This window comes from Gordonia insulae (genome assembly GCF_003855095.1).
Lineage (GTDB): Bacteria > Actinomycetota > Actinomycetes > Mycobacteriales > Mycobacteriaceae > Gordonia > Gordonia insulae.
In genome coordinates, this window is the sequence record NZ_CP033972.1 from 5,629,032 (window position 1) to 5,742,584 (window position 113,553).

Consider the following 113,553-nt stretch of genomic DNA (forward strand, 5'->3'; position numbering starts at 1 on the left):
GGCGCCTCGGTGAACGGGAAGGTCTTGGCGACCTCGGTGACGAGTACCCCGGACGCAGCGTCGGCGATGAGTCCGTCGAGCGCCTCGGTGCGGTACCTCTTGCTCTCCGGGGTGCTGCCGTTCACCACCACGATCCCGTCGGCGGCGCGACCGAACGCCGCGACGCTGACGATCTTTCCCGGATTGTCGACCAGCGCCAGCGAGGCGTCGATCGCCTCGTCATTGCCGACGGTGTCGATGACGGACGTGATCGACCCGGACGCGACCGCACGGATGCGGTCGAGCAGGCCGTCGCCATACGCGACGGGCGCGGCGCCGAGTCGACGGACCTGGTCGTGGTTGGCCGTGTTCGCGGTGGCGATCACGGTCGCACCCGCCTTGACCGCGAGCTGGATCGCGATGGAGCCCACCGCGCCGGAGCCGCCGTGGATCAGCACGAGGTCGCCGTCCGCGATTCCGGCAGTCCCCACGGCGTCCGCGGCCGTCACACCCACGAGGAGCAGTCCGGCCGCGCGCGGGAAGTCGAGGGTCGGCGGCTTGGCGTGGACGGCCCGCGTCGAGGAGAGCAGGGTGTCCGCGATGGCGCCGACCGCGCGGTAGACGATGACCTCGTCGCCGACGGCCAACGGCCCCGCAGTGGTTGCGGCGCCGTCGCCGACCGCGGTCACCACGCCTGCCGCCTCGTAGCCGATCGGTAGCGGCAACCGCGATTCGTCCGCGCCGACGTAGCCCCGCACGCTCTTGACGTCGATGGGGTTCAGTCCGATGGCCCGCGTCTCGACGACGACCTGATCGGGTCCCGGATCGGGGATCGTGACATCGACGAGGTCGAGGACCTCGGCCGGATCGCCGTACGCGGTCGCGACAAATCTCTTGGCCATGTTCGGTTCAAGGATGGCGCACGGGCCGAGTATTCCACGACGTGTCTTCGGCCATCCTCGATCGGAACCCCGACAATTGGTAACCGATGGGTTACCATTCGGGGTGTGGCTGTGTACGACGCGATCGCCGACCCCGTCCGCCGGCGCATTCTGCGGTCGCTCGCCGACGGTCCCTGTCGTGTCGTCGACCTCCGCGAGGCGCTGGCCGCGCACCATCCGATCTCCCGACCGGCGGTCAGTCGGCATCTCCGGGTACTGGCCGAGGCGGGGCTGGTCGTCGCCGATGAGCGGGGACGCGAACGGCACTATCGGTTCGACGCGACGCCACTCGACGAGGTTCGTGAGTTCGTTCATGAACTCCGGTCGGCGCGCCATGCGGCCCGCCCGCCCATCGACGATTCGATGCTCGATGCACTCGACACCGAGGTGCATCGCACCAAACGCGAACGCCGCACGACGGCGCTCGTCGACGAACAGGAGGAGTCCGCATGACACCCATCCCCACCGGTGAGCATCGGGTCCGTGCCGAAGGTGATGCCGTGGCCTTCACGAGGACCTACCGAGCCGGAATCGACGACGTCTGGGCCGCCGTCACCGAATCCGATCGACTCGCCCGCTGGATCGGCTTCTACAGCGGTGACCCGAAGCAGGGGCACGTCGCGTTCACCATGAACGCCGAAGGCGAGGAGAACATGACACCGACCCGCTACGACATCCGCGCATGCGAACCGCCGCGGCTGTTGCGGGTCCACACCACCGACGACTTCGGGACCTGGGACCTGATCGTGGAACTCGCGGAATCGGATGGGGTCACCACGCTCACCCTCAGCCAGATCATCGACGACCCGACCACCATCGAGAACACCGGACCCGGGTGGGAGTACTACCTCGACCGTCTGTCCGCGGCGATCGACGAAACCGACCCGGGCGCAATCGACTTCGACGACTACTATCCGGCGCAGCGCGACTACTACCTCCGTATTCAGCACGTCGTGGCCGAGCGGGCGGGCTCGTCGGAGTAGCCCGTCCGCGCCCATCGACCGGCGGAACCGTCGCGCGGCAGGGCAGGATGTCGGTGTGCCGATTCCCGACTTCATCCGCGCCCTCCGCCGACATGTGGGCCATGACCCGCTGTGGCTGTCCGGGGTCAGCGCGGTCGTGCGCGCCGAGGACGGCCGCATCCTGCTCACCCGCCGCGTCGACACGGGGCAGTGGGCGGTGGTGTCCGGCGTCCTCGAACCGGGGGAGGAGCCCGCGCGGGCCGTGCTGCGCGAGATCGCCGAGGAGACGGGTGTGCGGGCCGAGGTACTCCGGCTGACGAGCGTCGACGTGACGCCGATGATCACCTACCCGAACGGCGATCAGACGCAATACCTGGACGTCTGCTTCCTCGCCCGTCACATCGACGGCGATCCCCATCCCGCCGACGACGAGAACAGTGCGGTGCGGTGGTTCGCGCCCGACGACCTGCCCGAGGATCTGGCCGAGACGTCGCGACTGCGCATCGACAAGGCGCTTCGCGGCGATCCGGTCGCCTGGTTTCGTCGATGACGACAGAATGTGAGGCGATCGGCCGGGATCGGAGTGTCGCCAGCAGAAGGAGCAGTTATGCAGGGAGTCGGCATCTGGGTGTTTTTCGTGGCGGTCGGCGTCGTCGGGCTCACGTGGGCGATCGTCGACATCGTCAATGTCGGATGGGGGAACGTGCCGGGGAGCACGTGGCTCTGCGTGCTGATGAGCCTGATCGTCGTGGTGGGTTCGCTGTATCGGGAGTTCGGCGGGGCACCGCTGGTCACCGCTGACGACGATTGACGCGGGCCGGGTTCCGGGCCCGGCGAGTGCCCATACGACGGGCCCCGTCGATTCCCCGTCGATCCCCACGGCATACATCGAGATCCTCGCCGACTGATCGCGGATTCTGTCGGTGGCCGATGATTCACTCAGGGCATCCCAGATAACAGGAGGTGCCGTGAACGACCAGCAGCCCGAACCGCACCCGCACATGTCGATGGATGTCGATTGGGCGGCCATGGACAAATGGCTCGTCGAATCGATGGGGAACATGCCGCGCGCGGCGATCCTCGACATCGGCCCGGCCGGGGCACGCGGTGACGACTCCGAGGACGTCGACTGCGCGCAGATCCAGGTACTCGGGTCGGAGACCTTCCTGGTCCGACTCTCGACCACGATGATGTCGACGCCGCTGCTCTCGTCCTACGGTGTGCCGCGGGCGGCGCTGGACATGTGGTTCTACGACGACACCTTCGACGACTGCACCCACGGGTATTTGATGAGCCGCTCCCGGCGCCGTATCGCGGAGATCGTCGTCGCCTGGTTCCGTGACCGGTGTGGCTTCTCGGCCCCCGACGACCTCGGTTGCTCGTACACCGAACCGGTCGCCCTCCCGCGCTCCGCGACCACCTACGAGGGGTCGGCGTCGCAACGTCAGGGATACCCCTGATCTTTCCCCGATTTCACCCGTCACCTGATGATTTCCCGGCGACGAGAGGCCACAGTGGAGTCATGACCACATCAATGACCCCGAACGGGACAACCGGCAACAAACTCGGATTCTGGAAGATTCTCGGCATCATCGCCGTGGTCCTCCTCGCACTCGCGATGGTCGGGCCGCTTCTCAAGGGGCTCTTCTGGATTGCACTGATCGGACTCGCGATCTACGGCGGCTTCATGCTCTTCCGTTCGAAGTCGGCCAATCGTCCGAACGGTCCCACCTCGGTGTGAGCGGAGGATAGTCTGCCGACCATGGGCGGTATCGACGTCATCACCGGCGACATCACCTCGGTGCGCACCGACGCCATCGTGAACGCGGCGAACTCCTCGCTGCTCGGAGGCGGTGGCGTCGACGGCGCCATCCATCGCGCCGGCGGACCGGCCATTCTGCGGGAATGCAGGGTGCTGCGTGAGACGTCCCTGCCGTCCGGACTCGAGAGCGGCGCGGCCGTCGCGACCACCGCCGGCGACCTCCCGGCCCGCTGGGTGATCCACACGGTGGGACCGGTGTACTCGACTCGCGAGGACCGGTCGTCCATCCTCCGGTCGTGTTACACCCGAAGCCTGCGGCTCGCTGATGCACTCGGGGCCCGGTCGATCGCGTTCCCGCTCATCTCCGGCGGCGCCTACGGCTGGCCCCTCGACGATGCCGTCGACCAGCAGGTTCGTGCTGTCAAAGAAGCGGATTCGACTGTCGAATCCATTACGCTCGTGGCCTTTTCGGACATGATCGCGGATCTCACACGCCGTGCACTCTAGGTGATCCCCATTCGGCGACGCAGCTGACTATCCTCTGCTGGTGGCCGAATACCCGGGGGTACGTATCGAACGTGCGTGTGTGCGGCGACGCGACCCACGACGGGCGTGTGACCCGCGATGACCGCCGACGCCGATCGCCTCGACCAGGCCGACGCCCGCGATGAATCGCGCCTGGTGGAACCCACGGTCTTGCGACCACACACATTCGCCTACGACAGTGCGGCACGGGCACGCCGCCTCGACGACCCCGTACAGCCCGATGCGACGCCCATCCTCGAACGATTGCAGCGCATGGCGATCGTTGCCCGTCGAGTCACCGACGAACTGTCGATCCCGGGTGAGGTGCTCATCGACGTCGACACCGACATCTGGCGCAGCGCCACAGCTCCGGGATACTTGAGGCTGTTCATCGCAGACCACGGGAACGAGGGCACGATCGCGATCGTGCTGACCCGCTTCGTCATCGATCACGGAGTCGCCGTGCCGGATCTGATCGACCACGCCTTCGTCGAGGCCCGCAGCCTGCCCGACTGGCAGGAGGCGGAGGCCACTCGCGCCCAACCCGGATTCCGGACCGAGGGATCGTCCATGCAGACCGGCACCTACGTCGGCGACGACCAGACCTGGTACTGCGCGATCCGCTACGCCGCGTACCGGCGGGGGAACGTCGCGTACTTGTTGCACGCCACCGGGACCGCCCCGGCTCGGGAGGGCGCGGCGTTCCGCCGATCGATCGCGGCCGCCGTGAGCTCTGTCCGCTTCGACGACTGACAGGAGACGACAGATGGTCAGCCGCGCCGACCGCGTCGACGATCTGGAGGCAGCGCTCGCCTCGGACGCGACCTTCGTCGACGACCCCGATGACCAGGGGTGGATGACCGCCCGATCGGGTGGCCAGAGTCTGTTCGTCCGCGTGGGCGATTTTCCGGACGAGGATCTGTGGTCGCTGTGGCTCGGTGACGGCAGGTGGATGGATTTCACTGTCCCGCCTGGCCGGTGGACGCTGCGGGTCCCGGGGCGGCGGTGGCCGGCCGGAGCTCGTCCCCGACTTCCGAAGAACGAGTTCCACGACTGACATTCGCCTGCCGGGCTAGGCTCACCGGATAAAGGACGAGCCATGAGACCGGGATGTGCGCATGCCGACGGTGATCGCGACCATCAGCCTCAAGGGAGGCGTGGGCAAGACGACGCTGACCGCGGGTGTGGCGGAGTTCCTGTCCGGGGAGTTCGGCAAGCATGTCCTGCTCATCGACCTCGATGCGCAGACGAATCTCACCACCATGATGATCGGCGAGGATCGGTGGTTGCGGTGCAACGACCAGGGCCACACCCTGGCGACGTTGTTCGGCGACGCGCTCGACGGGACGAACCTGTTCGATCTGCACAAGACGGTGCAGCGGGGCGTCTCACCGGTCCATTCGGTCACCGGCGTCGATCTGCTCCCGTCCTCACTGGACCTGATCGAGCTGCAGGAGGAACTCAGTGCGCGGCGGGTGGCCGCCGATGACCATGCCGCGATCGTGGACGTACTGCGTACCGGCGTCGCACCCATCGCCGGCGACTACGACTACATCCTGATCGACTGTCCGCCCAATGTGGGTCCGTTCAGTCTCAATGGACTCGCGATGGCCGACGCGTACGTGATCCCCACCATCCCGGATGTGTTGTCCACCTACGCGATCCCGCACATCCAACGGCAGGTCGCCGACTTCGGTGCCGAGATCGGCCGCACGATCACCGAACTCGGTGTGGTCGTGACGAAGTTCCGCGCCGCATCGGCTCTGCATCAGGAGACGGTGCACCGATTGCGACGCGATCCGACGATTCAGAATGTGCTGCCCGCCTACCTTCACGAGGCCAACGTCATCGGTGCGGCAGCGGGATACACCGCCCACCCGAGCCTGTCTGCGAAGTACGGGCATCACGGTCACCACGAACAGTTCCGTAGGGTCGCGCAGTCGATCATGATCGAGGCCGAGGTGAAAGTGGGCCGCTCGTGACTACGTGTCCGCCACGCCTGCTGCTTGTCGTGCCGCGATGATCGCGGGAGCCATCACGGCGCCGAGATCTGCTGAGACATCTCGATCATCCTCGGGCGGCATCGCGACGTAGCTCAATGCCATGCGGGAGATTGCCCGGCCGATCCGCTCGGCGTCGGCGTGCGGTAGCGCGAGCCAGGACCCCGACAGGGTTCGCGCGAGCCCGACGGTCGCCGACGCGATCAGCGGCGCGGCGTCGGTGGTGATCAGCTTGAGCAGATCGGGTTTGGCCTCGCCGCTCAGCAGCGACCGGATGAGCGGATCCTCCGCGGCACTGCGGAAGAAGTCACCGAAGCCGTCCTGCAGGGCACGATGGACTTCGTGCTCGTTGCGCTCGATCGCGCCGGTCACGAGTGTGACGAACTCGTCCACCAGCCGGAGTGCATAGGCCTGCGCAAGACCGTTGCGGGAACCGAACTCGTTGTAGACCGTCTGCCGGCTGACCCCGGAGATCGATGCCACATCGGCCATGGTGACCGCCGCCCAGTCCTTCTCGTCGAGCAATTCGTGCAGCGCGTCGAGAACTGTGTTGCGCAACAGGGCCTTGCTGGCTTCGGCGAAGGTGGGCCGGGTACTCACGTCCCAGAGCGTAGTCCGCAGCGTGATCACGCGGTCACCGGTGTCCGCCCAGCCTCGCGTAGGGAGGTGGCCAGATCGGCGCGGAATGCCCGACCGGCAGCGGGCCGACCGATCGCCACCGCACCGACGGCCCGCGGCCCATCGCGCACCACGACGGTCGCGTCGCCCTCGGAGACCGATCCGTCCACGACGACGTCGTGGCCGTCGCCGGGTCGGCCGACGATCTGGAAGTTCGACCCGTACTGCACCGTCCACGCCAGCGGGACCTCGATGTACGGCCGTGCCGCCACGCCCGTGAGATCGCTGAGCACCGAATCCGCCACCGCCTTGCCCTGGTCGGTGGCCGACAGCCAGTGCTCGGCCCGGCTCGGCTCGCCGGTGAGCGCATGCCGGATGGCCGCGACGTCACCGGCGGCATAGACGCCCGGAACGGAACTCCGGAGGAAATCGTCGACAACGATCCCCGTCTGACCGAGGTCGGCACCGAGCCGCCGGGCGAGGCCCGCATCGGGTTGCACGCCGATGGCCGCGACGACAGGTCCGGGGATATGCGTGCCGTCGCGCAGGGCGACGGTGTCGGGATCGGCGGTCACCACGCGGACCCCGGTCCGCAGGGATACCCCGTGGGCGCGGTGCAGCGCGGCCAGGTGATCCGAGATCACTGGTGGCAGCGCCCGCGCCATCACACGGTCGGCGTACTCGCACACGGTGACGTCGAGTCCGGCGGCCGCCGCCGACGCGGCCAGTTCGAGGCCGATCAGGCCGGCGCCGATGATCGTCACCGCGTCCGATCCGCGCAGCAGGAGGCGAATCTGCTCCGCATCGGCGCGAGTGCGCAGCGTCGGGACGGAATCGTGCAGCCAACCCGGTCGGACCGGAACGGCACCGGTGGCGAGGATCAGCGCATCCCACCCCAGCGTGGTTCCGTCGTCGCACCGGATGACCCGCTCGTCGGCGTCGGCGTCGCAGACCGTGACCCCGGTGATCACGTCGATACCCTTGTCGACCCAGAAAGAACTCGGGCGCAACGTGATCCGATGTTCCCTCAGATCGGCGTGAAACAGATCCTTCGACAGGACCGTGCGCCGGTAGGGGAGATGGGGTTCGTCGCCGAGTACGGTGATCGTCCCGTCATACCCCTCGGCACGTAGCCGTTCGGCGGCGCTGATACCGGCGATCCCGGTGCCGACGATGACGATGCCGGTCACGACCGGGCCACCTCGATCATCTCGAAATCGGACTTGGCGGCGCCGCAGTCCGGGCAACTCCAGTCGTCGGGGATGTCATCCCAGCGGGTGCCGGGTCCGATGCCCTCGTCGGGCCAGCCCTGCTCCTCGTCGTACTCGAATCCGCATTGCAGGCAACGGAACAGTCGGAAATTCATTTCTTCTCCTCGGTTGATCTCTCCGTGATCGGTTCGGGCTCGAAGTCGACCTTGTCGCGGACCCCGCAGTCAGGACACGGCCAGTCGTCGGGGATGTCGGCCCAGCGTGTGCCGGCGGGAAACCCTTCTCGCGGTGCACCGACCGTCTCGTCGAATGCGTAGTCGCACACCGGGCAGCGGTGTCGTCGGGCGGTCGAGACGCTCATCCGGCAACCGTCCCCTTCTCGGCGGCGATCCGGGCGGCCTTGCGGGGTGCGACGTTCACCTTGCTGATGTCACCCTCGTAATGGTCGAGCACCCGATGGTCCATCACCTTGCGCCACACGGGCGGAAAGTAGGCGAGCGTGATCATGCTGGCGTATCCGCTCGGCAGGCTGGGCGCCTCGTCGAAGCTACGCAGTGTCTGATACCGCCGGGTCGGATTCGCGTGGTGATCGCTGTGTCGCTGGAGGTGGTACAGGAAGATGTTCGTGCAGATGTGGTCGGAGTTCCAGCTGTGCCGCGGGGAGCAGCGCTCGTACCGGCCGGACGCCGTGGTCTGGCGCAACAGCCCGTAGTGCTCGAGGTAGTTCACCGTCTCGAGCAGTGAGAAGCCGTAGACGGCCTGAATTGCCATGAACGGAAGGATCTCCCAGCCGAACACCACGGCCAACACACCCCAGAGTGCGACCGACATTCCCCACGCGTTGATCACGTCGTTGCTGGGATGCCACACGGGTCGTTCCAGCCGTTGCATCCGCTTGGCCTCGAGTTCCCAGGCCGAGCGGAGGCTGCCGAAGACGCTGCGCGGGAGAAACATCCAGAAGTTCTCCCCGAAACGGGAGCTCGCGGGGTCCTCGGGAGTCGCGACGCGGACGTGGTGACCGCGGTTGTGCTCGATGTAGAAGTGGCCGTAGAACGTCTGCGCCAGGGTGATCTTCGACAGCCAGCGTTCCAGCGAGTCCTTCTTGTGGCCGAGTTCGTGGGCGGTGTTGATACCGATCCCGCCCATGGCGCCGATCGTCAGCGCCACGCCGATCTTGGAAACCAGGCCGAGCCCGCCGTCGATGCCGAGCCAGCTCAGATTGTCCGCCGTCCACAGATAACAGGCGAAGACCACGCTGGCGATCTGGAACGGGATGTAGGCGTAGGTGCAGTATCGGTAGTACTTGTCGTTCTCCAACTGCTCCATCAGTTCGTCCGGCGGATTCTCGCCGTCCGGGCCGAAGAAGACATCCAGCGTGGGTAGCAGGACGTAGATGAGGATCGGCCCGATCCACCACCACACCGGTGCGACGAGATCCCAGCCGAGCGCGGAGAACGCGGCCACGAACCCGGCCGCCAGGAACAGCGCCGTCGGCGGGATCAGTCCCAGCAGCCACAGGTGCCGCTTCTTGTCGCGCCACTGGACCGCGGGGTTCTCCGCCGGCGCTTGTTCTGTCCGTGCCAGGTCGGTCGGGGCTCTGTATGTCAGCGCCTTGTCGGGCGGGGCATCGTTGGGCATTTCGCTTCCTCCATGTGTGCGGGGTCACCAACAAACTTGACAATAGCTATTGGCACGTCCCGTGTCTATACACAGAGGAAGATTTGTAAAGCACGTCGGCTTCTGACCGATAATGTCCAGGCCGGGAGCTGTCTGACGTCAGAGATGCACGGGTTCGTCGATCGGTTTCGACGGATCGGCCGAGGTCGCGCTCACCGGCTGCGCGGCTGGTTCGCCACCCGTCGTCTGGGCCGTGGCGGCCGGTGCGGACTCCGTCGAGTCCGGTGCCGGTGTTCGTCGGCCCGATTTCCCTCCGGTGAACAGCGAGGCGATCGCGCCGATCACGCAGCACACGATGGCGAAGGTGAACGCGGCGGACAGGCCGTCGGCGAACGGGTTGCTGATCAGATGGGGGAAGAAGTCCAGCCCGGTCAGCGTGTCCTGGTTGGCCTGCGGAAGGTTCGACAACTGTCCGCCGAGGAGTTGTTCGACCGGGTTGTAACCGAGGAACGCGGCGAACAGAACCGCGACGGCCGGTAGCTGTGCGATCTGGTCGGCCTGGACCGCCGGGACGCCGTTGGCGATCAGTCCGGCACCCATGGTGCTGGGCAGGTGTGCCGACAGTCCGCTGATCATCAGACTGAAGAAGAGGCCGATCGACAGCACCATCGCGGCGTTCTGGAACGTCGTCATCATGCCCGACCCCGAGCCCCGCGCGTCGACCGGCAGGCTGTTCATGACCTCGGCGCGGTTGGGCGAGGAGAACAGGCCCATACCGATGCCGTTGAGCAGCAAGACGAATGCGAAAATCGGGTAGGAGAAGTCGACGGGCATCGCGATGAGTGCGGCGAAGGTCCCCGCGGTGATCAGCATGCCGGTGGTGGTGAACCACTTGGTGCCCAACCGATCCGAGAGTGCGCCCGAGAGCGGTGCGATGAACAGGAAGCCGATCGTCATCGGGATCATGTAGATCGCCGACCACAGCGGCGTCTGCTCGAAGTTGTAGCCGTGCTGGGGAAGCCAGATGCCCTGCAACCAGATGATCAGGATGAACTGCAGCCCGCCGCGACCGATCGAGGCCATCAGATTGGCGATGTTGCCGAAGGTGAACGAGCGGTTGGTGAACAGCTCGAGGTTGAACAGCGGACTGGGTACGCGGGTCTCGATGAAGACGAAGGCGATCAGGATGATGCAGCCCCCGATGAGGCACGACAACACCATCGGGCTCGTCCAACCCATGCTGTGACCGCCGTAGGGCTGGATGCCGTAGGTGATGCCGACGAGTACGGCGATGAGTCCGACCGCGAAGGTGATGTTGCCCCACCAGTCCATCTGCGCACGACGACGAACTCCGGTGTCGCGCAGCTTGAGATACGCCCAGATTGTGCCGATCACGCCGAAGGGTACGGACACGAGGAAGATCAGATGCCAGTGGATCGGCGCGAGTACCCCGCCGACCAACAGGCCGAGGAACGAGCCGGCGATGGCCGCGACGCCGTTGATGCCGAGCGCGAGTCCGCGCTGGTTGGCCGGAAACGCGTCGGTCAGGATGGCCGAGGAGTTGGCCATCAGGAACGCGCCGCCGACGCCCTGGATGATCCGCCAGACGATCAGCCAGATGGCGGCCTCGGTGCCGTCGAACCAGGTGATCGCGAGGAACACCGAGGACACGGTGAAGATGGCGAAGCCCATGTTGTACATGCGCGCCCGGCCGAACATGTCACCGAGACGGCCGAAGCTCACCACCAGCACGGCGGTGACGACCAGGAAGCCCATCATCATCCACAACAGGTAGCTCGTGTTCTCCGGGAGCAGCGGGTTCAGGTGGATGCCGCGGAAGATGTCGGGGAGCGCGATCAGCACGATCGAGCTGTTGATCGTCGCGATCAGCATGCCGAGCGTCGTGTTGGACAACGCTATCCACTTGTAGTGCGGATCCGGCTCGGTGTCGGCCGCCACGGGTGCGGCGATGGTGGCGGGACTCATCGGAGTCCTTGCAGCTGGTCGTTGGTGCCGAGGGCCTCGGCCAGGATGGTCAATCCGCGACCGACCGTCGAGCGGTCGTCGTCGTCGAGGCCGTCGAGGGCCTCGGCGAGGAGTCGGGCCTTGTTGGTTCGCGCATTGGTGATCAGTTCCACCCCGGCGGGCGTGGGACTCAGCAGTTTCGCGCGGCCGTCGTCGGGGTCGGTGGTGCGCTCGATGTAGCCGTTCTCCTCGAGTGACGCGACGATGCGCGACATCGTCGGGGCGGAGACGGATTCGCGGTCGGCGAGCGCGGACAGCCGGATGGGTGCGTGATTGATGATCGTCCACAGTGCGGCGGCGACACCCGCGGTGAGATTGCCGTTACCGCCCCGGGTGCGCAAGGTGCGGGTGATCCGGGTCAGCAGGTGGTACAGCGTCGCGACGTCGGGGCTGTCGTCGAACTCCGTCGCAGGACGCGATGTCGCCGAGGGTGATGTCACGCGTTCGCCTTTCGTCGCCGGCGACCCGGGTAGTTAGTTGCCGTCTACTAAGTAGATTAGTTGCTTAGTGCTAAGTAAGCGAATGGTAAAGAGCTGGTCCGGCCCGGATCCGGCGGTCCGCGCGGTCTCGTCTTCGCCACGAATGGGTCAGATGTCACCCCTGCTCGTGGGTACGGGCGTACCGTTCGATCGGCGGGGGTGTCACTTCGAAGCGCGCGACGATCTCGCGCACACAGCTGGAGGAACACATGCTCGGACTGGGAATCATCGGCTGGATCATCATCGGCGGGCTGGCGGGGTGGGTCGCGAGCATGATCATGAAGACCAATGCGCAACAAGGCATCCTGCTCAACATCGTCGTCGGGATCGTGGGCGGGCTCATCGGCGGGTTCCTGCTCAGCCTGTTTGACGTCGACGTCAAGGGCTTTGGGCTGATCTTCAGCTTCATCACGTGTCTGGCCGGCGCATGTCTGTTGATCTGGATCGTCAGCATGGTGCGGGGCCGAACCAAGGTCTGACCGAGCCGGGTCGGCCGTCGGTACGTTGGATGGGGACACGTTCCACCAACCAGAGGAGTGCAGCGATGGCCCAGGTGGCGATCATCGGCGGACACGGCAAGATCGCGCTGCGATTGGCGAAGATCCTGTCCGACCGCGGCGATCAGGTGACGTCGATCATCCGCAACGAAGCGCAGAGCGATGACGTCGAGGCGACCGGGGCGACCCCGCTCGTCGCCGATGTCGAGGCGCTCGACACCGCCGGACTCGCGTCCGTGCTCGCCGGCCAGGATGCCGTGGTCTGGTCGGCCGGCGCCGGTGGCGGCAACCCGGACCGGACCTTCGCGGTGGACCGCGATGCCGCCATCCGGTCGATGGATGCCGCGGCCTCGGCCGGGGCGTCGCGGTATGTGATGGTCTCCTACTTCGGGGCAGGCACGGATCACGGCGTGCCCGAGGACAACTCGTTCTATCCGTATGCGCAGGCCAAGGGCGAGGCCGACGCCTACCTGCAGGGCACCGAGTTGCAGTGGACGATCCTGGGACCGAGCAAGCTCACCGACGGACCCGGCACCGGCCGGATCGCCGTGGGCGGCGACCGCGCGTCCGGAGACGAGGTGAGCCGCGACAATGTCGCGGGAGTCGCCGCGGCCGTTCTCGCCGATCCCGCGACGGTTCGTCGGACCATCGAGTTCAACGACGGCGAGACGCCGATCGCCGACGCCTTGTCGTGACGGCGGGGCGGCTCTCCACGATGATGGCAGGGTGACCTCCGAGCCCCCCACGACTGCCGATTCACCACCGACCGTGCTGCCGCTGGCGCAACCGCGAGCCGCCGTCGGGGACACGCACGTGCTCGTCGACGACGATGCGATGGCCGGGTTCACGACCGACTGGACGGGCCGTTGGACCGGACGTGCGGACGCGGTGATCCGACCCCGCACCACCGAGGAGGTCGCGGCGGTCGTGTCGATCTGTGCGTCGGCCGGCGTCGCCGTGTGCATTCAGGGCGGCAACACGGGGCTGGTCGGCGGGTCGGTTCCGCCGGTCGGTCGGGATCGCGACGCGCTGATCCTGCTGAGTACCGCTCGCATGACCGATGTCGGTGAGGTCGACGCGGTGGGCCGGTGTATAGGAGTCCAGGCGGGCGCGACGATCGATGCGATCGACCGGGTGGCGCAGGAGCGCGGACTGATGTTCCCTGTCGATCTCGCCTCACGTGAATCGGCCACCGCGGGCGGGGTGGTCGCGACCAACGCCGGCGGCGTCCGGATGATCAGGCACGGCAACACCCGTGCGCAGGTTCTCGGGATCGAGGCGGTGAAGGCCGACGGCGCCATCCTGTGTCGGTGGACATCGTTGGTGAAAGACAATGTGGGCTATGACCTTCCGGGTCTGCTCGCCGGGAGCGAGGGCACGCTGGCGGTGATCACCCGGGTCCTGTTCCGTCTCGTGGCGCCGCCGGCGCGCACGATCGTCACGGTGGCCGCCGTGCGACACGTCGAGGACGCCCTCGGTCTGCTCGACGCGTTCGCGGCGCGAGGGCTGACCGTGGAGGCCGCCGAGATCATGACCGAGGCGGGCGTGGCGTTTGGTACACGAGCACGGTCTCCGACGCCCGGTCGCCGCCGAGGCCCCGTTCTACACGCTCGTGGAGGTCTCCGGGACCGGCGACATCGAGAATGTCGTCGTCGAGGTCCTCGAGCACGCGGAGGTGGTCGACGCGGTCCTCGAGCCGGGGCCGGCCCGCGCGTTGTGGGCGACCCGCGAACAGCACACCGAGTCCATCGCGCGGTCGACCACCACGCCTGTCGTCAAACTCGATGTCGCCGTGCCGATCCGCGCTCTACCGGAGGCGATGGGCGAACTCGCTGCGGTCGCCGGCCTCGTCGACCATCCGTGCCGGCCGATCCTGTTCGGACATGTCGGCGACGGCAACATCCATGTCAACCTGCTCGACGTGCCCGAGGCACAGGCCGAGGCGGTCACCGCCCGGGTCTTCGCGATCGTCGCCGCCAACGGCGGCAGCATCAGCGCCGAGCACGGCATCGGACGGGCCAAGGTGCCGTGGATCCACCTCGGGCGCAGTGACGTCGACCGGGACACGATGCGTGTCATCAAGGACGCCCTCGATCCGGCCGGACTCCTGAATCCCGGTGTGCTCTTCGGGAGGCCGTGACGGGTCTGCCGAGGCGCCGTGCACGCCACCGACGGGGTTGCGATCATCGTGATTCCGAACCTGTGGTGCGGTGGGCGATGCCACTAACGTGTGGCGGTCATGGCCACCATCCTGACCGCATCGGGTTCCACGGTCCTGGCGGACGAGACCGACGACCAGCGCCGTAAACGTCTGCGGACCGTCGTCGCCGCGAGCCTGCTGGGCACCACCATCGAGTGGTACGACTTCTTCCTCTACGCGACCGCGGCGAGCCTCGTGTTCAACACCGTGTTCTTCCCCGACCAGAGTTCGTTCGTCGGCACCCTCTTGTCGTTCGCCACGTTCGCGGTCGGCTTCGTCGTCCGCCCGATCGGCGGCGTGGTGTTCGGCCATATCGGGGACCGCATCGGGCGCAAGCGAACTCTCGCGATCACGATGGTGCTCATGGGTGCCGCGACGGCCCTGATGGGTGTGCTCCCGACCGCGGCGTCGGTGGGCGTGCTGGCGCCGATCCTGCTGCTGGCGCTGCGGATCGTGCAGGGTTTCGCGCTGGGCGGGGAGTGGGCCGGTGCCGTCCTGCTCGCGGTCGAGCACAGTCCGCGCCGACGACGTGGACTGTTCGGCAGTATCCCGCAGATCGGGCTGGCGCTCGGACTGGCGCTGGGCACCGGTGTCTTCGCGTTCCTGCAGGTCGCCCTGGACGACGACGCGTTCCTCACCTACGGGTGGCGGATCGCCTTCCTGGTGAGCATCGTGCTCGTCGCCATCGGGTTCGTGGTCCGGCTCAAGGTCGACGAGACGCCGGCGTTCACCGAGGTCGCCGAACTGTCACAGAAGTCGTCGGCGCCGATCCGGGACGTGGTGCTGCCGCCCAACACGCGCAACACGGTCCTCGGCCTCCTGGCGCGATGGGGTGAGGGCTCCGCGTTCAACACCTGGGGTGTGTTCGCGATCGCTTATGCGACAAAGGAACTCGATCTCGCCAAGGTGCCCGTGCTGGTGGCGGTCACCATCGCCTCGGTGGTGATGGCGCTGCTGCTGCCGGTGTCGGGGCTGCTCACCGACCGGTACGGTCCCCAACGCATCTACCTGATCGGGATCACCGCCTACGGCGTGGCCGTCTACCCCGTGTTCGCACTGTTCGGGACCGAGAACCTGCTCTGGTTCACGGTCGGTCTCGTGATCGTGTTCGGGGTCGTACACGCACTGTTCTACGGCGCGCAGGGCACGCTGTTCGCGAGTCTGTATCCGACCCGGGTGCGCTACACGGGTCTGTCGGTGGTCTACCAGTTCTCCGGCATCTACGCGTCCGGTCTGACGCCGCTGATCCTGACCGCGCTCATCGGCGCGGCGGGCGGTTCACCCTGGCTGGCCGCGGGCTACCTGGTACTCACCGCGGTCATCAGTGTCGTGGCGACCTCGTTGATCCGGGAACGCGATCTGCACCTGACCATCGGGGACCGGCCGAACCGCCCTCACAGGGCCGACAGCACGGCCGTCGACTCGACCGGCTCGGAGAACATCGGGTAGTCGAAGCTGATCGCGTTGTCGTGCTCGGCGACGGAGGTCGCGGCCGTGCAGTCGGTGAGGGTGATGACGCGGTAGCCGTTCTCGTAACCCGACCGCATGGTGGATTCCACGCAACAGTTCGTCAGGAAGCCGGCGAGGATGATCGTGGTGATCCCCTTGCTGCGGAGGATGAAATCGAGATTGGTGCTGGCAAAGGTGTCGAGGCCGCGCTTGCCCTCGACCACGATGTCGCCGTCGGCGGGGGTGAGATCGTCGACGATCGTCGCACCCCAGGAGTCCTTGACGAACGCGTTTCCGTCCACGACGCCCTTGAGGATGCCGTATGGGTGGCGGGTCAACTCGCCGTAACCGGCGGCGAAGGTGATGGGTGCGTGCATGATCGTCACCCCGGCCGCCCGCGCCCTGTCCACCAGCGCGACGGTGTTGGCGAGCATCCCGGTCTTGTCCATCACCTCGGCGACGGCGTCGTGGAGCACGCCGCCGTCGCTGGTGAACTCGTTCTGGAATTCGATCAAGACGAGCGCGGTGGTGGTGGGGTCGAGGGTCAGGGTGTCGGCCATGGTGTCCCTTCCGATCATGCGGTGACGTGTGTCACATGATTCAACCATCTCTGGTGACTTCGGGGCGCACCGCGCGGGACCTGCCGAATCCTGAGACGATGCTGTCGTGACGACCGAGGAAGTGGCGCGCGAGCAACTGGCCGGCCTGGCCCGGCGATGCGGGGTCGCCACGAGTTACGTGGGCTGGGACGAACTCGACCACGAGGTGAGCGCGGAGACGATCGTGGCGGTGCTGGCATCACTCGGCGTGTCAGCGGGCTCGCCCGAGCAGATCGTCGCCGCGCATGCCGAACTCGACGACGAACCGTGGCGGGCGATGCTCCCGCCGGTGACGGTCGCGACCGAGGGATCCGGCGCGACATTCGCCGTGCATGTCCCGCACTGGAACCCGGTGCACGTGTGGATCACCACCGAGGCAGGCGTCGTCCGCGATCCGCAGCAGTCCGATGTCTGGGTGGACCCTCGGGAGGTCGACGGGATACTCATCGGTCGCGCGACCTTCGAGGTCCCCGCGGATCTCGAACCCGGTTACCACACCATCCACGCGCTCGACTCCACGAGTTCGGCGTCTGCGCGGCGACCGCTGATCGTGACACCGCGCCGGCTGTCCACCGCCGACAAACTCCTCGGCGGTCAACGGTGGGGTCTGGCCGTCCAGCTGTACTCGGTGCGCTCCGCGCGGTCATGGGGTGTCGGCGATTTCGCCGATCTCGCGGACATCAGCGCGGTCGCGGCCAGCACCTATGGTGCGGATTTCGTCCAGGTCAACCCACTGCACGCGGCGCAGCCGCACGCGCCGATCGAGGCGTCGCCGTATCTCCCGGTGACCCGCCGATTCGTCAACCCCCTCTACATTCGGGTGACCGACATCCCGGAGGCGGCCGGTCTGGGGAAGCGTGCCCGCAAACTGGCCCGCGCACTCGAGCGGAATTTCTTCGACGACAATCTGTCCGCCCGGAAGATAAAGCGCAACAAGTCGTTCCGCGCGAAGATGGCGATCCTGGAGTTGATCCACGAACAGCCGTTGAGCAAGAAGCGGGCGACCGCGTACCGGGCGTTCCGTGAGCGGGAGGGCAAGGGTCTGCGACGATTCGCGACCTGGTGCGCGTTTGCCGAGAAGTACGGGACCGATCACCCGGCGTGGTCGAAACAGTTGCAGGACAAGGATTTCGTCAAGCGGAAACGTCGCGCGCTGGCCGAGCGCATCGAGTTCTTCACCTGGTTGCAGTGGATCTGCGATGAACAGCTGGCCGAGGCGCAGCGGGTCGCGCTGTCGGCCGGGATGGACATCGGCATCATCGCCGACCTCGCGGTCGGCGTCGCGCGGCACAGTGCCGACGTGTGGATGCTCGGCGATGTGTTGGCCCGCGGCGCGACCGTCGGGGCGCCGCCGGACGGCTTCAACCAGCAGGGGCAGGGCTGGGATCAGCCGCCCTGGCATCCGCGGCATCTCGCCGAGGCCGGATACCGCCCCTACCGCGACATGCTGCGCACCGTTCTGCGTCACGCCGGAGGGCTGCGCGTCGACCATATCCTCGGCCTGTTCCGCCTGTGGTGGATTCCCGACGGCATGGGTCCGGCCGGCGGTACCTACGTCCACTACGACCACGACGCGCTGATCGGCATCCTGGCGCTGGAGGCCGAACGGGCGGGCGCGGTGGTGATCGGCGAGGATCTCGGTGTCTTCGAACGGCACGTCCAGGAAGCGTTGACACAGCGGGGGATTCTGGGGACGTCGATCCTCTGGTTCGAACACGGTCCCGGGGCGCCGATCCCACCGGAGGAGTACCGGGATCTCTGCCTGACATCGGTGACCACCCACGACCTGCCGCCGACCGTCGGCTATCTGGCCGGTGACCACATCGACCTGCGCTCGCGACTCGGGTTGCTCGAGACGGGTGAGGCCGCCGAGCGTGCCCGGGATGAGCGTGACCGCGACGCCGTGCTGGCATTGGCGCGTGCACGCGGTCTGCTGCCGGCGGGTACGCCGATCACGGATCAGAAGACCGTCGAGGCGCTCTACCGGTTGATCGCCGCGACGCCGTCGGTGCTGCTGGGTGTCGCGCTCGTCGACGCGGTCGGGGAGCGTCGGATTCAGAATCAGCCGGGTACCGGTGCCGCGCAGTACCCGAACTGGTGCATCCCGCTCGCCGACGAGGACGGTCGGGTTGTCCTCGTCGAGGATCTGGCCGGGAACGCCCGGTTCGCGAGTCTTGTCGCCGCACTGGAGGACGCGGGGGTCGGCGGCGGCGAGGACTGACCGGCTGGGTCAGGACGCGCGGGGCGAGCGCCGTACCGCCACCACCGTCAACACGAGGGCGATCAGGGCCAGTGTGCCGACGATGATGTTGAACACGACGCCGGAGGTACGCAGACCCCAGTGTGCCGCGGCGATACCCTCGCCGACGATGGGGATGGAGATGGCCACATAGGCCACGACGAAATAGGTGGAGGTCACCTCGGCGCGGCGGTGCCGGGGGCTCGCCGCGACGACTGCTGCCAGTCCCTTGCTGAACGAGAGACCCTGTCCGATGCCGGCGACGACCGCTCCGACGAACAGGGTGGCGAGGGAGGCGGCGAGTAGTCCGACGGTCAGGACGATCATGCCGACGACGAGAATCGCGCACCCGACGACCAGCGCACGCTCGGTGGAGAAGCCGCGGCCCGCGATCTGTGTCGCAGCCGACGACAGGAACAGCACCGCCACCAGGATTCCGGCGACGGCATGGCTCTCGACGCCGAGGATGTGCGCGACGAAGGACGGGGTCACACCGGTGAACGTGCCCATCACGGCGAACCCGGCGAAGGCGGCGATCGCCGCGCGGACGAAGACCCCACGGACCTCGGGCGGCACCGACAGACGCTGCACTGACAGCCGTGCCCCGGGGGTGACGGTGACGGGTTCGGCGATGAACCAGATCCCGACGAGGACGGGGGCGAGCAGGACCAGGTCGACGGCGAACGGCAGGTGCAGTGGCGCCGGGGCGAACTGCGCGAGCAGACCGGCGATCAGCGGGCCCAGGCCCAGACCGCCGATGTTGGCGGCCGTCGCGATGGCCGGGGCCCGCGAACGCCAGCGTCGCGGGGCGAGTTCGATCACGGCTGCGGTCGCCGCGCCCGCGTAGATCCCGGCGGACAGACCCGATAGGACACGCCCGATCATCAACTGCCACACGGGTCCTGCGGTGATGAACACGACGGCGCTGGCCACCGAGAGCAGGGCACCGGCGACGAGGAGTGGACGGCGGCCGACGACGTCGGACCATCGACCGAAGACCACCAGGGCGGTGATCACGCCCGCCGCGTAGATCGCGAAGATCACCGTGGTGGTGACGACACCGAAGCCGAGTTCGGTCGAGTAGATCGAATAGAGCGGGGTGGGCAGGGTGGTGCCCAGCATCACCACGGCGAACGCGAGCACCGCGGATGCGAATGCCCAACCGCCGGAAGTGCGTCGTGACGTCGAGCGGGGTGACGCGGATGATGGGGACATCGGGGTGGACGCGCTGCTTCCGGTCGAGGACATGATCAACCCAGCGTAGGGCGCGGACCCGGATATTCCCCGCCGAGACGGGGAATCGTCGCGCAGGGCACACGGCAATCGGTGGCGAACCGGGCAAACGGCACACTAATCTCGACGCATGCGGAGAACGCCGACGTCGAGCAGACGCGTCCTGGCCACCACGTCACGAATGCCGTTCGCGGTCGACGAGATCCACAAACTCGGGGAGTCCGGCTATGACGTGACCGCCGCGGACACCTTCTCCGCAGCTCCGGGCAGTCACTCCCGTGGTGCCCGGCGGCACGTCGAGGTGCCGGCGCCGACGCAACGCACCGACGAGTTCATCGCGGCCATCGTCGACATCATCGATCGCGACGACATCGACTGGCTGTTACCGATGTTCGAGGAGGTCTTCTACCTCGCGGCCCACCGTGACCGCTTGGCCGCCGCCCGGCCGGGCATCGAACTGTTCTTCCCGCCGTTCGAGACCCTCGCGCAGGTCCACGACAAGGTCACCTTCGCCGACTTCTGTCGGACCCTCGGGCTGCCGGTCGCCGATTCGATCACCGCGACCGACGACGACGAACTGCGCGCGGCGGTCGGTCGCTGGGAACACTGGTTCGCACGCGCCGCGTTCGGGCGTGGTGGACTCGATGTCATCACGAACTCCGGGCCGCTCGCCGGCGAGTCGAGTCTCGACGAGATCCACCCGACCGTGGCGGAGCCCTGGCTGGTGCAGGAGTATCTGACCGGTGTCGACCGCTGCAGCTGGAGTGTGGTCCACCACGGCGAGGTCGTGCTGCACTCCTGCTACGAGCACCCGCTGGCCATCGACGACCGGGGCGGCATCGTGTTCGAGTCCGTCGATTCGCCCGAGTCGCTGGCCACCGCCCAACTCGTTGCCCGCGAGCTGAACTGGCACGGGCAGTTGAGTTTCGACTACCTCATGACCGACGACGGCGTACACCACATGGTCGAGTGCAACCCGCGTCCCACCGCGGGATGCACCGTCGCGACCGCCGAGGAGTTCACCACCGCGTTGTTCGATCCGGCCGAACTCGTCGTGGTGCCCGCGGGCCGCAAGAAGATGATCAAGGCCGCCGTCCTGCGTGACGTCCTCAAGCATCCGAGCCACGCCCGACGCAACATGGCCGCCGCGAAGGGTGCGGGCGGCGTCTACGACCAGCCCGGTGACCACCTGCCGCTGCTGTACTCGGCGCTGTCGTTGCAGCATGTGCTGCACTACCGCAAGGAACTCGGCGTCGATCGCGACCGGCGCGAGGAACTGATGGCCACGCAGTTCTTCGACGTGTCGTGGGACGGTTCGGCGATCGCCTGAGACGGGGCCGGCAGTCAGGCGGCGCCCGACGTCTCCTCGCTTGCCGGGTACCCGGCAAGCATCAACGACGCGACCGCGGTCAGTGCCTCGGTCCACGCGGCCGTCATGTCCGCCGTCCACCGCGAACCACCGATCTCGGCCATCGCTGCGATCATGCACTCCGCGACAGCGGCGTACATCGGTTCGGTGACCCCGAGGTCCGCGTGCCGGCGGCCCAATGCGCCGAGATCGGCGGTGAGCCAGTCTTCGTCGTCGAGGTGGTCGACCACCGACACCACCGCGGTGCGCAACATCGCGGCCTGCAGCCGCGTATCGCGGGTGAACATCGGTTTGACCTGCGGATAGCGCTCGAAAAGGATGTCGTAGAAGTGTACGGTCAGGCCGTCGTCGGGTAGGTCGATGATTCCGAGGCTGTCCTCGAGCAGTTTCTTGTCCATGGACAACGATGGTGAGCCGCACCCGTTACACCGGAATTGCGGGCCGGAAAATGAACTCGTCGAGCACGTAACCGAGATCTCACGCGGCGCAACAGGGTGCGCCGAGGGTCTGGTCGCCGAACTCTCGGTGGGTTACTGTGTCTGTCAGTTACATCTACATGGGATGGAGTGTGTCGTGCAGCCAGATCATGACGTGGTCATCGTCGGTGCGGGTTTCGGCGGGATGGGCGCGGCGATCGAGTTCACCCGACTCGGAATCGACGACATCGCGATCCTCGAACGCGAGGACGACCTGGGCGGCACCTGGCACGTCAACCACTATCCGGGCCTGGCGGTCGACATCGCGTCGGTGACGTACTCGTATTCGTTCGAACCCAATCCGCACTGGTCGCGGTTGTTCGCGCCGGGCGCGGAACTCAAGCGCTATGCCGAGCATGTCGCCGACAAGTACGACCTGAAGCGGCGGATGGAGTTCTCCACGGCGGTGGAGAGGGCGGAATGGGATGATGCCCAACAGATCTGGCGGGTGTCCACCGCCGACGGCGGAGTCCGGACGTGCCGGTATCTCGTCACTGCGACGGGCTTTCTGTCGCAGCCCTACACCCCGGACTTTCCGGGTATCGACTCGTTCGCCGGCCAGATCATCCACACCACGGCGTGGGACGACGGCCACGATTTCACCGGGCAGCGTGCCGCGATCATCGGCACGGGCGCGACTGCGGTGCAGCTGATCCCGGAGATCGCGAAGCAGGCCGCGGAGCTGACGGTGTTCCAGCGGACACCGATCTGGGTGGTGCCCAAGGTGGATTTCGCGATCCCGCCGGCGGTGCGGAGGCTCTTTGCGCGCGTGCCGGTCACCCAGCGTGCGGCCCGGCTGGTCAACACGTCATTGCTGGAGGCGCTGATGGTTTTCGGTGTCCTGCATTTCAAACAGGTCAAGCCGGGTAACCGGGCCGCGGCGCTGATGGCCAGAGCACATCTGCGTTCGCAGGTGCGCGATCCACGGACGCGGCGCGCGCTGACCCCGTCCTACGATTTCGGCTGCAAGCGACCCACCTTCTCCAACAGCTACTTTCGGACCTTCAACAAGCCGAATGTCACGTTGCAGACCAACTCGATCGTCCGTGTCGAACCCGACGGTATCGTCACCGCCGACGGTACGAAGGTCCTGGTCGACACCCTGGTCCTGGCAACCGGGTTCAACCTCTGGGATGTCAATTTCCCGGCGTTCCAGGTGGTCGGACGCGACGGCCGCGATCTGGGAAAATGGTGGCGGGAGAATCGTTTCCAGGCGTACGAGGGGATCACGGTGCCGAGATTCCCCAACCTGCTCTCGCTCAACAGTCCGTACTCGTACAGCGGGTTGTCGTACTTCACGACGATCGAGGCGCAGATGAAGCACATGCGCCGACTGTTCGGTGAGCTCGAACGCAGGGGTTCCACCACCTTCGAGGTGAGCGACTCCGCCAACGACGCTTTCCTCGCCAAGGTGACCGACAACCTGCAGTCATCGGTGTTCTACAACGGGAACTGTGGGTCGGCGCGGAGCTACTACTTCAACCAGCACGGCGAGGCCGCGCTGTTGCGGCCGTCGTCGACCCTCTCGACGCTGCGTGAGATGGACCGATTTCCGCTCGACGACTACGCCTACCGCTGACCGCGTGCCGGTCGTCGACCCGGGCCACCGCGGGGCCGGACCGGTGACCGGCGGCGTCACGGCTTCCGGTAGATGTTCTCGTAGTCGGATCTGGTTGTCGCGCGACGCTTGTCGCGCTTGGAGTTCAGCAGTTCGGGATCCAGTCCGTTGGTGAGCAGCAGGTGTCGCCGGTAGATCTTGATCAGCGCGATCTGGAAGTAGATCAGCGGCAGGAGAAGCAGCAGGATCATGCAGATCCGGACGATCGGCGGGCCCGGGATGAACGCGAAGACCACCAGGATGGGGATCACCGGGACGACGCCACGGATCAGGTATCGGCGGAGATGGCCCGGCCCGGTGACGTCGTGGCGCACCCACTCCCGCATCGACTCCGGCAGCGGTGTCCCGGCCAGATAGCGCAACCGCTGGAGCAGGTCAGGTCGTGTGTCGCTCATGTCGCCACCATGGTCGGTCCGATCTGCGCGGTAGGAGGATCACGCCGGTTCGAGGAGTTCGGGGCCGTTGTTGGCGACCCGGTTCACCAACGGAGCGACCTCGCGGATGTCGATGGCGTCGGCGACGTCGGTGCTCGGCGGGCCGAAGAGGTCGCCGGGAGCGGTGTGATCGGGATCGAGCCAGGAATCCCAGTTGTCGAACGGCATGATCAACGGCATGCGGTCGTGGACGTCGCGCAGGTGGCCCACGGCGTCGGTGGTCAGGATCGAGCAACTCAGCAGCGGCGCCTCGTCCTTGCCGGCGTCCTTGGGACGCCACACCGACCACAGCCCGGCCATGAACAGCCGCGTCCCGTCCTGCGGCGACATGAAGAACGGCACCTTCGTCGGCTTGCCCTTCGCGTCCGGAGGGCCTTTCTTCCACTCGTACCAGCCGTCCATCGGTACCAGGCAGCGCCGGGATTTGACCGAACTGCGGAACGAACTCTTCTCCGCGGCGCTCTCGGCCCGGGCATTGAACAGCAGCGGCCCCTTGCCGACGTCCTTGGCCCAGGGCGGCACGAGGCCCCAACGCATTGCGCGGATCCGCAGAGTCGGATCGTCGTCCGGGTCGTCGTGCGAGTGACGTTTGACGACCGTCATGATCGTCGTGGTCGGCGCGACGTTGTAGTTGGGGCCGGGGGTTCGCGGCGCATTCTTGTTCTTGTCCGCTGTGCCCTCGTGAGGCGTGTTCTCGGCAGCGTCGTGGGCCGCCGACTCGGCAGTCGCCGAATCCTCGGCGACTGCCGGGTCCTTCGCCGGATCCAGTGGGACCGGCACCTCGTTGATCGCGTCGATCTCGGCGGCGAGCTTCGCCGGGTCGGTGGTCACCGCATAACGTCCGCACATCACTCCATGCTTGCACGAGGGCGCCTCGGCGTGCGTGCCGTCACGCACGGGGATCAGGTCGCGATGTCGGCGACGACCGCGTCGGTGATCGCGACCAGGTCGGCCGGGGCGAGCGCGACCTCGAGTCCGCGCCGACCGGCGCTGCACAGCACCTCCGGCCACCCGAGTGCCGAGGAGTCGACGACGGTCGGCAACACGGTGCGCTGACCGATCGGGGAGACCCCGCCGAGGACGTATCCGGTGGATCGGGTGACGGCCTTCGCCTCGGCCATCCGCGCCTTCGTCGCGCCGGGGATCCGCTCGACCAATGCGGCGGCCACGGCTTTGAGGGAGAGGCGGTGCGGGACGGGCACGATCGCGACGGCCAGCGTTCCGCCGACGTCGACGACCAGCGTCTTGAAGACCTGGTCCACGCTCACGCTGAGTGCGGCGGTGAGTTCGGCGACGGCTTCGTCGCCGTATGCGTCGCTGCGTGGGTCGTGCGCGTAGCGGTGCACACGGTGTGCGATGCCGGCACGTTCGAGCGCCGCGATCGCGGGAGTTGCGGCCATCGGCTGGTCGTCCTTTCGCGTCGGACACGGCCGCGGCGGGTCGCGCCGAGCCGGTCTCTGGAACATTTTGCGAGATCGGGCTGTTGTCAGATGTGGCGATGCGATCGATGTTCGGTGTCGCCGCCCTCGCCACCAGTACGTTTCCGACCCGGAAGGTAGGTCGATCAGCCCGATGACCACAGCAGGCCTGCTCGCACCGACTCCATCGGTTCACCCGCTCCTCGACCGGCCCGACCTCGGGTGGTCGACGACATCGGTAAGCTTGACCGACAGTGCAGACGCCACGCCGGACCCCCGCTGGGTGATCACGGCGCCGGACACCGTCTCCACACATGCCGTCACCGAAGGGATCGTAGTGGTCGAACCCGAGTCTCAGGACCAGCCGTCCGGGCGCACCGAACCGGCCGCGTCGGCCGACGATGCGGCCGAGCCGTCCGCCAAGTCCGGTGCCGGGTCGCAGGCCCCGCGCCGGACGGACCCGAAAGAGTCCCCCCAGGAGCTCACCGAGCGATTCGAGCGCGACGCGCTGCCGCTGCTGGACCAGATGTACGGCGCCGCCCTGCGCATGACGCGTAATCCGGCCGACGCCGAAGACCTGGTCCAGGAGACCTATGTGAAGGCGTTCTCGGCGTTCGCATCGTTCCGCGAGGGCACCAATCTCAAGGCGTGGCTGTATCGCATCCTGACCAACACCTACATCAACGGGTACCGCAAGAAGCAGCGGCAGCCGGCGCAGTATCCGACCGACGAGATCACCGACTGGCAGCTGGCGGCCACCGCCGAGCACACCTCGACCGGTCTGCGTTCGGCGGAGATCGAGGCGCTCGACGCACTGCCCGACGACGACATCAAGGCAGCCCTGCAGGAGTTGCCGGAGGACTTCCGGATGGCGGTGTACTACGCCGACGTCGAGGGCCTGCCGTACAAGGAGATCGCCGAGATCATGGACACACCGATCGGCACCGTCATGTCACGACTGCACCGCGGTCGCCGCCAGCTACGCGAGTTGCTCGCCGACGTCGCGCGTGAACGCGGCTTCAACCGTTCGCCGAAGCCGACGGAGAGCGGGGTGGCGCGATGAGCGCGATGCAGCGTCCCGACGAGTCCCGGCCCGGCACCGACGACGTCGACCCGGAGTTCTTGCAACTCGACTGTTCGGCGGTCATCGCCGACGTCTGGCTGCTGCTCGACAACGAATGCGACTCCGATGCGCGGACACGCCTGCAGGGCCATCTCGACAGCTGCCCGTCATGCTTTGCGCACTACGGCATCGAACGGCAACTCAAGGCATTGATCACCCGCAAATGCGGAGGGGAACAGGCCCCGGAGGGTCTGCGGGAGAGGCTACGGGTGGAGATCCGGCGGACCGTCGTGGTCCGGGAGACGGGTCGCGGAACGCCCTGATGCGGTGGGCACGACTCGACGTGAATCGTCGAGTCGCGCCCGGACGCTCGTACTCCCTGAGAGTCTGCTCGACTCAGGAGTTGGGACGCTTGCCGTGATTGGCAGCGTTCTTCTTGCGAGCGCGCTTCTTACGTCCGCGCTTACCCATGACGGTCTCCTTCGTGCTATGTGCCAGTCGATTCTCCCATGCCGGTCGATCGGGGTTCCAATCGCCTGGTCGGGGAGCCGTGGGAAGTCTTTTCGGCGGTTTCCGCCAAGCCCCGGCACGTCGTCCGGACCGCGTCGTGAGTGCTCGTCGAGTGGGCTAGGTTATGTGCATGGCTGAAGATGTCGTGGCAGAGATCGTGGCTAGCGTCCTCGAGATACGGGCGACGCCCGGGCAACAGGTGGACGTCGGCGACACCCTCTTCCTGCTCGAGTCGATGAAGATGGAGATCCCGGTCCTCGCTGAGGAACCCGGCACCATCGCCGACATCAAGGTCGCGGTGGGCGACGTCATCCAGGCCGGCGACATCATCGCGGTCTTCGAGTAACCCGGTGGTGTCGGTACTCTCCGTGAGTCGGTCACGGCACGACGTCTGACCGACGCCGATCATGTCGACGCTGGCCGATCTCCTCGCCGAACACACCAAGCTCTCTGATGCCGCTGCCGGACATCTGCAGCGGCTCGTCGCCGAATGGCAATTGCTCGCGGACCTGTCGTTCGCGGATCTGCTGATGTCGGTCCGGACCGAGAACGGCGACATCGTCACGGTGGCCCAGTGCCGTCCGAACACCGCCTCGACGGTCTTCCCGAGCGATGAGGTCGGCACGGTCGTCGCGGCGTCGGGGCAGGGTGGCGGCACGGACGGGCGCGGCGGTCCACAGCTCGAGCGCGCGTTCACCGCCGACCGGGTGCTGCGGGACGAGGATCCCGAATGGCTCGGTGCGGTGGCGATCCGGCGCGAGGCGGTGCCGGTCGGCTTCGAGGGCGACGGTGCGGTCGCGGTCCTCACGCGGGCCGTCGACCTGACGCATCCGCGGTTGCCGTCGCCGCTGGAGTTGGCGTATCAGGATTCGGCCAACGATCTGTGCCAGATGGTCGCCGACGGCACCTTCCCGCATCAGGAGGGCAATCCCCGCGGGCTGTCCACGCCGCGCGCCGGCGACGGATTTGTGCGCGTCGACGAGCACGGCATGGTGGTCTATGCGAGTCCGAACGCGCTGTCGGCGTTCCATCGGATGGGCTGGACCACCGAACTCACCCACACGCGGCTGTCCGAGGTCGCATCGTCGCTGCTGACCGATCCGTTCGAGTCCGACGACGTCGCGACGATGATCGACGCGGCCGTGGGTACCTCGGCACCACCCGCCGGCCCCTACCGGGATGTCGGGATGCGGATGGAGGCGGACGCGCGGCGCGCGACCGTGCTGATCCGGGCGGTGCCGCTACGGCCCCGCGGGCGCAGCAGTGGTGCCGTGGTGCTGATCCGCGACGTCACCGAGGTGAAACGCCGCGACCTCGCATTGATCAGCAAGGACGCCACCATCCGGGAGATCCATCATCGGGTCAAGAACAACCTGCAGTCGGTGTCTGCGTTGTTGCGCCTGCAGGCCCGCCGGACGACGAATCCCGAAGCCCGGGGCGCGCTGACCGAGGCGGTGCGCCGGGTGGCGTCGATCGCTCTCGTGCACGAACTGCTGTCGGGCAGTGTGGACGAGGAAGTCGATCTCGACGAGGTGGTCGCACGCCTGGTGCCGATCCTGGTGGACGTGGCCTCCGGGGACGCCACGATCCAGGTGCGACATCGTGATCGCCTCGGTGTGCTCTCGGCAGAACTGGCGATGCCGTTGGTGATGGTGCTCACCGAACTGATCCAGAACGCCATCGAGCACGGCTTCGACGCGACCACGGTCGACAACGAGATCGAGATCGTCGCCGACCGAGACGTCCGTCAGATGCGTATAGCAGTGCGCGACAACGGGTCCGGCCTACCCGACGGTTTCGAGATGGCCAACTCGGACCGGTTGGGCCTGCAGATCGTGCAGACCCTCGTGTCGATCGAACTCGGCGGCACACTCACCATGGGCCCCAACCCTTCTGGGTATGGCACCGAGGTGGGTGTCGTCATCCCGCTGCGGTGATCACGCGGGCCGAGATGTTCGAATTTCGGTGTGGCACATGACGGATCATCGACTGCGTATCGAATCCGTTGTCATGGCCCCTGTTTCGGGTCCACAGACGAAGAGACCCGGCCGGGGCCGGGTCTCTTCGTGGCCGCTTTCGCGACTCGGGTCTGTGGCCCCCGGTCAGACGCTGCTCCGCGTCCGCGTACGTGCGGTGCGCCGCTTGAGCGCACGTCGCTCGTCTTCGCTCATGCCTCCCCAGACGCCTGCATCCTGGCCGGATTCCAGGGCCCACGAAAGGCAATCGGCCGTGACGGGGCACCGGGCGCAGACGAGCTTCGCATCGGCGATCTGCGCGATGGCCGGGCCACTGGTTCCCACCGGGAAAAACAGTTCCGGATCTTCGTCGCGACAGATTGCCTTGTGACGCCAGTCCATTCCTTCTCCTTCAGGTGCGATTTCGCGCACCACTCGACAACTCCCATATCTGGTTTGTTGTGGCTGTAACCGCTAGTTCACGCGGACCCACCAAATGTTTCCGCACTGTTGCTTGTGAATACTTTCACGAATCCAGGCGAAGTCAATGGTGTTCCGTTTACACGTGTGCAATATCACTGTGGTGTGATCATCCCCGGGATGGGGGTGCTTGCACTGGTTGTGCACCGATGTACTAGTCTACCCGCTCCGGGTGGTTCCTGTCGCGGAATTTTCCCAGGTCGCTGCGAGAAATCCCTGGTGGTGTTCGCGTCATCGCCGGTATGGTGTGAGCCATGCCACGACATCGATGTTGACCTCCGTCACACCGGCTGACCGTCACGGCGTCGATCGCCGCCCTGGCCGAGGACGCCATCCCGCTCTATCCGCTCTATGCGGTGATGTTCGCCGACCCCACCGTACCGGGCGCCGGCCTATCGGCGGCGTCGATCTCGTCGCTGTTCATCATCTGGTCCTTGTGCTCATTCGTGTTCGAGATCCCCACCGGGGTGTTGGCCGATCGGGTTCCCCGACGAACACTCCTGGTGATCGGTCCGATGTTGACGGGGGCCGGCTTCGCGCTCTGGACGTGGTGGCCGTCGTATGCGGCATTCGCTGCGGGTTTCGTGTTGTGGTCCGCGGGTTCGGCCCTGCGGTCCGGAACGTTGCAGGCTCTGCTGTATGACACGCTCGCCGCGCGTGGCGAGGCCCTGCGATACGCGGCGCTGGCCGGTCGCGTGCGCGCGATGGGCGCCGTCGGAGTGCTCGTCGGAACCGGTCTGGCCGTGCCGCTCGCCGCCTGGGGCGGCTACCACGCGGTGGGGGCGGCGAGCCTGGTGGCCTGCGCGATCTGTGCCGCGGCGTCGGCGGCGCTGCCCGAGGACGCTCCGCCGGGACGTGCGGAGCGCGGCTCGGACGACCGGGTCGAGGACGACGAATCGGGCATGGGGTGGCGGTCGGTGCTGGTGGACGCGTGCGGTCGGCTGCGCCACGATCGCACGGTTCGCCGGATCTTCGTCCTGCTGATCGTGCTGACCTGGGTGGCGGCACTCGATGAGTTCCTGCCGTTGCTCGCCGAGGAGATGTGGTCCGGGCCGGATGCGGTGACCGGTGTCGCGGGGCTGATGGTCATCGTCGCCCTCGGTGACATCGCCGGTGGCTGGGCCGCCGTGCGCACGGAGCCGTCCGCGTTCCGCCCGCGCCGTCTCGCGCCCTGGCTCATCGCCGGCGCGGCTGCGCTCGCCGGCGGTGCGCTACTCGACCATCCGACCGGAATCATCTTGGTGGCCTTCGCCTTCGGCGTCTTCGGGTGGGCGCTGGTGATGGCGGACGCGATGCTGCAGCATCAGGTGTCGTCGACGTCACGCGCGACCATCACATCGGTCGCCGGGGTCGGTGAGGAGGTGGTGGCGATCGGCGCGTTCGCGGCCTGGGCGGTGGGTTCGGCGTGGGCGTCGTCGACGGTGCTGTTCGCCGTCGCGGCCGTGCCCTACGCGGTGCTCGGGGTTGCCCTGATGCTGTCGCCCGGGGCCACCACGGCCAGGGCATCGGATCGATAGCCGAAGTCGATGGCGTGGTGTGCGCCGATGTAGTCGCCGTCCATCTGGACGTCGATCGGCTCGTCCGCGCGGAACCGCACCCACTCGACATCGTCGTCGCGGTAGAGGTGACGAGCCTTGGGAGCCCGATGGGTGAGCAGGCGGGTGGCCAGCGGGAGATTGCGTGACACCGCGGTCGAGGTCGCGGCGAACAGGCCGAGCCGCGTGTCGAATCCGGTCGTCGGATTGGTGCGGATCTCGTAGTTGCCGAGGTAGGTCCACGGACTGGTGTTGCTGACGAACCCGAACTGCACACCGGGGATCGGCTCACGATCGGGGACCTCGACGGTGAACGAGTCGCGACTGGCCGCGTGACGCAGGAACGAGGAGACGGTCGTCCACAGATAGCGCATCGGAGTGGCCGCCTTGCCGGCGTGACGCTTGTCCTCCATCGCGTGCACCACGACTGCGTCCATGCCCATGCCGGTGTTGAAGAGGAACCAGCGGTCTTGCGTGTGACCGAGTCCGATCCGCCGGCACTGGCCGGACTCGAGCAGATCGATGATCTGGCCGGTGGCCGCGAGGGGATCGGCGGCGATGCCCAGCGTGCGCGCGAACACATTGGCGCTGCCACCGGGGATGACCCCGAGCGCGGGCAGCCGGACCGAGGGATCGACGACGGAGTCGGGTGCCCCGAGGATGCCGTTGACCGCCTCGTTGACCGAGCCGTCGCCGCCGTGCACGAGGACGACGTCGGTGCCGTCGGTGACCGCCCGGCGGGCGAGTTCACCGGCGTGACCACGGTGGGTCGTGTGCTCGACGTCGAGGGTGAACCGCGAACTGAGGGTGTGCGCGAGCGCGTCGCGGCCGGCCGGCGTGGTGGCCGTGGCGAACGGGTTGACGATGAGCATGACACGCACGAGACCCCACGATATGGGGTGCGGCGGTGTGACGTACATCCGCCCGTCGCTCCGGTCTCGGCGACACCTGCGACATCGACCTCGCGGGACGGGGCCGAACGGCGCCGACCGGTCCGGTGACCATAGTCTGGGGACGTGAGCAGAAAGCGGGGCGACGACGCCGTGGTGGGCGGAGATCAGGGGCCGGGCGAGCGGCCGGACTCGGCCATGGGGCGTCCGCCGACGACGATCCGGGTGGCCGGTGCGGTCACCGCGATCGAGGGCGCGATAGCGGTCATCGTCGCGGTGGTCCTGGCGATTCGCGAGGCGGCCGGTCACGAAGAGGCGGCGATCAGCGGATACGGCACGGCCGCATGGTTCGGCATCATCGGTGGAGGTGTGTTGGTCGGCGGCGTCGCATTGCTGAGCGGGCGGCGGTGGGGCCGGGCGATCGCGGTGGTCGCCCAGATCCTGCTGCTGCCGGTTGCGTATGCGTTGCTCACCGACAGTCATCAGCCGTGGTTCGGGATTCCCCTGGCCATCGCCGCGGTCGCGGTGCTGGTGCTGATCTTCAGCCCGGCGTCCACGCGCTGGCTGATCGGTGAGTACGGACCGGATGATTCCGCCGCGCGGCGGTAAACCCGACGGCGACCATGATCAGCCGTAAAGTGTCCCCATGACCCGCATGCTGGCCATCGCGAATCAAAAGGGTGGAGTGGCCAAGACCACCACCGTGGCGTCGCTCGGCGCGGCACTCGCCGATCTGGACGTCTCGGTCCTCGTCGTCGATCTCGATCCCCAAGGCTGTCTTACCTTCTCGCTCGGACACGATCCCGACCAGTTGGAGGTGTCGGTGCACGACGTGCTCCTGGGTGAGGAGGAGATCGCCGACGTCCTGCTGGACACCGACGACAACGTGACGCTGTTGCCGGCCACGATCGACCTGGCCGGGGCGGAGGCACTGCTGTTGATGCGTCCGGGTCGCGAGTACGCACTCAAGCGCGCGCTCGCCGAGGTCGCCGAGGACTACGACGTCATCCTCATCGACTGTCCGCCGTCACTGGGTGTGCTCACCCTGAACGGACTCACCGCCGCCGACGAGGTGGTGGTGCCGCTGCAGTGCGAGATGCTCGCGCACCGCGGTGTGGGGCAGTTGCTGCGGACCGTCAAGGAAGTCCAGCAGATCACCAATCCGGGACTCACGATGCTCGGGGCCGTCGCCACGCTGTTCGACGCGCGGACCACCCACAGCCGCGATGTCCTGTCCGATGTCTCCGACCGGTACGAACTGCCGGTGCTCGATCCGCCCATCCCGCGCACCGTCCGGTTCGCGGAGGCGTCGGCGTCCGGGACGTCGGTGATGCGAGGGCGGAAGAACAAGGGCGCCAACGCATATCGGTCTCTCGCCGAGAATCTCTGGAAGCACTGGGACGCCGGGCAGAAGGTCCGGACGCTCGAGTCCGGCATCTAGGTCGGGCCGCCGGTCGTCAGGCGGGTCCGTAGGCCTGCACGGTCGAACCCCACTGCTCGATCACCGTCGAGCCCAGGACGCGCAGCGCGACGGGCTCCGCTCCGCGGCCTTCCCGGTTCACCGCGATCGACCGCAGCTCGCGTCCGGTGGCGGCATCGCGCACGCTGATCCCGGTCGCGGTGGGCAACAGCAGTTGTCCGGCCATCACGTCGCCGGTCCCGATCGCGCCCGGGACCTGATAGATCGGGCGGACGTTCTGCGCGTCCAGGACGACCGTCGCCTGGCCGGTGAAATACGAGGTGAGCCCACCGCCGGAGCTGGGCACGACACCCACAGGTGGTCTCTGCGGGCCGGTGACGGTGTTGGTCGCCGTGGGGACGCCGTCGGTGCTGAACTGCCGGATCGCCGGGGGAGCCAGTCCGCCGGGCGCGTCGGACGGCGGCGACGGGCGGTTGCCGCCGCCGTCGTACACGGCGATCGCCGAGCTGCTCATGCCGATCAGGACCGGCGGCGGCCCGGTGGTGCCGTCGGTGATCACCGAGGACCCGTACTGCTGGACCTCTTCGTCCTTGTCCAGGACCGCACCGAGGACGGTGAGGCGGTAACCGGGTTCGGTGCCACAGTGCTCGATGACCGCGATGCGATCGCCGCCGATGGCGGACGAGAGCAGCCGGCAGCCGGTACGACCCGGCTGGACACCCGGCTTGACCGGTGCGTCGACGCGTCCGTACTCGATGCCCCGGACCAGGTTGGAGCCCCAGGTCTCCAGTCGTGTAGTTCCTTGGGACACAACGTAACCCGCATCCGAGACCAGCTGAATACGGTCGTCGGCGTCGCTGCTGCGGCTACCCGAGCGCTTGCCCGACGACCCGCTCAGGGCAGTCACCTCGCCGCACCCTCGCGAGTTGCGGTAGGCCGCGAGGACCTCGTTCGTCGTCGATGGCCAGGCGGCGAGCACCGCGCACAGGTCGAGGTCGCGGCGATACTGCCAGCGGGCGCCACCGGTCGTCGGGTCACGTCCGATCACCGTGCCGCCGTCGGCGGTCACCACGAGCGAGCGGCTGAGCGCCGGCGAATCGGTGGCATCGGACCGGGCGCGCCAGAGCGGGATGAGCCGGTCCGGCACGGTCGTCGACGGCGTGACGTCGGGGACCGGCGCGGCGGCCTGCACGCTGTCGGAGTGCCGGACCGGGCTCTGCAGCCAGATCACCAGCCCGACGACGAGCAGGACCACCACTATCGCGGCGCTGACCGCGAGGTCGACGCGGGTCCGTCGCTCAGGTCGGATTCGTGCCACGCGCCCCTCCGGTCGGATTCACACCATGTGCCTGTGTACGTCGGCAGATGAGATGTCGGTGGGGAACGTTACCGCCGGATCATTCGGTGGCCGCGGTCGCCGGTGCTCCCTCTGCGGGCTGTTCGGAGCCGTTCGACCCGTTCCGCTTGGCTCCACCACGCCGACGGCGACGCCGACGAGGCTTGTCGGTCGCGGCATCGGACCCGTCCGCGTCGGCGGCCGGAGCCCCGCCGGCCGGCTGTGTCGACGGTGCCGCATCGGTGGTCGGCGCGGCCGCGGTGGCACCGCCGGAGCCGTCGGACTTGCCGCCACGTGTGCGGCGGCGCGACCGTGTCGACTTGGGGCGCTCGGCGCGCGGAGACCGTTCGGTGCGCTCGCCGTCGTCGGACCTCGGCTTCGGCGCACGGATGCGGCCGGTGGCCGACGCCGGTATACCGAGTTCCTCGCGCAGATGCTCGGAGGTGGAGTAGGTCTCGACCGGTTCCGGCTTGCCGAGGCCGAGGGCGTTGTTGATCAGCTCCCAGCGATGCAACTCGTCCCAGTCGACGAAGGTGATCGCGATACCGGTGCGGCCCGCACGACCGGTACGGCCGATGCGGTGCACATAGGTCTTGTCGTCTTCCGGGCACTGGTAATTGATGACGTGCGTGACGTCGTCGATGTCGATGCCGCGGGCGGCGACATCGGTCGCGACGAGGACGTCGATGGCTCCGGTGCGGAAGCTCTTGAGTGCCTTCTCGCGGGCGACCTGGCCGAGGTCGCCGTGCACGGCCCCGACGCTGAATCCGCGCTCGCCGAGGTCGTCGGCGACCTTCTGCGCGGTGCGCTTGGTGCGGGTGAAGACCATGGTGGCGCCGCGCCCGTCGGCCTGCAGGATCCGGGCGACGAGCTCGGCCTTGTCCAGCGCGTGCGCCCGATAGACGTACTGGGTGGTGCGCTCGTGGATCGCCGAGTCGTTCGCGTGCTCGGCGCGGATGTGCGTCGGACGATCGAGGAACGTGCGGGCCAGGGTGACGATGGGGCCCGGCATGGTGGCCGAGAACAGCATGGTCTGCCGCGGCGTCGGCAGGGCCGCCATGATGCGTTCGATGTCGGGCAGGAACCCGAGGTCGAGCATCTCGTCCGCCTCGTCGAGGACCAGGATGGAGACCTTGCCGAGGATCAGGTGGCCCTGCTGCGCGAGGTCGAGGAGCCGGCCGGGGGTACCGACCACGACGTCGACGCCGGACTTGAGATCGGCGATCTGCGACTCGTAGGGGCGACCGCCGTAGATCGAGGTGATCTTGAGCGGTCGGGTGGTCCCGTTCGCGAGGGTGACGTCGAGCTTGGGTGCCGCCACCTCGAGGTCGCCGGTGACCTGCAGGCACAGCTCCCGGGTCGGGACGATGATCAGCGCGCGCGGGGTGTTGTCGAGCGCGCGCAGGCCCGACTCCTCGGCATGGGCGAGGCGGTGCAACAGAGGTACGCCGAAGCCGAAGGTCTTACCCATCCCGGTGCGGGCCTGACCGATGAGGTCGTCACCGCTCAGCGCGAGGGGAAGGGTGAGCTCCTGGATGGCGAAGGTGTGCGTCTTGCCGTCGTCGGCCAGTGCGGCGACGATGCGCTCGTCGACGCCGAGTTCGGCGAAGGTGGGGGGAGTGTGGGTGTCGTCGACGATCGTCGTCTTGATGTCGTCGTCCGCGGTGGACGGCGTGCCGGCGTCATTCGCCTGCGTCGCGATGGAATCGCTCATGTGAGGTTGTATGCCTTTCTGCATTTTCCCGCACGCACGAAAGGCACCACAGTGGGATCGAGCGGCTTGCAACGAGAAAGGTCTCCTGGACCGGGCAAACCGTGGTCGGCGACTGTGTGGTGACCAGGTCGGGCTGCCTCGCCCGACGTTGAGTGCGCGCACATTGTCCGGTGTCTGCGCGTGATCCGTGTCTGCCGGTCGGCCGTTGTGCCGCCCGTTCTGCCACCGGATCGTCATGATCGCGTCAGTACACCGTTGTCAAGTGTACTTGGTGAACGCTGCGGCCCCGCCTACCATCTCCACCATGTCGACTGCGCCGCCCCCATCCGGAGTCTCGCCCGAACCCATCGCAAGCCCCGAGGCGGCGGTCGAGAGCAGTGCGATCGCCAAGTTGTTCGCCGTTCTGCTGGCCGGTGAGTACGCGGCGTTCTACCGGCTGATCGACGAGTCGCGGATGGCTCCGGACGTCCGCAGCAAGATCGCGATCGCACGGATGGCGGCTTCGGAGATCGGCCATTTCGACATCCTCGCGGAGCAGATCGCCGCCCACGGTCTCGACCCGGCGGCGGCCGTCGAGCGGTATCGCTCGGTCTTCGACCAGTACCACCAGGTGACCACGCCGAAGACGTGGTATGAGGCGTTGGTGAAGGCCTATGTCGGCGACGGGCTCGCCGCCGACTTCTACACCGAGGCGGCCGGTGCCCTGCCGGCCGATGCGCAGGCGGTCGTCGCGAGCGTGATGGCCGAGACGTCGAACTCGCGGTTCGCCCGTGAGCAGGTCGCCGCGGCCGTCGCCGCCAACCCGTCCCTCAGATCGCCTCTCACGCTGTGGGGTCGCCGTCTGCTGGGCGAGGCGGTCACCCATGCCCAGTGGGTGCTCGCCGCCGAGGAGGAGGTCGCCGACCTCCTGTTCGCCGGCACGGCGTCGTTGCAGGGCGTGGCGTCGTTCTTCGACACGATCGCCGAGGAGCACGGCAAACGGATGAGCGACCTCGGACTCGGCTGAGCCTCCGACGACGCACCGTCGGTTCCGCTGTGAGCGGAGCCGGTGTCGGCGGCGTCGCGACCTGAACTAGCCTGGTTCGGCAGACAGTCGTCGTGCCGCGTCGGCACCATCGGCACCGGCGTCATCATCGTCGGGGCCGTCAGATGAGAGAAGGGTGGCCATGGCCGTTGAAGTGAAGATCGGTATCACCGACAGTCCTCGGGAGCTCTCCATCCAGACCGCGCTCACCAGCGACAAGGCCTTCGCCGAGGTTGAGGCCGCGCTGTCGGGCAAGGAGCAGTTGCTCTCCCTCGTGGACGACAAGGGCGCGCGCTACCTGATCCCGGTCACGAAGATCGCCTACGTCGAGGTGGGCAGCTCGGAGAACCGGCGAGTCGGATTCGGCGCCGCCTGAGGCGTACTCGCCACGGGCGCATGAGACAGCAATCGGTTGCTGTCGGACCTCGGTCCGGCAGCAACCGATTCTCTTTGTCGAGGTGGTCGCGGACGTTCGACGTCAGTCGACGTCGTCGGGCGAATCGCCCTGCAGCGGCACGTGCGACAACCCGCCCCACAGCAGCGCGACGGTGGTGTCGACGGCGGCGCGCTTGTCCACCGGACGCTTGGCCTCGAGCCAATACCGTGCGTTGACCTGACTCGCGCCGACCAGTCCCGCCGCCAGCATGCGCGACCGGTACGGATCGAGCCCCGAGTCGTGCATCACCAGTCCGTAGACGGCGTCGACGCACGCCTCCGTGGCACCCTCGACCCGCCGGATGACGGCCGGGTCCATCGCGTCGGACGAGAAGATCAGGCGGTAGCCCGAGTTGTCCTGGTCGATGAAGTCGAAGAAGGCCTCGACCGCGGCGCGCACCCGCTGCTTGTTGTCGGTGGTCGTGAGCAACGCCCGGTTGACGTCGCTGACCAGCTTCTCCGCATGCGAGTCGACCACCGCGATATAGAGGTCGAGTTTCGACGGAAAGTGTTGGTACAGAACCGGCTTGCTGACGCCGGCGTGCACGGCGATCTCGTCCATCCCGGCGGAGTGGTAGCCGCGCTCCACAAAGATCTCGCTGGCAGCGTCGAGCAATTGCATCCGACGCGCGCTACGCGGCAGTCGAGTGCTACGACCCGCACTCTGCGGAGAGTTTGTGGTGGTGGACATGCGTTGAGAGTACTCGCGGTGTGTGGGCGCACCCGATCCGCACAGCGCTGAGTCCTGTTTTCCCGTCGCTTCGCGGCCCTCGGTTCCCCGGATCCTCGTTGACCTGTGAGAAAGTTGAGCTGTGAGTCACCCAGGAGGCGGGCCGAACTCCGGTAGCGCAGGTTCCGGCGCGTCCGGTACCGGGGTCGGCGGCGCGCGTGTACGCGCCAAGGACGTGGGGCCACGGCAGCCCCGGCGGGAGCCCCCGGCGTCGGGCGCATCGACGACGGCCACCGAGTCGGCCGGACGGACACGGCCCAGACCCGACCAGCCGCTCCGCGCGCGGTGGGACCCGACTGACGACAGCGGGCGCGTCCGGGTGGACCGGGATGCGCAGCCCGAGCGCAAGAAGCAGAGCACGCTCGGCCGGTTCGTCGCCACCTACGGGTGGCGCGCCTACGCCATCCCGGTGCTCGTGGTGCTGACGATCGTGCTGATCGTGGTGACCGTGCGCGACAGCGACAACGCCGCGTTCGTACCCGCGGCCGACGTCAATCCCGATGCGGCCTCCCGCAACACCGACGTCAGCAAGGAGACCAAACCGATCGGTGCGCCGTCGGGCAACATCCAGGCCGCGTCACTGCCGGCCGGCACACTGCCCGCGGGTGGGCCGTACACCCAGAAGGGTCGGGAGACCTACCACGTGGTGCCCGGGGCCGGAAAGCAGGTCGGGACCGGACAGCAGGTCTACACCTACACCGTCGAGGTGGAGAACGGTGTCAATGCCCAGGACTTCGGCGGCGACCGCACGTTCGCGAAGATGGTCGACTCGACGCTGGCCAATCCGCGCAGCTGGATCGGGGACGGCAAGGTGGCGTTCCGGCGGATCGCCGCGGGTGAGCCGGACCTGCGCATCACCCTCGCGTCGCCGGCCACGGCACGCGAACTGTGCGGCTACCAGATCCAGCTCGAGACGTCGTGCTTCTATCCGCCGGAGAAGCGGGTCACCCTCAACGAGGCACGATGGGTGCGCGGTGCGCTGTCGTACCAGGGCGACGACCTGCTGTACCGGCAATATCTGATCAACCACGAGACCGGTCACGGCATCGGCTACGAAGCACACGAACCGTGCAAGGAGAACGGTGCGCTCGCGCCGGTCATGATGCAGCAGTCGTTCGGCGTGGCCAACAGCGAGATCATGGCGCTCGATCCGGACATGCGCGCCAATCGCGGCTACGTGTGCAAACCGAACCCGTGGCCGTTCCCCAACCGGTGACCCGACGCCTCCCGGAGCGTTGCGGGAGCCGGCGTGGAATGCCCGCGCGATCGTGACGGTTGAGAACAACGAGCCCACACACGAGTCGGAAGTACTGGAGGCGCCCGTGTCGTCCTTGCCCCCGCTGGTCGAACCCGCAGCGGAATTGTCCAACGAAGAGGTGGCCCGCTACAGCCGCCACCTGATCATCCCCGATGTCGGGATGGACGGCCAGAAGCGCCTGAAGAACGCGAAGGTCCTCGTCATCGGCGCCGGCGGTCTGGGATCGCCGACGCTGCTGTACCTCGCCGCCGCCGGGGTCGGCACCATCGGCATCGTCGAGTTCGACGTCGTCGACGAGTCGAACCTGCAACGCCAGGTCATCCACGGCCAGTCCGACATCGGCCGTCTGAAGGCGGAGAGCGCGCGGGACTCGATCCAGGAGATCAATCCCTACGTGGCCGTCAACATCCACGATCAGCGACTCGAACCCGAGGGCGCGATCGAGCTGTTCTCGCAGTACGACCTGATCCTCGACGGCACCGACAACTTCGCGACGCGCTATCTGGTCAACGACGCGGCCGTCCTCGCCCACAAGCCCTATGTGTGGGGATCGATCTACCGGTTCGAGGGTCAGGCGTCGGTGTTCTGGGAGGACGCACCCGATGGCCGCGGGCTCAACTACCGCGACCTCTACCCGCAGGCGCCGCCGCCCGGCATGGTGCCGTCGTGCGCCGAGGGCGGCGTGCTCGGCATCCTGTGCGCGTCGATCGGATCGATCATGGGCACCGAGGCGATCAAGCTGATCTGCGGCATCGGCGAGCCTCTGCTGGGTCGTCTGATGGTGTACGACGCCCTCGACATGACCTACCGAACGATCAAGATCCGCAAGGACCCCGACGGCGAGCGCATCGCCGGACTGATCGACTACGACGACTTCTGCGGAGTCGTGTCGACAGACGCCGCGGACGCCGCGGCCGGGTCGACGCTGACGGCCGCCGAACTCAAGGAGAAGCTCGATCAGGGCGACAGGCTCGCACTCATCGACGTCCGGGAGCCCGTGGAGTGGGACATCGTGCACATCGAGGGCGCGACGCTGATCCCCAAGGACGAGATCCTGTCCGGTGCGGGACTCGCCAAGCTGCCGCAGGACCGCCCGACCGTCCTCTACTGCAAGACCGGCATCCGGTCGGCCGAGGCACTCGCGGCGCTCAAGCGCGCGGGGTTCGCCGACGCCACGCACCTGCAGGGCGGCGTTACGGCATGGGCGAACCAGGTCGACAAGACGCTGCCGGTCTACTGAAGTTCGTCCGCCGCGCGGTCGAGCACGCGGCGGAACGCGTAGTCCATCAGTGGCTGTGCGATCCACCGCGTGATCGCGCGTCCCACCACCGGGATGGCCACCTCGAACGTCGTTGTCCACACGACGTGGGCGTGACCGTCGACGTCGTCGACGGTCACGCGGCCTGCCTCATGGCGCGAGGGCGGGATGCTCCGGAACACGTGGTAGTCGAACGCGTGTGGCGGGTCGTAGGCCGTGATCCGTTCGGCGAACCACCCGACCATCCAGATCAGCACCCGAACCGCGCCCACACCGTACGGGGCGTCGCGCCCGGGTGTCCGCAGCCGCTCCGAGACCACCAGTGGGGTCCGGGTGTAGTTGTGGGCGTTGCTGATCCACGCGAACACGGCGTCCGCCGGTGCCCGGATGGTGCGTTCGACCGTCACGGTCTCCATGTCATGTCCCTTCCTCTGTCCAGCCGACGGATCTCGTCGACGGCCACGAGCTTCTCTGGGTTGCGGATCGCATAGAACGCCGTGATCCGACCGTCGACGACGTCGAATGCGGCGACCGAATCGACGGTGCCCGCCATGGTGAAGATCGCGCCCGGTGCGGCGTTCACCGTGGCGAGCGTGACGTGTGCGTCCGCCATCGAGGTCCGGGCGAGACCGACCGCGAATGCGGCGACCTTGTCTGCCCCGGTGATCGGTCGCCGGGCAGCCGCGACCCGACCGCCGCCGTCGGACATCTGCACCACGTCGGGCGCGAGCATCGAGATCAGCGCCGCCACGTCACCGGTGTGTGCGGCATACAGGAACCGTGCGACCACGTCGCGACCATCCTGCGGTCGGGGCCGCGGTGCCACCGTTGCATCGGTGACACACGGGCGTCGCGCACGGACGTGGACACGGGCGCGATGGGCGATCTGCCGGACCGCCGGTTCGGACTTCCCGATCAACGTCGCGATCTCCGCATGCGGGAAATCGAAGACCTCGTGCAGGACGAACACCGCCCGTTCGACGGGTGCGAGGGTCTCGAGCACCACCAGCATCGCGATCGACACCGAGTCGGCGAGCACGGCGTCGTGGCTCGCGTCGTCGTCGGTGCGGATCGGCTCGGGCAGCCAATTGCCCACGTAGGTCTCGCGGCGACGGCCGACGGTACGCAGGTGATTCAGGCCGGTGCGGCTCACTGCGGTGACCAGATAGGCGCGCGGATCGTCGACGTCGCTGAGCGATCGATTCCGCCAACGCAGATAGCAGTCGTGCACCACGTCCTCGGCGTCGGTCGCCGTCCCCACGAGGTTGTAGGCGATCGTGAACAGCAGTGGACGGAGTTCGGTGAACACGTCGTCGGCGTCGGTCACATACCAATGACACCGCAGCAGTCGGTCGTGTGACGCGGGATCGATGTGTCGTGTGTCACTGTGCGCGGGGGGTCCGTCGCCGCCGCACGCGGTGTCGGGTTCCGAGCACGGTGGGGTCCCGGCGTGCGTCGCTCCCGGATAATGCCTGGATCGCTCGGTAATCTCGCAGGTGTGAAGACTGTCGAGCCGCCCGAACACGTGCTGAACACGTTCGGGCTCACCGCCCACCCGCCGATCGCCATGGGCGATTCCTGGATCGGTGGCTGGCGTGTGGGCGAGGTGGTCCTGTCGCTGGTGCCCGACCATGCGCGTGCCGCCTGGTCGGCGAGCGTGCGTGAATCGCTGTACGTGGAAGGGCTGCGCCTGGCCCGTCCGTTCCGTGCCACCGACGGTCGCTATGTCGTGTCGGGCTGGCGGGCCGACACCTACATCGCCGGCACGCCCGAGCCGCGCCACGACGAGGTCGTGCTGGTCGCCGACCGGCTGCACGCGGCCACCGCGGAGCTCGACCGGCCGCGATTCCTGCTGCAGTCGCCCGCGCCGCCGCACACCGACGTCGACGTCTTCACCGCCGCCGACCGCGCCGCCTGGGAGGACGTGCCGTTGCGCACGGCCCGGGCCGCCGGTATGTCGGAGCCGACCTCGCCGGACGGCATGGACAGCGTGCACATGCTGAAAACTCTTGCCACACTTCGGAAGAACGTCGACCTGCCATCACAGGTGGTGCACGGCGACCTCTTCGGCACGGTGCTGTTCGCGGGTGCCGCGGCGCCGGGCATCACCGACATCGTGCCCTACTGGCGGCCGGCGCCATGGGCGGCCGCGGTCGTCGTCGTCGACTCGCTCGCCTGGGGTGGCGCCGACGACGATCTCGTGCAACGCTGGGCCGACCAGCCGGAATGGCCACAGATGATGCTGCGTGCCACGATGTTCCGTCTCGCCGTGCACGCGTTACATCCGCGTGCCACCGCCGGCGCACTGCCCGGCCTCGCCCGGGTCGTCGACCTCGTACGGTTGATGTTGTAGACGCAGGTCAGCGTCACGCTCCGCTTCTCACAGGTTCTCGTCCCAGATGTGAGCACAACGTGACTCTTCGGTCACGCGAGGGAAAATCCCGGCAACACTGGCTGCCTAACTTTGGGTCCAATCGTCCGACACCGTCGTCGGCCAACCCGCTCGACAACAAACGATTGGATGGCCCATGCCTGTACTGCCCGCCTCCGTGCGGACTGCGCTGACGCGCGACCACACGATCACCGACTGGGATCCCGAGGACCGCAAGGCCTGGGACAGCGGCAACGCCGAGATCGCCAAGCGCAACCTGGTCTGGTCGGTCATCTGCGAGCACGTCGGCTTCTCGATCTGGTCGCTGTTCTCGGTGATGGCGCTGTTCATGGGCCCGGAGTACGGGATCAGCCTCGATCAGAAGTTCATCATCGCGGCCACCGCCACCTTCGTCGGCTCCTGCCTGCGCATTCCCTACACCCAGGCGACCGCGAAGTTCGGTGGCCGTAACTGGGCCATCTTCAGTGCGATCGTGCTGCTGATCCCGACCGGCCTCACGATGATGCTGATGATGAACCCGGGCGAGTTCGGCTTCGGTTGGTTCCTCGCCGTCGCGGCGATCACCGGTTTCGGTGGCGGCAACTTCGCATCGTCGATGACGAACATCAACGCCTTCTATCCGCAGCGTCTCAAGGGATGGGCGCTCGGACTCAACGCCGGCGGCGGCAACATCGGTGTCCCGGTGATCCAGCTCATCGGACTGCTGGTCATCTGGCTGGCCGCGGATCAGCCGGAGATCGTCTGTGCCATCTACCTGGTCGCCCTCGCGGTGGCCGGCATCGGTGCCGCCATCTACATGGACAACCTGGACCACCAGACGTCGAGCGCCCGGGCGATGCTCGACTGCCTCAAGCACCGCGACACCTGGCTCATCTGCCTGCTCTACGTCGGTACGTTCGGCTCGTTCATCGGTTTCGGGTTCGCCTTCAGTCAGGTCCTCAACATCAGCTTCACCTCGGCGGGTGCAGCCAAGCCGGCGCTGGCCGCCGCACAGATCGCCTGGATCGGGCCGCTGCTCGGTTCGGTCATCCGCCCCTACGGCGGCAAGCTCGCCGACCGCATCGGTGGCGGCAAGGTCACCTTCTGGACGTTCATCGCCATGACGTTCTCGGCGGCGATCCTGGTGGTCGCCGGGTCGATCGCCGACGCCAACGGCAAGGTGATCACCGGTGGCGTGCTCACCGCGTTCATCGTCGGCTTCGTGCTGCTGTTCCTGCTGTCGGGCCTCGCCAACGGCTCGGTCTACAAGATCATCCCGACGATCTGGGAACACAAGGCGCAGAACATGTCCGGGCTCAACGCGATGGGCAAGACCAAGTGGTCGCGCAGCATGTCGGGCGCACTGATCGGCATCGCGGGTGCCGCGGGCGGTCTCGGCGGTGTCGGGATCAACCTGGTCCTGCGTGCCAGCTACAAGTCGAATCAGTCGGCGACGGTCGCCTTCTGGGTGTTCATGAGCTTCTATGTGCTCGCCGCCGCGGTCACCTGGTGGTTCTACGCCCGCCGCCCGATCGTCGTGGGCGAGACCACCGATCTGCCCGTGGCCGCACCCGCAGAGGGATCGGCGCAGGAGCCGACCACCGGATCCGGCTCCACCGACAAGGCCCTGGCCTGACCGGCCGGTCACGTCGAGACATCGAGGAGTAACCAGTGACCAGCGAATCCAAGACAGTCGTCGTGGTCGGCCACGGCATGGTGGGTCACCGTTTCGTACAAGCGCTACGCAACTGTGACACCCACGGCACATGGCGTATCGAGGTCGTCTCCGAAGAGCGCGATCCCGCATACGACCGCGTCGGACTGTCGTCGTACGTCGGTGTGTGGCAGCGTGATTCGCTGGCACTGGACGGCAACACCTACGACGGTGACGACCACGTGGTGACGCACCTGGGGGAGGCCGTCACCGACATCGATCGGGCCGGCCGCCGGGTGATCACCTCCACCGGTCGGGAGATCGCCTACGACGCCGTGGTCCTGGCCACCGGGTCCTATGCGTTCGTGCCGCCGGTACCGGGCCACGACAACGAGAAATGCTTCGTGTACCGCACGCTCGACGACCTGGACGCGATCCGGGCGGCGGCCGAGGCCGCCGGTCCGGGCGCACCCGGGCTCGTCGTGGGCGGCGGGCTGCTCGGGCTCGAGGCGGCCAATGCCCTGAAACTGATGGGCATGACGCCGCACGTGGTGGAGTTCGCACCTCGCCTGATGCCGATGCAGGTCGACGACGGCGGCGGTGCCGTGCTGAAGAACCTTGTGACCGACCTGGGCCTGACCGTGCACACCGGAGTCGGCACTGCCGACATCGCCGACCGCGCCGACGGTGGCCTGACCGTGACGCTCAGCGACGACACCGAGGTCGACGCGGAGCTGGTGGTCTTCTCCGCCGGCGTCCGACCGCGCGACCAGGTGGCCCGTGATGCGGGGCTGGCCGTCGGCGAGCGTGGTGGTGTGCTCGTCGACACGGCGTGCCGCACCGACGACCCGGACATCTATGCGATCGGTGAGGTCGCGGCCGTGGATGGCCGGTGCTACGGCCTGGTCGCCCCGGGCTACAGCACCGCGGAGGTCGTCGCCGATCAACTGGTGGGCGAGCAGTCGACGTTCCCCGGCGCCGACATGTCGACCAAGCTGAAACTGCTCGGGGTCGACGTCGCGAGCTTCGGGGACGCCATGGCGACCTCCGAGAATGCGCTCGAGATCGTCTATCACGACCCGGTGGCGGGGCGATATGCCAAGGTCGTGGTCTCCGACGACGCCAAGACCCTGCTCGGCGGAATCCTCGTCGGGGACGCGTCGGCCTACGCGTTGCTCAAGCCGATGGTCGGCCGGGAGATCCCGGGTGATCCGTCCGCGCTGATCGCGCCGGCCGCCGGACCGGGTGTGGGCCTCGACGCCCTGCCCGACGAGGCCGAGATCTGTTCGTGCAACGGTGTTTCCAAGGGCACGATCTGCTCGGCCATCGCCGACGGCGCGTGCGACATCGCGTCGATCAAGGGATGCACGTCGGCGGGCACCACGTGTGGCGGGTGTCTGCCGAGCATCAAGTCGCTGCTCGCGGCATCGGGCGTGGAACTGTCGAAGTCGCTCTGCGAGCATTTCGCACAGTCGAGGGCAGAGCTGTTCGAGATCGTGTCGGTCACCGGCATCCGGACGTTCTCCGAGCTCATCGAACGTCACGGGACCGGGCAGGGCTGCGAGATCTGCAAGCCGACGGTGGCGTCGATCCTGGCGTCGACGTCGAGCGAACACATCCTCGACGGCGAGCAGGCCGCACTGCAGGACACCAACGACCATTTCCTGGCGAATATGCAGAAGAACGGTTCGTACTCGGTGGTGCCCCGGATGCCCGGGGGCGAGGTGACCCCCGAGCAGTTGATCGTGATCGGCGAGATCGCCCGGGACTTCGACCTCTACACCAAGATCACCGGTGGCCAGCGCATCGATCTCTTCGGTGCACGGGTCGATCAGCTACCACACATCTGGCGACGGCTCGTCGACGCCGGGATGGAATCGGGGCACGCGTACGGCAAGAGCCTGCGCACGGTCAAGAGCTGCGTGGGATCGACCTGGTGCCGCTACGGAGTCCAGGACTCGGTCGGCATGGCCGTGTTCCTGGAGAAGCGCTACCGCGGCCTGCGCTCCCCGCACAAGCTGAAGTTCGGGGTGTCGGGCTGCGCCCGTGAGTGTGCCGAGGCCCGAGGCAAGGACGTCGGGGTGATCGCCACCGAACACGGCTGGAACCTCTACGTCGCCGGCAACGGCGGGCAGAGCCCCAAGCATGCGCAGCTCCTCGCCAGCGGAGTGGATGACCAGACGCTGGTCGCCTACATTGATCGGTACCTGATGTTCTACATCCGCACCGCCGATCGACTGCAGCGCACCGCACCGTGGCTGGAGGCGCTCGAGGGCGGACTCGATCATCTGCGTGCGGTGGTCTGCGACGACAGCCTGGGACTGGCCACCGAACTCGAGGACAGCATGGCCCGCCATGTCGCCGGATACAAAGACGAGTGGGCGGCGGTCCTCGAGGACGAGGACAAGCTCAAGCGCTTCGTCTCGTTCGTCAACGCGCCGGAGGTCGCCGACCCCACCGTGGCGTTCACCGGTGCCGAGGCCGAACGCAAGGTGCCCGTGTTGTTGGAGATGCCATCCCTGCCGCCGCGCGTGGCCGAACGTGAAGGAGTGCCGACGTGACGATCACCAAACCCGACGCCCACGAGCCCGCGGGCGGGAGCCGCCCCGACGTGGTTCCCGGCGAGTGGGTGCGCGCCTGTCCGCTCTCCGACCTCGCGGTCGGCCGGGGGGTCGGGGTGCTCGGGCCCGAGTTCGAGCAGGCGGCCCTCTTCCGTATCCCGGCGATGGAGACGGATCGGGAGGCCGTGCTCGGCCGCACCCGGCTCTATGCCATCGGCAACATCGATCCGTTCGCCCGGGCCGCGGTGCTCTCCCGCGGCGTCACGGGTGACCGGGCCGGTGAGCCGACGGTCGCGAGCCCGCTCGGCAAGCAGGTCTTCTCCCTGCGGACCGGCTCCTGCCTCGACGACGAGGAGAAATCGGTGCCGAGCTATGCGGTACGGGTCGCCGACGACATGGTCGAGGTGTATTTCCCCCGCCCATGAGCACCAACAGAAACGCGATGTCCGCCGACGACGCCGAGACACTGCCCCTGGCCGGATTCACCATCGGTATCACCGCGGCCCGCCGTGCCGACGAGTTCGCGGCGTTGCTGACCCGGCGCGGTGCCGAGGTCATGGCCGCACCGACGATCCGCATCCTGCCCCTCGTCGACGACACCGAGCTCCAGGAGGTGACCGAGGTGATCACCGCCGACCCACCCGAACTGATGGTGGCGACGACGGGCATCGGCTTCCGCGGCTGGGTCGAGGCCACCGACGGCTGGGGCAATGCCGAGCGGCTGATCGCGGCACTCGGCAAGAGTCGCCTGATCGCCCGCGGACCCAAGGCCAAGGGCGCGATCCGCGCCGCCGGGCTGCGGGAGGAGTGGTCGCCGGAGAGCGAGTCGTCGTCGGAGGTGCTCGATCGGCTGCTCGAAGAGGGCGTCGACGGCGTGCGCATCGCCGTGCAGCTGCACGGCGCCACCACGGAGTGGGAGCCGCTGCCGGATTTCTGCGCCGTCCTGCGGGCCGCGGGCGCCGAGGTGCTGCCGGTACCGGTCTACCGATGGAACATGCATCCCGATGTCGACCGCATCGACAAGATGGTCGCCGCGGTCATCCGCGGGGATCTCGACGCCATCACCTTCACGAGTGCGCCGGCAGCGGCCGCGATCCTCACGCGCGCCAAGGAATTGGGCAAGCTCTCCCAATTCGTGCACGCAATGCGTACCTCGGTGCCGGTCATGTGCGTCGGGTCGGTGACCGCAGGTCCACTGGAGGCGTTGCAGATCCCGACCACCTACCCCAAACGTTTTCGCCTCGGTGCGCTCGCCCGGCTGATCACCGAGGAACTTCCGCGACGGAGCCACAACTTGCGAATCCACGGTCACGACACCGCCATACGTGGACAGGCGGTGATCGTCGACGGCGAGGTGCGCGAGCTGTCCGCGACGAGTCTGAGCCTGCTCAAGGCGCTGGCCGTCTCGCCCGGCCGGGTGGTCGCGCGGCAGGAGTTGCTCGCGGGTCTGCCCGGGGACAGTTCCGACACCCACGCCGTCGAGGTGGCGGTGGCGCGCTTGCGCAACGCGCTGGGCGATCCGAAGATGATCCAGACCGTGGTCAAGCGCGGCTATCGCCTCGCCGTCGACCTCGGCTATGAGGGAGAGGACGACACCGAATGAGGAGTCGCGGGAATCATCCGACGCTCCCGGTGGGCGACCGCCTGCGTGAGATCAGTCCGGTCCTGGTTGCGCATGGCACGCGAAACCCTCATGGCGTCAACGTGATCGCCCAGATCGCCGAGGCGGTGAGTGATCGCATCGGGACCACCAGGACCGCCTTTGTCGATGTGCTGGGACCCACGCCGTCGGAGGTGATCGCCGACGTGGATCGCCCGGCCGTCCTCGTACCCGCCTTCCTGGCGTCCGGATACCATGTGCGCAAAGATCTTCCGCAGCACGTTGCCGAAGCGGGACGTGCCGACACGGTGGTGACACGCGCGCTCGGACCGGATCCGGCCATCGCGTCGGTCGCCCGCCTGCGGCTGATCGAGGCCGGCTGGGAGCCGGGTGACTCCGTGGTTCTCGCGGCCGCCGGATCGTCGGACGAGAGTGCTTGTGGGCAGGTGCATCTCGCTGCTCGTCAGCTCGAGTCGATCATCGGTGGACGAGTCGAGGTGGGATTCATCACCACGGCGTCGCCGTCGGTGCCGGAGGCGATCGAACGGGCGTCCCGCCGCGGCCGTCGTGTGGTGGTGGCCAGCTACCTGCTGGCACCGGGGCTGTTCCATGACCGGCTGCAGACCTATGGCGCCGACGCGGTGGCCGACCCCCTCGGCGCCGACCGGCGCATCGTCGACCTCATCGTGACACGGATGCGGGCAGCGGTGAGTCCCTACCGTCGGCGGGCGGCCGTCCGCGGCTGAGTCTCTCGTCCGCACCTAGCCTTCCGGCGGGGTCCATCGACACTCGCGCAGTGCCACACGTCCGTCGCGAATCGGAACCCCCTCGCCCCGTAGACGTTCGAGCTGCCGGCCGGCCAGGTGTGCGGCCGGCCGGCCACTCGCCGAGATGACGCGATGCCACGGTAGGTCCGCCGAATCGGTGCGCATGATCCATCCGACGATCCGCGGGCTGGACAACCCGACCGCAGAGGCCAGATCTCCGTAGGTGGTGACCTGCCCCTCGGGGATCGCCGCGACGAGTGCGCGGACCTGTTCGACATCCTCGTCGGTGACCGACGCCATGTCAGCGCCGTCCGGCCATCGCCCGGATCACATCGGCGGTGAGCGCGGGTTCCAGGAACGGCACCATGTGTCCGCAGTCGGCGTGCATGATCTCCACGTCGTCGCGCCGCTCGATCGCGCACGCCTCGAGAAACGCCGGACCGACGAACGGTGGGTCGACGCGGTCGGCGACCACGATCGCGGTCGGGAGCCCGGCCGGGGGAGGACGGGGTCGCGGGCCATCTCACTCCACGCGGCGGCCGCCGCGGGCGCGCACACCCGCCAGCCGACGCGCCCGTTGTCGAGGTCGATGAGGTGGGTGTCGATCTCCGCGGTCAGCAACCGATCCGGGACCTCGGCCCAGCCCTCCTCGCGTTTGGTGGCGCGAGCGGTGTCGGCATCCGGGTAGTCCCAGTGCGCGAGGCTGTCGGTGGCCACCTCCAACGCCCAGTGCGGATCCAGTCCCTGGGCGGGGTCGAGGAGCACCAGCCCGCGGACCACGTCGCGGCCGAGCCGCTCGGCGAGTCGGACGGCGAGTGCACCCCCGAACGAATGTCCGACGATCACGAACGGCCGGGCCGACGTCGGGATGTGCTCGTCGACCACCGCGGTCAGCGCGTCGAGGTGCTGCTCGAACGACCACGGCGGAACCCAGGGCGAGTGCCCGTGCCCGATCAGGTCGGGGGCGATGACCCGCACATCGTGGAGGTTTTCGGTGGCCAGCGACTCCCAGCGCCGACCATGGCCGGTCAGTCCGTGCACGGCCAGCACGTGCGGTGTCTCGGTGGTGTCGGGGCCGAACACATAGGTGGTCAACGGCGCACGGGAGGTCGTCGGCATGATGTCATCCTGCCGTATCGCCGACGGTTGGTGCCGGACCGGCGTCGGCCGCGGGATGCCTGTCGTGGCCGCGTGATTCCATAGGGACATGGCCAGACGCAGCACCGCACACCCCACGGGTGAGACGCGGACCGCACGCGTTGCTGCCGGCGCCGGTCAACCGGCCCGATCGGGCGGGGGCACCGCGCTGCGCACTCGGCTGATCGCGACCCGCGCGGCCGACGACCGCGTGCGGATCTGGCCACCGGACGTGCAGGCGGTGATCGGCGGGGCAGCGGCCGCCGATCCCGGACAGCCGTGGTCGCCGGTGCGGGTGCACGGCGGGCCGGGTACCGGGAAGACATCGTTGATCGTGGATGCGGCCGTCTCGCGGCTGCTACGGCCAGGGGTGGACCCCGAGTCGGTGCTGGTGCTGGCGTCCTCGCGGCGGGCGGCCGCGTCGTTGCGTGAGGAGATCGCCCGGCGCGTGCTGTCTGCCGGCGCCGGGAGCGGAGCGAGCGGGCCGGGTGGAGCCGGCGCCGGGAGCGGAGCGAGCGGGCCGAATGGAGGTGGCGCCGGGAGCGGAGCGAGCGGGCCGAATGGAGGCGGCGCCGGGAGCGGAGCGAGCGGGCCGGCGGATGACGCGGAGAGTCGTGCGCTGCGGGAACCGTTGGTGCGCACCGTTCATTCGTACGCGTTCGCGATCCTGCGCTTGCAGGCGTCGGTACACGGCAATCCGCCGCCGCGCCTGATCACCGGCTCCGAGCAGGACATGGTGCTGCGGGAACTCCTCGCGGGCGACATCGACGACGGCGCCGGGTACTGGCCGGAGCGGCTGCGGCCGGCGCTGGGGACCGACGGGTTCGCCCAGGCGTTGCGCGACCTGATGATGCGGGCGGCCGAGCGTGGGGTCGGCCCGGAGGAGCTGTCCGCACTCGGCCGGAAGCATCGCCGGCCGGAGTGGGTGGCGGCCGGGCACGCCTATGCCCAGTACGAGCAGAACATGCTGTTGCGGGGTGTGGTCGGGGCGGACGCGCCGGGCGCATCGGCCCCCGCGGTCGACGCCGCGGAGCTGGTCGGCTCGGCCTTGTCGGCGTTCGCCACCGATCCGGATCTGCTGGCCGGGCAGCGTCGTCGCATCCGACACCTTCTCGTCGACGATGCACAGCACCTCGATCCGCAGGCGGCCGCGCTCGTGACGCTGATCGGCACCGGTACCGACTCGACGATCATCGCGGCCGACACCGACCAGTCGGTGTTCGGCTTTCGCGGTGCCAGCCCGCGGTTCGCCGACGGGCTCGTCGAGGCCGGGTCGTCGCGGGACATCGTGCTGGATCAGGCTTTTCGGAATCATCCCGCGATCGCCGCGGTGGGTGCGGCGTTGGCCGGACGTCTGCCGGGTGCACGGCCGCACCCGTTTCCGGGCCCGGTCGCCGGGACCGGCGACGCGACTTCCGATGACGGTGCCGCGCCGGACGGTGCCACGCTCGACGGTGCCGAGGTCAAGGTGTTCAGTTCGGGGGCCAAGGAGGCCACCGCCGTCGCCGACCTGCTGCGGCGTGCGCATCTCTTCGACGGCGTCCCGTGGTCGAGGATGGCGGTGATCGTGCGGTCGGTGCCGCTGGCATTGCCTGCGTTGCGTCGGGCATTCCGCTCGGCCGGGGTGCCGGTCACCACGCCGACCAGCGATCTGCCGCTGCACCGGCAGCGGGCCGTCACCGCGCTGGTGCAGGTGTTGCGGGTCGTCGCGGCACGGGAACTCACCGATGACGACGCGGTCGAGGCGTTCGGCGTCGACGATGCGGTGGCCCTGTTGTCCGGACCGATCGGGGGAGCGGATCCGGGAGCGATGCGTCGCCTGCGGCGAGGTGTCCGTCGGTTCGACGAGCGCGCTGGGGGTGGGGCGGCCACCGATTCGCTGATCGCGTTGCGCCGCGCGATCCTCGACGGCGACGAGGCCGCTCGTTATCTGGCGGCGTTGTCGGATGCCGAGGCGCGGCCGCTCGTGCGGGTGCTGGACGTGGTGGAGGCCGCCGATCGGGTGCATCGTGCGCGGCGCGGCGTCGAGGAAACCCTGTGGGCCGCTTGGCAGGCCACCGGGTTGGAGCGCCGCTGGGCGGCGGGTGCGATCCGCGGCGGTCCGGCGGGGGAGCAGGCCGATCGTGACCTCGATGCGGTGATGGCGATGTTCGAGGCGGTCGCCAACTTCGCCGACACCTTGCCGGCCGCCGGGCCGGCGGGGTTCGTGCGCTACATCTCGGCGCTGCAGATCCCCCGGGACAGCAGGGTGGCGGGGTCGGCCGCCGACGCGGTCACGGTGCTGTCGGCGCATGCCGCGGCGGGCCGGGAGTGGGATGTCGTCGCGGTGGCGGGTGTGCTGGACGGGCTCTGGCCGTCGCTGCGCAGTCGGGGCAGCGTGCTCGGTACGGGGCAACTCGTCGATCTGCTCGACGGTATGGACCCGGACGCGTTGGACACGGTGGCGCGGACGACGTCGGCGCTGGCGGACGAGCGCCGCCTGTTGCTGGTGGCCTGTACCCGGGCTCGACGTCGGTTGCTGGTCACGGCGGTGGAGGACGGTGGCGGGGATGCCTCGCCGTCGCGTTTCGTCGGCGAGATCGCCGAGGCGATCGCGCGGTGGCGCGGTGGGCCGGTCGCCGACTCCGATGAGGTGTCCGACGCGCAGATCGTCGAGCCGCCACTGGATCCCGGGGTCGACCGGGTGTTGTCGCTGCCGTCGTTGATCGCGACGTTGCGGTCGGCGGTGGTGGCCGGCGCCGGGAGCGGCGCGGACGAGCTCGACGCGCGGACCCGGGCGGCGGCGGAACTGCTTGCCGAGCTTGCGGATTCGGACATACCGGGTGCGTCGCCGAAGGACTGGTATGGCCTGGCCGGTCCGAGTACCGCGGCCGCGTTGTGGACGCCCGACCGTGGTCCGGTGACGTTGTCGCCGTCGAATGTCGAGGCCTTGACCCGGTGCTCACTGCGGTGGGTTCTCGAACGTCATGGTGGCCGGGACGGCGACGGGACCCCGGCGCTGACGGGCACGTTGGTGCACACGCTCGTCCAAGCGGTGGCCGGGCAGATCGAACCCGCCGAGGTGACCGCCGCCCTGCGCGGTATCTGGGATCGTGTCGACACCGGCGCCGCATGGTATTCGGTGCGGGAACTCGAGCGCGCCGAGGCGATGCTGACCAATTTCCGTGACTGGCTGCGGATGTCCCGCGACGATCTGGCCGAGCTCGGTGTGGAGGCGGAGATCGATGCGACGGTGCCGGCGGATTCCGGCGCCGACGGTGCCGAGGACCCGGATGCCGCGGACGTGCCGGTGCGGTTGCGTGGCCGCATCGACCGACTCGAGCGCGACCGGCAGGGGCGGCCCGTGGTGGTCGACGTCAAGACCGCGAAGACCGCGATCTCCAAGGCGGATGCGCAGGATCACGCCCAGCTGGCCACCTATCAGCTCGCGCTCGCGCTGGGCGGCGTCGAGGGAGCGAACACCGAGCCCGGCGGCGGCCGCCTGGTGTACGTGTCGGCGGCCAACCGGAACACCGGCGCCACCGAGCGCGCCCAGGATGCACTCACCCCCGACCGGGTCGAAGAGTGGATCTCGGTGGTGCGCAAGGCCGCTCGGGCCAGTGTCGGACCGGATTTCGCGGCCACCCGCAACCCCGGGTGTGCCCATTGCGCGTTGGTGACGAGCTGTCCCGCACAGCTGCGCGGCAAGACGGTGATCGATGACTGACCGTGGGGGTGATCCGATGATCTCGGCGGTGGCGCTGGCCGCCGCGCTCGGACTGCCACCACCGACGCCGGAGCAGGTGTCGGTGATCGAGGCGCCGATGGAGCCTGTGCTGGTCGTTGCGGGTGCGGGTGCCGGCAAGACCGAGACCATGGCGTCGCGGGTGGTGTGGCTGGTCGCGAACGGTCTGGTCGCGCCGGACGAGGTGCTCGGTCTCACCTTCACCCGCAAGGCGGCCAGTGAGCTCGGGGCGCGAATCCGGCGGCGTCTGTCGATGCTGGCCGGGTCGCCCGCGCTGCGTCATTGGGATCCCGACGGAACCATCGCCGCCCGGCTCAGCGGCGGTGACCCCGAAGTGGGTACCTATCACGCGTATGCGGGCCGCCTGATCTCCGACTACGGACTGCTGCTGCCAGTGGAACCCAATTCGACCCTGCTGTCGGAGACCGAGCTGTGGCAGATGGCATTCGCGGTGGTCGCGAACTGGACGGGCGAGCTGAACACGACGAAGGTGCCCGCGAGCGTGACCGAGGCGGTCCTGAAGCTGTACGGCGAGATGTCCGAGCACCTCGTCGATGTCGCCGATCTGCGACGTGCGGGTGATGATCTGTATCGGCTTGTCGACACGTTGCCGAAGGGACCCCGGCAGCGCGACACCCCGACTCAGGCGCTGCTGAAGGTCCGGGACGTGATAGATGAACGGCGCGAGCTGATCCCGATGGTGGAGGCGCTGGCGGAGACGATGCGTGCCGCGACGGCGCTGGATTTCGGCAGTCAGATGTCGCTGGCCGCGCGGCTTGTCATGCAGAATCCGGAAGTGGCCGACGCGGAGCGTGAATCGTTCCGTGCGGTGCTGCTCGACGAGTATCAGGACACCGGGCATTCACAGCGGATGCTGCTGGCCACGCTGTTCGGGGTCGCTCCCGCCGGCCCTCCCGGGACGGCCGGCGCTGCGAGCGGTGCCCGGCCGGGCATCGCCGTCACGGCGGTCGGCGATCCGATCCAGTCCATCTACGGGTGGCGCGGCGCGTCGGCGGCCAACCTGCCCCGGTTCACCGACGACTTCCGGCAGTCCGATTCCTCACCGGCTGTCCGGCTGGAACTGTTGACGAGTTGGCGCAACGCCGTGCACGCCCTGCGGCTGGCGAACGAGACGTCGGAGGAACTGCGTCGTCGCGGTATCCCGGTCAGCGTGTTGCGGCCGCGGCCGGACGCCCCGCTGGGCACGGTGCATCTGGCCCTGACCGACACCGTCGTGGACGAGCGGAGGTGGATCGCCGATCACGTCGAGCAGCATTACCGGTCCGCGGAGGCTGCCGGCGAGGCACCGCCCACCACGGCGATCCTGGTGCGGCGCAACGAGGATTCGGCGCCGTTGGCTGCCGAGCTGGAGAGCCGGGGCATCCCGGCCGAGGTCGTCGGCATCGGCGGGCTGCTGCACGTGCCGGAGATCGAGGACATCGTCGCCATGTTGCGGGTCATCGCCGACCCGATGGCCGGGACCGCGGCGATGCGGTTGTTGACCGGCGCCCGATGGCAGCTCGGCGCCGGTGACCTGGCGGCGTTGTGGCAGCGGGCCCGCGAGCTCGCCGTCGTCGATTTCAACGCCTCGAACGGCGTGGTCGCGACGCGTGCGGAACTCGATGCGGCGCTCGACGCCGTGTTGCCGACCGAGATCGTCGACCGGGCCGGGATCGCCGATGCCATCGTCGATCCCGGTGATGCGAGCCGCTACAGCACAGAGGGTTTCGCACGAATCCGCGCGTTCGGCGGACAGCTGGAATCGCTGCGGCGCCGGATCGGTCAGCCACTGCCGGAACTGGTCGCCGACGTCGAGCACACGATCGGCGTGGCCGTCGAGGCGCAGATCCGGGCCCACCGGATGCGTGGCGCCATCACCGGCCGTGAGCACCTCGACGCGTTCGCCGATTACGTGACGACCTACGCGGACCGGCCGGGCGCGAATCTGCCCGGGCTGCTGGGCTTTCTGGACACGGCGGAGACCATCGAGAAAGGGCTGGAACCCGGGCGGATCGAGGTTGCCGAGCAACGGGTGCAGATCCTCACCGTGCACGCGGCGAAGGGTCTCGAGTGGGATGTCGTCGTGTTGCCCCATCTGAGTCAGGGCATCTTCCCGGGTGGCCGGGCCGACACCACCTGGCTCGGCAGCGCCAAGGAACTGCCCGCCGCGTTGCGTGGCGACCTCGCCGACGGGACGAACTCCGAGGGTTTCCCACCGCTGGATCTGCGGGCGGTGTCGGATCGCAAGGAGCTCGAGGCGGCATTGACCGAGCACAAGGAGGCCATCGGGCGGCGCCGGCTCGAGGAGGACCGCCGGTTGCTCTATGTGGCGCTCACCCGCGCCAAGCAGGCGCTGTTGATCTCGGCGCATCACTGGTCGGAGACGGGGGACAAGCCACGGGGCGGTTCACTGTTCTTCGACGAACTCCGCACGATCATCGCCGCCACTGTCGCCGATCCCGCGGTCGATTCGTCCGGCATGGTCATCGACGTGGACGCGCCCGAACCCGCGGCCGACGCGAGCAACCCGTTGGCCGAACAGGTGGTCAGCGCGGCGTGGCCGCGCGACAACCTGGGGGAGCGTCGGACCGCGGTCGCCGCCGCCGCGCAGCTGGTCCAGGATGCGATCGCGGAACGGGACGCGCCCGCCCTGTTCGACGCCCCGGCGCCACCCGACGACCCGATCGGCGACGAGGACGACGAGATCGCCGCATGGCGTGCGGAAGTGGCCGCGCTCCTCGCCGAACACCACATGACCAATCAGGCCGAGATCGATGTGGAGCTACCGACACATCTGTCGGTCAGTCAGCTCGTCGAACTCGACGCGGACGAGGCGGCATTCGCCCGGCGCCTGCGCCGGCCCGTTCCGTTCCAACCCAATCCGACGGCCCGGCGGGGCACCGCCTTTCACGCCTGGGTCGAGCGTTGGTTCGGTGCGACCCGGTTGCTCGATGTCGATGAGCTGCCGGGTGCCGCCGATGCGACGGCGACGCCGGACGCCGATCTCGAGCAGCTGCGTGAGGCGTTCCTGGCATCGCGCTGGGCCCAGCGCAGCCCGACGGAGGTGGAGGTGCCGTTCGAGACGGTGATCGGCCCGACGGTGATCCGCGGGCGGATCGACGCCGTGTTCGCCGAGCCGGACGGTGGATGGTTGGTGGTGGACTGGAAGACCGGGTCGGTACCCGAACCGGCGCGCCGTGAGTCGCTGTTCGTCCAGCTGGCCGCCTATCGGATCGCCTGGGCCCAACTCGCCGGCGTCCCGCTCGACAAGGTGCGGGCCGCGTTCCACTATGTGCGGTCGGGTCACACCCTGGAACCGGACGATTTGCCCGACCGTGCGGCACTCGGCGCACTGCTCGCGAAATGAGCTACATTCGGCACTTGTGAAGAGACGTCAGGCGGGATGCTGATGGCGAAGCGTGGCTTTCGTCGTCGCCTGCGTGGTGAGGAACTCTACGACCGGCCCGACTACGCGTTGGTGGGCGTCGTCCGGATTCCCGAGTTGCAGCAGAGCCCGGGACGCGCCATCGGCAAGCGGGTGGTGTTCGCCGTCGTCGCGCTGTTCGCGACCGCGATCATCGTCTATCTCGACCGTGACGGCTACCGGGATGTGCAGGACAACCCGCTGTCGTTCCTCGACGCGATGTACTACTCCGCGGTGACCCTGTCGACCACCGGCTACGGTGACATCACGCCGTTCAGTCCCTCGGCCCGATTGATCAACCTGCTCATCATCACCCCGCTGCGTGTGCTGTTCCTGATCGTGCTGATCGGCACCACACTGGAGGTGCTGACCGAGCGGTCCCGACAGGCACTCAAGATCCAGCGGTGGAGGAACAGCGTGCGCAACCACACGGTCGTCATCGGATTCGGCACCAAGGGCCGGACCGCGGTCGACGCCATGATCGGCGACGGCATCAAGCCGGCCGAGATCGTCGTCGTCGACGCGAACCCGGACGTTCTCGAGGCGGCCGCCGCCGAGGGCCTCGTCACGGTTCGTGGTGACGCGACCAAGTCCGACGTGCTGCGTCTGGCCGGGGTGGCGCATGCCTCGAGCATCGTCGTCGCGGCCAACCGTGACGACACGGCGGTCCTGGCCACGCTGACCGCCCGCGAGCTCAATCCCCGCGCGAAGATCGTGGCCTCGATCCGTGAGTCGGAGAACACCCACCTGATGCGCCAATCCGGCGCCAACTCCGTGGTGGTGTCGTCGGAGACCGCGGGCCGGCTGCTCGGTATCGCCACCATGACCCCGTCGGTGGTCGAGGTGATCGAGGATCTGCTCACGCCGGATGCCGGGTATGCGATCGCCGAACGCGAGGTCGATCCCACCGAGACCGGCGGCTCGCCGTCGCACACGCGCGACATCGTGCTCGGGGTGGTGCGCAACGGCGTCCTGCACCGTGTCGATGACAGCGAGGTGGAGCAGATCGAGGTCGGCGACCGACTGCTCTACGTGCGGAAGGGTAATCAGGACTGATGTCGATGTTCTCGCTGGACCAACCACCGGTGCTGTCGCGGGCGACGTTCGACCGTGCCGACGAGGTCCGGGACGACCCGGCCCGCATGCTGTCGGGATGGGCGACCGCCCGGGTCCTGCAGATCGACGGCAACGGCCGTTACCCGGTGACCGAAGACGGCGCGCTGCACTGGATCGCCGCCGCCGACCTGGGGGCCGAGCCGGTGGCCGATGCGGTGTTCCTCGGCGTCTCCGGGACGGATCTGTGGACCCGCCGGGTCGACCACATCGACGGCCCCACCGACGATCCCCGCCGTGGTGCGCACGGGCTCGACGCGGACGAGGCCGGCCTGCTGACCACTGCGCTCGGGATCTTGAATTGGCATGCGACGGCTCACTTCTCGCCGGTGGATGGATCGCCGTTGGTCCCCGCGCGCGGTGGCTGGGTCCGACGGCATGTGGAGACCGGCGTCGACGAGTTCCCCCGCACCGACCCGGCCATCATCACCGTCGTACACGACGGCGGCGACCGGGTCCTGCTGGGCCGGCAGTCGATCTGGCCCGACGGGTGGTACTCGACGCTCGCCGGGTTCGTCGAGCCCGGTGAGTCGCTCGAACAATGCGTCCGGCGTGAGGTGCACGAGGAGGTCGGCATCACCGTGTCCGATCCCCGGTATCTGGGCAGCCAGCCGTGGCCGTTTCCGCGGTCGCTGATGCTCGGGTTCGCCGCCATCGGCGATCCGGACGAGCCGCTGGCCTTCCTGGACGGTGAGATCGGGGACGCTGCCTGGTTCGACCGTGCCGAGGTCCTCGACGCCCTCGAGCAGGGGACCGAGTGGGTGCGCGCCGACGGCTCCGTCGGCACCGGCACCGACGAACGTCGGCTCCGGCTGCCGGGGTCGATCTCCATCGCGCGGTCGCTGATCTCCGCCTGGGCGTATTCGGAACCCTGACCGGCCCTGATCTCCCCTGACCGGGAACAGTCGGGCGATTCGTGCTGTTATGGATGTCATGAGCAATGTGATCGACGACGACGCCTCTGCCCGGGTCTCCGAGACCGGTGAGTTGACCATGTACACCACCAGCTGGTGCGGCTACTGCGCGCGGCTGAAAACCGGGCTGAAGAGCCTGGGGTTGTCCTGGCAGGAAGTCGACATCGAGCTGAACCCCGATGCGGCCGAGTTCGTCGGCAGCGTCAACGGCGGTAATCACGTCGTCCCGACGGTCCTCTACGCCGACGGCACCACGGCCACCAACCCCTCGATCGCCGACGTGAAGGCGAAGCTCGGCGTCTGACGCGTCCTCGCGATGTGAGCGTGTCGGCGGGCGGTGGCATAGTGAACCGGTGCCCGATCCCCACCGCGTCCTCGACGGTCTGGACCCCGAGCAACAACGGGCGGTCCTCGCGCCGCGGGGACCGGTGTGCGTGCTTGCCGGTGCGGGAACGGGCAAGACCCGGACCATCACCCGTCGCATCGCGCATCTGATCGACAGCGGCCAGGTCAACCCGGGACAGGTGCTGGCCGTCACCTTCACCACCCGGGCGGCAGGCGAACTCCGTGCCCGGCTCCGGTCCCTGGGCATCGCCGGTCCCGGCAATTCCGTTCAGGCACAGACATTTCACGCCGCGGCACTGCGTCAGTTGCGGTATTTCTGGCCGCGTGGTCTGAGTTGGGAACTCCTCGATCACAAGCTCCCCGTGGTCGCGCGGGCCGCCGACCACGTCGGACTCACGACCACCACCGAGTCGCTGCGGGATCTGGCATCGGAGATCGAATGGGCCAAGGGGTCGCTGATCGGCCCCGCCGACTATGCGTCGCGCGCCGCCGCCGAGGCCCGCGACACCCCGTTTCCGCATGACGTGGTGGCACGGGTGTTCGACGGTTACGAGACCGCCAAGCGCAACGGTTCGCACCTTCTGCTCGACTTCGACGACCTCATCATCTACGCGGGTGAACTGCTGCGCGAACCCGCTGCGGCAACCGACTTCCGTTCGCGCTACCGGTGTTTCGTCGTCGACGAGTATCAGGACATCACCCCGGTGCAGCAACTGTTGCTCGACGCCTGGCTCGGCGAACGGGACAACCTGACCGTGGTCGGGGATGCGAACCAGACGATCTATTCGTTCGCCGGCGCCACCGCGAGGTACCTGTTGGAGTTCACCCGACGCTATCCCGACGCCACACTGGTCCGGCTCGAACGTGACTACCGCTCGACACCCGAGGTGGTGAGCCTCGCCAACCAGGTGATCGGGGCCACCGCGGAACGATCACCCGGCACCCGTCTCGAACTCATCGGACAGCGGCCCCGCGGGCCGGTCCCGAGACCGGCCGAGTTCGCCGACGACCTGCGCGAGGCGAGCGGCGTCGCCGCACAGGTCAAACACCTGATCAACGCGGGCACCGCACCGTCGGAGGTCGCCGTGCTCTACCGCGTCAACGCGCAGTCCGAACGGTTCGAAGAAGCGCTCACCGGGGCGGGCATCCCGTATCAGGTCCGCGGATCCGAGGCGTTCTTCACGCGGACCGAGATCGTGCAGGCGATGCGCAAACTCGCCGCCACCGCGGAGCGCGACGATCTGCCTCACGACGTCGACGCCACGCGGGTGGTCCGCGCCGTGCTCGCGCCACTCGGTCTGAGCGAATCCGAGCCGGCCGGACCACATGCCAAGGCGCGCTGGGAGTCGTTGCGCGCGTTGATGTCCGTCGTCGACGAACTGGTCGCCGACGAACCCGGCATCACTCTGCAGCGGCTGGTCACCGAGCTGACGCTGCGGGCCGAGGAACGGCACACGCCGGGTCAGGCGGGTGTCACCCTGGCGTCGTTGCACGCGGCCAAGGGACTGGAATGGGATGCGGTGTTCCTCGTCGGTCTCACCGAGGGGTCGGTGCCCATCACGCAGGCGGTCGAACGCGGCGACGATGCGATCGAAGAGGAACGTCGGCTGTTCTACGTCGGCATCACCCGCGCGCGCGAGCATCTGTACCTGTCGTGGAGCCTGTCGCGGTCGGGGGCCGGTCGGGCCACCCGACGCCGTACCCGTTTTCTCGACGGCATCGATCTCGACCCGCGCCGCAGCGGCCGGTGCACGGTGTGTGGTGCGGAGTTGGTGAACCCGGAATCGCGGGTCCGGGGCAGATGTGCGAGTTGCCGGATCGAGGGCCGCGACGAAGGTCTGATGTCGGCGCTGCGCACCTGGCGTGCGGACCGTGCGCGACGACGAGGCGTCCGCGAGGGTGCGATCCTCACCGATGCGATGCTGGACGCGATCGCCGAGCAGCGGCCGGCCGATGTCGGATCCCTCGTCGCGATCCCGGGCATCGGTTCGGTGAAGCTCGAGGAGTTCGGTGACGAACTCCTCGAGCTCGTGAAGCGCCGCTGAGTGGAGTAAGTGCAGGTCAAAAATGGGTTGTGCGATCTCGCGCGCACCGCCTACCCTGGATTCGTCAGCACGGGGTGCTACTCGCTTGTCCGTAGTGAGTCGCCTCAGATGTGGAAGCCATCGAGCACAGGAAGGAGCGGATCAGTGAACGGAATCACCATTCAGGCCGGCGTCAGCCCGGCTGTGACGACCACGCCGTATGCGGCCGAGCTCATCGAAGCGTCTTTCCGTCGCGACCGCTCCTGGGTCCAGGAGACCCATGTGCGACCGATGGCCGGCCATCTGGCCGTCGCAGCGGTAGCGCTCGTCGGCCCGGCATCCGCCGCAGCGCGAGCGCAGCAGCGGTTCCCCGTGCAGATACGAAGTCTGCGGAGAAGTTAACTCCGCATCATTCGGGCCACGGGCGAATCGCAGACGCGAACCCGTGGCCCTTGTTGTAGATATCGGTGGAGGTCTCATCTCCCGGAGATGAGCACCACCAGATCACTCCACATCGAGGTCTCGGGTTCACACACCCAAACATGAGCAGATGTGGAGAGCAGATGACTGTCGAATGCGTTCTCGAATCCTGTCTTTCGGCGGACCGCGTGTCGGTCGGCGGCCTTGACCTGCCCTGTCAGGTGGCCGACGCCGATCTGTGGTTCGCCGAGGACCCCCGAGATCTCGAGCGTGCCAAGGCGATGTGCGCCGAGTGCCCCCTCCGGGAGGCCTGCCTGCAGGCCGCCCTCGATCGTGCCGAGCCCTGGGGGGTCTGGGGCGGCGAGATCTTCGAACGGGGTGCGGTGATCGCGCGGAAGCGTCCGCGTGGTCGCCCTCGGAAGAACGTCGCGTGATTGCGCGAAGGGTGCCGCGGGCGGGCTCAGTCGGCCAGCCCCGGCACCCACTTCTCCATGATCGCCCGATAGGGTGCGTTGGCCTCGAGTTGTGCCGCGATGCCCACGCAGCCCGCCAGCACGCGGAACACCATCACATAGTTCTTGGGCACGTTCAGATTTCGTGACGTCTTGTACACGTCGCCACGCACGTCGGTGGCCTTGCCCGCGGCGCGCTGCATCCACTTGCGGGTGAAGTGGAACGACTCGGTGTACAGCGGATCGACGTAGGGCTTCAGGTAGGCCTCGATGTCGGCCGCGCTCACCCGATCGGCGTGGGACCGACGGATGAAGTCGGTCCGTACCATCAGCTCTTTGAGCTCTTCGTACTGTTTGTCGCGCGCCAGTCGCAGGATGGGTCCGGTCTCCGGTGGCAGACCGTTGGGATAGTGGCCCACCGCGCCGAAGTCGAGGATGCCGAACCGGCCGTCGTCCATCAGGAAGAAGTTGCCCGGATGCGGATCACCGTGCAACAGTCCGACGCGGAACGGTGAACTCACCTCGAAGGTGGCCATCTTCGCGGCGGCGTTGTCGCGCGTCGCCTGATCGCCCTCGGCGATGATCTTCGACAGCCGGGTGCCGTCGAGCCACTCGGAGACGACCACCTTCGGCGCGCTCGCGACCACTTTCGGGACCACGAAGTCCGGGTCGCCGTCGAAGGCCTTCGCGAAGGCACGTTGATTGTCGGCCTCGCCGAGGTAGTCGAGCTCGGCCTCGGTCCGGTCGATGAGCTCGTCCATCATCGCCTTGACGTCGGTGCCCGGCGAGAGCTTCTGCAGCAGCCCCGACATCCGGGACAGGGTCTTCAGGTCCGCCTTGAGTGCGTGGTCGGCGCCCGGGTACTGCACCTTGACGGCCACCGTGCGACCGTCCGACCAGGTCGCCTTGTGCACCTGGCCGATGCTCGCCGATGCGGCGGGCTCGTCCGAGAACTCACGGAAGCGCTCGCGCCACTTGGTGCCGAGTTGCTGGTCGAGCACCTTGTGCACCTTCGACGCCGGCAGCGGCGGTGCTTCGGCCTGCAACTTGGTCAGCGCCTCGCGAAACGGCTCCCCGAACTCGTCGGGAATCGCGGCCTCCATGATCGACATCGCCTGGCCGACCTTCATGGCGCCGCCCTTGAGCTCACCGAGTACGGCGAAGAGCTGTTCAGCGGCCTTCTCCAGCATCTCCTGCTGGACTTCGTCCTTGTCCTTACCGACCATGCGTTTGCCGAGGCCGGCCGCAGCGCGCCCGGCCATACCGATGGGCAGCGACGCGAGTTTCGCATTGCGTCGTCCCTGCCCCCGAGTGATGTCGCTCATAGCGTCCTTTCCCCGACTTCAGGATAGAGGACGAGCGACCCAGTCCGGGTCACCCGGCCACGGCGGTGATCGGCCGGCAGTCGCAGAGTGGATGTGGCGGCCAGTCGGTGATGGTGAACCGTGCCGGATTCGGGTGGAATTCCAAAGCGCGATCGAACAATTGAGGTCTCGGTGCCGCGCTGTCGCCGGACCACAGCGCGCCCGCCAGCTGTTCGATCTGCTCCTGCGCCAGCGCGGCGGTCCCGCGCAGGGTCGCCGCGCTGGCGTAACCCGGCTGGCGGACCATCTGGGCGGCGAGCAATGGCCAATCCGGTTCCAGTGTTGCCCGATGATGGTCGGCGCACCGGAGGCAACTCGACAATCCGGGCAACACCAGGGGGCCGATCACGCCGACACCGTCGCGCACCCGCACCTGGAGGTGGGCGGTACGGGCGGCGTTGAGCGCGTTGATGATTGCCGGATCGTGCACCAGGAAATCGGTGAGCACGACCAGATTGGCGTCCCACCGGTCGACCACGGCAGACGACGTCGGCCTGCGTGTCGACCGGCGCGGCACCATGCCGACCTCCGACAGTGCGGCGGTGAGCAGGTCCGCGAGCGGCCCGCGTCCGTGGATACGGATCCGCAGGGTCGACGATGACCGGCCGTTGTCGGTGGGGACCGCCTGCCCGGCGGCGGTGAGTTGTCCGATGATGCCGGCGAGGTCGAGGGGTGTCAGGCCGATCGAGCGTGCACGTCGCACCATCTCGGCTCGTGATCGCGGCCGGGTGAGATCACGGAGCAGTCCGGCGACGTCCGCGGCCCGGACCGGGGGAGTGAGGTCGATGATCAGGCTGCGATGCGGATCGCTGCCGACATGGACCCGGTTGCCGGGCCGGACCAGCACCGGGGTACCCGGGCGGACGAGAGGCAGGCTGACCGGCAGCCCACCGATGTCGGTGACATCGGCGGAACCTGCGCCGGATCGGAGCTGCCGGGCACTGCGTTCGGACATGGCGTCACTCTGCCACCTGCCACGGCGACCGGACGGCGCTCGCGGGAGTTGTCCACAGGCCGGCCCGGCCTGTGGTCAGTGAGGTTGCGGCGGGTCCTCGTCGGTGTCACCGTCGGGCCGGCCGTCGGTGCTGTTCTCGCCGCCGCCTGTGTCGCCACTGTCCTCGCCCGCGGACTTCTCGGCGGCACGCTCCTGCGCGAGGGTCTGCTCGAGTTGGGCGATCGGGTCGTCGAACGAGCTCGCCCCACCGCCGATGACGCCGTCGATGAAGGCTGCCGGGTGGTCCAGGTCGCTGCTGTCGGGCATCAGGTCCGGATGGGCCCACACGCCGTCGCGGGTCGCGACATCGCCGGCCTCGAGCAGCTGTTGCCAGAGCGCCGACGCCTCGCGCACCTTGCGTGGGCGCAGTTCCAGGCCGACCAGGGTGGCGAACGTCTGTTCCGCGGGCCCACCGGAGGCGCGTCGACGGCGCATGGTCTCGGTCAGCGCCACCGAACTCGGGATGCGATCGTCGAGGGCCTTGGACACCACCTGCTCGACCCAACCCTCGACGAGCGCGAGCAGCGTCTCGAGTCGGGCGAGTGCCGCCTGCTGTTCGGGAGTCGTGGTCGGCTCGAAGGATGCGGACGAGCCGATCAGTTCCTCGAGCTTGGACGGGTCGGACAGCAGCTGCTGTGGGTCGACACCCTCGGTGAGATCGGCGATACCGCTGAAATCGATGCTGATGCCACGCGCGTACTCCTCGACCGTGGACAGCAGACGCTGGCGGAGCCAGCCGACGTGCGTGAACAGGCGCACGTGAGCGGCCTCGCGAGCGGCGAGGAAGACGATGATCTCCTGTGCGGGCTGCTCGAGACCCTCGGCGAACGAGGCGATCGCCTCGGGCAGGAGCACCGCGACCCCTTCGGGTGCCAGCGGCAGGCCGACGTCGGTGGACGTCAGCACCTCCTTCGCGAGTTGGCCGAGACCCTGGCCGAGCTGGGTGCCGAAGGCCATCCCGCTCATCTGGGTGAGCATGCCCATCATCGGGCCGGCGAACTGGGCCGCCTCGGCGGGCAGGTTCTGCTCCCAGGTCTTCGACAACTGACTCGCGACGGGGTCGCACAGGCGCTTCCAGGTCGGCAGAGATTCCTCGAGCCATTGCACCGGTGTCCACGCGACCGACTTGCTCACCCCGGCGGGGAAGTTGGTCACGTCGTCGAGCCAGACCTCGGCCAGGCGCACCGCGTCCGCGACGGCCTGGGTCTCCTTGTCCAACACGGGTGTGAACTTGCCGATCTGCTGGCGCGCCAGGTTGGTGGCGACCTGGTAGTTGACCGGTCCGCCGCCGGAACCCGCGGTCATGCCGGAGCCCATGCCGCTGAGCATGCTGCCCAGTTGCGAGAACATCTGGCCGAGCTGGGACGGGTCGAAGGACGAGGGGTCGAAGCCCTCGCCGCCGGCAGAGAACCCGAAGGGGTTCTGTGCGCCACCGGGATTGCCGGAGGACCCACCGGTGCCGCCGTCGTCCCCGCCGCGCTTGTCCTTGCCGCGATCGTCCCTACTGCGATCGTCGTCGTCGGACGGAGAGAACCCGAAGGGCAGATCATTCATGCCTCCACGGTACCGCTCGGGTATCGCCCGGTCAGGCTCGTGGCGTTCGCCATGAGCGTAGGCGACTCACTGTCGCGGGGGTCCACTACTCTGTGCGGAATGAGATTGCAGCCCGGGCATCGTCGGATCGCCACCGTCGCCGTCACCGTGCTGGTTTTCGTGGCGCTGCTGTTCGTCGGTACGACCGTCCAGGTTCCGTTCGTCGCGCTCGGTCCGGGACCGACCGTGAACACGTTGGGTTCGGTCGACGACAAGTCCGTTGTCGACATCACCGGTGTGCCGACCGACCCCACCACCGGCAACCTCAATCTGACGACGGTCTCGGTGACCGACGGGATGTCGCTGTTCCAGGCGCTCGGGATGTGGCTGTCGGGGACCTACACACTCGAGCCGCGCGACCGGCTGTTCCCGCCGGACCGCACGCCCGACGAGGTCCGTGAGCAGAACCAGCAGGACATGACCGGCTCCGAGGACAGTGCCACGGCCGCGGCGCTGCGTTACCTCGACCGGCCGACCAAGCTCGTCGTCGCGGGCGTCGCGACCAATGGTCCGTCGAACGATGTGCTCGAGCAGGGTGACCAGGTCCTCGCGGTGGGCGGGAAGCCCGTCTCGACGACCGCCGAGATGCAGGCGGCGGTGAAGGGCAATCCCCCCGGCACCGTGGTGCCGATCGAGATCGATCGCGGCGGCCGGAAACAGACGGTGTCGGTGACGCTGACCCCGCGTCCCGACGACCCGAAGGTCGGCTACCTCGGCGTCACACCCGAGGTCGTCAACGCCGACCCGGCACTGAAGATCACCTACAACGTCGGCGACATCGGTGGGCCGTCCGCGGGCATGATGCTGACTCTCGCGGTCATCGATCGGCTGAGCCCGGGCGAACTCACCCACGGCAAGTTCATCGCCGGTACCGGGACGATCGACGAGGACGGCGAGGTCGGACCGATCGGCGGCATCACCCACAAGACGCAGGCTGCCCGCGATGCCGGGGCGACCGTGTTCCTTGTTCCGCAGCGCAATTGCGCGGAGGCGGCCTCCGATGCGCCCGACGGACTCACCCTGGTCAAGGTGGAGAACCTGCAGGGGGCCGTCGATGCTCTGGACGACCTCGGAGCGGGCCGACCCGCCCCACACTGCTGACGCCGGTCACTGCTGACCCTGGTCGGCTGGGACAGGGTGTCTCGGTCGCGCCGCCCGCGGACGCTTCAGGCGTCCGGATCGTCGAGGGTCTGCGCGAGCGCGAGGCGCAGATCGGTCCCGAGGTCGGGATGGGTGAGCAGCTCGATCCCGACCCGGGGGTCGTCAGCCGCGTCGGGCCGCAATTGCAGCAACCCGAGGCTGCGACCGTCACGCAGGGCGCCGACGACGAGCCGCGCCGCGCGTCCCCCGGGATGCGCCTGCGCCGACGCGCGGGCCGCCGCATCGGCGGCCGTCGGATCCTCCGGCGCACGCAACATCGCCTCGAGCGCGGAATCGAGGTCCGGCTCCGCCTCGGGTGGGAGTACCAGGATCTCTTGCACGAGTGCTGCCCCCGCGACTGTCGGCGGCCAGCTCGTGGTGGCGAGGATGCGTTCGAGTTCGACCCCGCTCTGCTCGCCGTCGGGCAGGGCGACGGAGTCCTGGGCGATCGGACTCAGTTCGGAGTCGTCCTCCGGATCGACCAGACCCGGCTGGGTCTGGGCCAGACTCGCGGTGGGCACCAGGGCGAACAACATCGGTGGCTGATCCCAGCCGCTCGCGTCGACGAACTCGACGATGTCGCGCAGGGCACTGCCCAGTGCATCGGCCGAGAGGACTTCCGGTCCGGCGGCTGACGTTGGCTCATCGGTCACGCATCCATCTTGCCGCGCGGACCGACGTCACGTGCCGGATCGTGCGTCACACGGGCCGGATCGACGTGACGTGGAACTCACCCGGGGGCCGATCGTTGCCGCTTCGACGCACAGGCTCGCTGCCGGGCGCGTCGCACGAGGAAACGGGTCGTCGCCCAGGCGGTACGGGCGTCGGGACCGGTGGAACACCGGCCAGTACAGTTGGGTGCAGTTGGCTCGGCGGCTGTCGTCCGGGTCGGGCTGATGCCCGGAATGAGAACTTTGGAGAGTGGGTCCAGGTGGGCGTACGAGGGCCGGCAGGCATGCCGACACTGTCACGCAGGAGCAAGATCGCCATCGGCGTCGGCGTGGCCATACTGATCCTGCTGTTGGTCGGCCCACGGCTGGTCGGGATGGCAACGGACTGGCTGTGGTTCTCCGACGTCGGTTACACGCGGGTGTTCTCCACGGTGATCTGGACGCGCGTCGTCCTGTTCGTCGTCACCACACTGGTCGTCGGACTGCTCGTCTTCGGGGCGATCGCGATGGCGTACCGGTCCCGGCCGGTGTTCGTTCCGGCCTCGGGACCCAACGATCCGCTGGCCCGGTATCGGGCGACGGTCATGGGACGCACCAAGTGGTTCGCCATCATCCCGTCCGCATTGATCGGTGTGCTCTCCGGATTGGTGACGCAGGGGTCGTGGGCGACGGTGCAGACCTTCCTGCACGGGGAGAGCTTCGGCATCACCGACCCGCAGTTCGGGCTCGACATGAGCTTCTATGCCTTCGATCTACCGTTCTATCGGCTGATCCTCAACCTGTTGTTCGTGGTCGTGGTGGTGGCGTTCCTCGCGAACCTGTTGACGCACTACCTGTTCGGCGGGATTCGCCTGGGGGGCGGCGGCACCTCGCCGTCGATCTCGACCGCCGCCCGTATTCAGCTCGCCGCGCTGGCCGGCACCTTCCTCCTGCTCAAGGCGGTGGCGTACTGGTTCGACCGGTATTCGCTGTTGTCGAGCGAGCGCAAGCAGGAGATCTTCACGGGTGCCAGCTACACCGACATCAACGCGGTGCTGCCGTCGAAGCTGATCCTGATGTCGATCGCCATCATCTGTGCGCTGGCGTTCTTCGCCGGCGTGGTGCTGCGCGACCTGCGTGTGCCGGCGCTCGCGACGGCGCTGATGCTGTTGTCCGCGCTGGTCATCGGCGTCGGTTGGCCGCTGGCGATGGAGCAGTTCTCGGTCAAGCCCAATGCCGCGCAGAAGGAAGCCGAATACATATCCCGCAACATCGCCGCCACCAAACAGGCGTATGGCATCGGTGACGATCGCGTGACGACGCAACGGGACTGGACGTCGCAGCCGGTGACCCAGTCCACGGTGAACGCCGACGAGCCGACGCTGTCGAACATCCGCATCCTCGACCCGAACATCGTGTCGCCGGCCTTCACCCAGCTGCAACAGCGCCAGAACTTCTACGGCTTCCCCGCTCAACTGGCACTGGACCGGTACCGGATCAACGATCAGCTGCGCGATTTCGTGGTGGCGGTGCGCGAGCTCGACCCGAGCCGGTATTCGCCGCAGCAGCAGAACTGGCTGAACAAGCACCTGGTCTACACGCACGGCAACGGATTCGTCGCCGCGCCGGCCAACCGCGTCAACGAGGCGGTGTCCGACGACACGAACAACGTCGACGGTGGCGGCGAGCCGTTCTTCTTCGTGAGTGACCTGAGCAATGTCCAGAGCCCGGAGTACAAGGCGAATGCGCCGATCAAGGTGACCCAGCCGCGCATCTACTTCGGTGAGCTGATCGCCAAGGTCGATCCCGACTACGCCATCGTCGGATCGTCCGACGGGCAACCGCGTGAGTACGACACCGCCGAGACCAAGTACACCTACGGTGGCGATTCCGGTGTCTCGCTGGGCAACTGGTTCAACCGGTTCCTCTATTCGGTCAAGTACGCGGAGCGCAACCTGCTCCTCTCCGGTGAGATCAACAGCGATTCGAAGATCATCTACAACCGGGACCCGCGGGACCGTGTCAAGCAGGTCGCGCCGTGGTTGACGGTGGACTCGAAGACGTACCCGGCGGTCATGGCCGACGGGTCGATCAAATGGATCGTCGACGGCTACACCACGCTCGACGCGTACCCGTACGCTCAACGCACGTCGTTGCAGGCGGCGACCGAGGATGCGCAGGAGCTCAATCAGGGGCAGACCGGTCGCACGCAGATCAACCGGCAGGTCTCCTATGTGCGCAACTCGGTGAAGGCGACCGTGGATGCCTACACCGGCAAGGTCACCATGTATCAGTTCGATCCGAACGATCCGGTGCTCAAGACGTGGATGAAGGTGTTCCCGGGGACGGTGCAGTCGCGCGCGGAGCTCGACAAGAAGCCCGATCTGCTCGATCACGTCCGCTATCCCGAGGATCTGTTCAAGATCCAGCGGAGTCTGCTGTCGCGTTACCACGTGACGAATCCGCAGACCTTCTTCCAGGCCAACGACTTCTGGTCGGTGCCCGCGGATCCCACCACGCCGGACGCCGAAGCACGCGGGCTCGACCAGCCGCCGTACTACTTCGTCGCGTCGAGTCCACGCGACGGCAAGTCGTCGTTCCAGCTGACGTCGGTGATGACCCGACTCAACCGGCCGATCCTGTCCGCGTACATGACGGTGTCGAGCGATCCGGCCAACTACGGTCAGATCACCATCAAGGAGCTGTCACCCAACACGCAGCGGGACGGCCCGAAGCAGGCGTTCAACCCGATGCAGACCGACAGTCGGGTGGCCGACAGCCGGAAGAGTCTGGAGAACACCGCCGACGTCACGTTCGGCAACCTGCTGACACTTCCGGTCGGGGACAACGGAATCCTGTACGTCGTGCCGATGTACGCGCAGGCGCAGGGTCGTGAGGCCACCTTCCCGCGGCTGTTCCGGGTGATCACCCGCTACGAGGGCCGGGTCGGCTACGCGGCGACGACGGCCGGTGCGCTGCAACAGGTCGGGATCGATCCGGGCCGCGCGGCGATGGTCCCCGACCTCGGCGATGGTCAGGGCGGTACCGACGAGAACGGTGATCAGCAGCAGGTGACGCCGCCGCCGGCACCCGGACAGGGTTCTGCCGAGCGTGACGCAGCCGTCAACGCGATCAACGATGCGTTGAGTGCGCTGAAGAACGCGCAGAGCACGGGCGACTTCACCGCCTACGGGCAGGCCCTGGATCGGTTGAGTCAGGCTGTCGCGCAGTACGAGTCGCTGCCGGCAGGCAGCTGACGCCGACGTAGGTGACCGAAATGCCGTGGCGCACCAGTTCGCTGGTGCGCCACGGCATTTCTCGTGATCAGGACGGGCTCGGTGTCGCCAGGACTCACTCGCGGTAGCGGTGCATGTACCGTCCGAGTTCGTTCTCGGTGCTGTCCGGCAGGATCGGACTGTGGTGATGGCGATGGGTCAGTGACAGGAAGATCGACACTGCTCCGGTGAACGCGGTCACCATCAGCAGGCCGAAGATGATCGCCGGTATGACATTGCCGCCCGCCATCGACACCAGCCAGAGCGCGGCCATGGCGAAGCCACCGAGCACCAGCAGGAACCCGATCACGCTCATCGGATGGTTCCCGTGACTCTCGTGATGCGGTAGATGAGGTGCCATCTCTCCTCCTCGAGTTGTCGGTAGGCTCAGACTACTCGTTTGTGACCAATGTCACAGATGAATGGCTTGTGCGGGCGGCCTCGGCGGTGGGTTGAGCGTGACGCAGCTCATCCTGATGCGTCCGTACCCGGTCGGCCACGTTTGTCTGTCCGGCCGACTGACTCGTCAGTAAGGTGACGTCGGCGCCCACCGGCGCCGATGTTCGTCGGGGAGGGCGATTCACCACATGCCACCACTGTCACGATTGGCGCGGATCCAGATCGCCGTCGTCGTCATCCTGGGTCTGCTGGCCACGGCGTATGCCGGCTATCGATACGTCCACGTCGAGCGAGCAGTCGGACTCGGGATCTACACCGTGACGGCGTCGATGAAGGAGTCCGGTGGCATTTTCACCAATGCCGAGGTGACGTATCAGGGTGTGCCGGTGGGTCGGGTGGGTGCGTTGACGCTGACGAAGGATGGCGTTGATGTGAAGCTGGAGTTGAATTCGGGTGGTCCGGAGATTCCGGCGTCGGCGGTTGCGGTGGTGGCGAATCGGTCGGCGATCGGTGAGCAGTATGTGGATTTGCAGCCGACGTCGTCGGAGGGTCCGTTTTTGTCGGATGGGTCGGTGATCACGAAGACGTCGGTGCCGCCGCCGTTGGAGGATGTGGTGGCGTCGGCGATTGATTTCACGTCGTCGATTCCGATTGATGATCTGCATACGGTGATCACGGAGTTGGGTAAGGCGTTCAATGGTCAGGGTGAGAATGTGACCCGGCTGGTGGATTCGTTGTCGAAGTTGTCGCGGTCGGGGTATGACTCGTTGGATCAGACGATTTCGTTGATTCAGAATTCGAATGTGGTGTTGGCGACGCAGGCGGATCAGTCGGATGCGATTTTGTCGTGGTCGCGGAATCTGGATCTGATCACGGCGACGTTGGCGGCTTCGGATCCGGATTTGCGGCGGTTGTTGACGACGGGGACGGCGTCGGCGACGCAGATCTCGGCGTTGCTGCAGCAGTACGGCGGCGACATCTCCACTGCCGTAAGACAACTGGCCGGCACAGTCCGCGCGGTCGCGCCGACGTCGTTCTCGATCCGCCCGACGATCGCGATGCTGTCGCAGCTGTCGGCCAGCAGTCACGCGACCGCGCCGGGTGACGGTCAGATCCATTTCGGTGTGGTGCTGGAGACGAACAATCCGGCGGCCTGTACACGTGGCTATGAGAGTACGAACGCGATGATCCGGGAGATGAAGCGCAAGGACCCGTCGTTCGACATCCATTACGACGAGTTCCCGTTCAACACGGATGCACGGTGTTCGGTACCGGTCGGAAATCCGACCGGAGTGCGCGGCGCGGCTCGCGCCGCGCTCGCGAATCCGGCCATGCGCCAGCCCTGGGACGGTGTCGCCAAGAAGGACCCCGACCGCTTGGATCTCAATCCGCTCGCGCGTCAGCTCGCAACGCTGATGGGGGTGCACCCGCAGTGATCCGCACGCGCTCCAACGTGTCCGCCGTCACAGGTGTTTGCGCAGGTCGCAGGTGGTGCGGGAGGCGATTTGCATCTGTCGCGAACGGGTGTGTAACGTTGTGTTCACCAACGCGGGGTGGAGCAGCTCGGTAGCTCGCTGGGCTCATAACCCAGAGGTCGCAGGTTCAAATCCTGTCCCCGCTACGATAGACAGCCCTGACCGGCAGATCGACAAATCCGGTCAGGGCTGTTTGCTATCTCGGGGCTGGTGGCGGCACGACATCCGGGTGGGCCGATTGCGCACGCCGAGGCGTCATCGTCACGAACCAGGCCTCCTGGACGCCCAGGATGACGATCAGACAGATCAGCAGCCCCTCGAACTCGATGGGCGTCAGGGCCAACCCGAGCGCATCGGCGAAACCCGGCCAGACGGCACCGAGGGCGATCGCCAGGTACAGCGGTATGCCGAGGACCCCGAACACCCACGGCAGGATCCTGGAGTCCGTGAGCCGGGCGAATTGCCGTGCCAGTAACGCGACGCCGAGCGCGCCGAGAACGCCCGCGACCGTGAAGGCGAACCGCCAGATCGCCGCGATGTCCGGTGCCACCTGCGCGAGCAGTGAGACCGCGGCCGGGATGACGAACTGCAGTGACACCAGGTACGCCATGTATCGGCCGGGACCACTCGAGCCGTTCAGGTCGTCACGGTCCTTGATCGCCACCCACCACAGCCCGAGCAGGGTGAAGTTGGTCGCGGCGACGACCCCGTAGAAGGCGGACTGGTCCATGCGCCGACGATAGTCCCGTCAGCGGTCGACGGTTCGGTCGTTCGCGCAGCTCAGGACCGCCCGGCCGGGGGCCGAGCGGGCAGAGGGGTCAGGCGGGGTCCTCGTGGGTGACGGCTTTGTAGCCACGGGCGCCGGCACGGTCGATCGCGGCGCGCACCAGACCGAAGATCAGGCCCTGGACCGCTGCGCCCGCGAGCACCTCGGTGTTGCTGCGCCGCAAGTCCTTCGGATCGGGCGCGGTCGGCTCGTCGGCGATCCGCTTCCAGATCTGGCCGAAGACGGCACCGGCCACCACACCGCCGAGGATGCTCGTCACGAGCGACAAGGGCTTGTACAAGGTTTTCGACACCGTGCTCATCAGGACGTCCTCCTCCGCTTGACGATGATCAGGCCGACGACGGCCGCGCCGGCCACCGCAGCCGTCACCAGCAGCGATCGTCGGTTTTCTCGCGCTTTCACCTGCGCGGTGTGCGCGGTGTCCGCGGCCGTCTCCTTCAGTCGGGCCGGCACGTCCAGTTTTCGGCTCAGGGCATCCACTGTCTGCGCCAACTCCTCGCGCTGCTGCTGAACCGGAGGCAGGTCATCGGTGACGGCCGGATCGTCGATCTCGCCCGGCACGTCGGGGCCGGTCATCGAAGATGCTCCTTCACCATCGCCACGTCCTGCTGGACGCTCTCCACGGTGTGTTGTGGTGCGGGTGGGACGGCCGCCTGCGCGCGCCTGCCACCGATCGCGGCGACCACTGCACCGATCACCACGAGGATCGCGGCGACGATGAGGGCGGCCGCCCACGCGGCAATGGCGTTCGCCAGACCCAGGACGGCCGCCGCGACGAGTGTCGCCGTCCCGAAGAACACGAGCAGCGCACCCACCCCGGATATCCCGATCCCCACCCCGAGTCGGGTGCCCTTGGTCCGGACCTCGTCGACGGCGTCGCGGATCTCGGTCTTCACCAGATCGGTTGTCTGGCGTTGTAGCCGTTCGACGAGCTGCACGGTGGACAGCTCGTCGGGTGGGGGAGCACTCATGATCATCTCCTCGTCGCGGTGGACTCGACAGTGGCCGGATACCCGAGGTCGCCTTGGGTAAACCGCCGGCGTGATGCCACCATGAACAGGTGGAGATCACGACCGAGGACCAGTTGCGCGAGATCGTCGGCCATCCGCATCGGACGGTGGTCGAGAAAGTCCGACCGCAGCTGCATCGTGTCCACATCGACTGGCTGAAACACTCTCCGATGGTCTTCCTCGCGACCTCGGATGCCGAGGGCCGGCTCGACGTCTCGCCCAAGGGCGACCCGGCGGGCAAGGTCGTGCACGTCGTCGACGACCTGCACATCGCGATCCCCGAGCGGCCCGGGAACCGTCGCGTCGACGGATACCTGAACGTGCTGCAGAATCCGCACGTCGGGGCCATCGCGGTCATACCCGGTCGCGGCGACACCCTGCGGGTGAACGGCTCGGCGCGGATCGTCGACGACGGGGACTACTTCGACGACCTCACCGTCAACGGGCAACGGCCGATCCTCGCCGTCGAGGTCGAGGTCGAGGAGGTCTTCTTCCACTGCTCCAAGGCGTTCCTGCGCTCAGATCTGTGGCGGCCCGACACCTGGGCGCCCGATGCGTTGCCGAGCACGGCCAAGATCACCAAGACGCTCATCCCGGAACTCGACGAGAACGAACTCGAGAAGGCGTTCGAGGAGACCGAGTTCCGCAAGTGGCTCTACTGATCTCCGACTGACCGGTTCCAACTGACCGGACGCTGCGGCGCGACTACCGTGGACCCATGGCCACGGACAAGTCCATCCACACTCACATCACCGAGCTGATCTCCGAGGAGCACGATCTGCGCGACCGACTCGGGCGCGGCGAGATCACCCGGGCGGAAGAGAACAGTCGACTCCAGGCACTCGAGATCTCGCTGGACCAGTGCTGGGACCTGCTCCGCCAGCGCCAGGCCCGACGCGACGCGGGCGCCGATCCCGACGACGCCTCGGTGCGGCCCGCCGACGTTGTCGAGAAATACCTGGACTGAGCCGCTCGGCGCCCGGAGTCGACCGGCCGCCGCATCGTCGGCGAAGCAACGCCGTGGCAACGATCACATGGCTAACGTCGTAGCGGTGTACAGCACCGTCGGCGGGACGGGTGAGCGAGAGGGACGTGATGGGTCGATACAGCGATGCGTTTGCGCAGGCGAGGGATGACCGAGAGGGATTCTGGCTCACCGCGGCCGAGGGCGTCGACTGGGTCGTGCCACCCACGCGCGCGCTCGACGACACCGCGGCGCCGATCTATCGATGGTTCCCCGACTCGACCCTGAACACGTCGTACAACGCGCTCGACCGCCACGTCGAGGCCGGCAACGGTGATCGCACGGCGCTCATCTGGGATTCGGCGATGATCGGTGAGACGCGTACCTACACCTACGCCCAACTGCTCGAACAGGTCTCGCGATTCGCGGGCGTGCTGTCGGCCAACGGGGTCGGCGCCGGTGACCGCGTGGTGATCTACATGCCGATGATCCCGGAGGCGGCGATCGCGATGCTGGCCTGCGCACGGATCGGTGCGGTCCACTCGGTGGTCTTCGGAGGCTTCGCCGCCCCCGAGCTGGCCACCCGCATCGACGATGCCGAGCCGGTCGCCATCGTCACCGCGTCCGGCGGGCTCGAACCCGGCCGCACCGTCGAGTACCTGCCGATGGTCGCGCGCGCCGTCGAACTCGCGGCGTCGAAACCGGCGACCGTCATCGTCCAGGACCGACCCGAGATCGGTGGCAGTGCAACCGATCACGACGGCTGGCTGGACTGGGATGCGGCGATGGCGGACGTCGCACCCGCCGCACCGACACCGGTCGCGGCCACCGACCCCCTGTACATCCTCTACACCTCCGGCACCACCGGAAAGCCGAAGGGCGTGGTACGCGACAACGGTGGCCACGCCGTCGCCCTGACCTGGTCGATGGCCAACATCTACGGCATCGAACCCGGTGACGTGTGGTGGACCGCGTCCGACGTCGGCTGGGTGGTCGGCCACTCCTACATCGTCTACGGCCCGCTGCTGGTGGGGGCGACGTCGGTCATGTACGAGGGCAAACCCGTCGGAACGCCCGACGCCGGCGCATTCTGGCGGGTGATCGCCGACCATCGGGTGAACGCCCTGTTCACCGCGCCCACCGCGATTCGCGCGATCCGCAAGGCGGACCCGGAGGCGACCGAACTCGCCAAGTACGACACGTCGTCGCTGCGCACCCTGTTCGCGGCGGGGGAGCGGTTGGACCCGGACACCTTCGAATGGTCGAGCGGCGTGCTCGGTGTCCCGGTCGTCGATCACTGGTGGCAGACCGAGACCGGCTGGGCGATCGCGGCGAATCTACGTGGACTCGAACCGATGCCGCTCAAGGCCGGTTCGCCCACCGTGCCCGTCCCCGGTTACCAGGTCGGTGTCGTCGACGCCGAGGGCACCCTTCTCGCGGCCGGGGAGGAGGGCAACATCGTCATCGAATTGCCGTTGCCGCCGGGCACATTGGCGGGGTTGTGGCGTGACGAGGAGCGGTTCCGCAAGTCGTACCTGTCGGCGTTCGACGGCTATTACCTGACCGGCGACTCCGGATATGTCGACGCCGACGGGTACGTGTTCGTCCTCGGTCGCTCCGACGACGTGATCAACGTCGCCGGCCATCGTCTGTCGACGGGCAGTATCGAGGCCGTCGTCGCATCGCATCCGGCGGTGGCCGAATGCGCGGTGATCGGCATCCACGACGATCTCAAGGGGCAGCGTCCCAGTGGCTACGTCGTACTCAAGTCCGGCGCCGACATCGACCCCGACATCCTGCGAGACGAGTTGGTCGCGTTGGTGCGCAACGAGATCGGTGCCGTCGCGACGTTCCGGGACGTCACCGTGGTGCCCGCGTTGCCGAAGACGCGATCCGGAAAGATCCTGCGGAAGACCATGCGGCAGATCGCCGACCACGAGGAGTACACCGTGCCGTCCACCATCGAGGACCCGGACGTGTTGTCGGAGTTGGCCAGGCAACTCGGCGGCTGACCTCGATGAACGGTGCGTCTGCCGGCTCCGGGGTCGACCGGCTTCTCCGGGTGTCCATCCGGGTCATCCCGTTCGTCGGCCTGGTCGGCACGATCGTGTCGACCGCCGTCGACTCGGCGACGCCGGGCGGGGCGTTCGGACATGATCTGCTGGAGAACTCCATCCTCTGGATGATCGGTGTGCAGGGCTGGATGACCGGTTTCGGACACATGTTCTTCGGTGAGCCGATCGCCGAATCGATCGGCTGGCCGACGAGGACACCCTGGCAGTGGGAGGTGGGGCTGGCCAGTCTCGCGACCGGCGTCCTGGGGGTCATCGCGAGCGGCTTCGGCACCGAGTTCTGGCTGGCGACGATCATCGCCTTCGCGGTGTTCTATCTCGGTGCGGCGGCCGGTCACGTCCGAGAGATGGTGGTGCACCGGAACTTCGCGCCCGGTAACGCTGGGCCGATCTTCTTCTTCGACGTGATCGTGCCCATCTACCTCATCGTGTTGTACGTGGTCGTCACGTGATCCGCGGTACGGTGTGCGCGATACCGCCATGACCTCCGAACTCCCGATCGATCCGGACACTCCGCCGCGCCCCCTGCACCTCCAGCCGTCCGCCCTGGTGTGGGTGTTCTGCGGTGGCATCGTCGGCACCGGGCTGCGCTACTGGATCGAGGCGCTCTGGCCGACGCCGGACGCCGGATGGCCGTGGGCGACGTTCGTGATCAACCTGTCCGGTGCATTCCTGCTGGGTGCGTTGCTCGGTGGGCTCGCCTCACTCGGCGCCGACGACGGGTGGCGGCAACGGATCCGGCTGCTGGTCGGGACCGGCATGTGCGGCTCGTTCACCACCTACAGCACCTTCGCCCTGGAGATCTCGTTGCTCGGACGTGACGGCGCCTGGCCGACGGCCGTCGCCTATGCGGTGGTCAGCGTGGTCGGTGGTGTGCTGGCCGCGTGGGTGGGGATAGTGCTGGCGGAGAAGGCGATTGGGCGATCGGGGGCGCGGGCGTGACGGTCCTCGCGGTGATGCTCGCCGGTGCGTTCGGCGCGGTCGCACGGTTCGTCGTGGACGGTGCGATGAAGCGCAGGGTGTCGACGACATACCCGTGGGCGACCCTGACGATCAATGTGACCGGGTCGCTCCTGCTGGGCGTGCTCGCCGGCCTGGTGATCTTCCACTCCGCCCCCGACGACCTGAAGGCGATCATCGGAACCGGATTCTGCGGTGGATACACGACGTTCAGCACCGCGAGCTTCGAGACCGCTCGCCTGACGCAGGGCAATCGGTTGCGTGCGCTGGCCTACGTCCTGATGTCGGTGCTGGGCAGCGTGATCGGGTGCGCGGCCGGGCTGGTCCTGGCGTGGGTGGTGTGATCTCGATACGACCTCGGCTGGCGCCTCGGTCTACTCGATCAGCGGGAGATCGCGCGCCCACTCGCCGGTACTCGATCAGCGGGAGATCGCGCGCCCACCCGCCGGGACTCGATCAGCGGAGGTTCGCTCGCTCCGCCCCACCCAACCGCTGATCGAGTAGCCGGCGAGCTTGCGAGCCGGCGTATCGAGATCACTCGGGCACAGGAATCCTGCCGCTACTTCAGCTCGGCGCTGCTCTTGTTGAGCACACGACGCGCGATGATGAGCTGCTGGATCTGCTGCGTGCCCTCGAAGATGTCCAGGATCTTCGAGTCGCGCGCCCACTTCTCCACCAGGAGTCGCTCCGAATAGCCCAGCGTTCCGGTCAGTTCCACCACCTTGTTGGTGATGTCGGTGCCGGTACGTCCGGCCTTGGCCTTCGACATCGACGCCTCGAGCGAGTTCGGCTGCTTGTTGTCGGCCATCCACGCTGCGCGCATCGTGTGCAGGTAGGAGGCCTCGAAATCGGCTTCCATCCGGATGAATTCGGCTGCGGCTGCGTGCTGGTCCGCGGCCGGGCGGTCATAGTCGATCTCGATGCCCGCCTCGTCGAGGATGCGGCGCAGTTCCTCGAGTGCGGCCCGGGCGACACCGACGGCCATCCCGGCGACCATGGGGCGCGTGTTGTCGAAGGTCTGCATGACACCGCCGAAGCCCTTCTTGGTGTCCACCTCCGGCGAGCCGAGCAGGTTGTCCTTGGGGATACGGCAGTTCTCGAAGCGGATGACCGCGGTGTCGGATACGCGGATACCGAGCTTGTGTTCGAGTCGGACGACCTCGACGCCCGGGTGCTCGCGCGGCACCACGAAGCTCTTGATCGCCGCACGGCCCAGACTCTTGTCCACCGACGCCCACACCACGATGTGAGTGGCCCGAGAGCCGGCCGTGACGAAGATCTTCTCCCCGTTCAGGACGTACTCGTCGCCGTCGAGGGTGGCCGTGGTGGAGACCGCTGCGGAGTCGGAGCCGAAACTGGGCTCGGTGATGGCCATCGCGGCCCACACCTTGCCGAAGCTCTTGAGCTGGTCGTCGGTCGCGACCGCGGCGATCGCCGCGTTGCCGAGTCCCTGGTAGGGGATCGTCAGCATCAGGCCGACGTCGCCCCACGAGGTCTCCATCGTGTTGATCACCGACTGCATGTTGCCGCCGTTGACCACTGCGCCCTCGGGGCGCGGCTTGTCCGACTTCTTCTGGCTTCGGCCACCGTCGGCACCGGCGCCGGCCTGCCCGGCTTCCGCGAGTCCGTCGTAGAGCCGGGCCAGGGTGTCGAGTTCGACCGGGTAATCGTGCTCGCGCAGATCGTATTTGCGCGAGATCGGCCGGAAGATCTCAGCGGCGGCCTGATGGGCCTGATCGATCGTGACGCCCAGCTTCTTGGGGAGTTCGAGATTGATGCTCATGTCAGTGTTTCCTCGTCAGTTCCGGCCGTCAGAGGACGACGACGCCCTCGCCGATACCCGCACCACGCAGGTCGCGGTACCACCGCTCCACCGGATGCTCCTTGGTGAAGCCGTGGCCGCCGAGTAGCTGCACGCCGTCAAGGCCGATCTGCAGGCCCTTGTCGATGGTGAGCTTGCGGGCCAGCGCGGCCTCGCGGGCGAAGGACAGTCCCTGTTCCGCGCGAGCCGCGCCGCGCAAGGTGACCAGCCGGATCGAGTCGACCTCGGTCGCGATGGTGGCGACCATGAAGGCCACCGCCTGGCGGTTGGAGATCGGCTCACCGAACGCCTCGCGCTCGTTGACGTAAGGGATCACGTAGTCGAGCACGGCGCGGGCGGTGCCGGCTGCGAGTGCCGACCAGCCCAGCCGCGAGAGACGCACGACGTCGCGGTACGCGGCCGACGCCGCCTCACCCTCGGTTCCGCCGAGTAGCGCCGATTCCGGCACCGCGACGTCCTGCAGGAGCAGACGGCCCATGCCGGCGGCGCGCACGCCCATGCCCGGATCGGCCTCGACGATGAGTCCCTTGGTGTCGGACTCCACGATGAACAACGCCGGCCGTCCGTCGAGCTGGGCGCCGACGATGAACAGTTCCGACGAGCCGGCCGCGGGCACGAACGACTTCACACCGTTGAGCCGGTAGCCGCTGGGCACGCGGGTCGCCTTGGTGGCGAGATCGAATGCGTCGAAGAGCGGCTTCGGCTCGGCGATGACGACCGCCGACTGGGGCACGTCCTCACCCGCGAAGTCCGGCAGGTAGGTGCGTTGTTGCTCGTCGGTGCCGAAGTTGGTGAGGGTGGTTGCCACGCCACTCGGGGCGAGCAGCGGCAGGGCCAGGCCCATGTCGCCGTAGGCCATCGCCTCGGCGACGAGGGCATTCGTCGTCACCCCACGCTCGGTGGCGGCGCCGTCGAAGTCCTCGGGGACGTTGATCATGGTGATGCCGAGCTCGGCCGACCGTGTGAGGATGTCCTCGGGTGCCGCGGCGTTCGCGTCGGCGTCGTAGGCGGCCGGGCGCAGGATCTCGACGGCGAACTCCTTCACCGTCTCGGCGATCATCTGCTGCTCGTCGTCGGGCGTGAGGTTGAAGTAGTCCTTCGGCGTGGTGGTCAGGCGCTTCGCCGGGCCCGACGATCCGCCCTGTGCGGCCTTGAAGGCACGGTTCGCGGCGCCGAGGGTCTGGAATCCGGTCTTGGTGCCCTGGTAGGCGATCCGGTTGATCGGTTCGCGGATCTTGTACTTCTCGGCGAACTCCGAGCCGGTCACCGTGGTCAGCACGCGCATGGCGGTGCCGATCACGTTACGACGGTGCGGGTTCTTTCCGACGGCGGAGGTGTCGCGCGGTTCGGTGTGCCGCGACTCGGTCTGTGAGGTCATGATCACCACTGTTTCTCGGGCGGTTCGGGGTCGCGTCGTGTGAGGACGTCGGAACTATCTTACTCGGTAGTAAGTACCGACCTTACTATCCGGTAAGGAGCTTGTCACGCACTCGGAGATGTCGGTGACGTCACGATCGATCTACGCTGGTCGGGTGACCACGGGCGAGGGGACGACCGAGCGAGCCGCGACCGGCCCGATCACAACATCAGGCCCGCGCAGCGAACTCGATGCCGGGGGGCGCCTCACCGCGGCGGCCATCGCCGGCGCCGGGCTCACCGCGATCACCGTGGCCGTCACCCTCGCGCCCTCGACCCTGGCCCGCGGTCCGGAGCTGTGCCCCTTCGCCCGGATGACCGGTCTGCCGTGTCCGGCCTGCGGATTCACCCGCAGCTGGGTCGCGATGGGACACGGTGATGTGGCGGGGGCGTTCGCCGTCAACGCATTCGGCCCGGTGTTCATGCTGGTCGCGGTGATCGCCACGGCCGTCGCGCTCTGGGCGCTGCTCACCGGACGGCCGGTGACGGAGCGACTTCGACGCGTGATGACGAGCCCCGTGGCGCTGGCGGTGCTGGTGGTCTGGTTCGGATACGGCATCGTGCGAGCGGTCGACGCCGCCGCGGGCTGGGGCGTCTTCCCGACGATCATCTGACGACCACGCCGAGTGCGCGCCCGCCCACGGCGCGTGACGTGACGGGGGCGCGTCGGGGGAGCAGAGTGGAACCCATGCAGATCACTCACTTCGGTCACTCGTGCGTCCTGGTGGAGATCGACGGCACCAGGATCCTGTTCGACCCGGGCAACTTCTCGCACGGCTACGAGGGCGTCACGGGCCTCGACGCCATCCTCATCACCCATCAGCATCCCGATCACTGCGACGTCGCGCGACTGCCGAATCTGGTCGCCGCCAACCCCGATGCGGTGCGCTACGCGGACCCGCAGACCGCCGCCGCGCTGAACGACGACAACGTGGCCGGGCCATGGACGACGGCGAACGCCGGTTCGCACGCCCAGATCGGCTCGGTCACCGCCCGGTTCACCGGTGGACGGCACGCGGTGATCCATCCGGAGATCCCGGTGATCGACAACGTCGCGTACGTCCTGGACACGAAGTCGATGACCGGGCGGTTCATGCATCCGGGCGACTCGTTCTACATCCCGTTCGAGAAGATCGACGTGCTGGCGCTGCCGTCGGCCGCACCCTGGATGAAGCTGAGCGAGTCGGTCGACTACCTGCGGGCGATGGCGCCGCGGGTCGCCGTGCCGATCCACCAGGCGATCCTGTCCGACGCGGGCACGGGCATCCACTACGGACGACTGGCCGACATGAAGGCCGCGCCCACCGAGTTCGTCGTGCTCGACGAGGAATCGGCCACCGAGCTCTGATGTCCGGCGCCGGCCGCGCCGACTCGCGACGTCAGGCCGGGGCAGCGAAGAACTCGAGCGCGATGCCGTCGGGGTCGCGGAACGAGATGCCGGAACCATAGTGCGCGTGCTTGATCCCGCTGTGCGCGATCCCGAGGTCGTCGAGCCTGGCCACCCAGCCCGCGAGCTCGTCCTGTGTGGTGGCGAATGCGATGTGATCGAGCCCGGTCCGGCGCTCGTCGAAGGCGTCGTCGGGACCGGACCGGGTGTGGGTGTGCAGTCCGAAGAGCATCCCGCCGTCGAGGGCGAAGACGGTGTGGTGGAACGAGCCCGATTCCTCGTCCTCGTCCAGCACCGGATCCGCTCCGAACAGCGACGCATACCACCGGGTGCTGGCATCGAGGTCGCCGACGGTGATGGCCACATGGGTCAGTGCGGGAAAAGACATGGCGCCACTCCTTTGTCGCGAAAAGCCTTCTGCTCACGACGGTAGGCGCGTGAGAGCGGCGGCAGAACTCTCCGAACGGACAGGTCGGAAGCCGATCAGCCCCGTCGGCCCGGAGCCAGGGCGCGCAGCGCGGCGTCGTGCAGCAGCCCGTTGGTGGCGACCGCGCTACCCCCGAGGGGCCGTCGGCGCCGTCGAGCGAGGTGAACGTGCCGCCGGCCTCGCGGACCAGGATGTCCAGCGCGGCGAGGTCCCAGAGCGACACCTCGGGCTCGGCGGCGATGTCCACGGCGCCCTCGGCCACCAGGCAGTAGTTGTAGAAGTCGCCGTAGCCGCGCACCCGCCAGACGTCGTCGGTCAGGGCGATGAACTCGTCGCGGATGCCGCGCTCCGTCCACCCGGACAGGCTGGAGAACGCGAGGCTGGCCGACGACACCTCGGCGACGCCGGAGACGGACAGCCGGCGTGGCATCTCCTGGCCGTCGAACACCGCGAACGCCCCGAGACCCTCGGCTGCCCACCAGCGCCGGCGTAACGCCGGTGCCGACACCACCCCGATCCGCGGAACACCGTCGACGAGCAACGCGATCAGTGTCGCCCACACCGGTACCCCCCGGACGAAGTTCTTGGTGCCGTCGATCGGATCGACCACCCACTGTCGTCCGGTGAGCACCGCGTCGCCGCCGAACTCCTCGCCGAGTACCGCGTCGTCGGTGCGACGAGCGGAAAGTCGTTGGCGCACCATGGTTTCGCACGCGATGTCGGCGTCGGAGACCGGCGTCAGGTCCGGCTTGTCGTCCACCCGGAGGTCGACCGCGCCGAAGCGGTCCATGGTCAGCGCGTCCGCAGAGTCGGCGAGCGACAACGCGAGTTCCAGGTCGTCGGTGATCTCGGTGGGCGCGAGGTCGTGTGGCATGCGGGTCAGATTAGCGCCACCGTGCGCCGCGCAGCGGCAGACGGAGGACTGATGGTCCGATATGTCCGACCCCGCCCGGTAGGCTCTCGGTCATGTGGCTCGCTGTGGCATTCACCGTGATCTTGGCGGCGCTCCTCGTGGCGTTGGTCGTCCAATGGCAGCGCGGCCGCAACCCGCGTCCGCTCGGGGCCGGGCGGGCGTCGCAGTTCGTCCAGGGCACCTTCACCGTCACCGGGGTCAGCGATCGGCCCGAGCAGGGTGACACCAAAGGGGAGCGCTTCTGCACGGTGTCCGGGACGATCGTCGGTCCGCAGACCCAGCCGGCCGAGGTCTACGGCACTCTCGTTCTCGGTGAACACGACCCCTGGCCGCAGGTCGGCACCGATCTGCCGGTGGTCTACAAGCCCGGCAAGGCGACGTCCACGTGGCGCTTCGGGGAGCTGCCGCCCACCGATTCCGAGATCCCTCCGGGGCCCGTCCCACCCGCCTGACCGGTGACGTCCGGCCGACATCGCCCGACATCGTTCGGTGACGACGGGCAGGGGCGTACCGGGTCCGATTCGCGGCGGTAGTCTTGAACACCGTGCATCCCGACGTAACCGCAGATCTCGAATCCATCGGCGCCACCTTGACCACGGTCGAGAAGGTGCTCGATCTCGACGAGTTGCGTCGTCGGATCGATGAGCTGGAGATGCAGGCCTCCGATCCGGACCTGTGGAACGACCAGGACCACGCGCAGCGGGTGACCAGCGAGCTGTCGCATACGCAGTCCGAGTACCGCAAGGTCTCCGAACTCCGCCAGCGTCTCGACGACCTGCCCGTGCACTACGAGCTCGCCGAGGCCGAGGAGGGCGACGATCGCACGTCGGCCCTGGCGGACGCCGACGCCGAGCGCGCCTCGTTACGGGCCGACGTCGAGGCGATGGAGGTCAAGACCATGCTGGCCGGCGAATACGACCAACGCGACGCGCTGGTCAACATCCGCTCGGGGGCCGGCGGTGTCGACGCGGCCGACTGGGCGCAGATGCTGATGCGGATGTACATCCGCTGGGCGGAGAAGCACGGCTACGGGGTCGAGGTGTACGACACCTCGTACGCCGAGGAGGCGGGCATCAAGAGCGCCACCTTCACGATCAAGGCGCCGTACATGTACGGCACGCTGTCGGTCGAGCAGGGCACCCACCGGCTGGTGCGGATCAGCCCGTTCGACAACCAGAGTCGTCGGCAGACGTCCTTCGCCGAGGTCGAGGTGCTGCCGGTGGTCGAGACCACCGACCACATCGACGTCGACGAGAACGACGTGAAGGTCGACGTCTACCGCTCGTCGGGCCCGGGTGGTCAGTCGGTCAACACCACCGACTCCGCCGTGCGGCTGACCCACATCCCGACCGGCATCGTCGTCACCTGCCAGAACGAGAAGAGCCAGCTGCAGAACAAGGCCTCGGCGATGCGCGTCCTGCAGGCCAAGCTGCTCGAGCGCAAGCGACTCGAGGAGCGGGCCGAACTCGACGCGCTCAAGGGCGACGGCGGATCGAGCTGGGGCAATCAGATGCGCTCCTACGTGTTGCATCCCTATCAGATGGTGAAGGACCTCCGCACCAACGTCGAGGACAACAACCCGACCGCGGTGATCGACGGCGACATCGACAAGTTCATCGAGGCCGGCATTCGCTGGCGCATGGCAGCCGCCGATGCGTGACGCGGCGACGCTCGCGTTCCAGGACGGTGCGACCCAGGCGGTTCTCGGCCGCTTCTACGTCTGGATGGCGACCAACGGCCTGGAGATCCTCATCTGGATTCTGGGCGGACTGCTGGTCATCCGGTTCATCCGCTGGGCTGCCGAGAAGTACGCGTCGCGCGTCGAATCGCAGTTCCACAACAGTGACCTGATCGTCCAGACCGAGGATGCCAAGCACCGGCGGGCCCTGGTCGACGTGGTCGCCTGGACGCTCATCGTCATCGTCGCGATCATCGTCATCATCCGCATGCTCGGCATCCTCGGCGTACCCATCACCGGGCTGACCGGGCCCGGCGCGGTCATCGGTGCGGCGCTCGGCTTCGGGGCGCAGCGGGTGGTCCAGGATGTGCTCGCGGGCTTCTTCGTCGTCGCCGAGCGGCAGTACGGATACGGCGACGTGGTCAGTCTGACCGTGACCGGCAACGGCGAGGCCAACGGCACCGTCGAGGACGTGACATTGCGCATGACCAAGCTGCGGACCGGCGACGGTGAGGTGATCACCGTGCCCAACGGCCAGATCATCAAGGCCACCAACCTGTCCAAGGACTGGGCACGCGCCGTGGTGGACGTCCCGGTCCCCGCCGAGGCCGACATCGGACTGGTCAACGAGACCCTCGACCGCGTCGGTCAGGACTTCTTCGAGAAGCCGAGATGGCACGATCTGCTGCTCGACGCACCGTCGCCGCTCGGCGTGATCGACCTGGAACTGGACTCGGTCACCGTGCGGATGGTCGCGCGGACCCTGCCCGGCAAACAGTTCGAGGTCAGTCGTGCCCTGCGGATCTCGATCGTGCGGGCGCTGGCGCGTGAGGGGATCACCGTCGCCCCGGGCCGCGATGCCCTGGCCGGTGGTGGTCCGCCCGCCACCCTCGCCGATCAGGCCGGCGGGAACGGGGAGTCGTGATGGCGGACGAGCACCCCGAGGACGAGGGACAAACGACCCGCCACCGCGAGTGGCGTCACATCTACAAGACGCGCATCCGGACGAGTACCGCCATCCTGGTGGCCCTCTTCGTTGCCGGGATCGTGCTCTACGGCTACACGTCGCAGCGTTACGGGGTGGTGGCGCCGCCGAACCCGCCGCCGCGGACGACGACGAGCACGCCGACCACGACCGAACCGACCACGCCCTGGTCGAGCTCCACCACGACGACCGGGACGTCGTCGGCGACCACCACCACCGGTGAGGGCGCCGACGACGAGACAGGCGCCCCGGGCGAGGGCGGAACCCAGGGCACGGGCGGGCAGAGCATCACCACGCAGCAGACCATTCCGGGGTTGCCGGGGGTCACCATCCCGAATTTCGGACAGCAACCGCAATCGACGCCCGTCCCGACGCGTTGACCGTCGGCGACATGCAGGTTTGCACCTGAACGGCCGTCTCAGGCGTCGTGGTTACACTGGCTTCTCGTGATCAAGCTGGAGAACGTCACGATGAAGTACAAGGCTTCCAGTCGACCAGCCCTGTCGGACCTCAGCCTGGAGGTCGACAAGGGCGAGTTCGCGTTTCTCATCGGCCCATCCGGCTCGGGCAAGTCCACCTTCTTCCGGTTGCTGCTCAAGGAGGACAAGCCGACGACGGGCCAGGTCTATGTGGGGGAGTTCCACGTCAACTCCCTCAAGGGCCGGATGGTGCCGAAGCTGCGACAGTCGATCGGCTGCGTGTTCCAGGACTTCCGCCTGCTGCAGCAGAAATCGGTGGCCGACAATGTCGCGTTCGCGCTGGAGGTGATCGGCAAGCCGCCGTCGACGATCCGTCGGGTCGTCCCCGAGGTGCTCGACTACGTCGGGTTGAGCGGCAAGTCCGACCGCATGCCCAACGAGCTGTCCGGTGGTGAGATGCAGCGCGTCGCGATCGCCCGGGCGATCGTCAACCGCCCGCTCGTCCTGCTGGCCGATGAGCCGACCGGCAACCTCGACCCGGAGACGAGCGAGGAGATCGTCGACGTCCTCGACCGGGTCAACCGCCGGGGCACCACGGTGGTGATGGCGACCCACGACCGGCACATCGTCGACGCGATGCGCCGTCGCGTCCTCGAGTTCGACAACGGCCACCTCGTCCGCAACGATCCGCAAGGCGTCTACGGCATCGGCTGAACGATGCCGTCGACCGTGACACGACCGCCCGGCCGAACCCGCCCCGGTCACCTCGACTCCTGTTAGGACTGCGCACCCACCCATGCGAGCGAACTTCATCATCAGCGAGGTCCTCAATGGTCTCCGCCGCAACGTGACCATGACCGTCGCCATGATCCTGACCACCGCGATCACCCTCGGCATCTTCGGTGGCGGGATGCTGGTCATCCAGATGGCGGACAAGAGTCAGAAGATCTTCCTCGACCGCGTCGAGATGCAGTTCTTCATCAACGATGCGGTCTCCGAGGCGGACCCGAACTGCCAACAGGCGCCCTGCTCGGTCCTGCGCACCGAGATCGAGAAGCAGCCCGGGGTGGGATCGGTCACCTTCATCGATCGCAACGAGGCGTTCGAGGCCGCGAAGCAGACCTTCAAGGACAACCCGGACATCGCCGACAACATCCGGGAGGGCACCATCCCGGCGTCGCTGAAGGTCCGGATGTCCGATCCGGACCAGTTCGGTCCCGTCCTCGACGAATTCAAGGACCGCAAGGATCTCGGTGTCGACGGAGCGCTCGACCAACGCGAGTTGGTGAAACGGATCTTCAGCGTGCTCGACGGGACACGTAATGCCGCGTTCGCGGTGGCCATGGTGCTGGCGATCGCCGCGATCCTGCTGATCGTGAACACCGTGCAGGTGGCGGCCTTCACCCGGCGGACGGAGGTCTCGATCATGCGCCTGGTGGGCGCGACGAGGTGGTACACACAGTTGCCGTTCCTGGTGGAGGCGGTGGTGGCCGCCCTGATCGGCGCTTTCCTGGCGATCGGCGGGCTGTTCGCGGCGAAGGTTTTCTTCTTCGACAACGCCCTACGCGATCTGTACGGTGTGAACATCCTGGCCCGGATCGGCGTCTCCGACGTGTTGTTCGTGTCGCCGTGGCTGATCCTGGGCGGAATTCTGTTGTCCGGGGTCACCGCGTATGTGACGCTGCGGTGGTATGTCCGCGAATAGCCGGGACCCGATCGCCGGACCACGAGGAGGTGTCAGATGGTGAAAGAGAAGGGCCGCAATGTGATCGCGACCAACCGCAAGGCGCGGCACAACTATGCCATCATCGACACCTACGAGGCGGGCATCGCCCTGCTGGGCACCGAGGTCAAGAGTCTGCGCGAGGGCAAGGCCTCACTCGTCGACGCGTTCGCGACGGTCGACGACGGGGAGATCTGGCTGCGCGCACTCCACATCGCCGAGTACGGCAACGGCTCGTGGACCAACCACGCGCCGCGTCGGAACCGGAAACTGTTGATGCACAGGCGCGAGATCGACAATCTGATCGGCAAGATCCGCGACGGCAACCTCACCCTCGTCCCGCTGTCGATGTATTTCAGTGACGGAAAGGTCAAGGTGGAACTCGCCCTGGCCCGCGGCAAACAGGCACACGACAAGCGCCAGGACATCGCGCGACGGACCGCACAGCGCGAAGTCGAGCGAGAGATTGGTCGGCGCGTCAAGGGGATGTGACGAGTGCTCACCGGCAGCGCCCGGCAGTTCCGGCACGGCATCGTCGCCGCAGTGCTCGTGGCGATCGGCGCACTCGTGGTCAGCGCGTGCACTCCCGATCCCGAGGGCCGCATCGGTGGCGACGGCGTCGCCGTGGCGGGACTCCCGGCGACCCCGCCCATGGGCTGGAACAGCTGGAACACCTTCGGCTGCAACATCACCGAGCAGATCGTGCGCGCGCAGGCGGACGCCCTGGTGTCCTCCGGGCTGCGCGACGCGGGATACCGGTATGTGATCGTCGACGACTGCTGGTCGGCGGAGAATCGCGCCGCCGACGGTTCCCTGCAGGCCGACCCGCGCCGATTCCCTTCGGGGATGGCGGAATTGGGTCGGTACCTGCACGAGCGAGGGCTCCGGTTCGGGCTCTACTCGGGGGCGAGTGACAAGACGTGCGCGCAGTTCCTGGGCAATCGGCCGGGCGCGACGGGGAGCCGCGGTCATGAGGCGCAGGATGCGCGGACCTTCGCCGACTGGCAGGTGGATTATCTGAAATATGACTGGTGTTCCAGCGAATCCGATCATGACGACCAGGTCAGGGCGTTCACTGTGATGCGGGACGCGATCCGCGGGACGGACCGGCCGATCGTGTACAGCATCAATCCGAACAGTGGCGTCGCGGATGCGGTGCCCGGCGAGCAGTACGACTGGGGTGGCGTGGCCACCATGACGCGCGCGACCAACGACATCGCACCGGTGTGGTCGACGAACGCGGGACCGTCCGGCGCCCAGGGCATCGTCGACATCGTCGACGCGTTGGCGCCGCTGGCATCCCGGGTGGGCCCCTCGACCTTCAACGACCCGGACATGCTGGTGGTGGGCGTGGACGGCAAGCCCGGATTGACGGTCGCGCAGCAGCGGACCCAGATGTCGATGTGGGCGATGATGGCCGCGCCGCTGATCGCCGGAAACGACCTCACCCGGATGTCGACGCGGACGCTCGGCCTGCTGCGCAATCGCGCGATCATCGCGATCGACCAAGATCAGCGGGTCAGCGCCGGCGCGCCGGTGGGTGACGACGACGAGATCTGGACGAGGGCGGTCGGGGAGAAGGGTCTCGTCGTGTCGTTGACCAATCGCTCCGACCATCCGCGCACCATGTCGGTGTCGCTGACCAGCCTGGGCCTGGTCGGCGACGCGACGGTGACCGCGATCGATGCCTGGTCGGGCCGGCGCTATCAGGCGTCCGGTGGTGAGCTCTCGGCCGAGGTCGGTGTCGACGACACGGTGGTGCTGCAGATCGTGTGATCCGCGCGGCTTGGTTCAGCCGTCTCGACGAATCGGGTACGCAGTCCGGCCTGTTCGGCGGGATCGAGGCCGAGCCCGTCGGCGAAGTAGTTCTCGACGGTCCCGTATGTGCGCTCGACCTCGTCGAAGGCCGCGTCGAGGTAGGCCCGGTCGACCCCGAGCAGGGCGCGCAGGATCGCCCGGTCCCCGCCGGCCGAGGTGAACGCGTCGAACACCGATGTCAGCGCGGGCAGCAGCTGGGCGTTGGTCAACTCGTAGTCGCGGTACACGTCGTCGCGCGACACCCCGAGCACGCTGAGGAAGGCGGCAGCGGCCCAACCGGTCCGGTCCTTGCCCGTCGTGCAGTGGAACAGCGACGGTCCCGGACGGTCACCGAGCAGCCCGCGGAACAGCGTCCGGTAGGCGGCGAGAGCGCTGGGCAGGGAGACGATGGAGCGGTAGGTGCCCGTGATCAGTTCCGCCGCGCGACCGTCCCCGAGCGAGGTGTCGATCTCGGCCACGGCCGCGGGATCGCGCAGCAGCGTGTCGAGATGGGCCGGCACCGCGGTGTTCTCGTCCGCGAGGACATCGAGGTGCACATCGACGACGCCGTCGAGGACGGGGTCGGGGGCCGAGGATCGTTCCGCACCGGTGCGCAGGTCGTAGATCGTCCGAATCCCCAGCCGTGCGAACGATGTCCGGTCGGCCTCGCCCATGCGGTCCAATTCGGTCGACCGGAACACCAGTCCCGCTCGAACGCGTCCCTCCCCGCTGGTCGGCCACCCGCCGAGATCCCGAAGATTAGGGAGCGTCGCGAGTCCCAATGACTGCCCGTTCTCGTGATTGTTCATGTGGCCATCACAGCAGACCCGCTATCGAACGGTGAATCGATCCCCGCCCGTCGGCGGACACGGTCACAATGCATCCGTCCGGGCGCGAGTACGAATCTGGACAATGATCGTTGTGATACGAAAAGAATGGGACATCACAGGGGCAAATCTGCGCCGTAAACGATGTCCCGGATCTGTTGATGCGCGAGGGAACGGCATAGGTCGAAAGTCCCTATTGTGCAGTGTCGCACGGCGATTTTCCAAAACTTGTCGCTGATTCGTGAAGAGCTGTGCTATATTTGCGCGCCGCGCGGGAAAGTCGGCTCGAACAAGCTCAAAATGTTGCCACAGCAACCACTCTCGGGACTTTGGTCCCCGCCGTGGCGCCCACGAGCGCCGGTCGACATTCCGTGACAGGCGGCTATAGATTTCGGCGCATGAGCACAACGACCGCCGGTGGCAGGCGGATCCTCTTCCGAAACGTCCGGGTCTTCGACGGCCTTTCCGGTCACGCGACCGACGGTTCGGATGTGATCATCAGCGGATCGAAGATCTCCGCCGTCTCGAACTCTCCGGTAGGTGATTCTCCCGGAGTGGAGACCACCGAGATCGACGGTCGCGGAATGTTCCTGATGCCCGGCATGAGTGATGCCCATGTCCACCTGATGGGGAACGCGAACAACTATCTGGACTTCGTCATGGGGCCGACCGGCCTCTTGTTCGCGAATACCATCTCCGAGGCGAAGCGGATGTTGCATCGCGGATTCACCTCGGTTCGCGACATGGGCGGCGACACCGCGCCGGTCAAGACCGTCATCGACCGCGGCGACTTCGAGGGTCCGCGCATCTTCCCGAGTCAGGCCATGATCTCGCAGACCTCCGGACACGGCGACTTCGCGTTCGTGTACGAGACGCCGTACGAGTTCGGTGGCGGCCCCAGCCGAACCGACTCGATCGGCTTCACCCGGACCGCGGATGGTGTCGAGCGCGTACTGACCGCGGTGCGGGAGCAGTTGCGCAAGGGCGCATCGCAGATCAAGCTCACCATCGGCGGTGGGGCCGCGTCTATGTACGACCCGCTGTACACGCTGCAGTTCACGCCCGACGAGATGCGCGCGGCGGTGCAGGCGGCCGAGGACTACGGCACGTACGTCGCGACCCACGTCTACACCGTGCCGGGGATCACCCGTGCGATCGAGGCGGGTGTGCGCTCGATCGAACACGGTCATCTCGCGGACGAGGCGACCGTGGCACTCATCGGCGAGAAGGGCATCTGGTTGTCGATGCAGCCGTTCGCCGAGGACGATCACCACTACCCGGACCCCGATCGTGCCGGCAAGAACCGTCAGATCTGCAACGGCACCGCCGATGTCTACGCGTGGGCGCAGAAGCACGGAGTGCAGACGGCATTCGGCACGGATCTGCTGCTCGAGCCGGAATCGGCTGCCCGACAGAGCATCATGGCCGCGCGCCTCGGCGAGTTCTACAGCAACTCCGATGCGCTGATGATGCTGACCTCCGGCAACGCCGCGCTCTTCGAGATGGCCGGACAGCGCAATCCGTACGGCGGTGCGCGGCTCGGCGTCGTCGACGCCGGGGCGTGGGCCGACGTCCTCCTGTACGACGGTGACCCGCTGGCGGACCTGTCGGTCATCGCCGATCCCGAGACGAACCTGAAGGTCATCGTCAAGGACGGCTCGATCATCAAGAACACACTCTGAGTGCAGGTCTCGGTAGGGCGGCTCGTCTGCCGCCCGACGAACGCTGCGTCGGTGAGACGAGGAAACATTCGATGACAGAGCCATTCGAGCCGGACGACAACACCGTCACCGGGCCCATCACGACCGTGCCGGGTCGCTCCGGTGACGACCTCCCGGTGATCGAGGCCGAGGAGATCGGCGTCGAGGCGACCTGGGGACACATCTATGGCCCCACGAGTCTCACGGTCCGAGAGGGTGGCGTCACCGTGCTGGTCGGGTCCGGCGGACGCGGGCGTACCGCACTGCTGCTCACACTGGCCGGACGGATGGCGCCGTCCTCGGGCACGCTGTCCGCATTCGGACGCACCGACGACGCGCGACACCTGTTCGCCCGGGCCGCGATCGCCGACGTCGACGAGGTGGACGGGATCGAGCAGACGATCCGCGTCAGCGACGTCGTCACCGAACAGATCCGTTGGGCGGCACCCTGGTACAAGTGGGTGCCGCCGTCGCGGCCCGCGGACCTGGAGCGGATCTGCCGGCCGGTGTTCGGCGATCTGGCGCTGCCGGCGATGGACGCCTACGTCGAGGAGTTGCCCGAACTGACCGCGGCGCTGTTCCGGATCGCGATGGCCAACATCCACCGGCCGCCGCTGCTGGTCGTCGGCGGGATCGATCGCCTCACCCGAGTCGACAGTGCGCACATCCTGCTGGACCGGCTGATCGCGCTCGGACGGCAACAGACAGTGATCACCGCGGACGTCAACGGGGTGTCCGCGGGCCACGGGGTCCGCGACGTCATCGATGTCCACAACCTCACCGACCACGAGTTCGTGCAGCTCGAAGCACAAGAACGGACCTGACATGCTTGCCGCATTCTCACCGGGCAGCGACTTCAAACGGTATTACCGCGGGCGTATGCCCCGACTGGCGCTCGCCGTGATCATCGTGATGCCGTTGCTCTACGGGGCGCTCTACCTCTGGGCATTCTGGAATCCGTTCAACGCGGTCGACAAGATCCCTGTCGCACTGGTGAACTCCGATCGCGGCGCCACCGTCGAGGGCAAGCCGCTCAACGCCGGGGAGCAGGTGGCGCAGGGGCTCATCGACTCCAAGCAACTCGATCTGCACGAGGTGTCCGAGTCGGAGGCGAAAGATGGCGTCGCCCACGGCAAGTACTACTTCTCCATCACATTGCCGGAAGACTTCAGTGCTGCGGTCGCATCGCCGACCGGCCAGGATCCGCGGTCGGCGGAGCTGATCTTCACCTACAACGACGCCAACAACTATCTGTCCACCGTGATGGGCCAGGACGCCGCGGAGCAGGTCGTCAACCAGGTCGGCGCGCAGGTCGGTGCCCAGACGTTCGACATCGTCCTCAACGAGGTCAGCGGGTTGATGCCCAAGCTGAAGCAGGCGCAGGACGGTGTCAACGAACTCAACTCGGGTATGCAGACCGCCAACACCGGCGCCCACGAACTGTCGACGGATCTCGTGACGGCGAAGAACGGGGCCGGTGAACTGGCCGGTGGTCTCGACCAGCTCGACTCGGCGGTGATCACTGCCACCGACCCGATCCTCAATGCACTCAACCAGTCCGGCGGCTCCGGACTGAGCTCGGCCCAGCTGAACCAGACGGTCCAACGCCTGAGCACCAACACCGCCACCGTCTCCGGGCAGCTCGATGCGGCCGCGAACTCGCAGTCGCAGGCGAGTCGACTGGTCACCGGGGTCATCGCGCAGCTGCGCGCGAATCCGGATCCCGCCGTCGCGCGACTCGCCGACGTCCTCACGCCCGCACAGACATTCCTGAGCACCCAGGGACTGGGACCGCAGGCGAGCAACCAGATCACGCAGGTGCGCAGCGACGCGCAGGTGCTGTCCCAGCAGCTCGGGAATCCGCAGAGCCCGGCGCGGATCGCGTTGTCGCTGTTCGAGAACGGGTCCCTGGCGAGCGACATCACCACGGCGCGCGCCGCGGCGAACGAATTGAGTTCGGGCGCCGACCAACTGAGCGCCGGTCTGGTGGAGCTCAGTGCCGGCGCCAACGAACTCGCCGGCGGTACCACGCAACTGGCCTCCGGCACGCAGGAACTGGCGACCCAGGTCGACGAGGGGGTGAAAGCCGTTCCGCAATGGTCGAAGCAACAGCGCGACGCGCTCGCCGGCACACTCTCGCAGCCGGTCGCGTTGAAGGAGGACACGCTCAACGAGGCGAAGACCTTCGGCACGGGCTTCACGCCGTTCTTCTTCGGTCTGGCGCTGTTCGTCGGCAGCATCATCGCGTGGATGCTGTTCACGCCGCTGCAGTCACGTCCGATCGCGCAAGGCCTCAACTCGCTGCGGGTGGTCCTCGCGTCCTTCGCCCCGACCTTCTTCGTGGGCTTCCTGCAGGCCGCGATCCTCTACCTGGTCGTCGTGTTCGCGGTCGGACTCCGTCCCGAATACCCCATCGCCACCTTCGGCTTCATGCTGTTGATGGTCGCCGCGTTCCTCGCGATGATCCAGATGTTCAATGCGTTGTTCGGGCCGGCGGTCGGCCGTGTGGTCACCCTGGCGTTCCTGATGATCATGCTGACGTCGGCGGGCGGCATATATCCGGTGCCCACGACGACCAAACCCTTCCAGTACATCCACTGGGTGGACCCGATGACGTACACGGTCACCGGGCTGCGACAGCTGACGCTCGGCGGGGTCGATCACCGGTTCTGGATCGCGCTGACCGTCCTCATCGGTCTGACCCTCGCCTGTCTGGCCGTGTCGACATGGGCGGCGCGAAGAAACCGCCAATACACGATGGATCGCCTGTATCCGCCGGTCGAAGTGTAGGAGGCTTGGACAGCGTGTAGCACCACCGACGATCACCGAGCACACCCGCATGGCCGCGACCCCGAAGAGGAGCACGAAATGCCCGACCGCAAGCACACCAACGCCCGGCACACCACGAATAACGGTGACACCCTTGACCTGAACCCGGTCTTCGTCCGGCCGGGGGAAGCCACGTCACTGCCCAAATTCTCGATCCCCGAGAACATGAGCCTGCCCGAGACGGCGTATCAGATCGTCCACGACGAGGCCATGCTCGACGGGAACGCCCGGCTCAACCTCGCGACGTTCGTCTCGACCTGGATGGACGACGAGGCGCGCAAGCTCTACGCCGAGACGTACGACAAGAACATGATCGACAAGGACGAGTACCCGCAGACCGCGGCGATCGAGGACCGCTGCTGGAAGATCATCGCCGACCTGTGGAATGTCCCCGACCTCGACGACTCGATCGGCACCTCGACGATCGGATCGTCCGAGGCGGCGATGCTGGGTGGTCTGGCCCTCAAGAGGCACTGGCAGGCACGACGCAAGGCCGAGGGCAAGTCGATCGAGAAGCCGAATCTGGTGCTGTCGACCGCCGTTCAGGTGTGCTGGGAGAAGTTCCTGAACTACTTCGAGGTGGAGCCGCGCTGGGTGCCGGTCACCGAGGAGCACTTCGTCTTCGACGGCCACGAACTCGAGAAGTACGTGGACGAGAACACGATCGGCGTGGTCGCGATCGTCGGCGTCACCTACAACGGGCTCTACGAACCGGTCAAGGAGATCTCGGCCAAGCTCGACGAGATCCAGGAGAAGACCGGACTCGACATCAAGATCCACGTCGACGGCGCGTCGGGCGCGATGATCGCACCGTTCTGTCAGCCGGATCTCGAGTGGGACTTCCGGGTTCCGCGAGTGGTGTCCATCAACACCTCGGGGCACAAATACGGACTCGTGTACCCGGGTCTGGGCTGGATCATCTGGCGCGACACCGCAGCCCTGCCCGAGAGCATGATCTTCCACTGCAGCTATCTCGGCGGGGACATGCCGACCCTCGCACTGAACTTCTCGCGACCCGGTGCCCAGGTGCTGCTGCAGTACTACAACTTCCTGCGGCTCGGACGCGAAGGCTACCGGCAGGTCCAGCAGGGATCGCTCGATGTGGCGCAGTACCTCTCCGGGAACATCGCGAAGATGGGGCCGTTCGAACTCGTCAGCAAGGGCGACACGATCCCGGTGTTCGCCTGGCGCCTCAAGCGCGACTACACCGACAAGTGGACCCTGTTCGACCTCTCGGACCGACTGCGCATGAAGGGCTGGCTGGTCCCGGCCTACCCCATGGCCGACAATCTCGCCGATATGACGTTGCAGCGCATCGTCGTCCGGGCCGGCCTGAGTCGCGACCTCGCCGACGCGCTGTTGCGCGACATGGAGAGCGAGATCGCCTTCCTCGACAACCTGGACGCCCCGATGCCCCGCGAAGGCACCGGGTCGCACTTCCACCACTGATCGACAGTCCCTCCGGGGCGGGCCGATCCGGTCCGCCCCGGATACCGCAGGCGGCATCCGGTGACCCGGAGGCGCCATATCCCGCACCAGGACGGTGACCATGAGTATCGCGGACACCGGGTCGAGCGGTCTCGCCCGAGTCCTCACCCCGACGCTGCGAAAGCAGTGCTGGGGCTTCATGATCGGCTCGGCGCTCTTCGCGCTCGGGTCCGCGCCGGGCTTCGGTCAGTGGGCCGGTGCCTCCGCCTCGAACCTCGCCTACTTCGTCGGCGCCTGGTTCTTCACCGCGGCGGGGCTCATCCAGTTGTTGATGAGCGGCGCCCGGACCGTCCCGGTCGCCTACGGCACCGGAACGATGGTGCGTGCCGAATGGCTCACCGCCGCATCGCAATCACTGGGTACCGTGCTGTTCAACGTGAGCACGACGGCGGCCATCGCCGCACATTCCGTCCCGGCCGAACGGCACCTGGTGTGGAGCCCGGATGCGGGTGGCTCCATCGCCTTCCTGGTCAGTGGTGCAGTCGCCTATGTGGCGTACTACCGCGCCAATGGCACCAATTGGGCTCCGCGGGATAGCGGCTGGTGGTCGGTGCAGATCAACTGGGTGGGATGCGTGGCGTTCGCCGTGTCGGCCGTCGGCGCCTACGTCACCCGCACGGGCGTCACCGTCGACACGGTGGTAGCCAACGTCGGCACGTTCATCGGCGCATTGTGCTTCTTCTTCGCATCGCTCGTAGTTTTGCCTCGCCGGTCATCGGCCGGGGTCGGTGCCGGGTCGTGAACACCCCGAACCGGCGGCCACGCGGCAGCCCGGACCACCTCAGCGACGGTCTCGTCGCGCGGTGGCGGTCCCGGCTCGCTGCGCAGTCGGGTTCGGGGACACCGGAACCACCGTTCCAGCGGTTCGGGAACGAGGGGATGGCCGACTACAACCCGCTGGTCGATCTCACGGTGGACCGTCCGGCCGACTTCGGGGCGATGATGTACTCGCGCAGCCTCGAGAAATTGACGACCTACTGCGCCATCCACACCCCGTTCCGACTCGATCGGACACCCGAGCTGGTCCGCGAGCGGCCCTACGACAACCTCGTAGTGTTGGTCAGCACGCTGCGCGGCCACACGACCGTGCAGCAGGGGACCCGCGACTTCGCGTATCTGCCGGGTCAGTTGGTGTTCGTCAACTTCGCGGTGCCCTACAGCCACTACTGCGATTCGGTCACCGACCCCATGGGCGTGATCATCCCGATCGACCTGCTCGGAAGGCAGCGGCACACCGCCGAGCGTGCCCGTCGGCCGGTGGCGTCGCACACTCTGCTGTCACGCGCGGCCGCCGGGTTCGTCACACGTTTCGCGGTCGACACCGCCATCTCGAGCGCGCCGGCACCGCCGGTGGACACCGAACTGGCGGCCGTCGATCTGATCACCGCCGCGCTCGCCGAACTGAACTTCGAGAACTATCGGCTCGAGGACAATGCGCTGTTCGTCCACGAGGCGGCCGTGGACCTGATCGACCGCCATCATCGGGACCCGGACTTCTCCCCGGACGTGATCGCGAGCGAGCTGCATCTGAGCCGGCGACAGGTCTACCGCAACTTCGAGCGGACGGGGGAGTCGGTCGCCGGGCTCATCGCCGCGCGACGGGCCGAGACCGCGCGCGAACTGCTGATGCTGAATCCGGGTCTGGCCGTCGGAGACGTCGCGGCCGCGGCGGGATTCCCCTCGGTCGCGACCTTTCGCAACCGCTTCCGCGCGCACTACGGGATGGGTCCCCGGGAGTTCCGGAAGCTCGCAGCAGACGGCGCCGTCGACCTGACGGTGCAGGACTCCGGGGCGCAGTGATGCCTCGGGAGGAACGGACTCGGGAAGAACGAACTCGGGAAAAGGAATGGGAAACACATGTGTACACGCGTGATCTGGCCTGATGCCAACGGAGCCGTCCTGGTGGGACGGAACATGGACTTTCACAAAGACCTCATGACGAATCTGTGGAAGCAACCGCGAGGGGTCCGCCGTGACGACGGTGTCACCGGCGAGCTGACATGGACGTCGAAGTACGGCAGCGTCGTCACCGCGGCGTTCGACATCATCAGTGTCGACGGAATGAACGAGGTGGGCCTGGGCGGACACGTCCTGTGGCTGGCCGAGTCGACCTACGGTGACCGTGACAGTTCGCGACCCGCGTTGAGCCAGGCCATCTGGCTGCAGTACTTCCTGGACAACTTCGCGACCGTCGCGGAGGCCGTCGACTGGGTGGAGCAGACCGACGTCCAGGTCATCCAGATGCCCGATCCCACCGGCGGGAACCCCCCGACCATCCACCTCGCCCTCGATGACCCGAGCGGCGACTCGGCGATCATCGAGTACATCGACGGACACGCGAAGGTCTATCACAGCCCGGACCACCACGTGATGACGAACTCACCCACCTACGATCGGCAACTCGAATTGCTCACGCGCTGGGAAGGTCTCGGTGGCGACGAGCCGCTGCCCGGGGACACGATGGCCGAGCATCGCTTCGCCCGGGCCGCGTACTACGCGAGTCGCTTGCCGCAGCCGGGCAGTCAGCTCGAGGCGATCTCCAGCATGTTCAGCGTCATCCGCAACACGGCCCAGCCGTTCCGGCTCCCGGACCCGGGTAAGCCCGATGCGTCGCAGACGATCTGGCAGGTGGTCCTGGACCTGACGAACAAGCGGTACGTCTACGAATCCACGACGCGGCCGAACATCGTCTGGGTCGACCTGGCAGACCTGGACTTCGCCGAGGGTTCGCCGCAGCTCAAGCTCGACCTGTTGGGCAAGCTGTCCCTCGAGGGTGGGATCGCGGGCAACGTCGGTGATCAGTTCGTGGATTCGGGCCCGATGACGTTCCTGTCGTTCGCGCTCTTGGCGCAGCTCGACGCTGCGCAGAAGGCTCAGGCCGCCGACGCCTGACGCGGCACCGGTGGCCCGGAGACCGACGCCGGCCGATATCGGGATGAATTAGTCAGCGGGCGTTGTTAGACTGAAGTGCTCGCCGAGAAGTCGGCGGGTTCCTGTCTCGGGGCTGATCGGTTTCGACTGCGTGCGTCGAGGTAGGGGAAGCGTGTCGGTGCAGGCTGGAGACCACCGTAAGCGTCGCAGCAACCAATTAAGCGCCGATAAGAATCAGCGCGACTACGCCCTCGCTGCCTGAGCAGCGCCGGCTAGTCTGTCGGCCCGGGTCTGCTCCCAGCCCGGGTCCCGGCATCATCTTCGGGAGCTCACCGTCCTCGCCGGTCGCGGGTGTGGACGGGACAACCAACAGCGACTGGGATCGTCATCTCGGCTTGTTCGCGTGACCGGGAGATCCGAGTAGAGGCATAGCGGACTGCACACGGAGAAGCCCTACTGACACGACGGAGGACCCGGGTTCAATTCCCGGCAGCTCCACCGACAGCGGCCCCCGACCCGGAAACCCGGGTCGGGGGCCGCTGCCTTTGTGGGCCGCTGTGGGCGGGGTCGCCGTGTTGTCCGGCGCGGTGCCCTCAGGCGATCCGGACGCCGCGGGGGAGCTTGCCGGCGGGGACGCGGAGACGTCGCGCCGCGATCAGGAAGCCGGCGCCGCCGATCGCGAGGTTGACGATCAGCCCGATGTACCAGCTGGCGCCGACGAAGGACGACTCGTGGGCGCGCTTGCGCTCCCAATAGGAGGTCTCGGTTCCATTCGGTCCGAACTCCAACCGGAAATCTGCCTCCGCGCATGTCCGCTCTTCGATGAACGGCCCGGCGCGCGCGGTCGACTGCGCTTCGGCGATGGGGCGGGCCACCGAGAACCGGGTCGTCTCCGGCGACGTCGTGGTACCGATGTAGGTCCAGTTGGGGGGATCGGTGCGACCCACCGCGTCGGCGACCATCAGGAACGGATTGGGGGCGAGCAGCCACCATGTGCGTTCGGTGTGGTGGTAGGCGCGCGTCTCCTCGACATCACGGCAGGGCGGGTAGTACCCGGGATCGCGGTCGGCGAGCCCGGGATCGTAGGGGCCGTAGCTCGCGACGGTGACCTGATGGTCCCGGCTGACCGCGGGGTACAGCAGACCGAACAGTGCAGGCAGGCCCAGCAGCAGGAACAGCACCGTGCCCTGCGTCAGGATCGCCGACCCGGCGGGCCGGGCCGTGAGTGCCGAGAAACCCAGCCCGACACCGCAATAACAGGCGAAGATCAGCATCACCAGCACGACGCCCAGGAATCCGGACGCGACGCCGAAGGGCGCACAGACGATGCCCCACAGCACGTACGGGAGGGCGACGACCAGCAGTGTCATGCTTGCCACCCAGCTGCCCAGGAACTTCCCGGTTGCCAACTGCCAGTTGGTGATCGGCGTCGCCTGGACTACCGCGAGGGTGGCATCGCGGCGGTCGCCGTTGATCGCCGTCGCGGTCAACGTCGGCGAGATGATGACGCCGAGGAACAGCACGAGGGCGACCACGATCGCGTAGAGGTTGGCCGACCACTCACGGTAGGTGCTGCCACCGACCGTGAGGACGAAGTAGAACGATCCGAACACGACCGCCGTGACGACCGCGAACATCACCGCCAAGCTGATCCGCCAGCGAGTTGCCCGGATACGCTGGCGCAGTTCGAGGCCGGCGATGATCCGGACGGGGCGCCACCACCCGAGTCGGGCGGGCCGGCTGCCTGCCGGGCGGGTCTCGGTGGTCGTCACCGTCACGTCCTCTCCGCGTCGAGGGCGAGATAGGTGTCCTCGAGTTCGTTGGTGACCCGGGTGAACTCGCTGACCCGCACACCGGTCGCGATGAGCCCGGCCAGATACTCGGCGGCGCTGTCGTCGTCGGGGAACGTCGTCGCCTCGGCGTCCGCGACGGACTGGCCCGCCAGCCGGATGCGCCAGAGGTGACCCGAGCGGTGCTCGGGGACAAAGGTGCGTCCCGCGGTCATCATCACCACGTCGTCGACCATCTCCGACAGCTCGGTGAGAATGTGCGACGAGACCAGGATCGCGCAACCGTCGGCAGCGAGTTCGCGCACCTGGTCGCGCAGATCGATGCGTGACCGCGGATCCATGCCGGACGCAGGCTCGTCGAGCAGGAGGATGCTCGGGCGGTTGACCAAGGCGCGGGCGAAGCCGAGACGCTGCTTCTGTCCGCGGGAGAGTTCATGGGCCGGTTTGTCGGCGAACTCGCCGAGGTGGACGAGTTGCAACAGGTCATGCGCGCGACGTCGCGCATCGGCGGCGGATGCGCCATGGAGCCGGGCGAAGGTGGTCAGGATCTCGGTGGTCGACAAACTCTCCCAGGTGCCGAATACGTCGGGCATCCAGCCGACCCGCGCGCGCAGGTCGGACGCGGCGATGGGCCCTCCGTCGACCTCGACGCTGCCGGCGTCGGGCGCGAGGAGCCCCGCCAGGATCAGCAGCAGGGTCGTCTTACCTGCCCCGTTGGGTCCGACCAGGCCGGTGATCCGGCCGGGACGGAGCGTGACGTCGGCGTGCGCGACCGCGGTGTGCCTGCCGAACGATCGGGTGAGCCCCGTCGCGACCAATGCCATGACAGCGACACTAGCCGTCGGCGGCCCGGTGCACGGGGATCACCGCACGGGGATCAGCGCACGCTCTCCCAGGCCTCCCGCTCGTCCTTGGTCGGGTCCGAGACATCGGCGACGATGTCGGTGATGAGTCCGACGTGGCGGGCGTTCAGGTCGTAGGACGTCCACCCGGGCGATCCGGTGGTGACGAAATCGACCCACACGCGATGGGCGGCATCGGCGACCGCCTGCGACGGGTGGTCGCCGAGGCGCGGCGCCACCGTCTTCTCGTGCAGGGTGTCGAAGACGAAGGGGATCTCGGCGGCGTGCGCGGAGCCGTACCCTCCGTTGTCCGCCGGATCCGGATAGTCGAATCGATAGACCCAGGTCGGTGCACCGCCCACGCGGGCACGGGTCTCGGCGACGCGGAGCGCGGGGATTCCGAAGAACCAGTCGGTGACGACCGCTGCGACGAGATCACCGGGGCTCGCGTCGGGTCTGTTGCGGGCGTACGTCTCGATCGCCTGCTGATCGAGGCCGTACGCCTGCGCGGTCGCGGTGAAGGTCGGCTCGTCGATGAGGTCGATCGTCTGCGGCGCCACCAGGAACAGCCGCGCCTCGTCGCGGGTCGAACCGGTCAGCACCGTGACATCCGACCCGGCGCCGTCGGCCATCGCCTCGAGGGGGTGGCGGGTCAGCACGTCACCGTCGATCACCGGTGCGAACGGCAGCAGACTCATCGCGAGGGGGCCCCACTTCGCCGGGTCCGGGCTGGTCTGCACCTCGGTCACCAGATCCGATGCGGCCGCGATCAGGGTGTCCAGGTCGACACCGGCAATCGCCGCCCGGGTGGGTTCGACGCCGAGCGACTCGGCCAGGAAGCGGCTCACCATCAGTCCCTGTTCGGGAGTGATGGTGTGGGCGGTCGCCCCGGACTGCGTGATCGCGCGGGTGAACAGCCCGCGCGCCGACGACATCGTCAGGAGGGTGGACACGCTCATCGCGCCCGCAGACTCTCCCGCGACGGTCACCTGATCCGGGTCGCCGCCGAACGACGCGATGTTCTCGTGCACCCAGCGCAGCGCCGCCACCTGGTCCTGCAGTCCGAGGTTGGCGACTCCGTCGCCGAGATACAGGAAACCCTCCGCGGCGAGCCGGTAGTTGATCGACACCAGCACCACGCCGTCGCGCGCGAATGCGGCGCCGTCGTACTCGGCCACCGAGTTCGACCCGTTCATGAACGAGCCGCCGTGAATCCACACCAGGACTGGGTGCGCGCCGTCGAGTCCCGGCGACCAGACGTTGACGTTGAGGCACTCGTCGCCGTCGATCGTCACCTCGGCGAAGAGGGGAGCGAAGTGCGGTGGGTAGTCGCCCTTCGGCACGGTCGCGGCGAACTCGGCGCAGTCGCGCGGCTCCACCCAGGTGTCCGCGGGTTGCGGCGGCTGCATGCGATTGGGCCCGAACGGTGCTGCCGCGTAGGGAATCCCGAGGAACCGGACGACGCCGCCGGCGAGTTCACGGCCGCGTACCGGACCCGTGGTGGTGGTGACGACGGGATGATCGGATGCTGTGGCCATGATGCTCCTCATCGAATGTGATGGTCGTCACAGTAGCATCGGCGTCGGCTGCCTCGAGGTCCGTCGACATCGACGGCCCACTTCTGACCACGGTCGTTTTCGGATAGCCTGGCGGCACCATCGCAGGCGTCTGCGACCTCGCGTCGGGCGGGGCGGGCCGGTGGCAAGATCCTGGGGAGGAATCCGTACAGATGGCGACAGTTGCGACGAGCACGGGGGCGGCGGAAGCGGTCGGGCACACCGATGTGACTGGGGCGGACGTGGTGCGCGGACTGCGCGGCATCGGCCGGGATTGGCGCATCGTCGCCGGCGTGATCCCGCGGATGATCCCGCGGCCGCTGACGCGCAAGGAGTCCGTCGGCAAGACTTTCCAGCAGACCGCGGCGAAGTATCCCGATCGGCCATTCCTCCGCTTCCACGGCGAGTCGATGACCTACCGCGAGTGCAACGCCCAGGTGAACCGCTTCGCCGCGTATCTGACCGAGGCGGGTGTCGGGCGCGGTGACGTCGTCGCGGTCCTGTCCAAGAACCACCCCGATGTGGTGCTGGCCATGCTGGCCATCGTCAAGCTCGGCGCCATCGCCGGCATGATCAACTTCAATCAGCGGGGCGCCGTCCTCGAACACAGTCTCGGCTTGATCGGCGCGAAAGTCGTTCTGCTGCAGCCCGGTCTGGAGGAGGCGCTGGCCTCGGTGCCGGAGAGCGTGCGTCCGGCTTCTGTCGTGGACTTCGCCGAACTGAAACAGCGGAGCGCCACCCTGAGCCCGCTCGATCCGGCGGTCACCGACACCGTCGAGGCCGGCGAGACCGCCTATTACATCTTCACGTCCGGCACCACCGGATATCCCAAGGCGAGCAAGATGAGCCACCATCGCTGGCACGTCGCCATGCACGGGATCGGCGGTATGGGTGTGCGCCTGAGGTCCGACGACACCATGTACGCGGCGCTGCCGTTCTATCACAACAACGCACTGACGGTGTCGGTCTCGGCGGCGATGCGCGCGGGTGCGTGCGTCGCGGTCGGCGAGAGCTTCTCGGCGTCCGGCTTCTGGGACGACGTCATCGAGAATCGGGCGACCGCGTTCTGCTACATCGGGGAACTCTGCCGCTACCTGCTGGCGCAGCCGGAGAAGTCCACGGACCGAACGCATTCGGTCCGGGTGATCGTCGGAAACGGGCTGCGACCGGAGATCTGGGAGGAGTTCACCACCAGGTTCGGGATCGAGCGGGTCGCCGAACTGTATGCGGCCAGCGAGGGGAACATCGGATTCGTCAACCTGCTGGGCATCCCGAAGTCCGCGGGCTTCAGTCCACTGACCTATCTCCTCGTCGAGTACGACGGGGAGAGCGGTGAGCCGCGTCGAGGCGCCGACGGGCGCGTCATCCCGGTCGGCAAGCGCGGAACGGGACTGCTGCTCGGCGAGATCAACCAGCGCGCCCACTTCGACGGCTACACCGACCCGAAGGCGTCGGAGAAGAAGGTCGTGGCCGACGCGGTCAAGGCGGGGGATCGATGGTTCAACACCGGAGATGTGGTGCGGGATCAGGGTTTCGGGCATATCGCGTTCGTCGACCGGATCGGCGACACGTTCCGCTGGAAGGGTGAGAACGTGGCCACGACCGAGGTCGAGGCGGCATTGGACTCCTGCGCGTTCATCGATCAGTCCGTGGTCTTCGGTGTCGCCGTACCCGGCGCGGACGGCAAGGCCGGGATGGCCGCGGTCGTGGTCGCCGAAGGGCAACGGTTCGATCCGGCCGCGCTCGCCGACCATGTGCGAGAGACGTTGCCGCGCTATGCGGTTCCGCTGTTCATCCGTGTGGTCGACCATGTCGAACACACATCGACCTTCAAGAACGTCCGCGTGGATCTCCGCAATCAGGGCTACACATCGACCGGCGACGATCCGCTGTTCGTACTGCGGGGCACACCGGCGACCTACGAGGTCTTCCGCACGGAACACCTCGACGATGTGGTCGCGTCGGCGGGGGCGAAGGTCTCGTCCTGACCGGCTGAGGGCGGTCCACCGCGCCGCACGTCGCGCAACGTACGGCCGACGAAATCCAGTGCGGCGCGCTGCCACACCGAGATGTGGTCGAGCATGGCGTGGTCACCGTCGGGGATGGGCACGAACGTCGCGTCCACACCGCGGTCGCGCAGTTCACGCACCCCCTTCTCGGTCCGCCGGGGATAGGTGCGCTCGTCCGCGGTCCCGTGGATCGCGACGACCCGTACCCCGTCACGGATCGCCCGCCAATCCGCGTGTTGCCACCACGGCGCGAGCGCGAGCAGTCCGGTCACCCGGGGGTCGGCGGCCAACAGCGCGCCCACGCGGCCGCCCATCGAATGTCCGATCAGCACGATCGGTACTCCCGGATGGGCGCCGGCGATCTCGTCGAGCGCGGCCCGGGCGTACGGCATCGGGCTGTCCTGTTCGCCGTTCCAGCCGTACACCCGATAACGCACCTGACGCACCACCACCGACCGTCCGAAGCGCGCCCGGATCGACCAGGTGAAGGGATACATGCGCAGCGCCGAGGGTTGGCGGGGACTGAACGGCCGATAGCTGTGGTCGGTGCCGCCCGGCAGGACCAGGACGAGCGCTCGTACGGACTGCATCGAGGAACCCTCCCTAGGACCGTGCACTGCCACTCACAGTAGATGTTCGTTCGTTGTCCCCGTTCGGATCGGTCGCGCAGTGGCAGAATTGCGGCATGGCACATCCGAGAGCAGGAACACCGGCGCTTCCCGAGGATCTCATCGATGTCGCAGCGGTCGAGCGCGCCTACTACGAGAAGGTGCCCGATCCGGAGGATCCGTTACAGCAGGTGCTGTTCGGCACCTCGGGCCATCGTGGGTCGAGTCTGGATTCGGCATTCAACGAGGCCCACATCCTCGCCACCACACAGGCCATCGTCGAATACCGAAAGTCGGCCGGCATCACCGGTCCGCTGTTCATCGGCTTCGATACCCACGCGCTGTCGATCCCCGCGTGGCGCAGCGCGCTCGAGGTGCTCACCGCCAACGAGGTCGACGTCTACATCGCGGAGAACGAGAAGTTCACCCCGACCCCGGCGGTCAGCTTCGCGATCCTGCGGTTCAACCAGGCCAACCCCGGAGTACTCGCCGACGGCATCGTGGTGACCCCGTCGCACAATCCGCCCCGCGACGGCGGGTTCAAGTACAACCCGCCCAACGGCGGTCCGGCCGACACGAGCATCACCTCGGTGGTCGCCCGGCGCGCCAACGAACTGCTCGCCGGAAAACTCGCGGGGGTCAAGCGCATCCCGTTCGAACGGGCGCGCAGCAGCGAGTTCATCCACGACTACCCGTTCACCGCGACCTACGTGGACCACCTGCACGAGGTCGTCGACATGACGGCGATCCGCGACGCCGGCGTGCACATCGGCGCCGATCCCCTCGGTGGCGCATCTGTGGGCTACTGGGCGGAGATCGGGTTCCGGTACAACCTGCAGAACCTGACCGTGGTGAATCCGACGGTCGATCCGACGTTCCGGTTCATGACCCTCGACACCGACGGCAAGATCCGGATGGACTGCTCCTCACCTAATGCGATGGCGTCGCTGATCTCCGCCCGCGACACCTACGACATCGCCACCGGCAACGACGCCGACTCCGACCGGCACGGCATCGTCACCCCCGACGGCGGGCTGATGAACCCGAACCACTATCTCGCCGTCGCCATCGACTACCTCTTCACCCACCGACCGGGATGGGGAGGCGATGCCGCGGTGGGCAAGACACTGGTCAGTTCCTCGTTGATCGACCGGGTTGTCGGGGGTATCGGGCGGCCGCTGGTCGAGGTGCCCGTCGGATTCAAATGGTTCGTCGACGGTCTGTTGAACGGGAGTATCGCGTTCGGTGGCGAGGAGAGTGCCGGAGCGTCCTTCCTGACCTTCGACGGTGCACCGTGGTCCACCGACAAGGACGGGATCATCATGGCGTTGCTCGCATCGGAGATCCTGGCGAAGACCGGTAAGACACCGTCGCAGCGATATCGCGAGCTGGCCGAACGATACGGCGAGAGTGCCTACGCGCGGATAGACGCGCCTGCGTCGCGGGCGCAGAAGGCGTTGTTGGCCAAGCTGTCCGCCGATCAGGTCACGGCGACCGAGCTGGCCGGTGAACCGATCACCGCGATCCTGACCGAGGCGCCCGGGAACGGTGCGCCGATCGGCGGCCTCAAGGTGACGACCGAGAACGCGTGGTTCGCGGCACGCCCCTCGGGCACCGAGGACGTGTACAAGATCTATGCCGAATCGTTCAACGGCGCCGATCACCTGGCGACAGTGCAGGCGCAGGCGCAGGAGTTGGTGGACTCGGTTCTGGTCTGACCTGCACGCATGGTCTCAGGTTGCTCTCATCGGGGCGGCACTACAGTCGTGACCGTGAGTGGAGTCGTGCCCGAGAAGAAGGACATGCAGTGAGCGACAAGCGCAAGCCCACGCCGCCGAAGTCGGCGACGTCGAAATATCAGCCGAGCGCGACGTCGAGCCGGACCACCTACGTCCTCGCCGGGGCGGCGGTGATCATCGTCGCCGCACTGGTGATCGGCGGGGTGATCTGGAATACCCAGCGCGACTCCGGCGGTGTGGACGACGCGGTGCTCAGCGAGAACGCGGCACTGATCATCGGTGCGCCGGCGGCGCCGCAGACCATCGACGTGTTCGAGGACTTCATGTGCCCGGTCTGCCGCGAGTTCGAGCAGCAGTCCGGCGCCTCGATCACCAAGGCGATCAACGACGGCACGCTCCGCGTTCGCTACCACATGCTGACCTTCCTCGACGAGCAGTCGTCGTCGGGCGACTACTCGTCGCGGGCCGCGGGTGCCGCGCAGTGCGTGGGTTCCGGGGAGGACAAAGAGGTGTTCCTCAAGTTCCATTCCGCCTTGTTCGCCGATCAGCCGTCGGAGGGCGGGAGCAGCGACCTGAGCAATGCCGATCTCGCCCGCATCGCCGGCGAGCAGGGCGCCTCGGACGCCACGCAGAAATGCATCGCCGACGGAGCGAAGGTCGACGAGGCGAAGCAGGCCGCCGAACAGTCGCAGACCCAGCTCGCGAAGGCCACCGGCGGCCAGGTCGGGACCCCGACCGTGCTGTCGGGTGGGCAGCCCGTCGACGGCATCATGTCGGGCACCGGGTGGCTCGATCAGTTGCTGGCCGACAAGGGCTGATCCGACGGGCCCGGGCCACGCCGGTCAGGTCTCCTGGCAGGTCCAGGGGATTTGGCCGGACTCCCGACGATGGTGTAGTTTCGCCTTTGCCCTTGAAACGGGCGGACAACCGAATACGGGGCTATGGCGCAGCTGGTAGCGCACCACACTGGCAGTGTGGGGGTCAGGGGTTCGAGTCCCCTTAGCTCCACCCGTGAAACCCGCTCTGACGTCGGTCGGAGCGGGTTTCGTGCTTTCGAGGCGGAGTTCCGGCCGGTCCGATCGTCCTGACCCTGTCCGACGGCTGCCGCCCGCGGGGATCGAGCGGCGACTACTGCTACTTGAATGGGTTGAGGGTGCGGCCCAGGTGGTACTGGATACGTTGCGGGACTGGTCGTATGGCAGCGGCGGTGACCTTGTTGAGGGTGCCGGGTATGCAGACGGGCTTGCCGTGGGTAACGGCGGCCCATCCCTCCCGGACGACGGCTTCAGGCTGTTGCCACATGAAGCTCGGCAGCCGGTCGGCGGCCTCGCGGGTGCCCATCACGTCGTGGAACTCGCTGTGGGTGAAGCCGGGGCAGAGGGCGGTGACGTGGATGCCGTGGGGTTTGAGCTCCATGTCGACAGATTGGGACATGTTCAGCACGTAGGCCTTGATGCCGGTGTACAGCAGCCCTTCACCTGGCGGGGACAGCGCGGCCAGTGAGGACAGGTTGATGATGCGTCCCCAGCCGCGTTGCTTCATGCCGGGGGCCACTCGGTGGATCAGTTCGGTCACGGCGGTGACCATCAGTTGGAGTTCTCCGGCGACCGAGTCCCATGGGGTGTCGGAGAACTTGGCGCCGCCCGAGAGTCCAGCGTTGTTGATGAGCACATCGATGGGCAGACCCAAGTCGGTTGCGCGGGCGACGATCGCGGCGGGGGCAGCGGGGTCGGTGAGGTCGGCCGTGACCACCTCGGCGCGCACGCCGTGCTCGTCGTGGATCCGGGTCGCGAGTTCGTCGAGGCGTTCGGTGCGACGGGCGACGAGCAGCACGTCGTAGCCTTCAGCGGCGAGGTGGCGGGCGAAGGCCGCACCGATGCCGGCGGATGCGCCGGTGATCAAGGTGGCTCGAGTGGTGGCCATGGCTGGGTGTCCGGAGCTCAGCTCTTCTTCAGCTCTTCGGCGAGCATCACGATGATGCCGCTGGGACCTCGCAGATACGTGAGCTTGTAGACGTCCTGGTAGGTCGCCACGCCGCGCAGCGGATGGCATCCGTGCCTGGCGGCGGTCTCGAGGGCTTGGTCGATGTCGTCGACGGAGAAGGCGACCCGGTGCATACCGATCTCGTTGGGACGCGTCGGTTCGGTCTCGATCGCCTCGGGATGGATGTACTCGAAGAGCTCGAGGCGGCCGTGGCCGTCCGGCGTCTGGAGCATCGCGATCTTGGCATGGTTGCCGTCGAGACCGACGGCGGTATCGGTCCACTCGCCACTGACCGT

The 113,553-nt window shown here is 67.6% G+C and carries 112 protein-coding genes, 2 tRNA genes, 1 other RNA gene and 3 pseudogenes (2 of these 118 running past the window's edge); 74 read left to right on the top strand and 44 right to left on the bottom strand.

All coding sequences use genetic code 11. The annotated features are described in order from the left end of the window. Positions 1–881, bottom strand: partial view of an NADP-dependent oxidoreductase gene (locus D7316_RS25350; protein WP_124710718.1) — the 5' portion only. The gene continues 61 nt to the left of window position 1, outside the view; 881 of the gene's 942 nt are visible here — the first part of the coding sequence; the start codon lies at positions 879–881; its stop codon lies off the left edge, out of view. A gap of 105 nt (positions 882–986) precedes the next feature. Between D7316_RS25350 and D7316_RS25355 the strand changes: the two genes are divergently transcribed. The 10 genes from D7316_RS25355 (at position 987) to D7316_RS25400 (ending at position 6,151) form a co-directional block, all read left to right on the top strand. Beyond that, a complete protein-coding gene (locus D7316_RS25355; RefSeq protein WP_124710719.1) occupies positions 987–1,373 on the top strand; it encodes an ArsR/SmtB family transcription factor in 387 nt (128 codons plus the stop codon). Next, entirely contained in the window at positions 1,370–1,903 is a 534-nt protein-coding gene (locus D7316_RS25360; protein ID WP_124710720.1) for an SRPBCC family protein, read from the top strand. Before D7316_RS25355 ends, D7316_RS25360 begins: the two co-directional genes overlap by 4 nt. A gap of 55 nt (positions 1,904–1,958) precedes the next feature. Next, a complete protein-coding gene (locus D7316_RS25365; protein ID WP_124710721.1) occupies positions 1,959–2,432 on the top strand; it encodes an NUDIX hydrolase in 474 nt (157 codons plus the stop codon). 57 nt (positions 2,433–2,489) lie between these two features. Continuing rightward, on the top strand, positions 2,490–2,693 hold the full coding sequence (locus D7316_RS25370; protein ID WP_124710722.1) for a hypothetical protein: 204 nt from the start codon (positions 2,490–2,492) through the stop codon (positions 2,691–2,693). 157 nt (positions 2,694–2,850) lie between these two features. After that, positions 2,851–3,342, top strand: a complete 492-nt coding sequence (locus tag D7316_RS25375; RefSeq protein ID WP_197718299.1) for a hypothetical protein — start codon at positions 2,851–2,853, stop codon at positions 3,340–3,342. A 62-nt stretch (positions 3,343–3,404) separates the two neighbouring features. Continuing rightward, entirely contained in the window at positions 3,405–3,623 is a 219-nt protein-coding gene (locus D7316_RS25380; protein ID WP_124710723.1) for a hypothetical protein, read from the top strand. Positions 3,624–3,644: 21 nt separating this feature from the next. Continuing rightward, positions 3,645–4,151 carry an O-acetyl-ADP-ribose deacetylase gene (locus tag D7316_RS25385; RefSeq protein WP_124710724.1) on the top strand — a complete coding sequence of 169 codons (507 nt, stop codon included), beginning with the start codon at positions 3,645–3,647 and terminating at the stop codon, positions 4,149–4,151. Positions 4,152–4,268: 117 nt separating this feature from the next. Next, positions 4,269–4,922 carry an LpqN/LpqT family lipoprotein gene (locus D7316_RS25390; protein ID WP_124710725.1) on the top strand — a complete coding sequence of 218 codons (654 nt, stop codon included), beginning with the start codon at positions 4,269–4,271 and terminating at the stop codon, positions 4,920–4,922. A 13-nt stretch (positions 4,923–4,935) separates the two neighbouring features. Further along, entirely contained in the window at positions 4,936–5,226 is a 291-nt protein-coding gene (locus tag D7316_RS25395) for a hypothetical protein (protein WP_124710726.1), read from the top strand. Positions 5,227–5,287: 61 nt separating this feature from the next. Continuing rightward, positions 5,288–6,151, top strand: coding sequence for a ParA family protein (locus D7316_RS25400; protein ID WP_124710727.1), 864 nt, complete (start codon positions 5,288–5,290; stop codon positions 6,149–6,151). Here the strand turns inward: D7316_RS25400 and D7316_RS25405 are convergent, their stop codons facing one another. From D7316_RS25405 to D7316_RS25435, 7 genes are all read right to left on the bottom strand, one after another. Beyond that, positions 6,152–6,769, bottom strand: coding sequence for a TetR/AcrR family transcriptional regulator (locus tag D7316_RS25405; RefSeq protein WP_124710728.1), 618 nt, complete (start codon positions 6,767–6,769; stop codon positions 6,152–6,154). It lies immediately after the preceding gene. A gap of 26 nt (positions 6,770–6,795) precedes the next feature. Beyond that, on the bottom strand, positions 6,796–7,977 hold the full coding sequence (locus D7316_RS25410) for an NAD(P)/FAD-dependent oxidoreductase (protein WP_124710729.1): 1,182 nt from the start codon (positions 7,975–7,977) through the stop codon (positions 6,796–6,798). After that, positions 7,974–8,153 (bottom strand): rubredoxin, encoded by a 180-nt coding sequence (locus D7316_RS25415; RefSeq protein WP_124710730.1) that lies wholly within the window; start codon positions 8,151–8,153, stop codon positions 7,974–7,976. The genes D7316_RS25410 and D7316_RS25415 overlap by 4 nt, the downstream gene beginning before the upstream one ends. Continuing rightward, positions 8,150–8,359 (bottom strand): rubredoxin, encoded by a 210-nt coding sequence (locus D7316_RS25420; protein ID WP_124710731.1) that lies wholly within the window; start codon positions 8,357–8,359, stop codon positions 8,150–8,152. Before D7316_RS25420 ends, D7316_RS25415 begins: the two co-directional genes overlap by 4 nt. Then, the gene (locus D7316_RS25425; protein ID WP_124710732.1) at positions 8,356–9,636 is read right to left on the bottom strand and encodes an alkane 1-monooxygenase; all 1,281 of its coding nucleotides are present in this window, start codon (positions 9,634–9,636) and stop codon (positions 8,356–8,358) included. The genes D7316_RS25420 and D7316_RS25425 overlap by 4 nt, the downstream gene beginning before the upstream one ends. Before the next feature lie 138 nt (positions 9,637–9,774). Beyond that, on the bottom strand, positions 9,775–11,601 hold the full coding sequence (locus D7316_RS25430; protein WP_124710733.1) for an MFS transporter: 1,827 nt from the start codon (positions 11,599–11,601) through the stop codon (positions 9,775–9,777). Next, the gene (locus D7316_RS25435) at positions 11,598–12,080 is read right to left on the bottom strand and encodes a MarR family winged helix-turn-helix transcriptional regulator (protein WP_124710734.1); all 483 of its coding nucleotides are present in this window, start codon (positions 12,078–12,080) and stop codon (positions 11,598–11,600) included. The genes D7316_RS25430 and D7316_RS25435 overlap by 4 nt, the downstream gene beginning before the upstream one ends. 248 nt (positions 12,081–12,328) lie before the next feature. On the opposite strand from D7316_RS25435, the gene D7316_RS25440 reads away from it, so the two are divergent. The 4 genes and pseudogenes from D7316_RS25440 (at position 12,329) to D7316_RS25455 (ending at position 16,265) form a co-directional block, all read left to right on the top strand. Beyond that, positions 12,329–12,598 (top strand): GlsB/YeaQ/YmgE family stress response membrane protein, encoded by a 270-nt coding sequence (locus D7316_RS25440; protein WP_124710735.1) that lies wholly within the window; start codon positions 12,329–12,331, stop codon positions 12,596–12,598. Positions 12,599–12,663: 65 nt separating this feature from the next. Continuing rightward, the gene (locus D7316_RS25445; RefSeq protein ID WP_124710736.1) at positions 12,664–13,311 is read left to right on the top strand and encodes an SDR family oxidoreductase; all 648 of its coding nucleotides are present in this window, start codon (positions 12,664–12,666) and stop codon (positions 13,309–13,311) included. 73 nt (positions 13,312–13,384) lie between these two features. After that, a pseudogene (locus D7316_RS25450) lies at positions 13,385–14,756 on the top strand (FAD-binding oxidoreductase). Between the two features lie 99 nt (positions 14,757–14,855). Beyond that, complete coding sequence (locus D7316_RS25455) at positions 14,856–16,265, top strand: MFS transporter (RefSeq protein ID WP_232017078.1); 1,410 nt, start codon at positions 14,856–14,858, stop codon at positions 16,263–16,265. Here D7316_RS25455 and D7316_RS25460 read toward each other — a convergent pair. Beyond that, entirely contained in the window at positions 16,211–16,825 is a 615-nt protein-coding gene (locus tag D7316_RS25460; protein ID WP_124710737.1) for a cysteine hydrolase family protein, read from the bottom strand. The genes D7316_RS25455 and D7316_RS25460 overlap by 55 nt on opposite strands. A gap of 106 nt (positions 16,826–16,931) precedes the next feature. Between D7316_RS25460 and malQ the strand changes: the two genes are divergently transcribed. Then, entirely contained in the window at positions 16,932–19,085 is a 2,154-nt protein-coding gene (gene malQ / locus D7316_RS25465) for a 4-alpha-glucanotransferase (RefSeq protein ID WP_232017079.1), read from the top strand. Positions 19,086–19,094: 9 nt separating this feature from the next. Here malQ and D7316_RS25470 read toward each other — a convergent pair whose 3' ends face one another. Then, a complete protein-coding gene (locus D7316_RS25470) occupies positions 19,095–20,351 on the bottom strand; it encodes an MFS transporter (protein WP_408610055.1) in 1,257 nt (418 codons plus the stop codon). 115 nt (positions 20,352–20,466) lie between these two features. Here D7316_RS25470 and D7316_RS25475 point away from each other — a divergent pair, with 115 nt between their 5' ends. Next, positions 20,467–21,666, top strand: a complete 1,200-nt coding sequence (locus tag D7316_RS25475) for an ATP-grasp domain-containing protein (protein WP_124710738.1) — start codon at positions 20,467–20,469, stop codon at positions 21,664–21,666. A gap of 14 nt (positions 21,667–21,680) precedes the next feature. On the opposite strand, the gene D7316_RS25480 is transcribed toward D7316_RS25475, so the two are convergent. Beyond that, positions 21,681–22,103 carry a globin domain-containing protein gene (locus D7316_RS25480; protein ID WP_124710739.1) on the bottom strand — a complete coding sequence of 141 codons (423 nt, stop codon included), beginning with the start codon at positions 22,101–22,103 and terminating at the stop codon, positions 21,681–21,683. 163 nt (positions 22,104–22,266) lie between these two features. Here D7316_RS25480 and D7316_RS25485 point away from each other — a divergent pair, with 163 nt between their 5' ends. After that, complete coding sequence (locus D7316_RS25485) at positions 22,267–23,760, top strand: flavin-containing monooxygenase (RefSeq protein WP_197718300.1); 1,494 nt, start codon at positions 22,267–22,269, stop codon at positions 23,758–23,760. A 56-nt stretch (positions 23,761–23,816) separates the two neighbouring features. Here the strand turns inward: D7316_RS25485 and D7316_RS25490 are convergent, their stop codons facing one another. The 3 genes from D7316_RS25490 to D7316_RS25500 are packed head-to-tail and all read right to left on the bottom strand — an operon-like array spanning position 23,817 to position 25,633. Further along, the gene (locus D7316_RS25490) at positions 23,817–24,194 is read right to left on the bottom strand and encodes a DUF5313 family protein (RefSeq protein ID WP_124710741.1); all 378 of its coding nucleotides are present in this window, start codon (positions 24,192–24,194) and stop codon (positions 23,817–23,819) included. A gap of 39 nt (positions 24,195–24,233) precedes the next feature. Next, a complete protein-coding gene (locus D7316_RS25495) occupies positions 24,234–25,082 on the bottom strand; it encodes an SOS response-associated peptidase (RefSeq protein ID WP_124710742.1) in 849 nt (282 codons plus the stop codon). A 53-nt stretch (positions 25,083–25,135) separates the two neighbouring features. Then, entirely contained in the window at positions 25,136–25,633 is a 498-nt protein-coding gene (locus D7316_RS25500) for an aminoacyl-tRNA deacylase (RefSeq protein ID WP_124710743.1), read from the bottom strand. Positions 25,634–25,805: 172 nt separating this feature from the next. Between D7316_RS25500 and D7316_RS25505 the strand changes: the two genes are divergently transcribed. Next, entirely contained in the window at positions 25,806–26,714 is a 909-nt protein-coding gene (locus tag D7316_RS25505) for a sigma-70 family RNA polymerase sigma factor (RefSeq protein ID WP_269462515.1), read from the top strand. Positions 26,715–26,719: 5 nt separating this feature from the next. Next, on the top strand, positions 26,720–27,037 hold the full coding sequence (rsrA, locus tag D7316_RS25510) for a mycothiol system anti-sigma-R factor (protein ID WP_124711577.1): 318 nt from the start codon (positions 26,720–26,722) through the stop codon (positions 27,035–27,037). A 73-nt stretch (positions 27,038–27,110) separates the two neighbouring features. Here rsrA and D7316_RS27750 read toward each other — a convergent pair whose 3' ends face one another. Beyond that, on the bottom strand, positions 27,111–27,185 hold the full coding sequence (locus D7316_RS27750) for a 50S ribosomal protein bL37 (protein ID WP_370452957.1): 75 nt from the start codon (positions 27,183–27,185) through the stop codon (positions 27,111–27,113). A 169-nt stretch (positions 27,186–27,354) separates the two neighbouring features. Between D7316_RS27750 and D7316_RS25515 the strand changes: the two genes are divergently transcribed. Next, entirely contained in the window at positions 27,355–27,570 is a 216-nt protein-coding gene (locus D7316_RS25515) for a biotin/lipoyl-binding carrier protein (protein WP_124710744.1), read from the top strand. 61 nt (positions 27,571–27,631) lie between these two features. Beyond that, the gene (locus D7316_RS25520) at positions 27,632–29,161 is read left to right on the top strand and encodes a sensor histidine kinase (protein ID WP_124710745.1); all 1,530 of its coding nucleotides are present in this window, start codon (positions 27,632–27,634) and stop codon (positions 29,159–29,161) included. Between the two features lie 165 nt (positions 29,162–29,326). Here D7316_RS25520 and D7316_RS25525 read toward each other — a convergent pair whose 3' ends face one another. Then, complete coding sequence (locus D7316_RS25525; RefSeq protein WP_124710746.1) at positions 29,327–29,581, bottom strand: WhiB family transcriptional regulator; 255 nt, start codon at positions 29,579–29,581, stop codon at positions 29,327–29,329. 437 nt (positions 29,582–30,018) lie between these two features. Between D7316_RS25525 and D7316_RS25530 the strand changes: the two genes are divergently transcribed. After that, a complete protein-coding gene (locus D7316_RS25530) occupies positions 30,019–31,176 on the top strand; it encodes an MFS transporter (protein WP_124711578.1) in 1,158 nt (385 codons plus the stop codon). Here D7316_RS25530 and D7316_RS25535 read toward each other — a convergent pair. Further along, positions 31,107–32,075 (bottom strand): diacylglycerol/lipid kinase family protein, encoded by a 969-nt coding sequence (locus D7316_RS25535; protein ID WP_124710747.1) that lies wholly within the window; start codon positions 32,073–32,075, stop codon positions 31,107–31,109. The genes D7316_RS25530 and D7316_RS25535 overlap by 70 nt on opposite strands. A gap of 207 nt (positions 32,076–32,282) precedes the next feature. Here D7316_RS25535 and D7316_RS25540 point away from each other — a divergent pair, with 207 nt between their 5' ends. Both D7316_RS25540 and D7316_RS25545 read left to right on the top strand, forming a co-directional pair. Then, the gene (locus D7316_RS25540) at positions 32,283–32,693 is read left to right on the top strand and encodes a hypothetical protein (RefSeq protein ID WP_124711579.1); all 411 of its coding nucleotides are present in this window, start codon (positions 32,283–32,285) and stop codon (positions 32,691–32,693) included. Between the two features lie 37 nt (positions 32,694–32,730). Then, positions 32,731–33,525: a ParA family protein gene (locus D7316_RS25545; RefSeq protein WP_124710748.1), complete on the top strand. Its 795-nt coding sequence runs from the start codon at positions 32,731–32,733 to the stop codon at positions 33,523–33,525. A 16-nt stretch (positions 33,526–33,541) separates the two neighbouring features. Here D7316_RS25545 and D7316_RS25550 read toward each other — a convergent pair whose 3' ends face one another. Both D7316_RS25550 and D7316_RS25555 read right to left on the bottom strand, forming a co-directional pair. Beyond that, positions 33,542–34,822 (bottom strand): Rv3212 family protein, encoded by a 1,281-nt coding sequence (locus D7316_RS25550; protein WP_124710749.1) that lies wholly within the window; start codon positions 34,820–34,822, stop codon positions 33,542–33,544. A 79-nt stretch (positions 34,823–34,901) separates the two neighbouring features. After that, positions 34,902–36,554: a DEAD/DEAH box helicase gene (locus D7316_RS25555; RefSeq protein ID WP_124710750.1), complete on the bottom strand. Its 1,653-nt coding sequence runs from the start codon at positions 36,552–36,554 to the stop codon at positions 34,902–34,904. Positions 36,555–36,858: 304 nt separating this feature from the next. On the opposite strand from D7316_RS25555, the gene D7316_RS25560 reads away from it, so the two are divergent. Then, positions 36,859–37,560, top strand: a complete 702-nt coding sequence (locus tag D7316_RS25560) for a ferritin-like fold-containing protein (RefSeq protein ID WP_124710751.1) — start codon at positions 36,859–36,861, stop codon at positions 37,558–37,560. Positions 37,561–37,720: 160 nt separating this feature from the next. Beyond that, positions 37,721–37,954 carry a DUF3107 domain-containing protein gene (locus D7316_RS25565; protein WP_124710752.1) on the top strand — a complete coding sequence of 78 codons (234 nt, stop codon included), beginning with the start codon at positions 37,721–37,723 and terminating at the stop codon, positions 37,952–37,954. A gap of 102 nt (positions 37,955–38,056) precedes the next feature. On the opposite strand, the gene D7316_RS25570 is transcribed toward D7316_RS25565, so the two are convergent. Further along, positions 38,057–38,704 carry a TetR/AcrR family transcriptional regulator gene (locus tag D7316_RS25570; RefSeq protein WP_124710753.1) on the bottom strand — a complete coding sequence of 216 codons (648 nt, stop codon included), beginning with the start codon at positions 38,702–38,704 and terminating at the stop codon, positions 38,057–38,059. 214 nt (positions 38,705–38,918) lie between these two features. On the opposite strand from D7316_RS25570, the gene D7316_RS25575 reads away from it, so the two are divergent. Both D7316_RS25575 and moeZ read left to right on the top strand, forming a co-directional pair. Beyond that, entirely contained in the window at positions 38,919–39,959 is a 1,041-nt protein-coding gene (locus D7316_RS25575; protein ID WP_124711580.1) for a DUF3152 domain-containing protein, read from the top strand. Positions 39,960–40,065: 106 nt separating this feature from the next. Beyond that, a complete protein-coding gene (gene moeZ, locus D7316_RS25580; protein ID WP_124710754.1) occupies positions 40,066–41,241 on the top strand; it encodes an adenylyltransferase/sulfurtransferase MoeZ in 1,176 nt (391 codons plus the stop codon). Here moeZ and D7316_RS25585 read toward each other — a convergent pair. Next, on the bottom strand, positions 41,235–41,675 hold the full coding sequence (locus D7316_RS25585) for an SRPBCC family protein (RefSeq protein ID WP_124710755.1): 441 nt from the start codon (positions 41,673–41,675) through the stop codon (positions 41,235–41,237). The genes moeZ and D7316_RS25585 overlap by 7 nt on opposite strands. Further along, on the bottom strand, positions 41,663–42,586 hold the full coding sequence (sigJ, locus tag D7316_RS25590) for an RNA polymerase sigma factor SigJ (RefSeq protein ID WP_124710756.1): 924 nt from the start codon (positions 42,584–42,586) through the stop codon (positions 41,663–41,665). The genes D7316_RS25585 and sigJ overlap by 13 nt, the downstream gene beginning before the upstream one ends. Positions 42,587–42,757: 171 nt before the next feature. Between sigJ and D7316_RS25595 the strand changes: the two genes are divergently transcribed. The 6 genes from D7316_RS25595 (at position 42,758) to D7316_RS25620 (ending at position 50,191) form a co-directional block, all read left to right on the top strand. Continuing rightward, positions 42,758–43,612: a TIGR02569 family protein gene (locus D7316_RS25595; protein WP_124710757.1), complete on the top strand. Its 855-nt coding sequence runs from the start codon at positions 42,758–42,760 to the stop codon at positions 43,610–43,612. Positions 43,613–43,787: 175 nt separating this feature from the next. Further along, entirely contained in the window at positions 43,788–45,266 is a 1,479-nt protein-coding gene (locus D7316_RS25600; RefSeq protein ID WP_124710758.1) for a nitrate/nitrite transporter, read from the top strand. Between the two features lie 35 nt (positions 45,267–45,301). Continuing rightward, positions 45,302–47,845 carry a nitrite reductase large subunit NirB gene (gene nirB / locus D7316_RS25605; protein WP_124710759.1) on the top strand — a complete coding sequence of 848 codons (2,544 nt, stop codon included), beginning with the start codon at positions 45,302–45,304 and terminating at the stop codon, positions 47,843–47,845. Positions 47,846–47,847: 2 nt separating this feature from the next. After that, on the top strand, positions 47,848–48,270 hold the full coding sequence (nirD, locus tag D7316_RS25610; RefSeq protein ID WP_197718399.1) for a nitrite reductase small subunit NirD: 423 nt from the start codon (positions 47,848–47,850) through the stop codon (positions 48,268–48,270). Next, positions 48,267–49,448 (top strand): uroporphyrinogen-III synthase, encoded by a 1,182-nt coding sequence (locus D7316_RS25615; protein ID WP_124710761.1) that lies wholly within the window; start codon positions 48,267–48,269, stop codon positions 49,446–49,448. The genes nirD and D7316_RS25615 overlap by 4 nt, the downstream gene beginning before the upstream one ends. Continuing rightward, on the top strand, positions 49,445–50,191 hold the full coding sequence (locus tag D7316_RS25620; RefSeq protein WP_124710762.1) for a sirohydrochlorin chelatase: 747 nt from the start codon (positions 49,445–49,447) through the stop codon (positions 50,189–50,191). Before D7316_RS25615 ends, D7316_RS25620 begins: the two co-directional genes overlap by 4 nt. A 15-nt stretch (positions 50,192–50,206) precedes the next feature. Here the strand turns inward: D7316_RS25620 and D7316_RS25625 are convergent, their stop codons facing one another. Both D7316_RS25625 and D7316_RS25630 read right to left on the bottom strand, forming a co-directional pair. Then, positions 50,207–50,512: an MGMT family protein gene (locus D7316_RS25625; RefSeq protein WP_124710763.1), complete on the bottom strand. Its 306-nt coding sequence runs from the start codon at positions 50,510–50,512 to the stop codon at positions 50,207–50,209. Position 50,513: 1 nt separating this feature from the next. Continuing rightward, positions 50,514–51,331 (bottom strand): annotated as a pseudogene (locus tag D7316_RS25630) (alpha/beta hydrolase). 88 nt (positions 51,332–51,419) lie between these two features. On the opposite strand from D7316_RS25630, the gene D7316_RS25635 reads away from it, so the two are divergent. The 8 genes from D7316_RS25635 to D7316_RS25670 all read left to right on the top strand — a co-directional run bounded on the left by D7316_RS25635 (position 51,420) and on the right by D7316_RS25670 (position 63,747). Further along, positions 51,420–55,055 (top strand): ATP-dependent helicase, encoded by a 3,636-nt coding sequence (locus D7316_RS25635; RefSeq protein ID WP_232017080.1) that lies wholly within the window; start codon positions 51,420–51,422, stop codon positions 55,053–55,055. Beyond that, positions 55,048–58,440: an ATP-dependent helicase gene (locus D7316_RS25640; protein ID WP_124710764.1), complete on the top strand. Its 3,393-nt coding sequence runs from the start codon at positions 55,048–55,050 to the stop codon at positions 58,438–58,440. Before D7316_RS25635 ends, D7316_RS25640 begins: the two co-directional genes overlap by 8 nt. Before the next feature lie 42 nt (positions 58,441–58,482). After that, a complete protein-coding gene (locus tag D7316_RS25645; RefSeq protein ID WP_124710765.1) occupies positions 58,483–59,553 on the top strand; it encodes a potassium channel family protein in 1,071 nt (356 codons plus the stop codon). Then, on the top strand, positions 59,553–60,485 hold the full coding sequence (gene nudC, locus D7316_RS25650; RefSeq protein WP_124710766.1) for an NAD(+) diphosphatase: 933 nt from the start codon (positions 59,553–59,555) through the stop codon (positions 60,483–60,485). The genes D7316_RS25645 and nudC overlap by 1 nt, the downstream gene beginning before the upstream one ends. Before the next feature lie 58 nt (positions 60,486–60,543). After that, the gene (locus D7316_RS25655) at positions 60,544–60,828 is read left to right on the top strand and encodes a mycoredoxin (protein ID WP_124710767.1); all 285 of its coding nucleotides are present in this window, start codon (positions 60,544–60,546) and stop codon (positions 60,826–60,828) included. Positions 60,829–60,877: 49 nt separating this feature from the next. After that, complete coding sequence (locus D7316_RS25660; RefSeq protein WP_124710768.1) at positions 60,878–62,914, top strand: ATP-dependent helicase; 2,037 nt, start codon at positions 60,878–60,880, stop codon at positions 62,912–62,914. A gap of 144 nt (positions 62,915–63,058) precedes the next feature. Beyond that, a complete protein-coding gene (locus tag D7316_RS25665) occupies positions 63,059–63,295 on the top strand; it encodes a hypothetical protein (RefSeq protein WP_124710769.1) in 237 nt (78 codons plus the stop codon). A 161-nt stretch (positions 63,296–63,456) separates the two neighbouring features. Beyond that, positions 63,457–63,747, top strand: a complete 291-nt coding sequence (locus tag D7316_RS25670) for a WhiB family transcriptional regulator (RefSeq protein WP_124710770.1) — start codon at positions 63,457–63,459, stop codon at positions 63,745–63,747. Between the two features lie 26 nt (positions 63,748–63,773). Here the strand turns inward: D7316_RS25670 and D7316_RS25675 are convergent, their stop codons facing one another. From D7316_RS25675 to D7316_RS25685, 3 genes are all read right to left on the bottom strand, one after another. Further along, positions 63,774–65,090, bottom strand: coding sequence for an ABC1 kinase family protein (locus tag D7316_RS25675; RefSeq protein ID WP_124710771.1), 1,317 nt, complete (start codon positions 65,088–65,090; stop codon positions 63,774–63,776). A 49-nt stretch (positions 65,091–65,139) separates the two neighbouring features. Further along, on the bottom strand, positions 65,140–66,084 hold the full coding sequence (locus tag D7316_RS25680) for a hypothetical protein (RefSeq protein ID WP_232017081.1): 945 nt from the start codon (positions 66,082–66,084) through the stop codon (positions 65,140–65,142). A 75-nt stretch (positions 66,085–66,159) separates the two neighbouring features. Further along, the gene (locus D7316_RS25685) at positions 66,160–67,677 is read right to left on the bottom strand and encodes a zinc-dependent metalloprotease (protein WP_124710772.1); all 1,518 of its coding nucleotides are present in this window, start codon (positions 67,675–67,677) and stop codon (positions 66,160–66,162) included. 99 nt (positions 67,678–67,776) lie between these two features. Here D7316_RS25685 and D7316_RS25690 point away from each other — a divergent pair, with 99 nt between their 5' ends. After that, complete coding sequence (locus D7316_RS25690; RefSeq protein WP_124710773.1) at positions 67,777–68,817, top strand: YlbL family protein; 1,041 nt, start codon at positions 67,777–67,779, stop codon at positions 68,815–68,817. Positions 68,818–68,882: 65 nt separating this feature from the next. Here the strand turns inward: D7316_RS25690 and D7316_RS25695 are convergent, their stop codons facing one another. Next, complete coding sequence (locus D7316_RS25695; RefSeq protein WP_124710774.1) at positions 68,883–69,509, bottom strand: PPA1309 family protein; 627 nt, start codon at positions 69,507–69,509, stop codon at positions 68,883–68,885. Between the two features lie 278 nt (positions 69,510–69,787). Here D7316_RS25695 and D7316_RS25700 point away from each other — a divergent pair, with 278 nt between their 5' ends. After that, a complete protein-coding gene (locus D7316_RS25700) occupies positions 69,788–72,763 on the top strand; it encodes a UPF0182 family protein (protein WP_124710775.1) in 2,976 nt (991 codons plus the stop codon). A 94-nt stretch (positions 72,764–72,857) separates the two neighbouring features. On the opposite strand, the gene D7316_RS25705 is transcribed toward D7316_RS25700, so the two are convergent. Then, the gene (locus tag D7316_RS25705) at positions 72,858–73,142 is read right to left on the bottom strand and encodes a hypothetical protein (RefSeq protein WP_124710776.1); all 285 of its coding nucleotides are present in this window, start codon (positions 73,140–73,142) and stop codon (positions 72,858–72,860) included. A 226-nt stretch (positions 73,143–73,368) separates the two neighbouring features. Between D7316_RS25705 and D7316_RS25710 the strand changes: the two genes are divergently transcribed. After that, on the top strand, positions 73,369–74,616 hold the full coding sequence (locus D7316_RS25710) for an MCE family protein (RefSeq protein ID WP_124710777.1): 1,248 nt from the start codon (positions 73,369–73,371) through the stop codon (positions 74,614–74,616). A 111-nt stretch (positions 74,617–74,727) separates the two neighbouring features. After that, a tRNA-Met gene (locus tag D7316_RS25715) sits at positions 74,728–74,801 on the top strand. A 50-nt stretch (positions 74,802–74,851) separates the two neighbouring features. Here the strand turns inward: D7316_RS25715 and D7316_RS25720 are convergent. The 4 genes from D7316_RS25720 to D7316_RS25735 all read right to left on the bottom strand — a co-directional run bounded on the left by D7316_RS25720 (position 74,852) and on the right by D7316_RS25735 (position 76,413). Then, positions 74,852–75,385, bottom strand: a complete 534-nt coding sequence (locus tag D7316_RS25720; RefSeq protein WP_124710778.1) for a hypothetical protein — start codon at positions 75,383–75,385, stop codon at positions 74,852–74,854. An 88-nt stretch (positions 75,386–75,473) separates the two neighbouring features. Further along, entirely contained in the window at positions 75,474–75,743 is a 270-nt protein-coding gene (locus D7316_RS25725) for a DUF4235 domain-containing protein (RefSeq protein ID WP_124710779.1), read from the bottom strand. Beyond that, complete coding sequence (locus tag D7316_RS25730; protein ID WP_124710780.1) at positions 75,743–76,018, bottom strand: DUF3618 domain-containing protein; 276 nt, start codon at positions 76,016–76,018, stop codon at positions 75,743–75,745. The genes D7316_RS25725 and D7316_RS25730 overlap by 1 nt, the downstream gene beginning before the upstream one ends. Further along, the gene (locus D7316_RS25735; RefSeq protein ID WP_124710781.1) at positions 76,015–76,413 is read right to left on the bottom strand and encodes a phage holin family protein; all 399 of its coding nucleotides are present in this window, start codon (positions 76,411–76,413) and stop codon (positions 76,015–76,017) included. The genes D7316_RS25730 and D7316_RS25735 overlap by 4 nt, the downstream gene beginning before the upstream one ends. Before the next feature lie 89 nt (positions 76,414–76,502). Between D7316_RS25735 and D7316_RS25740 the strand changes: the two genes are divergently transcribed. The 6 genes from D7316_RS25740 to crcB (D7316_RS25765) all read left to right on the top strand — a co-directional run bounded on the left by D7316_RS25740 (position 76,503) and on the right by crcB (D7316_RS25765) (position 80,792). Then, positions 76,503–77,114 (top strand): MSMEG_1061 family FMN-dependent PPOX-type flavoprotein, encoded by a 612-nt coding sequence (locus D7316_RS25740; RefSeq protein WP_124710782.1) that lies wholly within the window; start codon positions 76,503–76,505, stop codon positions 77,112–77,114. A gap of 56 nt (positions 77,115–77,170) precedes the next feature. Next, a complete protein-coding gene (locus tag D7316_RS25745) occupies positions 77,171–77,419 on the top strand; it encodes a DUF2630 family protein (protein ID WP_124710783.1) in 249 nt (82 codons plus the stop codon). A 128-nt stretch (positions 77,420–77,547) separates the two neighbouring features. Beyond that, positions 77,548–79,428, top strand: a complete 1,881-nt coding sequence (locus D7316_RS25750; protein WP_124711583.1) for a propionyl-CoA synthetase — start codon at positions 77,548–77,550, stop codon at positions 79,426–79,428. Between the two features lie 5 nt (positions 79,429–79,433). Next, positions 79,434–79,940, top strand: coding sequence for a DUF6790 family protein (locus tag D7316_RS25755; protein WP_124710784.1), 507 nt, complete (start codon positions 79,434–79,436; stop codon positions 79,938–79,940). 28 nt (positions 79,941–79,968) lie between these two features. Beyond that, positions 79,969–80,430, top strand: a complete 462-nt coding sequence (crcB, locus tag D7316_RS25760) for a fluoride efflux transporter CrcB (RefSeq protein ID WP_124710785.1) — start codon at positions 79,969–79,971, stop codon at positions 80,428–80,430. Beyond that, the gene (gene crcB, locus D7316_RS25765) at positions 80,427–80,792 is read left to right on the top strand and encodes a fluoride efflux transporter CrcB (protein WP_124710786.1); all 366 of its coding nucleotides are present in this window, start codon (positions 80,427–80,429) and stop codon (positions 80,790–80,792) included. The genes crcB (D7316_RS25760) and crcB (D7316_RS25765) overlap by 4 nt, the downstream gene beginning before the upstream one ends. Positions 80,793–81,007: 215 nt before the next feature. On the opposite strand, the gene D7316_RS25770 is transcribed toward crcB (D7316_RS25765), so the two are convergent. After that, complete coding sequence (locus D7316_RS25770; RefSeq protein WP_124710787.1) at positions 81,008–82,231, bottom strand: acyl-CoA dehydrogenase family protein; 1,224 nt, start codon at positions 82,229–82,231, stop codon at positions 81,008–81,010. A gap of 28 nt (positions 82,232–82,259) precedes the next feature. Then, positions 82,260–83,648, bottom strand: a complete 1,389-nt coding sequence (locus D7316_RS25775) for an acyl-CoA dehydrogenase family protein (protein ID WP_124710788.1) — start codon at positions 83,646–83,648, stop codon at positions 82,260–82,262. A 154-nt stretch (positions 83,649–83,802) separates the two neighbouring features. Here D7316_RS25775 and D7316_RS25780 point away from each other — a divergent pair, with 154 nt between their 5' ends. Together D7316_RS25780 and D7316_RS25785 are read left to right on the top strand one after the other, a co-directional pair. Next, on the top strand, positions 83,803–84,300 hold the full coding sequence (locus tag D7316_RS25780; protein ID WP_232017083.1) for a DUF2752 domain-containing protein: 498 nt from the start codon (positions 83,803–83,805) through the stop codon (positions 84,298–84,300). Positions 84,301–84,374: 74 nt separating this feature from the next. Then, a complete protein-coding gene (locus tag D7316_RS25785) occupies positions 84,375–85,034 on the top strand; it encodes an MBL fold metallo-hydrolase (RefSeq protein ID WP_124710790.1) in 660 nt (219 codons plus the stop codon). 31 nt (positions 85,035–85,065) lie between these two features. Here D7316_RS25785 and D7316_RS25790 read toward each other — a convergent pair whose 3' ends face one another. After that, the gene (locus tag D7316_RS25790) at positions 85,066–85,461 is read right to left on the bottom strand and encodes a VOC family protein (protein ID WP_124710791.1); all 396 of its coding nucleotides are present in this window, start codon (positions 85,459–85,461) and stop codon (positions 85,066–85,068) included. Between the two features lie 95 nt (positions 85,462–85,556). Beyond that, a pseudogene (hisN, locus tag D7316_RS25795) lies at positions 85,557–86,374 on the bottom strand (histidinol-phosphatase). Positions 86,375–86,466: 92 nt separating this feature from the next. Between hisN and D7316_RS25800 the strand changes: the two are divergent. The 8 genes from D7316_RS25800 to D7316_RS25835 all read left to right on the top strand — a co-directional run bounded on the left by D7316_RS25800 (position 86,467) and on the right by D7316_RS25835 (position 92,994). After that, positions 86,467–86,865 (top strand): hypothetical protein, encoded by a 399-nt coding sequence (locus D7316_RS25800; protein WP_124710792.1) that lies wholly within the window; start codon positions 86,467–86,469, stop codon positions 86,863–86,865. A 92-nt stretch (positions 86,866–86,957) separates the two neighbouring features. Beyond that, the gene (gene prfB, locus D7316_RS25805; RefSeq protein ID WP_124710793.1) at positions 86,958–88,073 is read left to right on the top strand and encodes a peptide chain release factor 2; all 1,116 of its coding nucleotides are present in this window, start codon (positions 86,958–86,960) and stop codon (positions 88,071–88,073) included. Further along, positions 88,066–89,016, top strand: a complete 951-nt coding sequence (locus tag D7316_RS25810) for a mechanosensitive ion channel family protein (protein WP_124710794.1) — start codon at positions 88,066–88,068, stop codon at positions 89,014–89,016. Before prfB ends, D7316_RS25810 begins: the two co-directional genes overlap by 8 nt. Next, positions 89,016–89,456 carry a hypothetical protein gene (locus D7316_RS25815; protein WP_124710795.1) on the top strand — a complete coding sequence of 147 codons (441 nt, stop codon included), beginning with the start codon at positions 89,016–89,018 and terminating at the stop codon, positions 89,454–89,456. The genes D7316_RS25810 and D7316_RS25815 overlap by 1 nt, the downstream gene beginning before the upstream one ends. Before the next feature lie 66 nt (positions 89,457–89,522). Then, positions 89,523–90,209: a cell division ATP-binding protein FtsE gene (gene ftsE, locus D7316_RS25820; RefSeq protein ID WP_124710796.1), complete on the top strand. Its 687-nt coding sequence runs from the start codon at positions 89,523–89,525 to the stop codon at positions 90,207–90,209. A gap of 82 nt (positions 90,210–90,291) precedes the next feature. Further along, positions 90,292–91,200 (top strand): permease-like cell division protein FtsX, encoded by a 909-nt coding sequence (ftsX, locus tag D7316_RS25825; protein WP_124710797.1) that lies wholly within the window; start codon positions 90,292–90,294, stop codon positions 91,198–91,200. A 36-nt stretch (positions 91,201–91,236) separates the two neighbouring features. Continuing rightward, positions 91,237–91,710, top strand: a complete 474-nt coding sequence (smpB, locus tag D7316_RS25830) for an SsrA-binding protein SmpB (RefSeq protein WP_124710798.1) — start codon at positions 91,237–91,239, stop codon at positions 91,708–91,710. A gap of 51 nt (positions 91,711–91,761) precedes the next feature. Next, a complete protein-coding gene (locus D7316_RS25835; RefSeq protein ID WP_124711584.1) occupies positions 91,762–92,994 on the top strand; it encodes a glycoside hydrolase family 27 protein in 1,233 nt (410 codons plus the stop codon). Here D7316_RS25835 and D7316_RS25840 read toward each other — a convergent pair. Next, positions 92,925–93,824: a tyrosine-protein phosphatase gene (locus D7316_RS25840; protein ID WP_124710799.1), complete on the bottom strand. Its 900-nt coding sequence runs from the start codon at positions 93,822–93,824 to the stop codon at positions 92,925–92,927. The two genes, D7316_RS25835 and D7316_RS25840, sit on opposite strands and share 70 nt — an antisense overlap. A gap of 416 nt (positions 93,825–94,240) precedes the next feature. Here D7316_RS25840 and D7316_RS25845 point away from each other — a divergent pair, with 416 nt between their 5' ends. The 8 genes from D7316_RS25845 to ssrA all read left to right on the top strand — a co-directional run bounded on the left by D7316_RS25845 (position 94,241) and on the right by ssrA (position 103,231). Further along, positions 94,241–95,524, top strand: coding sequence for a metal-dependent hydrolase family protein (locus tag D7316_RS25845; RefSeq protein WP_124710800.1), 1,284 nt, complete (start codon positions 94,241–94,243; stop codon positions 95,522–95,524). 71 nt (positions 95,525–95,595) lie between these two features. Continuing rightward, complete coding sequence (locus D7316_RS25850; RefSeq protein WP_124710801.1) at positions 95,596–96,366, top strand: ATP-binding cassette domain-containing protein; 771 nt, start codon at positions 95,596–95,598, stop codon at positions 96,364–96,366. A 1-nt stretch (position 96,367) separates the two neighbouring features. Then, entirely contained in the window at positions 96,368–98,332 is a 1,965-nt protein-coding gene (locus D7316_RS25855) for a YhgE/Pip domain-containing protein (protein ID WP_124710802.1), read from the top strand. Between the two features lie 78 nt (positions 98,333–98,410). Next, the gene (locus D7316_RS25860; RefSeq protein ID WP_124710803.1) at positions 98,411–99,820 is read left to right on the top strand and encodes a glutamate decarboxylase; all 1,410 of its coding nucleotides are present in this window, start codon (positions 98,411–98,413) and stop codon (positions 99,818–99,820) included. A gap of 100 nt (positions 99,821–99,920) precedes the next feature. Then, positions 99,921–100,601 carry a hypothetical protein gene (locus D7316_RS25865; RefSeq protein WP_124710804.1) on the top strand — a complete coding sequence of 227 codons (681 nt, stop codon included), beginning with the start codon at positions 99,921–99,923 and terminating at the stop codon, positions 100,599–100,601. Beyond that, the gene (locus tag D7316_RS25870) at positions 100,598–101,659 is read left to right on the top strand and encodes an AraC family transcriptional regulator (RefSeq protein WP_124710805.1); all 1,062 of its coding nucleotides are present in this window, start codon (positions 100,598–100,600) and stop codon (positions 101,657–101,659) included. Before D7316_RS25865 ends, D7316_RS25870 begins: the two co-directional genes overlap by 4 nt. Before the next feature lie 57 nt (positions 101,660–101,716). Further along, positions 101,717–102,751 carry a linear amide C-N hydrolase gene (locus D7316_RS25875; protein ID WP_124710806.1) on the top strand — a complete coding sequence of 345 codons (1,035 nt, stop codon included), beginning with the start codon at positions 101,717–101,719 and terminating at the stop codon, positions 102,749–102,751. A gap of 108 nt (positions 102,752–102,859) precedes the next feature. Continuing rightward, positions 102,860–103,231, top strand: a transfer-messenger RNA (tmRNA) gene (gene ssrA / locus D7316_RS25880). Positions 103,232–103,323: 92 nt separating this feature from the next. On the opposite strand, the gene D7316_RS25885 is transcribed toward ssrA, so the two are convergent. The 3 genes from D7316_RS25885 to D7316_RS25895 are packed head-to-tail and all read right to left on the bottom strand — an operon-like array spanning position 103,324 to position 106,900. Then, positions 103,324–104,502, bottom strand: coding sequence for an ABC transporter permease (locus D7316_RS25885; protein ID WP_124710807.1), 1,179 nt, complete (start codon positions 104,500–104,502; stop codon positions 103,324–103,326). 2 nt (positions 104,503–104,504) lie between these two features. Next, positions 104,505–105,344 (bottom strand): ABC transporter ATP-binding protein, encoded by an 840-nt coding sequence (locus D7316_RS25890; RefSeq protein ID WP_124710808.1) that lies wholly within the window; start codon positions 105,342–105,344, stop codon positions 104,505–104,507. A gap of 53 nt (positions 105,345–105,397) precedes the next feature. Next, entirely contained in the window at positions 105,398–106,900 is a 1,503-nt protein-coding gene (locus D7316_RS25895; RefSeq protein ID WP_124710809.1) for a carboxylesterase/lipase family protein, read from the bottom strand. Between the two features lie 191 nt (positions 106,901–107,091). On the opposite strand from D7316_RS25895, the gene D7316_RS25900 reads away from it, so the two are divergent. After that, the gene (locus tag D7316_RS25900) at positions 107,092–108,906 is read left to right on the top strand and encodes a long-chain-acyl-CoA synthetase (RefSeq protein ID WP_124710810.1); all 1,815 of its coding nucleotides are present in this window, start codon (positions 107,092–107,094) and stop codon (positions 108,904–108,906) included. Here the strand turns inward: D7316_RS25900 and D7316_RS25905 are convergent. After that, positions 108,837–109,517 carry an alpha/beta hydrolase gene (locus D7316_RS25905; protein WP_124710811.1) on the bottom strand — a complete coding sequence of 227 codons (681 nt, stop codon included), beginning with the start codon at positions 109,515–109,517 and terminating at the stop codon, positions 108,837–108,839. The two genes, D7316_RS25900 and D7316_RS25905, sit on opposite strands and share 70 nt — an antisense overlap. A 95-nt stretch (positions 109,518–109,612) precedes the next feature. Here D7316_RS25905 and pgm point away from each other — a divergent pair, with 95 nt between their 5' ends. The 3 genes from pgm (at position 109,613) to D7316_RS25920 (ending at position 112,282) form a co-directional block, all read left to right on the top strand. Then, positions 109,613–111,253 (top strand): phosphoglucomutase (alpha-D-glucose-1,6-bisphosphate-dependent), encoded by a 1,641-nt coding sequence (gene pgm, locus D7316_RS25910; RefSeq protein ID WP_124710812.1) that lies wholly within the window; start codon positions 109,613–109,615, stop codon positions 111,251–111,253. Positions 111,254–111,342: 89 nt separating this feature from the next. Next, on the top strand, positions 111,343–112,092 hold the full coding sequence (locus D7316_RS25915) for a DsbA family protein (protein ID WP_124710813.1): 750 nt from the start codon (positions 111,343–111,345) through the stop codon (positions 112,090–112,092). Between the two features lie 117 nt (positions 112,093–112,209). Continuing rightward, positions 112,210–112,282, top strand: a tRNA-Ala gene (locus D7316_RS25920). Between the two features lie 126 nt (positions 112,283–112,408). Here the strand turns inward: D7316_RS25920 and D7316_RS25925 are convergent. Continuing rightward, on the bottom strand, positions 112,409–113,197 hold the full coding sequence (locus tag D7316_RS25925) for an SDR family NAD(P)-dependent oxidoreductase (RefSeq protein ID WP_124710814.1): 789 nt from the start codon (positions 113,195–113,197) through the stop codon (positions 112,409–112,411). Between the two features lie 17 nt (positions 113,198–113,214). Continuing rightward, positions 113,215–113,553, bottom strand: partial view of a VOC family protein gene (locus D7316_RS25930; protein WP_124710815.1) — the 3' portion only. 99 nt of this gene lie beyond the right edge of the window; 339 of the gene's 438 nt are visible here — the last part of the coding sequence; its start codon lies off the right edge, out of view; its stop codon occupies positions 113,215–113,217.

What these genes read in the sequence shown, in the direction of transcription:
- D7316_RS25360 (WP_124710720.1), top strand. Translation starts at nt 1,370, where the DNA reads ATGACACCCATCCCCACCGGTGAGCATCGGGTCCGTGCCGAAGGTGAT.
- D7316_RS25370 (WP_124710722.1), top strand. Translation starts at nt 2,490, where the DNA reads ATGCAGGGAGTCGGCATCTGGGTGTTTTTCGTGGCGGTCGGCGTCGTC.
- D7316_RS25380 (WP_124710723.1), top strand. Translation starts at nt 3,405, where the DNA reads ATGACCACATCAATGACCCCGAACGGGACAACCGGCAACAAACTCGGA.
- D7316_RS25385 (WP_124710724.1), top strand. Translation starts at nt 3,645, where the DNA reads ATGGGCGGTATCGACGTCATCACCGGCGACATCACCTCGGTGCGCACC.
- D7316_RS25390 (WP_124710725.1), top strand. Translation starts at nt 4,269, where the DNA reads ATGACCGCCGACGCCGATCGCCTCGACCAGGCCGACGCCCGCGATGAA.
- D7316_RS25395 (WP_124710726.1), top strand. Translation starts at nt 4,936, where the DNA reads ATGGTCAGCCGCGCCGACCGCGTCGACGATCTGGAGGCAGCGCTCGCC.
- D7316_RS25400 (WP_124710727.1), top strand. Translation starts at nt 5,288, where the DNA reads ATGCCGACGGTGATCGCGACCATCAGCCTCAAGGGAGGCGTGGGCAAG.
- D7316_RS25415 (WP_124710730.1), bottom strand. Translation starts at nt 8,153, where the DNA reads ATGAATTTCCGACTGTTCCGTTGCCTGCAATGCGGATTCGAGTACGAC.
- D7316_RS25420 (WP_124710731.1), bottom strand. Translation starts at nt 8,359, where the DNA reads ATGAGCGTCTCGACCGCCCGACGACACCGCTGCCCGGTGTGCGACTAC.
- D7316_RS25425 (WP_124710732.1), bottom strand. Translation starts at nt 9,636, where the DNA reads ATGCCCAACGATGCCCCGCCCGACAAGGCGCTGACATACAGAGCCCCG.
- D7316_RS25430 (WP_124710733.1), bottom strand. Translation starts at nt 11,601, where the DNA reads ATGAGTCCCGCCACCATCGCCGCACCCGTGGCGGCCGACACCGAGCCG.
- D7316_RS25440 (WP_124710735.1), top strand. Translation starts at nt 12,329, where the DNA reads ATGCTCGGACTGGGAATCATCGGCTGGATCATCATCGGCGGGCTGGCG.
- D7316_RS25445 (WP_124710736.1), top strand. Translation starts at nt 12,664, where the DNA reads ATGGCCCAGGTGGCGATCATCGGCGGACACGGCAAGATCGCGCTGCGA.
- D7316_RS25455 (WP_232017078.1), top strand. Translation starts at nt 14,856, where the DNA reads ATGGCCACCATCCTGACCGCATCGGGTTCCACGGTCCTGGCGGACGAG.
- D7316_RS25460 (WP_124710737.1), bottom strand. Translation starts at nt 16,825, where the DNA reads ATGGCCGACACCCTGACCCTCGACCCCACCACCACCGCGCTCGTCTTG.
- D7316_RS25470 (WP_408610055.1), bottom strand. Translation starts at nt 20,351, where the DNA reads ATGTCCTCGACCGGAAGCAGCGCGTCCACCCCGATGTCCCCATCATCC.
- D7316_RS25475 (WP_124710738.1), top strand. Translation starts at nt 20,467, where the DNA reads ATGCGGAGAACGCCGACGTCGAGCAGACGCGTCCTGGCCACCACGTCA.
- D7316_RS25480 (WP_124710739.1), bottom strand. Translation starts at nt 22,103, where the DNA reads ATGGACAAGAAACTGCTCGAGGACAGCCTCGGAATCATCGACCTACCC.
- D7316_RS25485 (WP_197718300.1), top strand. Translation starts at nt 22,267, where the DNA reads ATGGAGTGTGTCGTGCAGCCAGATCATGACGTGGTCATCGTCGGTGCG.
- D7316_RS25490 (WP_124710741.1), bottom strand. Translation starts at nt 24,194, where the DNA reads ATGAGCGACACACGACCTGACCTGCTCCAGCGGTTGCGCTATCTGGCC.
- D7316_RS25495 (WP_124710742.1), bottom strand. Translation starts at nt 25,082, where the DNA reads ATGTGCGGACGTTATGCGGTGACCACCGACCCGGCGAAGCTCGCCGCC.
- D7316_RS25500 (WP_124710743.1), bottom strand. Translation starts at nt 25,633, where the DNA reads ATGGCCGCAACTCCCGCGATCGCGGCGCTCGAACGTGCCGGCATCGCA.
- D7316_RS25505 (WP_269462515.1), top strand. Translation starts at nt 25,806, where the DNA reads ATGACCACAGCAGGCCTGCTCGCACCGACTCCATCGGTTCACCCGCTC.
- rsrA (WP_124711577.1), top strand. Translation starts at nt 26,720, where the DNA reads ATGCAGCGTCCCGACGAGTCCCGGCCCGGCACCGACGACGTCGACCCG.
- D7316_RS25515 (WP_124710744.1), top strand. Translation starts at nt 27,355, where the DNA reads ATGGCTGAAGATGTCGTGGCAGAGATCGTGGCTAGCGTCCTCGAGATA.
- D7316_RS25520 (WP_124710745.1), top strand. Translation starts at nt 27,632, where the DNA reads ATGTCGACGCTGGCCGATCTCCTCGCCGAACACACCAAGCTCTCTGAT.
- D7316_RS25525 (WP_124710746.1), bottom strand. Translation starts at nt 29,581, where the DNA reads ATGGACTGGCGTCACAAGGCAATCTGTCGCGACGAAGATCCGGAACTG.
- D7316_RS25530 (WP_124711578.1), top strand. Translation starts at nt 30,019, where the DNA reads ATGTTCGCCGACCCCACCGTACCGGGCGCCGGCCTATCGGCGGCGTCG.
- D7316_RS25540 (WP_124711579.1), top strand. Translation starts at nt 32,283, where the DNA reads ATGGGGCGTCCGCCGACGACGATCCGGGTGGCCGGTGCGGTCACCGCG.
- D7316_RS25545 (WP_124710748.1), top strand. Translation starts at nt 32,731, where the DNA reads ATGACCCGCATGCTGGCCATCGCGAATCAAAAGGGTGGAGTGGCCAAG.
- D7316_RS25555 (WP_124710750.1), bottom strand. Translation starts at nt 36,554, where the DNA reads ATGAGCGATTCCATCGCGACGCAGGCGAATGACGCCGGCACGCCGTCC.
- D7316_RS25560 (WP_124710751.1), top strand. Translation starts at nt 36,859, where the DNA reads ATGTCGACTGCGCCGCCCCCATCCGGAGTCTCGCCCGAACCCATCGCA.
- D7316_RS25565 (WP_124710752.1), top strand. Translation starts at nt 37,721, where the DNA reads ATGGCCGTTGAAGTGAAGATCGGTATCACCGACAGTCCTCGGGAGCTC.
- D7316_RS25570 (WP_124710753.1), bottom strand. Translation starts at nt 38,704, where the DNA reads ATGTCCACCACCACAAACTCTCCGCAGAGTGCGGGTCGTAGCACTCGA.
- D7316_RS25585 (WP_124710755.1), bottom strand. Translation starts at nt 41,675, where the DNA reads ATGGAGACCGTGACGGTCGAACGCACCATCCGGGCACCGGCGGACGCC.
- D7316_RS25600 (WP_124710758.1), top strand. Translation starts at nt 43,788, where the DNA reads ATGCCTGTACTGCCCGCCTCCGTGCGGACTGCGCTGACGCGCGACCAC.
- D7316_RS25615 (WP_124710761.1), top strand. Translation starts at nt 48,267, where the DNA reads ATGAGCACCAACAGAAACGCGATGTCCGCCGACGACGCCGAGACACTG.
- D7316_RS25620 (WP_124710762.1), top strand. Translation starts at nt 49,445, where the DNA reads ATGAGGAGTCGCGGGAATCATCCGACGCTCCCGGTGGGCGACCGCCTG.
- D7316_RS25625 (WP_124710763.1), bottom strand. Translation starts at nt 50,512, where the DNA reads ATGGCGTCGGTCACCGACGAGGATGTCGAACAGGTCCGCGCACTCGTC.
- D7316_RS25635 (WP_232017080.1), top strand. Translation starts at nt 51,420, where the DNA reads ATGGCCAGACGCAGCACCGCACACCCCACGGGTGAGACGCGGACCGCA.
- D7316_RS25640 (WP_124710764.1), top strand. Translation starts at nt 55,048, where the DNA reads ATGACTGACCGTGGGGGTGATCCGATGATCTCGGCGGTGGCGCTGGCC.
- D7316_RS25645 (WP_124710765.1), top strand. Translation starts at nt 58,483, where the DNA reads ATGGCGAAGCGTGGCTTTCGTCGTCGCCTGCGTGGTGAGGAACTCTAC.
- nudC (WP_124710766.1), top strand. Translation starts at nt 59,553, where the DNA reads ATGTCGATGTTCTCGCTGGACCAACCACCGGTGCTGTCGCGGGCGACG.
- D7316_RS25655 (WP_124710767.1), top strand. Translation starts at nt 60,544, where the DNA reads ATGAGCAATGTGATCGACGACGACGCCTCTGCCCGGGTCTCCGAGACC.
- D7316_RS25670 (WP_124710770.1), top strand. Translation starts at nt 63,457, where the DNA reads ATGACTGTCGAATGCGTTCTCGAATCCTGTCTTTCGGCGGACCGCGTG.
- D7316_RS25675 (WP_124710771.1), bottom strand. Translation starts at nt 65,090, where the DNA reads ATGAGCGACATCACTCGGGGGCAGGGACGACGCAATGCGAAACTCGCG.
- D7316_RS25680 (WP_232017081.1), bottom strand. Translation starts at nt 66,084, where the DNA reads ATGTCCGAACGCAGTGCCCGGCAGCTCCGATCCGGCGCAGGTTCCGCC.
- D7316_RS25685 (WP_124710772.1), bottom strand. Translation starts at nt 67,677, where the DNA reads ATGAATGATCTGCCCTTCGGGTTCTCTCCGTCCGACGACGACGATCGC.
- D7316_RS25690 (WP_124710773.1), top strand. Translation starts at nt 67,777, where the DNA reads ATGAGATTGCAGCCCGGGCATCGTCGGATCGCCACCGTCGCCGTCACC.
- D7316_RS25705 (WP_124710776.1), bottom strand. Translation starts at nt 73,142, where the DNA reads ATGGCACCTCATCTACCGCATCACGAGAGTCACGGGAACCATCCGATG.
- D7316_RS25710 (WP_124710777.1), top strand. Translation starts at nt 73,369, where the DNA reads ATGCCACCACTGTCACGATTGGCGCGGATCCAGATCGCCGTCGTCGTC.
- D7316_RS25720 (WP_124710778.1), bottom strand. Translation starts at nt 75,385, where the DNA reads ATGGACCAGTCCGCCTTCTACGGGGTCGTCGCCGCGACCAACTTCACC.
- D7316_RS25725 (WP_124710779.1), bottom strand. Translation starts at nt 75,743, where the DNA reads ATGAGCACGGTGTCGAAAACCTTGTACAAGCCCTTGTCGCTCGTGACG.
- D7316_RS25730 (WP_124710780.1), bottom strand. Translation starts at nt 76,018, where the DNA reads ATGACCGGCCCCGACGTGCCGGGCGAGATCGACGATCCGGCCGTCACC.
- D7316_RS25735 (WP_124710781.1), bottom strand. Translation starts at nt 76,413, where the DNA reads ATGAGTGCTCCCCCACCCGACGAGCTGTCCACCGTGCAGCTCGTCGAA.
- D7316_RS25745 (WP_124710783.1), top strand. Translation starts at nt 77,171, where the DNA reads ATGGCCACGGACAAGTCCATCCACACTCACATCACCGAGCTGATCTCC.
- D7316_RS25750 (WP_124711583.1), top strand. Translation starts at nt 77,548, where the DNA reads ATGGGTCGATACAGCGATGCGTTTGCGCAGGCGAGGGATGACCGAGAG.
- D7316_RS25755 (WP_124710784.1), top strand. Translation starts at nt 79,434, where the DNA reads ATGAACGGTGCGTCTGCCGGCTCCGGGGTCGACCGGCTTCTCCGGGTG.
- crcB (WP_124710785.1), top strand. Translation starts at nt 79,969, where the DNA reads ATGACCTCCGAACTCCCGATCGATCCGGACACTCCGCCGCGCCCCCTG.
- D7316_RS25770 (WP_124710787.1), bottom strand. Translation starts at nt 82,231, where the DNA reads ATGAGCATCAATCTCGAACTCCCCAAGAAGCTGGGCGTCACGATCGAT.
- D7316_RS25775 (WP_124710788.1), bottom strand. Translation starts at nt 83,648, where the DNA reads ATGACCTCACAGACCGAGTCGCGGCACACCGAACCGCGCGACACCTCC.
- D7316_RS25785 (WP_124710790.1), top strand. Translation starts at nt 84,375, where the DNA reads ATGCAGATCACTCACTTCGGTCACTCGTGCGTCCTGGTGGAGATCGAC.
- D7316_RS25790 (WP_124710791.1), bottom strand. Translation starts at nt 85,461, where the DNA reads ATGTCTTTTCCCGCACTGACCCATGTGGCCATCACCGTCGGCGACCTC.
- D7316_RS25800 (WP_124710792.1), top strand. Translation starts at nt 86,467, where the DNA reads ATGTGGCTCGCTGTGGCATTCACCGTGATCTTGGCGGCGCTCCTCGTG.
- D7316_RS25810 (WP_124710794.1), top strand. Translation starts at nt 88,066, where the DNA reads ATGCGTGACGCGGCGACGCTCGCGTTCCAGGACGGTGCGACCCAGGCG.
- D7316_RS25815 (WP_124710795.1), top strand. Translation starts at nt 89,016, where the DNA reads ATGGCGGACGAGCACCCCGAGGACGAGGGACAAACGACCCGCCACCGC.
- ftsX (WP_124710797.1), top strand. Translation starts at nt 90,292, where the DNA reads ATGCGAGCGAACTTCATCATCAGCGAGGTCCTCAATGGTCTCCGCCGC.
- smpB (WP_124710798.1), top strand. Translation starts at nt 91,237, where the DNA reads ATGGTGAAAGAGAAGGGCCGCAATGTGATCGCGACCAACCGCAAGGCG.
- D7316_RS25840 (WP_124710799.1), bottom strand. Translation starts at nt 93,824, where the DNA reads ATGAACAATCACGAGAACGGGCAGTCATTGGGACTCGCGACGCTCCCT.
- D7316_RS25845 (WP_124710800.1), top strand. Translation starts at nt 94,241, where the DNA reads ATGAGCACAACGACCGCCGGTGGCAGGCGGATCCTCTTCCGAAACGTC.
- D7316_RS25850 (WP_124710801.1), top strand. Translation starts at nt 95,596, where the DNA reads ATGACAGAGCCATTCGAGCCGGACGACAACACCGTCACCGGGCCCATC.
- D7316_RS25855 (WP_124710802.1), top strand. Translation starts at nt 96,368, where the DNA reads ATGCTTGCCGCATTCTCACCGGGCAGCGACTTCAAACGGTATTACCGC.
- D7316_RS25860 (WP_124710803.1), top strand. Translation starts at nt 98,411, where the DNA reads ATGCCCGACCGCAAGCACACCAACGCCCGGCACACCACGAATAACGGT.
- D7316_RS25865 (WP_124710804.1), top strand. Translation starts at nt 99,921, where the DNA reads ATGAGTATCGCGGACACCGGGTCGAGCGGTCTCGCCCGAGTCCTCACC.
- D7316_RS25875 (WP_124710806.1), top strand. Translation starts at nt 101,717, where the DNA reads ATGTGTACACGCGTGATCTGGCCTGATGCCAACGGAGCCGTCCTGGTG.
- D7316_RS25890 (WP_124710808.1), bottom strand. Translation starts at nt 105,344, where the DNA reads ATGGCATTGGTCGCGACGGGGCTCACCCGATCGTTCGGCAGGCACACC.
- D7316_RS25895 (WP_124710809.1), bottom strand. Translation starts at nt 106,900, where the DNA reads ATGGCCACAGCATCCGATCATCCCGTCGTCACCACCACCACGGGTCCG.
- D7316_RS25900 (WP_124710810.1), top strand. Translation starts at nt 107,092, where the DNA reads ATGGCGACAGTTGCGACGAGCACGGGGGCGGCGGAAGCGGTCGGGCAC.
- D7316_RS25905 (WP_124710811.1), bottom strand. Translation starts at nt 109,517, where the DNA reads ATGCAGTCCGTACGAGCGCTCGTCCTGGTCCTGCCGGGCGGCACCGAC.
- pgm (WP_124710812.1), top strand. Translation starts at nt 109,613, where the DNA reads ATGGCACATCCGAGAGCAGGAACACCGGCGCTTCCCGAGGATCTCATC.
- D7316_RS25925 (WP_124710814.1), bottom strand. Translation starts at nt 113,197, where the DNA reads ATGGCCACCACTCGAGCCACCTTGATCACCGGCGCATCCGCCGGCATC.